At 66.5% G+C, this 113,303-nt stretch carries 104 protein-coding genes, 1 tRNA gene and 2 riboswitches (1 of these 107 running past the window's edge); of the genes, 57 read left to right on the plus strand and 48 right to left on the minus strand.

The window, feature by feature from the left end:
- Positions 1–546: 546 nt before the first annotated feature.
- The 13 genes from ACT9AS_RS11925 to ACT9AS_RS11985 all read left to right on the plus strand — a co-directional run bounded on the left by ACT9AS_RS11925 (position 547) and on the right by ACT9AS_RS11985 (position 10,366).
- Positions 547–933 (plus strand): VOC family protein, encoded by a 387-nt coding sequence (locus ACT9AS_RS11925; RefSeq protein ID WP_344760263.1) that lies wholly within the window; start codon positions 547–549, stop codon positions 931–933.
- Between the two features lie 973 nt (positions 934–1,906).
- Entirely contained in the window at positions 1,907–2,443 is a 537-nt protein-coding gene (locus tag ACT9AS_RS11930) for a DUF6680 family protein (protein WP_445100373.1), read from the plus strand.
- Positions 2,444–2,507: 64 nt separating this feature from the next.
- The gene (locus ACT9AS_RS11935) at positions 2,508–2,930 is read left to right on the plus strand and encodes an Imm63 family immunity protein (protein WP_445100374.1); all 423 of its coding nucleotides are present in this window, start codon (positions 2,508–2,510) and stop codon (positions 2,928–2,930) included.
- A 110-nt stretch (positions 2,931–3,040) separates the two neighbouring features.
- A complete protein-coding gene (locus ACT9AS_RS11940) occupies positions 3,041–3,430 on the plus strand; it encodes a hypothetical protein (protein ID WP_445100375.1) in 390 nt (129 codons plus the stop codon).
- A 123-nt stretch (positions 3,431–3,553) separates the two neighbouring features.
- Positions 3,554–4,186, plus strand: a complete 633-nt coding sequence (locus ACT9AS_RS11945; protein ID WP_445100376.1) for a hypothetical protein — start codon at positions 3,554–3,556, stop codon at positions 4,184–4,186.
- Between the two features lie 40 nt (positions 4,187–4,226).
- On the plus strand, positions 4,227–4,673 hold the full coding sequence (locus ACT9AS_RS11950; protein ID WP_445100377.1) for a DUF2834 domain-containing protein: 447 nt from the start codon (positions 4,227–4,229) through the stop codon (positions 4,671–4,673).
- A 608-nt stretch (positions 4,674–5,281) separates the two neighbouring features.
- Positions 5,282–5,620, plus strand: coding sequence for a hypothetical protein (locus ACT9AS_RS11955; RefSeq protein ID WP_445100378.1), 339 nt, complete (start codon positions 5,282–5,284; stop codon positions 5,618–5,620).
- A gap of 134 nt (positions 5,621–5,754) precedes the next feature.
- The gene (locus tag ACT9AS_RS11960; RefSeq protein WP_445100379.1) at positions 5,755–6,225 is read left to right on the plus strand and encodes a DUF305 domain-containing protein; all 471 of its coding nucleotides are present in this window, start codon (positions 5,755–5,757) and stop codon (positions 6,223–6,225) included.
- A 133-nt stretch (positions 6,226–6,358) separates the two neighbouring features.
- A complete protein-coding gene (locus tag ACT9AS_RS11965) occupies positions 6,359–6,886 on the plus strand; it encodes a DUF2726 domain-containing protein (RefSeq protein ID WP_445100380.1) in 528 nt (175 codons plus the stop codon).
- A gap of 122 nt (positions 6,887–7,008) precedes the next feature.
- Positions 7,009–7,314 (plus strand): hypothetical protein, encoded by a 306-nt coding sequence (locus ACT9AS_RS11970; RefSeq protein ID WP_445100381.1) that lies wholly within the window; start codon positions 7,009–7,011, stop codon positions 7,312–7,314.
- A gap of 1,474 nt (positions 7,315–8,788) precedes the next feature.
- Complete coding sequence (locus ACT9AS_RS11975) at positions 8,789–9,295, plus strand: DUF2199 domain-containing protein (protein WP_445100382.1); 507 nt, start codon at positions 8,789–8,791, stop codon at positions 9,293–9,295.
- A gap of 124 nt (positions 9,296–9,419) precedes the next feature.
- Complete coding sequence (locus ACT9AS_RS11980) at positions 9,420–9,830, plus strand: hypothetical protein (protein WP_445100383.1); 411 nt, start codon at positions 9,420–9,422, stop codon at positions 9,828–9,830.
- Positions 9,831–9,994: 164 nt separating this feature from the next.
- Positions 9,995–10,366, plus strand: coding sequence for an MAPEG family protein (locus tag ACT9AS_RS11985; RefSeq protein ID WP_445100384.1), 372 nt, complete (start codon positions 9,995–9,997; stop codon positions 10,364–10,366).
- Here the strand turns inward: ACT9AS_RS11985 and ACT9AS_RS11990 are convergent.
- Positions 10,326–11,174: an IS30 family transposase gene (locus ACT9AS_RS11990; RefSeq protein WP_445100385.1), complete on the minus strand. Its 849-nt coding sequence runs from the start codon at positions 11,172–11,174 to the stop codon at positions 10,326–10,328. The two genes, ACT9AS_RS11985 and ACT9AS_RS11990, sit on opposite strands and share 41 nt — an antisense overlap.
- A 221-nt stretch (positions 11,175–11,395) precedes the next feature.
- On the opposite strand from ACT9AS_RS11990, the gene ACT9AS_RS11995 reads away from it, so the two are divergent.
- The 4 genes from ACT9AS_RS11995 to ACT9AS_RS12010 all read left to right on the plus strand — a co-directional run bounded on the left by ACT9AS_RS11995 (position 11,396) and on the right by ACT9AS_RS12010 (position 13,604).
- Complete coding sequence (locus ACT9AS_RS11995) at positions 11,396–11,926, plus strand: hypothetical protein (RefSeq protein ID WP_445100386.1); 531 nt, start codon at positions 11,396–11,398, stop codon at positions 11,924–11,926.
- Between the two features lie 58 nt (positions 11,927–11,984).
- Entirely contained in the window at positions 11,985–12,335 is a 351-nt protein-coding gene (locus tag ACT9AS_RS12000) for a hypothetical protein (RefSeq protein WP_445100387.1), read from the plus strand.
- 383 nt (positions 12,336–12,718) lie between these two features.
- A complete protein-coding gene (locus tag ACT9AS_RS12005) occupies positions 12,719–13,417 on the plus strand; it encodes a DUF5343 domain-containing protein (protein ID WP_445100388.1) in 699 nt (232 codons plus the stop codon).
- Between the two features lie 46 nt (positions 13,418–13,463).
- On the plus strand, positions 13,464–13,604 hold the full coding sequence (locus tag ACT9AS_RS12010) for a hypothetical protein (protein WP_445100607.1): 141 nt from the start codon (positions 13,464–13,466) through the stop codon (positions 13,602–13,604).
- Between the two features lie 8 nt (positions 13,605–13,612).
- On the opposite strand, the gene ACT9AS_RS12015 is transcribed toward ACT9AS_RS12010, so the two are convergent.
- Positions 13,613–13,822 (minus strand): DUF4287 domain-containing protein, encoded by a 210-nt coding sequence (locus ACT9AS_RS12015; RefSeq protein WP_445100389.1) that lies wholly within the window; start codon positions 13,820–13,822, stop codon positions 13,613–13,615.
- A gap of 317 nt (positions 13,823–14,139) precedes the next feature.
- On the opposite strand from ACT9AS_RS12015, the gene ACT9AS_RS12020 reads away from it, so the two are divergent.
- Positions 14,140–15,012: a DNA ligase gene (locus ACT9AS_RS12020; RefSeq protein WP_445100390.1), complete on the plus strand. Its 873-nt coding sequence runs from the start codon at positions 14,140–14,142 to the stop codon at positions 15,010–15,012.
- 6 nt (positions 15,013–15,018) lie between these two features.
- On the opposite strand, the gene ACT9AS_RS12025 is transcribed toward ACT9AS_RS12020, so the two are convergent.
- Genes ACT9AS_RS12025 through ACT9AS_RS12035 form a run of 3 tightly spaced genes read right to left on the minus strand, consistent with a single transcriptional unit; the run spans position 15,019 to position 17,087 of the window.
- Complete coding sequence (locus tag ACT9AS_RS12025; protein WP_445100391.1) at positions 15,019–15,963, minus strand: aspartate carbamoyltransferase catalytic subunit; 945 nt, start codon at positions 15,961–15,963, stop codon at positions 15,019–15,021.
- Positions 15,964–16,008: 45 nt separating this feature from the next.
- A complete protein-coding gene (gene ruvX / locus ACT9AS_RS12030; protein WP_445100392.1) occupies positions 16,009–16,524 on the minus strand; it encodes a Holliday junction resolvase RuvX in 516 nt (171 codons plus the stop codon).
- A complete protein-coding gene (locus ACT9AS_RS12035) occupies positions 16,521–17,087 on the minus strand; it encodes a YqgE/AlgH family protein (RefSeq protein ID WP_445100393.1) in 567 nt (188 codons plus the stop codon). The genes ruvX and ACT9AS_RS12035 overlap by 4 nt, the downstream gene beginning before the upstream one ends.
- 105 nt (positions 17,088–17,192) lie before the next feature.
- On the opposite strand from ACT9AS_RS12035, the gene ACT9AS_RS12040 reads away from it, so the two are divergent.
- From ACT9AS_RS12040 to ACT9AS_RS12050, 3 genes are all read left to right on the plus strand, one after another.
- Positions 17,193–18,959: a dipeptidyl-peptidase 3 family protein gene (locus tag ACT9AS_RS12040; RefSeq protein WP_445100394.1), complete on the plus strand. Its 1,767-nt coding sequence runs from the start codon at positions 17,193–17,195 to the stop codon at positions 18,957–18,959.
- Positions 18,960–18,963: 4 nt separating this feature from the next.
- On the plus strand, positions 18,964–19,518 hold the full coding sequence (locus ACT9AS_RS12045; RefSeq protein ID WP_445100395.1) for a DNA-3-methyladenine glycosylase I: 555 nt from the start codon (positions 18,964–18,966) through the stop codon (positions 19,516–19,518).
- Positions 19,519–19,724: 206 nt separating this feature from the next.
- Positions 19,725–20,642 carry a DUF72 domain-containing protein gene (locus ACT9AS_RS12050; protein WP_445100396.1) on the plus strand — a complete coding sequence of 306 codons (918 nt, stop codon included), beginning with the start codon at positions 19,725–19,727 and terminating at the stop codon, positions 20,640–20,642.
- Between the two features lie 160 nt (positions 20,643–20,802).
- Here the strand turns inward: ACT9AS_RS12050 and ACT9AS_RS12055 are convergent, their stop codons facing one another.
- Both ACT9AS_RS12055 and ACT9AS_RS12060 read right to left on the minus strand, forming a co-directional pair.
- Entirely contained in the window at positions 20,803–21,960 is a 1,158-nt protein-coding gene (locus ACT9AS_RS12055; protein WP_445100397.1) for a PilT/PilU family type 4a pilus ATPase, read from the minus strand.
- A gap of 51 nt (positions 21,961–22,011) precedes the next feature.
- Positions 22,012–23,049, minus strand: a complete 1,038-nt coding sequence (locus ACT9AS_RS12060; RefSeq protein WP_445100398.1) for a PilT/PilU family type 4a pilus ATPase — start codon at positions 23,047–23,049, stop codon at positions 22,012–22,014.
- A 114-nt stretch (positions 23,050–23,163) separates the two neighbouring features.
- Between ACT9AS_RS12060 and ACT9AS_RS12065 the strand changes: the two genes are divergently transcribed.
- The 3 genes from ACT9AS_RS12065 to ACT9AS_RS12075 are packed head-to-tail and all read left to right on the plus strand — an operon-like array spanning position 23,164 to position 25,288.
- A complete protein-coding gene (locus ACT9AS_RS12065) occupies positions 23,164–23,892 on the plus strand; it encodes a YggS family pyridoxal phosphate-dependent enzyme (protein ID WP_445100399.1) in 729 nt (242 codons plus the stop codon).
- Positions 23,893–23,914: 22 nt separating this feature from the next.
- Positions 23,915–24,760: a pyrroline-5-carboxylate reductase gene (gene proC / locus ACT9AS_RS12070; protein ID WP_445100400.1), complete on the plus strand. Its 846-nt coding sequence runs from the start codon at positions 23,915–23,917 to the stop codon at positions 24,758–24,760.
- Between the two features lie 42 nt (positions 24,761–24,802).
- Positions 24,803–25,288, plus strand: a complete 486-nt coding sequence (locus ACT9AS_RS12075) for a DUF4426 domain-containing protein (protein ID WP_445100401.1) — start codon at positions 24,803–24,805, stop codon at positions 25,286–25,288.
- Positions 25,289–25,422: 134 nt separating this feature from the next.
- Here ACT9AS_RS12075 and ACT9AS_RS12080 read toward each other — a convergent pair whose 3' ends face one another.
- The 4 genes from ACT9AS_RS12080 to pdxH all read right to left on the minus strand — a co-directional run bounded on the left by ACT9AS_RS12080 (position 25,423) and on the right by pdxH (position 28,315).
- On the minus strand, positions 25,423–26,448 hold the full coding sequence (locus ACT9AS_RS12080; protein WP_445100402.1) for a PA2778 family cysteine peptidase: 1,026 nt from the start codon (positions 26,446–26,448) through the stop codon (positions 25,423–25,425).
- Positions 26,448–26,822 (minus strand): PA2779 family protein, encoded by a 375-nt coding sequence (locus ACT9AS_RS12085; protein WP_445100403.1) that lies wholly within the window; start codon positions 26,820–26,822, stop codon positions 26,448–26,450. The genes ACT9AS_RS12080 and ACT9AS_RS12085 overlap by 1 nt, the downstream gene beginning before the upstream one ends.
- Before the next feature lie 78 nt (positions 26,823–26,900).
- Complete coding sequence (locus tag ACT9AS_RS12090) at positions 26,901–27,695, minus strand: ABC transporter substrate-binding protein (protein WP_445100595.1); 795 nt, start codon at positions 27,693–27,695, stop codon at positions 26,901–26,903.
- Between the two features lie 17 nt (positions 27,696–27,712).
- Positions 27,713–28,315: a pyridoxamine 5'-phosphate oxidase gene (pdxH, locus tag ACT9AS_RS12095; protein WP_445100404.1), complete on the minus strand. Its 603-nt coding sequence runs from the start codon at positions 28,313–28,315 to the stop codon at positions 27,713–27,715.
- Between the two features lie 17 nt (positions 28,316–28,332).
- Here pdxH and ACT9AS_RS12100 point away from each other — a divergent pair, with 17 nt between their 5' ends.
- Positions 28,333–29,163: a kinase gene (locus ACT9AS_RS12100; RefSeq protein ID WP_445100405.1), complete on the plus strand. Its 831-nt coding sequence runs from the start codon at positions 28,333–28,335 to the stop codon at positions 29,161–29,163.
- Between the two features lie 6 nt (positions 29,164–29,169).
- On the opposite strand, the gene ACT9AS_RS12105 is transcribed toward ACT9AS_RS12100, so the two are convergent.
- Positions 29,170–29,373, minus strand: a complete 204-nt coding sequence (locus ACT9AS_RS12105) for a dodecin domain-containing protein (protein ID WP_445100406.1) — start codon at positions 29,371–29,373, stop codon at positions 29,170–29,172.
- A gap of 114 nt (positions 29,374–29,487) precedes the next feature.
- Here ACT9AS_RS12105 and ACT9AS_RS12110 point away from each other — a divergent pair, with 114 nt between their 5' ends.
- The 4 genes from ACT9AS_RS12110 (at position 29,488) to hemE (ending at position 32,826) form a co-directional block, all read left to right on the plus strand.
- Positions 29,488–30,027 (plus strand): shikimate kinase, encoded by a 540-nt coding sequence (locus ACT9AS_RS12110; RefSeq protein WP_445100407.1) that lies wholly within the window; start codon positions 29,488–29,490, stop codon positions 30,025–30,027.
- Positions 30,024–31,142, plus strand: a complete 1,119-nt coding sequence (aroB, locus tag ACT9AS_RS12115) for a 3-dehydroquinate synthase (RefSeq protein ID WP_445100408.1) — start codon at positions 30,024–30,026, stop codon at positions 31,140–31,142. The genes ACT9AS_RS12110 and aroB overlap by 4 nt, the downstream gene beginning before the upstream one ends.
- Before the next feature lie 219 nt (positions 31,143–31,361).
- Positions 31,362–31,616 (plus strand): WGR domain-containing protein, encoded by a 255-nt coding sequence (locus tag ACT9AS_RS12120; RefSeq protein ID WP_445100409.1) that lies wholly within the window; start codon positions 31,362–31,364, stop codon positions 31,614–31,616.
- Positions 31,617–31,752: 136 nt separating this feature from the next.
- Complete coding sequence (hemE, locus tag ACT9AS_RS12125; protein ID WP_445100410.1) at positions 31,753–32,826, plus strand: uroporphyrinogen decarboxylase; 1,074 nt, start codon at positions 31,753–31,755, stop codon at positions 32,824–32,826.
- 28 nt (positions 32,827–32,854) lie between these two features.
- On the opposite strand, the gene ACT9AS_RS12130 is transcribed toward hemE, so the two are convergent.
- Positions 32,855–36,457, minus strand: coding sequence for an ATP-binding protein (locus tag ACT9AS_RS12130; RefSeq protein WP_445100411.1), 3,603 nt, complete (start codon positions 36,455–36,457; stop codon positions 32,855–32,857).
- 150 nt (positions 36,458–36,607) lie between these two features.
- Between ACT9AS_RS12130 and ACT9AS_RS12135 the strand changes: the two genes are divergently transcribed.
- From ACT9AS_RS12135 to ACT9AS_RS12145, 3 genes are read left to right on the plus strand one after another with little or no spacing between them, the layout of a single operon-like run.
- Positions 36,608–37,318 carry a YceI family protein gene (locus ACT9AS_RS12135; RefSeq protein ID WP_445100412.1) on the plus strand — a complete coding sequence of 237 codons (711 nt, stop codon included), beginning with the start codon at positions 36,608–36,610 and terminating at the stop codon, positions 37,316–37,318.
- Positions 37,315–37,872: a cytochrome b/b6 domain-containing protein gene (locus ACT9AS_RS12140; RefSeq protein ID WP_445100413.1), complete on the plus strand. Its 558-nt coding sequence runs from the start codon at positions 37,315–37,317 to the stop codon at positions 37,870–37,872. Before ACT9AS_RS12135 ends, ACT9AS_RS12140 begins: the two co-directional genes overlap by 4 nt.
- A 17-nt stretch (positions 37,873–37,889) precedes the next feature.
- Positions 37,890–38,471, plus strand: coding sequence for a YceI family protein (locus tag ACT9AS_RS12145; RefSeq protein WP_445100414.1), 582 nt, complete (start codon positions 37,890–37,892; stop codon positions 38,469–38,471).
- A 187-nt stretch (positions 38,472–38,658) separates the two neighbouring features.
- On the opposite strand, the gene ACT9AS_RS12150 is transcribed toward ACT9AS_RS12145, so the two are convergent.
- Entirely contained in the window at positions 38,659–38,934 is a 276-nt protein-coding gene (locus ACT9AS_RS12150) for a glutaredoxin family protein (RefSeq protein WP_445100596.1), read from the minus strand.
- 114 nt (positions 38,935–39,048) lie between these two features.
- Between ACT9AS_RS12150 and ACT9AS_RS12155 the strand changes: the two genes are divergently transcribed.
- Positions 39,049–40,428: an L-serine ammonia-lyase gene (locus tag ACT9AS_RS12155; protein ID WP_445100415.1), complete on the plus strand. Its 1,380-nt coding sequence runs from the start codon at positions 39,049–39,051 to the stop codon at positions 40,426–40,428.
- 4 nt (positions 40,429–40,432) lie between these two features.
- Here the strand turns inward: ACT9AS_RS12155 and ACT9AS_RS12160 are convergent, their stop codons facing one another.
- Positions 40,433–42,769, minus strand: a complete 2,337-nt coding sequence (locus tag ACT9AS_RS12160; protein ID WP_445100416.1) for a TonB-dependent receptor domain-containing protein — start codon at positions 42,767–42,769, stop codon at positions 40,433–40,435.
- 152 nt (positions 42,770–42,921) lie between these two features.
- On the opposite strand from ACT9AS_RS12160, the gene ACT9AS_RS12165 reads away from it, so the two are divergent.
- Positions 42,922–44,046: a phytase gene (locus ACT9AS_RS12165; protein WP_445100417.1), complete on the plus strand. Its 1,125-nt coding sequence runs from the start codon at positions 42,922–42,924 to the stop codon at positions 44,044–44,046.
- 30 nt (positions 44,047–44,076) lie between these two features.
- Here the strand turns inward: ACT9AS_RS12165 and ACT9AS_RS12170 are convergent, their stop codons facing one another.
- The 3 genes from ACT9AS_RS12170 to metX are packed head-to-tail and all read right to left on the minus strand — an operon-like array spanning position 44,077 to position 47,503.
- Complete coding sequence (locus tag ACT9AS_RS12170) at positions 44,077–45,210, minus strand: homoserine dehydrogenase (RefSeq protein ID WP_445100418.1); 1,134 nt, start codon at positions 45,208–45,210, stop codon at positions 44,077–44,079.
- Positions 45,207–46,433, minus strand: a complete 1,227-nt coding sequence (locus tag ACT9AS_RS12175; RefSeq protein ID WP_445100419.1) for an O-succinylhomoserine (thiol)-lyase — start codon at positions 46,431–46,433, stop codon at positions 45,207–45,209. The genes ACT9AS_RS12170 and ACT9AS_RS12175 overlap by 4 nt, the downstream gene beginning before the upstream one ends.
- A complete protein-coding gene (gene metX, locus ACT9AS_RS12180; RefSeq protein ID WP_445100420.1) occupies positions 46,430–47,503 on the minus strand; it encodes a homoserine O-succinyltransferase MetX in 1,074 nt (357 codons plus the stop codon). The genes ACT9AS_RS12175 and metX overlap by 4 nt, the downstream gene beginning before the upstream one ends.
- Positions 47,504–47,573: 70 nt before the next feature.
- Positions 47,574–47,693: riboswitch (SAM riboswitch) on the minus strand.
- Between the two features lie 106 nt (positions 47,694–47,799).
- Here metX and ACT9AS_RS12185 point away from each other — a divergent pair.
- The gene (locus ACT9AS_RS12185; RefSeq protein ID WP_445100421.1) at positions 47,800–48,912 is read left to right on the plus strand and encodes a phytase; all 1,113 of its coding nucleotides are present in this window, start codon (positions 47,800–47,802) and stop codon (positions 48,910–48,912) included.
- Positions 48,900–49,862: a peptidoglycan DD-metalloendopeptidase family protein gene (locus ACT9AS_RS12190; protein WP_445100422.1), complete on the plus strand. Its 963-nt coding sequence runs from the start codon at positions 48,900–48,902 to the stop codon at positions 49,860–49,862. Before ACT9AS_RS12185 ends, ACT9AS_RS12190 begins: the two co-directional genes overlap by 13 nt.
- Before the next feature lie 30 nt (positions 49,863–49,892).
- Here ACT9AS_RS12190 and ACT9AS_RS12195 read toward each other — a convergent pair whose 3' ends face one another.
- Positions 49,893–51,008, minus strand: coding sequence for an HDOD domain-containing protein (locus ACT9AS_RS12195; protein WP_445100423.1), 1,116 nt, complete (start codon positions 51,006–51,008; stop codon positions 49,893–49,895).
- A gap of 175 nt (positions 51,009–51,183) precedes the next feature.
- On the opposite strand from ACT9AS_RS12195, the gene ACT9AS_RS12200 reads away from it, so the two are divergent.
- From ACT9AS_RS12200 to ACT9AS_RS12210, 3 genes are all read left to right on the plus strand, one after another.
- Positions 51,184–52,803 carry a peptide chain release factor 3 gene (locus ACT9AS_RS12200; RefSeq protein WP_445100424.1) on the plus strand — a complete coding sequence of 540 codons (1,620 nt, stop codon included), beginning with the start codon at positions 51,184–51,186 and terminating at the stop codon, positions 52,801–52,803.
- A 79-nt stretch (positions 52,804–52,882) separates the two neighbouring features.
- Positions 52,883–53,263, plus strand: a complete 381-nt coding sequence (locus ACT9AS_RS12205) for a hypothetical protein (protein ID WP_445100425.1) — start codon at positions 52,883–52,885, stop codon at positions 53,261–53,263.
- Positions 53,264–53,368: 105 nt separating this feature from the next.
- Entirely contained in the window at positions 53,369–55,375 is a 2,007-nt protein-coding gene (locus ACT9AS_RS12210) for an AsmA family protein (RefSeq protein WP_445100426.1), read from the plus strand.
- 19 nt (positions 55,376–55,394) lie between these two features.
- Here the strand turns inward: ACT9AS_RS12210 and ACT9AS_RS12215 are convergent, their stop codons facing one another.
- The 3 genes from ACT9AS_RS12215 to mtgA are packed head-to-tail and all read right to left on the minus strand — an operon-like array spanning position 55,395 to position 57,610.
- The gene (locus ACT9AS_RS12215) at positions 55,395–55,823 is read right to left on the minus strand and encodes a CBS domain-containing protein (RefSeq protein WP_445100427.1); all 429 of its coding nucleotides are present in this window, start codon (positions 55,821–55,823) and stop codon (positions 55,395–55,397) included.
- Positions 55,783–56,823 carry a glycosyltransferase gene (locus ACT9AS_RS12220; protein ID WP_445100428.1) on the minus strand — a complete coding sequence of 347 codons (1,041 nt, stop codon included), beginning with the start codon at positions 56,821–56,823 and terminating at the stop codon, positions 55,783–55,785. Before ACT9AS_RS12220 ends, ACT9AS_RS12215 begins: the two co-directional genes overlap by 41 nt.
- A gap of 40 nt (positions 56,824–56,863) precedes the next feature.
- Positions 56,864–57,610, minus strand: a complete 747-nt coding sequence (mtgA, locus tag ACT9AS_RS12225; RefSeq protein ID WP_445100429.1) for a monofunctional biosynthetic peptidoglycan transglycosylase — start codon at positions 57,608–57,610, stop codon at positions 56,864–56,866.
- A 69-nt stretch (positions 57,611–57,679) separates the two neighbouring features.
- Here mtgA and hslO point away from each other — a divergent pair, with 69 nt between their 5' ends.
- The 4 genes from hslO to ACT9AS_RS12245 all read left to right on the plus strand — a co-directional run bounded on the left by hslO (position 57,680) and on the right by ACT9AS_RS12245 (position 64,346).
- Positions 57,680–58,639 (plus strand): Hsp33 family molecular chaperone HslO, encoded by a 960-nt coding sequence (gene hslO, locus ACT9AS_RS12230; protein ID WP_445100430.1) that lies wholly within the window; start codon positions 57,680–57,682, stop codon positions 58,637–58,639.
- Positions 58,640–58,754: 115 nt separating this feature from the next.
- Positions 58,755–59,618 (plus strand): XOO1806 family protein, encoded by an 864-nt coding sequence (locus ACT9AS_RS12235; RefSeq protein WP_445100431.1) that lies wholly within the window; start codon positions 58,755–58,757, stop codon positions 59,616–59,618.
- Between the two features lie 358 nt (positions 59,619–59,976).
- Positions 59,977–62,907, plus strand: a complete 2,931-nt coding sequence (locus tag ACT9AS_RS12240) for a TonB-dependent receptor domain-containing protein (RefSeq protein WP_445100432.1) — start codon at positions 59,977–59,979, stop codon at positions 62,905–62,907.
- A 125-nt stretch (positions 62,908–63,032) separates the two neighbouring features.
- Positions 63,033–64,346 (plus strand): aspartyl/asparaginyl beta-hydroxylase domain-containing protein, encoded by a 1,314-nt coding sequence (locus ACT9AS_RS12245; RefSeq protein WP_445100433.1) that lies wholly within the window; start codon positions 63,033–63,035, stop codon positions 64,344–64,346.
- A gap of 59 nt (positions 64,347–64,405) precedes the next feature.
- Here the strand turns inward: ACT9AS_RS12245 and ACT9AS_RS12250 are convergent, their stop codons facing one another.
- From ACT9AS_RS12250 to ACT9AS_RS12270, 5 genes are all read right to left on the minus strand, one after another.
- A complete protein-coding gene (locus ACT9AS_RS12250; protein WP_445100434.1) occupies positions 64,406–65,299 on the minus strand; it encodes a DUF4097 family beta strand repeat-containing protein in 894 nt (297 codons plus the stop codon).
- A 50-nt stretch (positions 65,300–65,349) separates the two neighbouring features.
- Entirely contained in the window at positions 65,350–65,877 is a 528-nt protein-coding gene (locus ACT9AS_RS12255; RefSeq protein WP_445100435.1) for a hypothetical protein, read from the minus strand.
- Positions 65,877–66,473, minus strand: a complete 597-nt coding sequence (locus tag ACT9AS_RS12260) for a sigma-70 family RNA polymerase sigma factor (protein ID WP_445100436.1) — start codon at positions 66,471–66,473, stop codon at positions 65,877–65,879. Before ACT9AS_RS12260 ends, ACT9AS_RS12255 begins: the two co-directional genes overlap by 1 nt.
- A gap of 89 nt (positions 66,474–66,562) precedes the next feature.
- Positions 66,563–68,341, minus strand: coding sequence for a phosphoenolpyruvate carboxykinase (GTP) (locus ACT9AS_RS12265; RefSeq protein ID WP_445100437.1), 1,779 nt, complete (start codon positions 68,339–68,341; stop codon positions 66,563–66,565).
- On the minus strand, positions 68,338–68,961 hold the full coding sequence (locus ACT9AS_RS12270) for a TetR family transcriptional regulator (protein WP_445100438.1): 624 nt from the start codon (positions 68,959–68,961) through the stop codon (positions 68,338–68,340). The genes ACT9AS_RS12265 and ACT9AS_RS12270 overlap by 4 nt, the downstream gene beginning before the upstream one ends.
- 148 nt (positions 68,962–69,109) lie before the next feature.
- On the opposite strand from ACT9AS_RS12270, the gene ACT9AS_RS12275 reads away from it, so the two are divergent.
- On the plus strand, positions 69,110–70,192 hold the full coding sequence (locus ACT9AS_RS12275; protein WP_445100439.1) for a tetratricopeptide repeat protein: 1,083 nt from the start codon (positions 69,110–69,112) through the stop codon (positions 70,190–70,192).
- A 102-nt stretch (positions 70,193–70,294) separates the two neighbouring features.
- Here ACT9AS_RS12275 and ACT9AS_RS12280 read toward each other — a convergent pair whose 3' ends face one another.
- On the minus strand, positions 70,295–73,279 hold the full coding sequence (locus ACT9AS_RS12280; protein ID WP_445100440.1) for a carboxypeptidase regulatory-like domain-containing protein: 2,985 nt from the start codon (positions 73,277–73,279) through the stop codon (positions 70,295–70,297).
- Between the two features lie 294 nt (positions 73,280–73,573).
- Here ACT9AS_RS12280 and ACT9AS_RS12285 point away from each other — a divergent pair, with 294 nt between their 5' ends.
- The gene (locus ACT9AS_RS12285; RefSeq protein ID WP_445100441.1) at positions 73,574–76,042 is read left to right on the plus strand and encodes an acyl-CoA dehydrogenase; all 2,469 of its coding nucleotides are present in this window, start codon (positions 73,574–73,576) and stop codon (positions 76,040–76,042) included.
- 258 nt (positions 76,043–76,300) lie between these two features.
- Here the strand turns inward: ACT9AS_RS12285 and ACT9AS_RS12290 are convergent, their stop codons facing one another.
- The 4 genes from ACT9AS_RS12290 to ACT9AS_RS12305 all read right to left on the minus strand — a co-directional run bounded on the left by ACT9AS_RS12290 (position 76,301) and on the right by ACT9AS_RS12305 (position 83,481).
- Positions 76,301–79,393 (minus strand): TonB-dependent receptor domain-containing protein, encoded by a 3,093-nt coding sequence (locus ACT9AS_RS12290; RefSeq protein ID WP_445100442.1) that lies wholly within the window; start codon positions 79,391–79,393, stop codon positions 76,301–76,303.
- Between the two features lie 228 nt (positions 79,394–79,621).
- Positions 79,622–80,947, minus strand: a complete 1,326-nt coding sequence (locus ACT9AS_RS12295; RefSeq protein WP_445100443.1) for an MFS transporter — start codon at positions 80,945–80,947, stop codon at positions 79,622–79,624.
- Between the two features lie 18 nt (positions 80,948–80,965).
- A complete protein-coding gene (locus ACT9AS_RS12300) occupies positions 80,966–82,861 on the minus strand; it encodes a M48 family metalloprotease (RefSeq protein ID WP_445100444.1) in 1,896 nt (631 codons plus the stop codon).
- A gap of 26 nt (positions 82,862–82,887) precedes the next feature.
- Complete coding sequence (locus ACT9AS_RS12305; protein WP_445100445.1) at positions 82,888–83,481, minus strand: LemA family protein; 594 nt, start codon at positions 83,479–83,481, stop codon at positions 82,888–82,890.
- Positions 83,482–83,552: 71 nt separating this feature from the next.
- On the opposite strand from ACT9AS_RS12305, the gene ACT9AS_RS12310 reads away from it, so the two are divergent.
- On the plus strand, positions 83,553–84,959 hold the full coding sequence (locus ACT9AS_RS12310; RefSeq protein ID WP_445100446.1) for a serine hydrolase: 1,407 nt from the start codon (positions 83,553–83,555) through the stop codon (positions 84,957–84,959).
- 120 nt (positions 84,960–85,079) lie between these two features.
- On the opposite strand, the gene ACT9AS_RS12315 is transcribed toward ACT9AS_RS12310, so the two are convergent.
- The 9 genes from ACT9AS_RS12315 to ACT9AS_RS12355 form a co-directional block, all read right to left on the minus strand.
- On the minus strand, positions 85,080–85,664 hold the full coding sequence (locus ACT9AS_RS12315; RefSeq protein ID WP_445100447.1) for a hypothetical protein: 585 nt from the start codon (positions 85,662–85,664) through the stop codon (positions 85,080–85,082).
- 795 nt (positions 85,665–86,459) lie between these two features.
- Positions 86,460–86,855, minus strand: a complete 396-nt coding sequence (gene gcvH / locus ACT9AS_RS12320; protein ID WP_445100448.1) for a glycine cleavage system protein GcvH — start codon at positions 86,853–86,855, stop codon at positions 86,460–86,462.
- An 88-nt stretch (positions 86,856–86,943) separates the two neighbouring features.
- Positions 86,944–88,065 (minus strand): glycine cleavage system aminomethyltransferase GcvT, encoded by a 1,122-nt coding sequence (gene gcvT / locus ACT9AS_RS12325; protein ID WP_445100449.1) that lies wholly within the window; start codon positions 88,063–88,065, stop codon positions 86,944–86,946.
- A 74-nt stretch (positions 88,066–88,139) separates the two neighbouring features.
- The gene (locus tag ACT9AS_RS12330) at positions 88,140–88,580 is read right to left on the minus strand and encodes an NfeD family protein (protein WP_445100450.1); all 441 of its coding nucleotides are present in this window, start codon (positions 88,578–88,580) and stop codon (positions 88,140–88,142) included.
- Between the two features lie 2 nt (positions 88,581–88,582).
- Entirely contained in the window at positions 88,583–89,521 is a 939-nt protein-coding gene (locus ACT9AS_RS12335) for an SPFH domain-containing protein (protein WP_445100451.1), read from the minus strand.
- Between the two features lie 88 nt (positions 89,522–89,609).
- A complete protein-coding gene (locus ACT9AS_RS12340; protein ID WP_445100452.1) occupies positions 89,610–90,581 on the minus strand; it encodes a hypothetical protein in 972 nt (323 codons plus the stop codon).
- A gap of 26 nt (positions 90,582–90,607) precedes the next feature.
- The gene (locus ACT9AS_RS12345) at positions 90,608–92,842 is read right to left on the minus strand and encodes a TonB-dependent hemoglobin/transferrin/lactoferrin family receptor (protein WP_445100453.1); all 2,235 of its coding nucleotides are present in this window, start codon (positions 92,840–92,842) and stop codon (positions 90,608–90,610) included.
- Positions 92,843–92,953: 111 nt separating this feature from the next.
- Positions 92,954–93,160: a hemin uptake protein HemP gene (gene hemP / locus ACT9AS_RS12350; protein ID WP_445100454.1), complete on the minus strand. Its 207-nt coding sequence runs from the start codon at positions 93,158–93,160 to the stop codon at positions 92,954–92,956.
- Positions 93,161–93,241: 81 nt separating this feature from the next.
- Complete coding sequence (locus ACT9AS_RS12355; RefSeq protein ID WP_445100455.1) at positions 93,242–94,210, minus strand: aldo/keto reductase; 969 nt, start codon at positions 94,208–94,210, stop codon at positions 93,242–93,244.
- A 314-nt stretch (positions 94,211–94,524) separates the two neighbouring features.
- Here ACT9AS_RS12355 and ACT9AS_RS12360 point away from each other — a divergent pair, with 314 nt between their 5' ends.
- From ACT9AS_RS12360 to metK, 6 genes are all read left to right on the plus strand, one after another.
- A complete protein-coding gene (locus tag ACT9AS_RS12360; RefSeq protein WP_445100456.1) occupies positions 94,525–95,118 on the plus strand; it encodes a TMEM165/GDT1 family protein in 594 nt (197 codons plus the stop codon).
- Positions 95,119–95,169: 51 nt separating this feature from the next.
- Positions 95,170–96,306 carry a diguanylate cyclase domain-containing protein gene (locus tag ACT9AS_RS12365; RefSeq protein ID WP_445100457.1) on the plus strand — a complete coding sequence of 379 codons (1,137 nt, stop codon included), beginning with the start codon at positions 95,170–95,172 and terminating at the stop codon, positions 96,304–96,306.
- 129 nt (positions 96,307–96,435) lie between these two features.
- Entirely contained in the window at positions 96,436–97,716 is a 1,281-nt protein-coding gene (locus ACT9AS_RS12370; RefSeq protein ID WP_445100458.1) for a nucleoside permease, read from the plus strand.
- A gap of 13 nt (positions 97,717–97,729) precedes the next feature.
- Complete coding sequence (locus ACT9AS_RS12375; protein ID WP_445100459.1) at positions 97,730–98,686, plus strand: PfkB family carbohydrate kinase; 957 nt, start codon at positions 97,730–97,732, stop codon at positions 98,684–98,686.
- Between the two features lie 24 nt (positions 98,687–98,710).
- Positions 98,711–99,709: a tRNA dihydrouridine synthase DusB gene (dusB, locus tag ACT9AS_RS12380; RefSeq protein ID WP_445100460.1), complete on the plus strand. Its 999-nt coding sequence runs from the start codon at positions 98,711–98,713 to the stop codon at positions 99,707–99,709.
- Positions 99,710–99,832: 123 nt separating this feature from the next.
- Positions 99,833–101,068, plus strand: coding sequence for a methionine adenosyltransferase (metK, locus tag ACT9AS_RS12385; protein ID WP_445100461.1), 1,236 nt, complete (start codon positions 99,833–99,835; stop codon positions 101,066–101,068).
- Between the two features lie 181 nt (positions 101,069–101,249).
- Here metK and ACT9AS_RS12390 read toward each other — a convergent pair whose 3' ends face one another.
- On the minus strand, positions 101,250–102,239 hold the full coding sequence (locus ACT9AS_RS12390; RefSeq protein WP_445100462.1) for a GSU2403 family nucleotidyltransferase fold protein: 990 nt from the start codon (positions 102,237–102,239) through the stop codon (positions 101,250–101,252).
- 231 nt (positions 102,240–102,470) lie between these two features.
- Positions 102,471–102,547, plus strand: a riboswitch (S-adenosyl-L-homocysteine riboswitch).
- 43 nt (positions 102,548–102,590) lie between these two features.
- Here ACT9AS_RS12390 and ahcY point away from each other — a divergent pair.
- From ahcY to ACT9AS_RS12415, 5 genes are all read left to right on the plus strand, one after another.
- A complete protein-coding gene (ahcY, locus tag ACT9AS_RS12395) occupies positions 102,591–104,054 on the plus strand; it encodes an adenosylhomocysteinase (RefSeq protein ID WP_445100463.1) in 1,464 nt (487 codons plus the stop codon).
- Positions 104,055–104,279: 225 nt separating this feature from the next.
- Positions 104,280–105,104, plus strand: a complete 825-nt coding sequence (gene metF / locus ACT9AS_RS12400; protein WP_445100464.1) for a methylenetetrahydrofolate reductase [NAD(P)H] — start codon at positions 104,280–104,282, stop codon at positions 105,102–105,104.
- A 108-nt stretch (positions 105,105–105,212) separates the two neighbouring features.
- On the plus strand, positions 105,213–105,848 hold the full coding sequence (locus ACT9AS_RS12405; protein WP_445100465.1) for a hypothetical protein: 636 nt from the start codon (positions 105,213–105,215) through the stop codon (positions 105,846–105,848).
- Positions 105,849–105,894: 46 nt separating this feature from the next.
- The gene (locus ACT9AS_RS12410) at positions 105,895–106,545 is read left to right on the plus strand and encodes a hypothetical protein (protein WP_445100466.1); all 651 of its coding nucleotides are present in this window, start codon (positions 105,895–105,897) and stop codon (positions 106,543–106,545) included.
- Positions 106,546–106,618: 73 nt separating this feature from the next.
- A complete protein-coding gene (locus tag ACT9AS_RS12415) occupies positions 106,619–107,539 on the plus strand; it encodes a branched-chain amino acid transaminase (protein WP_445100467.1) in 921 nt (306 codons plus the stop codon).
- Between the two features lie 171 nt (positions 107,540–107,710).
- Here the strand turns inward: ACT9AS_RS12415 and ACT9AS_RS12420 are convergent, their stop codons facing one another.
- The 6 genes from ACT9AS_RS12420 to ACT9AS_RS12445 all read right to left on the minus strand — a co-directional run.
- Positions 107,711–109,075 carry an ATP-binding protein gene (locus ACT9AS_RS12420; RefSeq protein WP_445100597.1) on the minus strand — a complete coding sequence of 455 codons (1,365 nt, stop codon included), beginning with the start codon at positions 109,073–109,075 and terminating at the stop codon, positions 107,711–107,713.
- Entirely contained in the window at positions 109,062–109,745 is a 684-nt protein-coding gene (locus ACT9AS_RS12425) for a response regulator (RefSeq protein ID WP_445100468.1), read from the minus strand. Before ACT9AS_RS12425 ends, ACT9AS_RS12420 begins: the two co-directional genes overlap by 14 nt.
- 387 nt (positions 109,746–110,132) lie before the next feature.
- On the minus strand, positions 110,133–111,059 hold the full coding sequence (gene rimK, locus ACT9AS_RS12430; RefSeq protein ID WP_445100469.1) for a 30S ribosomal protein S6--L-glutamate ligase: 927 nt from the start codon (positions 111,057–111,059) through the stop codon (positions 110,133–110,135).
- A complete protein-coding gene (locus ACT9AS_RS12435; RefSeq protein WP_445100470.1) occupies positions 111,056–111,538 on the minus strand; it encodes a putative ATP-dependent zinc protease in 483 nt (160 codons plus the stop codon). Before ACT9AS_RS12435 ends, rimK begins: the two co-directional genes overlap by 4 nt.
- A 61-nt stretch (positions 111,539–111,599) precedes the next feature.
- Positions 111,600–111,673: transfer RNA gene (locus ACT9AS_RS12440), tRNA-Gly, on the minus strand.
- Positions 111,674–111,716: 43 nt separating this feature from the next.
- Positions 111,717–113,303 carry the 3' portion of an autotransporter domain-containing protein gene (locus ACT9AS_RS12445; protein ID WP_445100598.1) on the minus strand. The gene runs 246 nt beyond the window's last position, so only the last 1,587 of its 1,833 coding nucleotides appear in the window; its start codon lies off the right edge, out of view; its stop codon occupies positions 111,717–111,719.

A 113,303-nucleotide genomic window follows, 5' to 3' on the forward strand; every position in this document is an offset into this window, starting at 1 on the left:
ACGACTTCGGGGGCATCTACGCTATCCTCGATTTCGGAAGCCACCCAGCGCGGGTCGGCTTAACTCAGGCGTTAGGCCCCGCATGTGGCATTGGCGAGACTCGTATTTTGAAACCCTCCGAGAGGTCGCATCCGCTGCGGAAGAGAGGCCTGAATGGGCTGCCTATTCCTTGTACTGCACCCAGCTCGAGCGCGGCCTGCGCAAACTTGCACTGGCAGTTCTCAACGACTTTGTGTCCTGGCTTTCCCAGCAGCCATTCCAAGAGCGCAAAGAATTTGTTGCTTGGTTGCTTCCCGCCGCTTCCAAGAGTGAGGCCTCGCATATGCTAGTGCCCCATCCACTTTGGCAGGGCTTGGTGCGTCCCACAGTTGTGGAGTGGCTGGAGCGGGAGCCAGACTCGCTGGAGGCACACCGTTGGTCCCGCATCTATGCGCGCGGGGCCTAACAATTCATTCAAGCCGAAACCGCTTCGCGGTTCGGCTTAATTCAGGTGTTAGGCCGCACAAGAGCCTTCGCCGCAGGTTAATTTCATAGCTTGGAGTCATCGTGTCCGCACCAGCTCGCGCCGGCATCTTCATCTACGCCAAAGACCCTGATCGCCTTTCTGGCTTCTACCAGTCTGTTCTCGGCATGGCCGCCGCTCATCGTACTGACCAGATGGTTGTGCTTCGCTCGCAAGATTTGCAGCTCATTGTTCACGCCATGCCCCCACAAGCTGCGTCGCAGGTTGCAATCACAAGCCCGCCGCAGCTGCGTGATAATGCCGCTATCAAGTTCTTCTGCACCGTCCCTAGTCTTTCGGGCGCTCAAGAATCAGCGCAAGCTTTGGGCGGGCAGGTCCTTCCAGAGCAATGGCAAGGTCACGGGTTCGTGGTTCGCAATGCCTGTGACCCCGAAGGCAATATCTTCCAGGTCCGCGAGAGTGCGGCCTAACAATTCGTTCAAGCCGAACTTGCTTCGCTACACCAACAACATGGCAGAAAGAGCTTGCCATGTTGTTGCCTCCGCTACGCAAGTCGGCTTAACTCAGGCGTTAGGCGGCCATGTCGAGAATCGCGCTGATCTTCCTCCTACTGCTTCTGTCGGTTGTGGTCGCTGCGGCTCAGCAAAACGCGCCCGCTTCAAGCAGCCCAAGCAAGCCCTGGGCTAGTCATTGCCACCTCGGCGGCATGTCGTTTTCGTATCCTGAGGACCGTACTTTCCGTGCAGAACTTGCTCAACGTTGCAACGCAATGGATGCATGTCTCCTCTCGTGCATGCGCAGCGGATGCGCCGAGGGAGTCGGAGGCGGTTGCTTTCATATGTGTTCCTCTGGCGCCGACAGCGATAGTGACCTGCGGGAGAGAGCGCAGAAGTACAAGGATCGGACGGCCTACCTCTGTCAGCGGCCGCCTAACAATTCGTTCAAGCCGAAACCGCTTCGTTCCACCAACAACATGGCAGGTTAAGCTTGCCATGTTGTTGGCTCCACTACGCGGTTCGGCTTAACTCAGGCGTTAGGCCGCACAAGCTGCAACGGCTCTTTTGTTTTGGCAGCAGCGGCTTGCAGCTGATCGCGCTACCGGCTCTTTTGGTTCATCGCGTTTGCTGCGCCCTCGCCTTCCGGCTGGTTGTAGTGAGGGTTCGCGGTGGCCTGCGCGGTTGGGGTCTCGCTCGGACAGTACACCGCATCGTGCGGTTCCTGGCGGTGCAGCCTCTCGGCGCGCAGGTACGGTTCTCGCCGCGGCTTCGTGCATGTAGCGGCGTCGCACTCGGGACTTCATCGGGGTACAGTGCGGCCTAACAAGTCATTCAAGCCGAACTTGCTTCGTTACACCAAAGCCGTGGCAGATAAAGCTTGCCACGGCTTTGGCTCCACTACGCAAGTCGGCTTAATTCCGGCGTTAGCCGTCATAGGGGGATTGTCGTGACTTTGAACGATTGGTTGACGATTGCCGCGGTGCTGCTAAGCCCGCTCATCGCCGTGCAGGTGACGCGCTACCTCGACAACAAGAAGGAAGTTCGGGAGCGCCAACTGTGGATATTCAAGACCCTGATGGCCACACGGGCATCTTCCATGTCACCGCATCACGTTGAGGCGCTCAACCGGATCGACCTTGAGTTCAAGGCCAGCTCCAAGAAGGAGAAGGATGTAATTGACGCCTGGAAGGCGTATCTAGATCTAATGGGAGACGACAAAATGGACCCGTCGCAGTGGAATGTGCGCCGTGTCGACCTGCTAGTTGAGCTCCTCCATAAGATGGCTACGGTTCTCGACTACTCTTTTGACAAAACCACCATCAAGAACTCTTCGTACTATCCGCGTGGTTTCGGCGCCATGGAGGAAGAGCAAGGTGCTATTCGACGAGGCGTCAAGGAACTTCTGGATGGTGGCCGCGCACTTCCACTCTATGTCACCAACTTTCCGCCCGCCGACGCTCCGCTTCCGCCACTTGGCGAGTGACGGCTAACAATTCGTTCAAGCCGAAGCCGCTTCGCGGCTCGGCTTAACTCAAGTGTTAGGCCTCATGAGCCAGGATTTTCTTCACTTGCAAGAACGGTACGCTCACCTGTGTGAGCTACTGGCACCCTATGAACCCAAGAATCCGCGCCGGAACTGGATCCAAACTCAACGCAGCGATGACGGCTCTCCGCACGTCGAGTTCGTGAACGGGAAGTACAACTACGTTGTTACCGAACGTGGCTTTGAATTTGAGCGTCGGATCGCGCAAAGCGAAGATGAGTTGCTTTACTGGTTCATAGGCGGCGTAACAGCCAACATTGCGTCTCAGTTCGAACTCGAGAATCGCATACCCGGCGAGGATTCACGGCGTCAGCTGTTCGCCAAGAACCTGGCGCTCCTGGCTCGCCTCGACCCACAATGGGCCAATAGGAAGCAATCAGAGTACGAGCACGTTCTGAGCGAGCACCCATTTCGGGATGAGGCCTAACAATTCGTTCAAGCCGAACTTGCTTCGCTACACCAACAACATGGCAGGTTAAGCTTGCCATGTTGTCGGCTACGCTACGCAAGTCGGCTTAACTCAGGCGTTAGCCGTACATGGATAGTATCGACCTCATCTTTAGAGCCATCGCCGTCCTGCATGGAGTTGCCGGGTACGTACTGTTCGGGCTCGCTGCCAATGAGGAGCTCCAAGAGTTCTGCTTTTACAAGGGCAGAAACCCTCTGGCCGGCGACGTTCACAAGTACCTCGTGTATCTCGCTTGTTGGTCTCTAGTTGCGTGCGGCGTGTCGGCGTTCTTCGTTCCTTGGCTCGCTGTACTGGCGGCTTGGCTATCCGTCGCCTTCTATCTTCTGACGGCCTTCGTAGACATCGTTGCAGAGCGCCGTTGGCCAGCTTTCTGCACGGCATGTGCGGTTTCGCTAGCAGTTCGCTTACTGGCCGCCGTGGTGCTCACTGGCGCACTACGCCTTGGGCTGTACGGCTAACAATTCGTTCAAGCCGAACTTGCTTCGCTCCACCAACAACATGGCAGAAAGAGCTTGCCATGTTGTTGGCTCCGCTACGCAAGTCGGCTTAACTCAGGCGTTAGGTGCCTCAGGAAAATACCGATGAACTGGTTCCAAAAAACTCTTAAAAGCATCAAAGACCTTGGTGGTCTACCCGGCCAAGGCTACCTGATCGACAACGCCGAGAAGCGCCGGAACGAAGACCCGAGGAACTTCTCCATCCCCAGGTCTGAGCAGCGCCGCTCACTAAAGGTAGGCGACTCTGCGAAGATCGCTCTTGAGGCGACCGGCGGTGGTCGTATCTCTGGAGAAAGACCATGGGTGCTAGTCACAGAAGTACAGGACGGGAATTACAAGGTAAGGATTGACAACGACCTTGCTCTCTTCCCGTCGTTGAACGGTGCAACGCTCACAATCGGTCCTGAACACATCATTTCTGTCATTCTACCCGACGAGTACGTTCTTCCTTATAGCAATACCTGTCTCGTCAGCGCGTCCGTACTTCAGGACGCCGCTTGGCCTCATAGACTTGTTCGTGTTCCTCAAGCTGGCGACGGCGATAGCGGCTGGCGCGTCTTTGCAGAAAACGAAGTGCTTGCCGACGCATCGCAGCAAGTATCATGCGGCACACTGATATCCCAGTATCAAGTATTGGACTCGGTCATGGATGAGCCGGGTCTTGATTGCTGGATTTGGGGCGACCATGTATATGAGTTCACCCGGACAGGTACCTAACAATTCGTTCAAGCCGAACTTGCTTCGTTACACCAAAGCCATGGCAGAAAAAGCTTGCCATGGCTTTGCCTCCACTACGCAAGTCGGCTTAACTCAGGCGTTAGGCCCCGCAGGAGGATTCGTGCAAGTCGTCTACATCATTCTTTGCATTGCCGGCGCTGCATTGCCGCTTGCGCAGTTCGTTCCTTGGCTCTCCTCGCATGGACTGAACCTGCCGCTTCTGGTGCAACAAGCCGTTGCTACGCCCGTTTCCGCGTTTGCCTGGTCGGATGTGATTGTGTCGGGTGTGACGGTCGCTGTGTTTGTCGTTGCTGAGAGCCGTAGGCTTGCTATGCGTCACGTTTGGCTGCCGTTGCTTGCTCTTCTCATTGGCCCTTCACTTGCGCTTCCGCTGTTCCTACTGTTGCGTGAGCGGCATCTCGCGGGCGCGGGGCCTAACAATTCGTTCAAGCCGAAACCGCTTCGTTCCGGCAAAGGCATGGCATAGAAAGCCTGCCATGCCTTTACCTCCACTACGCGGTTCGGCTTAACTCAGGCGTTAGCTGCCAACCAAACTTATGAAGCTCATTGAAGATTACAAAAGCGCTCTCCGAACGATCTGCGCGATGGACGCGGTTCCGATGCGGAAAGAGTCGGCTCAGCTTGTACCGTCCGTACAAGGTGTTTATGCCATATCAGATTTTTCGCTTGACGGAGCGCCGGTCGTGTACGTCGGTCGCACAAAGACTGGCAATCTTCGCTCACGTCTTACTAGCTACCATCTGTCAGGAGCGCTTGCTAGCGCACGACTCAAGGCGGGGTTAGTTCGTTGCGGCATCTGTGCAGACAACCCTGCCGCGCGAGCCTATGTAGAAGCAAACTGTAAGGTCAGGTTCGTGGAGGTACCAGAGGAGTCAACTAGGCGATTCGTCGAGCACTTCTTAATCGCCTACTTTGCGCCGTCACTCAATGCGTAGGCAGCTAACAATTCGTTCAAGCCGAACTTGCTTCGTTACACCAAAGCCATGGCAGAAAAAGCTTGCCATGGCTTTGGCTCCACTACGCAACTCGGCTTAACTCAGGCGTTAGGCCCCGCTTGCGGCAATAGGAGTCGTTGTGATCGAAAAGCCAATCAAGGACGAAGTTCAGATTGCTCTTGAGGCACACGAGCACGCCTTCCGCCGCTACAACAATGACAAGGCATACGAGAGCAATCGGCATCCGGTGGGCCATCCGAACCGCGTTGAAGCGGATCTGTCGGAGATCGAGAAAGCCCACTTGGGTCTGCTCCAAAGCACATTGCAAGCTGCAATTGCTAGGCAGCACATCAATGCACTGGCCGAGAGCTCCAAGAGCAGCGACCGGCTTGGCCGTAAAGTATTCTGGCTCAACGTCGTCATTGCAGCACTGTCTGCAGTTGTCGCAACTTCCGCTGTGCTGGAGTTGTCGCAATGAGGCGGGGCCTAACAATTCGTTCAAGCCGAAACTGCTTCGTTACACCAAAGGCATGGCAGGTAAAGCTTGCCATGCCTTTGGCTCCACTACGCAGTTCGGCTTAACTCAGGCGTTAGACGTCACAGGAGAGATCAATGCACCCGTACAGAAAATTCCTGCTAATGATTCTGGCGGCATCTGTGTTGATGTTCTGCCTCATGTACCTCAACACGTACCAGCTTAGCCATGTCTGGTTTAGCCAAACCCGTCTGTTCATGACTTTCATCATGGCGGGATCAATGGCCTTGGTGATGCTCTTCTTCATGCGGCATATGTACAAGAGCAAGGCGGCCAACTTGGCCATTGTCGTTGGCAGCGTCGGCTTGATGGCTCTGGGATTGTGGTTGGTTCGTAGCCAATCTACGGTAGGTGATATTGCATGGATGAAGGCAATGATCCCCCATCACTCAATAGCAATCCTTACAAGTGAGCGTGCCCGTATCTCCGACCCCCGTGTTAGGACGCTAGCCGATGAGATCATTGAGGCCCAGCGCCGTGAGATCGGCGAGATGGAGTCACTAATCAATGATCTTGAAGATCAGCCAGCTGCAAGGCCGCAAGAGTGACGTCTAACAATTCGTTCAAGCCGAACTTGCTTCGTTACACCAAAGCCATGGCAGAAAAAGCTTGCCATGGCTTTGGCTCCACTACGCAAGTCGGCTTAACTCAGGCGTTAGGTGCCAAGGGAGAGTACGTCGCATGTCGTCGTGGATTTTGCTGATTGTTCTCGCGTTCGTGGTTTTCGTCGTCCTTGCAGCAATCAAAAACAAGCAAGGCGGTGCTGGTTCAATCGGCTACCCATACCAACCTGCAAAGACGCTCTTTTCGGCCGCTGAGCGTTCATTCCTCGGCGTTCTCGATCAGGCTGTTGGTTCAGAGCATCGCGTTTTTGGCAAGGTTCGCGTCGCTGATGTTGCAATTGTCAAACCTGGCCTTGGCAACTCCGCTCGTCAGAGCGCGCTCAATCGCGTTGCGTACAAGCACTTTGACTTTGTTGTGTGTCGGGCAAGCGATCTGGCCGTGGTCTGTGCCGTGGAACTCAACGACAAGTCACACTCAAGCCGGCGAGCGCAGTCCCGCGACGACTTGCTGCTAAAAGTGTGTCAAGCCATAGATCTGCCATTGCTCAACGTTCCGGCCAAGCAGGCATACTCACCACAAGAGATCCGGTCGCAGTTCTTGGCCGCCGTCTCCGCACCGCAAATGGGTGCGCCGGTTGGCACCTAACAATTCGTTCAAGCCGAACCTACTTCGCTCCACCAACAACATGGCAGAAAGAGCTTGCCATGTTGCCGGCTCCGCTACGCAGGTCGGCTTAACTCAGGCGTTAGTCGGCCTTGGAGAGTGCGTTGAAAGTCGAACATCCAGACAGCTATGAGCAACTCGGCGCTGAATTTCAGTTCCAGTGGATCGGCCTGCTCAAAGACGCGCTCAAGCGGCACGGCGTTGAGGCTGAGCTTGCCAAAAAAATTTGCGGCGACTTCACGTTTGATTTCTCCATGCTCATAGACCAGGGCGAGATTGACGTAGATGGGAAGTCCTACACGCCAGTCATCGGCTTTACGGAAGACGAGGAAACCTTGGCAATCCAGCCGGCGGAGTTCGATTTCCACGAGTACGCTTTCGGCAATACTTCAGAGGCGTTCGGTCAGTAGTTGGCCGGCCGCCTAACAATTCGTTCAAGCCGAACTTGCTTCGTTACACCAAAGCCATGGCAGAAAAAGCTTGCCATGGCTTTGGCTCCACTACGCAAGTCGGCTTAACTCAGGCGTTAGACCTGCCATGAGAACAATCTGCAATTTTGGGGTTCTGATTCTTGGCGTTACGCTGAGTGCATGCGCTGCCGCTGAGCCACCTGTTGCTTGTTCTACCGGGCTCACTCCCGCATCTACGGTTCCGCCAAAGCTGCCGCCCCGGCTGCACAACGAGTTCTCTGGTAAAGCCCAGGTTTCCTTTGTTATTAGTCCCGCCGGCAAGGTATTGTCACCCGCCATCGTCTCAACGGAGTGGCATCCCCGCGGTCGCAGCGCCGGCCAACCCGTCGGGTACAACGAGGCTATTCTTTCCGCTGTCGCCCAATGGCGCTATCCGCGTAGACAGCAAGCCTGCCGCCATCATGTCCCAGTAGGGATTGGATTCAAGTAGAGGGTTCCAGCCCAACAGCTGGCAGGTCTAACAATTCGTTCAAGCCGAACTTGCTTCGCTACACCAACAACGTGGCAGGTAAAGCTTGCCACGTTGTCGGCTACGCTACGCAAGTCGGCTTAACTCAGGCGTTAGGCCCCGCATGGATTCTTCTGAGAAATTCCGACGCATGGCACTTCGGAGAGAGGCAGGCAATCGCCTGCCGCCAGCTACGTCTGCGTCTGCGGGGAACGGCCGTTATCTCGTTGCGCACGCCTGCTTTGCTTGTCGCAAGAGCTTCAAGATTGCTGAGCGCCCACAGCAAGCCAAATGCCCAAATTGTGGCGGCCCGCTCCACTGGATGGGTCGCTCCTTCAAGGCGCCCGCCGCGCGCGACAAGGAGCAATGGCTCAAGGTTCAAACCCTGCACCACGCTGGCTTCCGCTTCTTCAGCTACCGTAGCCATGACTGTCCGCCACTTCCTGAGCGGCTAGCGGACGTTGAGGCGTTCATTCGTAACAATCCTGGGCATCCGTTCCGCGTGGGCGGGGCCTAACAATTCGTTCAAGCCGAACTTGCTTCGTTACACCGAAGCCATGGCAGAAAGACCTTGCCATGGCTTTGGTTCCACTACGCAAGTCGGCTTAACTCAGGCGTTAGGCGTGCTCGGCAAATAATGGTCGCAATCTCAAAACGTCCCTGGAGTCTTAGGCCCGCCCAGCGGCTGTTGATCGCGGTTGTTGCTGCGGTCTACCTTGTTGCCTTCCGCCCGTGGGCAAGTTCAGATCCATCAGTTGCAGCTACGGTGTACGCGGGCTCTGCAGCTATGGTCGCGCTGGCTGCAATGCCTCGTCGGTTGCAGCTCATTGTTGCGCTGGCTATTGCTGTTGTAGTCGCTTTTGCAATTCTCTTCGTTGGGCGCGCCGTCCTCGGGGCGCACGCCTAACAATTCGTTCAAGCCGAACCCGCTTCGCGGGTCGGCTTAACTCAGGTGTTAGGGCCCGCATGAAGTCTTTCGTTTGCTCAACCTGTGGCGAAACGCATGATGGTCTGCCAACCGATCATGGCTGGAAGCTTCCGGACGTAGTCTGGGCTATTCCAGAGCATGAGCGCTCCAACCAAGCAAAATTCGATAGCGACCTGTGCCAGTTTGGTGATCGCTTCTTCATCCGCTGCCTACTCAAGCTCGCGTTTACCCAGCAGCCTGAGTACTACGGCTGGGGTGTCTGGGTAGAGGTGCAAGAGCCAGATTTCTATCGGTACATTGAGCTCTACGACAAAGACGGGAGCGATGAGCCGGCTGTTTCAGCAACAATCGCCAATGCAATGCCGAGCTATCCATCTACTCTTGGCCTGCCTGTAGCGGTGCAATTCCAAAACAGTACGAGCCGGCCTGCCGTCCTCGTGCCCTCGACCAGCGGACATCTTCTAGCAGCGGAGCAATCTGCTGGCATAGATAATCGGCGGTATCACGAGATACTTGTTGCTACAGGGTCCGTAGGCGGGCCCTAACAATTCGTTCAAGCCGAACTTGCTTCGTTACACCAAAGCCATGGCAGAGAAAGCTTGCCATGGCTTTGGCTCCACTACGCAAGTCGGCTTAACTCAGGTGTTAGGCCTCAACGGAAGGTTCGCAGTGAACTGGAAGACCATCTTTAGGTTCGCCCTAGCACTTCTGTTCGCCGGGACTACTGTCGGTCTCATTGAGAGTTCGCTGTCACCTCAAGACGGCTCAACCGGTGTTGCCCTGTTTCTAGGCAGCTACACAGTCAAGTTTTTGGGGTACGCCGCTATCCTTGCTTTGCTTTCATACAGTCAGGCGCATCGCCCATTCGCGCACGCCGCATTAGCCGTTGCTTTGGCCGTTGCCCTAGCCGCCCTGGCTCTGGCGGTAGTGCACGTTTACTCGCAAGCGCTACCGTTGCTCGGCACTTACATCGCCACCTTCATTGAGTGGCTAGTCACGGCAGCGGCATTTGCTGTCGGTGTACCTGCAGGGCGGTTGCTTGCAAAGCGGCGTCCGTCTGCAGCAGGCTATGAGGCCTAACAATTCGTTCAAGCCGAACCCGCTTCGCTCCACCAACAACATGGCAGTAAAAGCTTGCCATGTTGTTGGCTCCGCTACGCGGGTCGGCTTAACTCAGGCGTTAGGCTGCAATAGCCAGTCGTCTCGCAACCGGGGAATACATGGCACACCCACTTGTGCTTCCAATGGCAGCGCACGTAGCGCTTGCTGCACTTCTCTACGCTCTGCTTACCGTTGCGCGCGCTCCCAAAGTCTGGGGCATCGGCCAACGCGCTGATGGCTCCAATCCCTGGGCAGCTATTGAGCCGCGTATCAGTGCAAACCTATCCAACCAGTTCGAGTGGCCCGTCTTCTTCTACGCAGCATGTGTTCTGCTAGTGCAAAGCCAACTGGAGAGCACTGCCGCGGTTGCTCTTGCATGGGTCTTTGTCGTCGGACGCTGGGCCCATAGCTGCGTTCAAATCTTCACCACAAACATTCGGCTGCGCGGCTTGGTGTTCACGATCAACTTCCTCGCTACACTCGGACTTTGGGTTGTGGTTCTCCAGTCGCAGTAGCCGGGGGGACGTCGCCGCGTTCCCAAGGATGGTGCGGGCGAGCGAAGTAGACGGTGGTACCGGTGGCCGTCTCGATCTGCGGATAGCCGTGGAATTCGGTGCCGTTGTCTGAGGTGATCGTCAGGAACGGGGCACCGGCGCTTCGAATCAGGCCGATCGTGCGCCGGTTCAATGCCTTGGTCGTGCGGTTGGGCAGCTTCCCGATCAGCACGTAGCCGCTGGCCCGCTCCACCAGGGTCATGATGCAGGGCTTCTCCCAAGAAGCGCCCATCACGGTGTCGATTTCCCAGTGACCGGCGATTTGCCGGCTTTCAATTTCGGCGGGCCGTTCGTCGATCATGCGCTTGCCCTGCAAACGGCCACGGCGTTCCAGCCCGTAGTGGCGCTTGCGGCGCCTGTAGCGCCGGCGCAACTCCAGATACAACTGCCCACCGGCACGCCAGTCCCGTCGCACGTGGCGGTAGATGCTCTGGAAGCTGATCTGGAACTCCTCCTGCTTCCTGAGCGTGTTGGCGATCTGCTCAGGACTCCACTGTTGCTGCAACAGCGACTCGACCCGGGCGTACTGCCAAGCTTCGTGTCGCGGGCCGCGCCGGCTTCGTCGCAGCCGGCCATTGCGCCGTTCCTGGGCTTTGCTCGGGCAGTAGGTCACGCGGTCGCGTATCTGGGTGCTGTTGCGCTGGTATTCGCGATAGATCGTGCTGGGGTGGCGCTCCAGGATCCGGGCGATCTCCGCTACCCGATGGCCGGCCTTGCGCAGCTTGGAGATCAGGTATCGTTCGGGTTCGGTGAGCTGGTAGTACGTCACGGCTGGGGCTCCTTTCTCGCCAGATCAGAGACCCGTCCAGTCTGCCAGCTCACCTCTTCCGATTCGTGGGCGCCGGTTGTCGCACTTACTTTGGCAATTTCCGAGGCCTAACAATTCGTTCAAGCCGAACTTGCTTCGCTCCACCAACAACGCGGCAGAAAAAGCTTGCCACGTTGTTGGCTCCGCTACGCAAGTCGGCTTAACTCAGGCGTTAGCTGCTTATGTCAAATCGCGCGGCCGTTCAAAAAGCACATGAAGACGCTGTTCTTTCCGCAGCTCTGGCAGAGCACAATCGCGCATTCGGCACAGCGTTGGAGGTTTTGTCTCGCCCGGACCCACCCGACGCAGTGCTTTCCGACGGTGCAAGAACCACTTGGTTAGAGCTAACGGACGCCTTCTTCTCTGATGAGTGGGCACGGGATATTGTCGGGCATGCCGCCGGTGAGCCACATAGACCAATGAGGCAAGGCCTCTATGTAGACATGGACGCGCAGCTAGCTGATCGTTTCTGCAATATCGTTCTTCAGAAGGCTGGAAAGGCCTCTTACAAGCCCTTTGTCCAGCAGTACGGCCCAGGAATACTTGTTGTTGGCCTGGAGTCGCCATGGACTGACGGTGAGGACACCGTCTCAGCGATCAATCAGGAATGGGCTGCTCGCGGGAACCCAGACATCAGTGGAACCTTCGAGCACGTGTATCTCGGCTTCCGTGACAACGCGGGAAATCACGCAGTACTTTGGCGCAGCAGCTAACAATTCATTCAAGCCGACGCCGCTTCGCGGCGCGGCTTAATTCAGGCGTTAGGCAGATATGAACATCGACGCAACTTTGTACGAAGAGCTTGTTCGACTGGCCAAGGCAAACAAGCTTGCCGCCTACAGCGAGGTAGCTCCGCTGATCGGGCTAGACATGTCGAACGACCAAGATCGCGATGAGATCGCCAGAAGACTGGGTGACATCGTGTTCTATGAGAATGAGCATGGCCGCCCAATGCTTACGGCTTTGGTTGTCCACTACGGCAATGACAACAATCCTGGAGAGGGGTTCTTTTCCGCCGCAGAGAAGCTTGAGCTATACAAGGGTAGCCGCAACCCTATTCACCGCCTTACCTTCTGGGCAAATCAAGTAAGGCTTGTCCACAATCACTGGGGATCTGCCTAACAATTCATTCAAGCCGAACCCGCTTCGCGGGTCGGCTTAATTCAGGCGTTAGGCTGCCTATGAGCTCTCCCGACAACCCGCAAGAAGAGAAGCAGAGCTACGGGCTGCGCTGGCATGCGGCTCGTATCTTTGCCGCACTCGCTATCGGCTTTTGTGTCTTTCTGATAGGGACGGTTGTTGGTTTGCTCGTTGCAGGGCCGGACTTCGTGCTGCGATGGTTCCACGGCATTGGCGGGCTCGTAATATGGGCTGTCGCTATAGCGTCGCTACCATTCGTTTATCGCAGGCTCCGCTGAGTGGCGCGGCAGCCTAACAATTCATTCAAGCCGAAGCCGCTTCGCGGCTCGGCTTAATTCAGGCGTTAGACCTACAGGGGGAGATCGATGGCACTTACGAATGCTTACGTCCTGCCGACGAATCGCATCGGCGACATTCTAGGAAAGATCCGAGATGGCCAAGCTCCTGAGAGATTCACGCAGCAGCTGCTGAAGGATTGGGGCTTTAGCTCCACGAATGATCGCGCCTTCATAGGGCTGCTCAAAGCGCTAGGATTCCTGACACCCGACGGGAAACCAACACAGCGCTACAACGACTATCGCGACCACTCTCGGTCCAGGGTGGTTCTAGGCGAAGCACTGCGCGATGCTTACGGCGACATCTTTCTGATTAAGGAGCATCCAAGCCCTGCCGATCGCGCATCGATTACGGGCAAGTTTAAGAGCTTCCACAACGTGAGCGATCACGTCGCAGGACTGATGACTAAAACTTTTCTTGGTCTTCTGCAGCACGCCGACCTAAGCGGCAAGGCATCGGTGGCGCCCACCGAAGAAGTCATAGCGGGCAAGCGGCTGAGTTCTCGCTCGGCCAGTTCATCGCGCCGTGCAGCTCCTGGCGGTGCAGGTCCTCGGCGCGCAGGCACGGTTCTCACCGCGGCTTCATGCATGTGGCTGCGTCGCACTCGGGACTTCATCGGGGTACAGTGCGGGGTGAATTCAACCACCAAGTGCGACACTCCTCACTCGCCAAATAATCGTTGCTATGGCTTTGCCTGCACTACGCGGTTCGACTTAACTCAGGGTTAGGCCACTCAAGGAAGATATGGGAAATCCGCTACTAATCTCTGCTGCAATGCTGAATGCCATCGCTGCCCTGCTGCACGTTGGCTGCATCATTTTTGGCGCCTCGTGGTATCGCTTCTTCGGTGCAGGCGAGCGGATGGCGCAACTTGCCTCGGCCGGATTCGTTCAAGCCGACTGCTGCAACCCGTAGTAGCGGCGTTATGATGTCGCCTTGCGATAAGCGACAAGTGCATTGGCGTGACCATGGCCAATCTTGTGTTCGGTCTTGAGGAAAGCCACCTGCTCCATGTGCTTCTTGTCTGGGACGGAATCAAGGACCTCAAACCAGTGCGCGACAGGCTTTCCGTAGATCTTCTCGATGGACGGGAAATACGAAGCCGGGCCTTTAACTTTTGTATCCGTAGTCATGAACGAACCTCGTTGTTGGTGTGGGGCAGGCGGGTAGCCACCTTGGCTAGTCCGACCATCCTGTTATCCGACGTATCAGGCCGAACGGAATCGACAGTGTTGGATACAGCCATGAGGACCGGGCAATGCATTCAAGCCGACGTCCCGCCGCTACGCCAGCAATACTGGCTTAACTCGGGTGTTAGGTTTCATGAGCAATGACCCCACGGCCAAAGTCGTGTTTCGCGTCCTGGACGATGAGGGCGGCGCAACAGTCGATATGAGTCGTTGATCCCCGATAAGACCTGACCAGAACCATCCAACTCAAGGAAGAGTCCATGTGCCCACGTATCGCCCGCCTGTGGTTGCCGTGCCTGTTGTTGCTGTCCTGCTCCTCGCCATTGCCGGCGCGGGAGGCCGGGCCGCCACCGCTCATGCTGGCCACGAGCTATGAAGCCGGCGTCGATGTCTCCGGGTACTGGGTCAGCGAGAAGCTCGACGGGGTGCGCGGCCGCTGGGATGGGCACGCGTTGTGGACGCGCGGCGGACACCGGGTCGACGCCCCCGCCTGGTTCACCTCGGGCTGGCCGGCGGTCCCGATGGATGGGGAACTCTGGATCGGGCGCGGGCAGTTCGAAGAGGTCAGTGCCCTGGTCCGCGCTATCGAGCCCGACGACGACGCGTGGCGGCGCGTCCGCTTCATGGTGTTCGACCTGCCCGGCAGCACCGCGGACTTCGAGACCCGGGTGATGCGCATGCGCGCGATGCTCGGGGAAACCGGCATCGAGTGGCTGCAGCCGGTCCGGCAGTTCCGGGTGGAGGACGTGGCGGAGCTGGATGCCCGGCTGGAGCGGATCGTCGCCGCCGGGGGCGAGGGGCTGATGCTGCACCATCGCGATGCGGTCTATGACGTGGGCCGCAGCGACCACCTGCTCAAGTACAAGCCCTACCGGGACGACGAGGCACGGGTGGTCGGGCATACCGCCGGCCGCGGCAAGTACGAGGGAATGCTTGGCGCGCTGATCGTCGAACGCGCCGACGGACTGCGGTTCCGCCTGGGCAGTGGATTCACCGATGCGCAGCGCGCGGAGCCGCCGCCGGTGGGCGCCCTGGTCACCTATCGCTACAACGGACTGACGGCCAATGGCGTGCCGCGGTTCGCGCGGTTCCTGCACATCCGCCACGAGGCGCCACCGCCGGATCCGGAATGATCGGCGTTACGGCTGGCGTCCCGCGAGCAGGTATTCCAGCACCGCCATGCGCACCGCCACGCCGTTGCGAACCTGGGCCAGCACCCGCGACTGCGGGCCGTCGGCGACCTCGTCGGTGATCTCGATGCCGCGGTTGATCGGGCCGGGGTGCATCACCACGGCGTCGCGCGCGGCACAGCGCAGGCGTTGCGAGGTCAGGCCGTAATCGCGGTGGTAGGCGTCGATCGAATCGATCAGCCCTTCATCCATGCGCTCGCGCTGCAGGCGCAGCATCATCACCGCATCCACCCCTTCGAGCGCGGCGTCGAGGTCGTGGCTGACGACGCAGCCATCGAGGGTGGCGTCGCCGGGCAGCAGCGCGCGGGGGCCGCAGACGCGGATCTCCCCGGCCCCGAGCGCATGCAGTGCATGCAGGTCGGAGCGGGCGACGCGGGAATGGCGGACGTCACCGACGATCAGCACCTTCAGCCGTCCGAAGTCGTCGCCCTTGGCCTGCCGCAGGGTCAGCATGTCGAGCAGGCCCTGGGTCGGGTGGGCGCTGCGGCCGTCGCCGGCGTTGACCAGGGCGGTCCCCGGCGCGGCGGCGTCGGCCAACGCCGCGACCGCACCGTCGTCGTGATGCCGGATGACGAAGCCGCGCACGCCCATCGCCTCGATGGTCCGGAGGGTGTCGCGCGCGGTCTCGCCCTTGCGGGTGGACGAGGTGGAAACGTCGAAGTTCAGCACGTCGGCGCCGAGCCGCTGGGCGGCCAGCTGGAAGCTCAACCGGGTGCGCGTGGATGGTTCGAAAAACAGGGTGCAGATCGCGGTGCCAGCCAGTGCCGACCGGTTGTCGCGACCATCGGCGTAGTGCTGCGCACGGTCGAGCAACGCCAGCAGTTGCGCGCGCGGCAGGCCTTCGAGGGTCAGCAGGTGGCGCAGCGCGTCGGGGTTGTCGGGCTGGAGGGTCATGCGGTCTCTGGCATGCGGGCCGGGTGGACGGGAGTGAAGGGGTGGTCAGTCCGGGACGGGGATCGATGCCTGGCCGATGTCGACCGCATCGTCTGGTGCGGCCAGCCAGCGCTCGATGATCACCGCGGCGGCGACCGCATCGAGCGTCTCGGCATCACGCTTGCGTTTGCGCCCTTGGGCACGCTCGCTGGCGAAGCGCCGCGCGGCCTCCATCGAGCTGGAGCGCTCGTCGACCAGCACCACCGGCAACCGGTAGCGGGCCTGGAGTTCGCGGCCAAAGGCGTGGGCACGCTCGCGGGCGGGCTGGTTGCCGCCGTCGAGGGTCAACGGATCGCCGACGACCAGGCCGTCGGGCAGCCATTCCTTGCGCAGGCGGTCCAGCGCGGTCCAGTCGGGGCCGTGGCCGTGCACGTCCACCACGGCCAGCGCGCGTGCACCGTGGCCGAAGGCGCTGCCGACCGCGACCCCGATCCGGCGCGAGCCGACGTCGAAGCCCAGCACGGTGCCATCGCGACGGATCGTCGGCGCGACTGGGCCGGGACCGGACGCGCTGTCGTTCATGCGTGGCCCGCGTAGTCCGCCAGGTGGGCGAAGTCGACACCGATGCGACCCGCGGCGGCCTGCCAGCGCTCGTCCAGCGGCAGTTCGAACAGCAACTCGGCATCGGCCGGCGCGGTCAACCAGTCGTTCTCGGCCAGTTCCTGCTCGAGTTGGCCGGAGGTCCAGCCGGCGCACCCCAGCGCGACCACCATGTTGGACGGGCCTTCACCGCGCGCCATCGCTTCGAGGATCTCGCGCGAGGTGGTCAGGAACAGCGAGTCGGTGATCGCCATGGTCGAATCCCACTGCGGGCCGCCGTCGTGCAGCACGAAGCCGCGTTCCGGGTGCACCGGCCCGCCGGCCAGCACCACCTGGGCGCGCATCGAATCGCTGCCGCCCTCCACGCCCATCTGCCCCAGCACCTCGCCAAGCGTGTATTCGGACGGGCGGTTGACCACGATGCCCATGGCGCCATCGGCGTCGTGCTGGCAGATCAGTGCGACGCTGCGCGAGAAGTTGGTTTCGGCCAGCGACGGCAGCGCGATCAGCAACTGGTTGGCCAGGGGCGTGGGGGACGTGCTCATGGGCGCATTCTAGCCCGCACGCCCGTCGCGGTGGCCCGGGCAACGCGCCCGGCGACGTGGAGCGATACGATGCGGGCTGGCCTGTCCGCCCGATCGAGGTTACCCATGTCACTGTCGCGCCCCTCCCGCCCGTTCCGCCTCCGTGGCCTCGCCGCGGCCTGCCTCGCCTGCCTGGCGCTGGCCGCCTGCCAACCGCAAGCCCCCGACGCGGGCACGACCGGCGCCCCGGTCCCGACCGACGCCACCGAAACCCCCGAGCCGACCTACGCCGAAGCCCACGCCGGCGACTACGCGACGGTGCAGTTGACCGCCGACCTGTCCGGGTTCGATGAACGCGGCAGGAAGATGATCGCCCGGCTGGTGCAGGCGGCGCAGGTGATGGACGACCTGTGGTGGCGGCAATCCTGGGACGGCGAGCGCGACGCCCTGCTCGCCCGCGCGCCCGACGACGCCACCCGCGAACTGCTGCGCATCAACTTCGGCCCGTGGGACCGGCTCAATGCCGACACGCCGATCATCGAAGGCGTGCCGGCACGGCCGCCCGGCGGCGCGTTCTACCCGGTCGACATGAGCAAGGCCGCGTTCGCCGCCGCCGAACTGCCGGACAAGACCTCCAACTACACCCTGCTGCGGCGCGAAGACGGCGAGCTGGTCACCGTGCCCTACCACGAGGCTTACAAGGCCGACCTGGAGCGCGCCGCCGCGCTGTTACGCGAAGCCGCCACGTTCAGCGATGACAAGAGCTTCGCCGACTACCTCACGATGCGCGCCGACGCCCTGCTCGACGACGACTTCCGTCCCAGCGACATGGCATGGATGGAGATGAAGACCAACCCGGTCGACATCGTGATCGGCCCGATCGAGACCTACGACGACCAGCTGTTCGGCTACAAGGCGTCCTACGAGGGGCTGGTGCTGGTCAAGGACCAGGCCTGGAGCGACCGGCTCGCCCGCTTCGCCGCGTTCCTGCCCGAGCTGCAGAAGGGCCTGCCGGTGGATGCCGAGTACAAGGCCGAAACCCCGGGCTCGGATGCCGACCTCGGCGCCTACGAGGCGATCTACTACGGCGGCAACGCCAACGTCGGCGCCAAGACCATCGCCATCAACCTGCCCAATGACGAGGCGGTGCAACTGGCCAAGGGCACCCGGCGGCTGCAGCTGGAAAACGTCATGCAGGCCAAGTTCGACCAGATCCTGGTACCGATCGCCGAGCTGCTGATCGCCGGGGACCAGATGGAGCACGTCACCTTCGATGCGTTCTTCGGCAACACCATGTTCCACGAGCTCGCGCACGGGCTCGGCATCAAGAACACGCTCGACGGCGAAGGCACGGTCGACGAGGCGCTGAAGGAGTACGCGTCGAGCTTCGAGGAAGGCAAGGCCGACATCCTTGGCCTGTACATGGTCGACGCGCTCGGCCGGCAGGGCGAACTCGATGGCGGCGAAGCCGGCGAGCCGGATGTCCAGGCCGGTGTCGAGGACCGCCTGATGGACAGTTACGTGACCTTCCTCGCGGGCATCCTGCGCTCGGTGCGTTTCGGTGCGGCCGACGCGCACGGCAAGGCCAACATGTTGCGCTTCAACTATTTCGCCGACGCCGGCGCGTTCAGCCGTGACCCGGAGACCGGCCGTTACCGGGTCGATTTCGAGAAGATGCGCGCGGCTATGAACGACCTCAGCGCGAAGCTGTTGACCGTGCAGGGCGACGGCGATTATGCCGAGGCCAAGCGCATGACCGACACGCTGGGCGTGGTCAAGCCGGAGCTTGCCGCGGACCTCGCCCGCCTCGATGCGGCCGGAATCCCGGTGGACATCCGCTTCGAACAGGGACTGGACGTGCTGGGGTTGTCGGAATACGCGGCCAGGGACTGAACGCATGTCGGGTTACTGCGATTCCGCCCCCGGGCATCCGCTGCACGGGCCGTACCACGACGGTGAGTACGGCTTCCTGCAGCGCGACGAGTCGGTGCTGTTCGAGCGTCTGCTGCTGGAAATCAACCAGGCCGGCCTGAGCTGGGAGACCATGCTGCGCAAGCGCGAGGGATTCCGGCGCGCATACGACGGCTTCGATGTCGACAAGGTGGCCGCCTACGGCGAGGCGGACCGCGCGCGTTTGCTCACCGATGCCGGGATCATCCGCAACCGGCTCAAGGTCGATGCGGCGATCCACAACGCCGGGGTGATCCGCGGCCTGCGCGCTTCGCACGGCGGGTTCGCCGCGTGGCTGGACGCGCATGTCATGGACGGTGACGCCCGGCGCGACAAGGCCGGCTGGGTGAAGCTGTTCAAGCGCACGTTCCGGTTCACCGGCGGCGAGATCACCGGCGAGTTCCTGATGAGCCTGGGCTACCTGCCCGGCGCGCACCGGGAGAGTTGCCCGGTGTTCGAGCGCACGGTGTCGGCTGGAGCGCCCTGGTCGCAGGTGCCCTGAGCCCCAGCTCAATTGGGACGCCGCGAATGTAGGAGCGACGTGAGTCGCGACCCCCTGACAATCGGAGCAGCACGGAGTGCGCCCACCACGAACCGTCCATCGCTCGATTGTTGCAGCGCCTTGCGCCACCTCATTGCGGATCAGCGGATCGCAACCCACGTCGCTCCTACACGGCATTTGCACGGGTCGGCGACCACGCTCGCAACATGACCGTGCGAATCGGCATTTCCGGCTGGCGTTACGCGCCATGGCGCGGCGTGTTCTATCCGCCGGGACTGGTGCAGCGGCGCGAGCTTGAGCACGCGTCGCGCTGCTTCCCGAGCATCGAACTCAACGGCTCCTTCTACTCGCTGCAGTCACCCGACAGCTACTCGGCCTGGCACGACGCCACCCCGGCCGACTTCGTGTTCGCGGTAAAGGGGCCGCGCTACATCACCCACCTGCGCCGGCTGCGCGACATCGACAAGCCGATGGCCAACTTCCTCGCGTCGGGCCTGCTACGGCTCCGCCCGAAACTCGGACCACTGCTGTGGCAGCTGCCACCCAACTTCAAGTTCGACGCCGGCTTGCTCGACGGATTCCTCGGCGCCCTGCCGCGCGATACCGAAGCCGCGCTGGCACTCGCGCGCCGTCGCGACATCGGACTCATGCGTGGCCGCAGCGCCCTGGCGATCGACCGGAACCGTCCGCTGCGCCACGCCATCGAAGTCCGCCACCCGAGTTTCTGCGAACCGGCTTTCATCGAACTGCTGCGGCGGCATCGCGTCGCGCTGGTCATCGCCGACACCGCCGGCACATGGCCCTACCTGGAGGACGTCACCGCGGATTTCCTGTACCTGCGGCTGCACGGTGACGCCGAGCTGTACGTCAGCGGCTACTCGGACGATGCGCTGACCCGTTGGGCGCAGCGCATACGGCGCTGGAGCGAAGGCGGCGAACCTGCGGACGCGGTGCGGGTGGGTGGACGGGCCCCGAAACTGGCGCGTCGCGACGTGTACTGCTATTTCGACAACGACATGAAGGTGCACGCGCCGTTCGATGCACAGGTGCTGATGGACAAGCTGAGCCTACCGGCACCCTGCCCGGCGCGTGAGGACGTTGCGCCCATCACCCGGCAAGTGTAGGGGCGACGTGAGTCGCGACCCACTGACAATCGGAGTCGGACGGAAGTTGCACTCACCATGAGTCGCCGATCGCGCGATTGGTAACAGCACGTTTGGCGACCCTCATTGCAGGGTCAATGGGTCGCGACTTGCGTCGCTCCTACAACCGGCGCAAGCGCGGTCAGCGGATCTCCGCGACCTCGATCCCGTCCATGCCCTGCGACAGGGTCTTGGCATCGCCGCCCTGGGCCAGCTTGATCCGCAGGCGCACCTCGTTCTGCGAGTCGGCGTAGCGAAGCGCGTCCTCATAGCTGATCTCGCCGGCCTGGTACAGCTCGAACAGGGCCTGGTCGAAGGTCTTCATGCCGAGCTGCACCGACTCCTTCATCACTTCCTTGAGCTTGTGGATCTCGCCGTCGCGGATGTAGTCCTGCACCAGCGGGGTACCGAGCAGGATCTCCATCGCGACCCGGCGCGCCTTGCCGTCCGGGGTCGGGACCAGTTGCTGGGCGACCACGCCCTTGAGGTTCAGCGACAGGTCCATCAGCAACTGGCCGCGGCGATCCTCGGGGAAGAAGTTGATGATGCGGTCCATCGCCTGGTTGGCGTTGTTGGCGTGCAGCGTGCACAGCACCAGGTGGCCGGTTTCGGCGAAGGCAATGGCGTGGTCCATGCCCTCGCGGGTACGCACCTCGCCGATCATGATCACGTCGGGCGCCTGGCGCAGGGTGTTCTTGAGCGCGTTCTCCCAGCTGTCGGTATCGATGCCGACCTCGCGCTGGGTGATGATGCAGCCTTCGTGCTTGTGCACGAACTCGATCGGGTCCTCGATCGTGATGATGTGCCCGGTCGAGTTCTGGTTGCGGTAGCCGATCATCGCCGCCAGTGAGGTCGACTTACCCGTGCCGGTGGCGCCGACGAAGATGATGATGCCGCGCTTGGTCATCGCCAGCGTCTTGATCACCGCCGGCAGGTTCAGCTCCTCGATGGTCGGGATCTTGGTCTCGATCCGGCGCAGCACCATGCCGACCTGGTTGCGCTGGTAGAAGCACGACACGCGGAAGCGGCCGACACCGGAGACGCCGATCGCGAAGTTGGCCTCGTGGGTCTTCTCGAACTCCTCGCGCTGCATCGGGTTCATCACGTTGAGCACGAGGTCGCGGCTCTGCTGCGGCGTCAGCGGGTTCTGCGTGATCGGCGACAGCTTGCCGTTGACCTTCATCGACGGCGGCATGCCCGCGGTGATGAACAGGTCGGACGCCTTCTGGTGCGCCATCAGCTTCAGGAACGAGGTGAAGTCGATAGGGCCGGTGGCGGTCGTGCTGCTGGTGGTGCTCATTGCGGTCTTCCCCTTGCCACCGGACCCGATGCCCGCCGGCTGATGTCATGTTCAGTCGAACAGGCGCTTGTCCTTGGCGTACTCGCGGGCCTGCGGGCGCAGGATCAGGCCTCGCTTGACCAGGTCCTGCAGGTGCTGGTCCAGGGTCATCATGCCGGCCTGCTGGCCGGTCTGGATCGCCGAGTACATCTGCGCGACCTTGTCCTCGCGGATCAGGTTGCGGATGGCCGGGGTGCCGACCATGATTTCCCACGCCGCGGTGCGGCCGCCGCCGACCTTCTTCAGCAGCGCCTGCGAGATCACCGCGCGCAGCGATTCCGACAGCATCGAGCGCACCATCGGCTTCTCGCCGGCGGGGAACACGTCGATGATGCGGTCCACCGTCTTGGCCGCCGACGAGGTGTGCAGGGTGCCGAACACCAGGTGGCCGGTTTCCGCGGCGGTCAGTGCCAGGCGGATCGTTTCCAGGTCGCGCAACTCGCCGACCAGGATGTAGTCGGGGTCCTCGCGCAGCGCCGAACGCAGCGCCTCGTTGAAGCCATGGGTATCGCGGTGGACCTCGCGCTGGTTGATCAGGCACTTCTGCGAGGTGTGCACGAACTCGATCGGATCCTCGACCGAGAGGATGTGCGCGTACTCGTTCTTGTTGATGTGGTCGATCATCGCCGCCAGCGTGGTCGACTTGCCCGAACCGGTCGGGCCGGTGACCAGGATCAAACCCTGCGGCTGATCGATGAGCTCCTTGAAGATCCGCGGCGTGCCGAGGTCCTCGAGCGTCAGCACGTCGGACGGAATCGTGCGGAACACCGCGCCGGCGCCGCGGTTCTGGTTGAACGCGTTGACGCGGAAGCGGGCCAGCCCGGGGATCTCGAACGAGAAGTCGACCTCGAGGAATTCCTCGAAGTCGCGCCGCTGCTTGTCCGACATGATGTCGTAGACCAGCGCGTGCACCGCCTTGTGGTCCAGCGCCGGGATGTTGATCCGGCGGACGTCGCCATCGACCCGGATCATGGGCGGCATGCCGGCCGACAGGTGCAGGTCGGATGCCTTGTTCTTGACTGAAAACGCCAACAGTTCGGCGATATCCATGCGTGCTCCCCTGCACAACGGATGACTTGTGACTGGCGAGCCAGCCCCCCTTCGCGGCAGTATAGCCCCGGACCCGCGCCGTCAATCCAGCCCTGCATCACAGGATCAAACGACGTGAAGACACATCCCCTGGACCATATCTCCCGATTGCTGGACAACGCCGCGAGCGCCGCGGGCCGGCCGTCGCCGCGCCTGCTGGCGGTCAGCAAGACCCAGCCGGCGGACGCCGTCGCCGGACTGGCGGCGCTGGGCCAGCGCGCGTTCGGCGAAAACTACGTGCAGGAAGCGGCAGCCAAGATCGCGGAACTGGCGCAAGCTGAACCGGGGACGCCGGCGCTGGAGTGGCACCTGATCGGCCATCTGCAATCCAACAAGGCCCGCGAGGCCGCCGCGCTGTTCGACTGGGTGCAGACCGTCGACCGGACCAAGCTGGTCGCGGCGCTGGCCCGCCACCGCGACCCCGCGCGCGGCCCGCTGAACGTGCTGGTCCAGGTCAACATCGACGACGAGGCCAGCAAGCACGGCTGCCGGCCGGAGGACGTCGAGGGACTGGCGGCGACGATCGCACGCGAACCGATGCTGCGCTTGCGTGGATTGATGGTGATCCCGATCCCGCACGACGACCCGGAACTGGGGCGCCCGGCGTTCCGCCGCAGCCGCGCGCTGTTCGACGCGATGCGCGCGCGTTATCCGCAGGTCGACACCCTGTCGATGGGGATGAGCGGCGATGCGGCGATCGCGATATCCGAAGGCGCGACGATGGTGCGGATCGGCACCGCGCTGTTCGGCGCGCGCGCAAGGCGGGAGGAAACGCAGGCGCCACCCTTCTACACTGGGCGCTGATTCGTACCTAGGGCCCCCAACCATGAGCAATCCATCCAAGCCGTCCGATGCCCCCGTCGTCGCCTTCATCGGCGGCGGCAACATGGCGCGCAGCCTGATCGGCGGGATGATCGCGCGCGGCGCGGACCCGGCGCGGGTGCGCGTGGCCGAGCCGGTCGAGGCCTTGCGCGATGCGTTGAAGGCCGACTTCGACGTGCCCTGCTTCGCCAGCGCCAGCGAGGCCGTGGAAGGCGCGGCGGTGTGGCTGCTCGCGGTCAAGCCGCAGGTCATGCGCACGGTCTGCGGCGAGTTGACGGCGGTCGCGCAGGACACCCAACCGGTCGCGATTTCGGTCGCCGCCGGCATCACGTCCACGCAGCTGTCGAACTGGCTGGGCGGCGATATCGCCGTCGTGCGCGCGATGCCGAACACCCCGGCCCTGCTCGGCGCCGGCATCACCGGCCTGTTCGCCAACGACCGCACCGACGCGACCCAGCGCAAACAGGCGGCAGGCCTGCTCGACGCGGTCGGCCCGACCGTGTGGATCGACGACGAGGTGCAGATGGACGCGGTCACCGCGGTGTCCGGCAGCGGCCCGGCCTACGTGTTCCTGCTGGCCGAGGCGATGCAGGACGCCGGCGTGAAACAGGGCCTGCCCGCCGACACCGCGCGCCAGCTGGCCAGCCAGACCCTGCTCGGCGCCGCGAAGATGCTGACCGAACTGGACGAGCCCGCCGACGTGCTGCGCAAAAAGGTCACCTCGCCCGGCGGCACCACCCAGGCCGCGATCGAGACCTTCGAATCCGGCGGCCTGCGCGAGCTGGTCGACCGTGCGGTCACCGCCGCGACCGAGCGCGGCCGCGAACTGTCGGCGGCGAACGACGACTGAGCCCGGACGACCCGCTTCCACCCATTGCCCCGGAGTTCCACCATGCGCACCCTCGTTGCCCCGATCCTCGGCGCCCTGCTGCTGGGGCCAGCCCTGCTCGCAGGTTGTGACAGCCAACCCGCCCCGCGTGTCGCCAGCCAGGCCGCGGTGCCGCAGGAAGCGACCCTGGAAGTCGGCGACACCCGCATCCGCGCCAGCGTGCTGCAGACCTCGATGCTCAACGACACGGTCGCGCGCCAGTACGGCATCGAGCGTGGCGACGACATCGTGATGCTGCTGGTCGGACTGCGCGAGGGCGCGCCGGCCGAGGAGGTTTCGGTGCCGGCGACCGTCACCGCGACCGTGACCGACCTGCGTGGCCGCAAGCAAGTGGTCGAGATGCACGAGTTGGCCAGCGGCGAGCTGGTCGATTACGTCGGGACGCTGCAGGTGTCGTTGCCGGATACGCTGGCGTTCGAGGTGTCGATCGCGCGACCGGGCAAGCCGGATTCGACGATGCGTTTCAGCCGGGAGTTTTTTTCGCGATAGGGGGGCACGAAAATGAAGCTGGCTTCGTTGTAGGAGCGACGTGAGTCGCGATTTCACTGATGCCCGGGATCGCCGTGCGTTCGCGACTTACGTCGCTCCTACAAAAAGCGGGTGTTTAAGGGCGGCGAGGGAGTCTATGGCCTGCGGGTGAACTTCTTGCAGGCCGCATCGGGTTTGGGCGTGCTCGACTCCAGCCCGGCGGCGGTCCTTTGCAACTGTTCGCGCCAGCGACTGTCGCTGCCGGCGCCTGCCTGCGCGGCCTCCAGCGCGACCCGTGCCTCGTCCATGCAGCCCAGTTCGGCCAGGACGCTCGCGTAGTTGTTGCCCAGCACCGGGTCGTCCGCCGCCAGTGCCAGTCCGTTGCGGTAATGCGATGCGGCCACCACCCGTTCCCCGGCTCCGTAAGCGTGGTTGCCCATCGCCAGGTGGCTGCGCGGGTCATCGGGCCAGCGCTCCAGCGCGGCCTCGTAGGCCGGACCGGTCGCTTCGGCGCCGGCGACGTCCTCGAAGTCGGCGACCGCGGCTAGGTACTTTGTCGCGTCCGCGTGGGCGGGCAGCTCGCCCGGGCGCAAAGCCAGCAGGCCCCAGCGGCCGGCCCAGTCCCAGGTGCGCAGGAACTTGCGCGCATCCACTTCGAGTCCACGTTCGGTACCGCTGTTGAGGATCACCTCATTGCGCGCCGGATCGGTACCGACCAGCACCGCGTAGTGCCAGCGCGGCACGGTCCGGACCAGCAGGTTCTGCAGCACCAGCACCGGGCGGCCGGCGTACAGTTCGGCCAGCAGCGCATCGGTATCGGGCTCGACCACGTACGGGATGCGGCCGGCGCGGCGGGTGGCGGCGACCAGTTCGACCTGCAGGCTGCCCTCGCGACCGGGCAGGTAGACCTGCGGGACCAGCGCCTCGGGACTGGTCGACACGCCGCTGTCCACCAGCACCGTCGCCAGCGCGGCGGGCCCGCACTGGTATTCGTCCTGCGGGTAGAACGGCACGTCGGCCAGCAGCACCGGCCTGGCCGGGACACCATCCGGCGCGTCCGGGCGCGCCAGCTGCCAGGCGGGATTGATCGTCGAGCAGGCCGGCAACAGCAATGCGGCGGCGAGCACGAGGCCCGTCGCCGCACGTGATGCGGGGCCGCGCGCGGAGGCGGCCGCCGGCATCAGATCCGGTTGAAGATGTTGGTCACGCCGACCAGTTCGAGTATCAGCAGCACCACGAACACCACGCCGATCACGGCCAGCGCACCGCCGCCGGCCGGCAGGCGGTCAAGCTCGCCCTGCATGCGCAGGAGTTCGGCATCGCTGAGCGACGCGATGCGGGTATCGGCATCCGCCGGGTCGACGCCCAGTTGCTGCATCGCCTGGCGCACATCGTCGCGCGCGAGCGATGCGCGGATGTCCGCCTCGGTGCTGGCGCGCATGTCGGCCGACAACGCCTGCTGGGTGCTGATGATGCTGGCGGTCGCCGGGTTGACGACCATCGACGCGGCCAGCGTGCCGACCAGCAACGGGGTGGCTATGTACTTCCTGAACATCGGGGACTCCTCATGATGGGCCGGAGGAGGTATGCCACAGCCGGCGTGAAGGCGACCTTGCGCGCGTCACGAAACGGCTCAGCCGTGGCGCACGGCCCAGTCGCGGATGATCGCGGCGATCGCGCCGACCCCATCGGTGAGCGCGGCCGGGCCGGGCTGCAGGATCATCGGTGACTTGATCTCGTGCAGTTCGCCGTCGCGCACCGCCGGGATCGCGCCCCACCCGTCCCGCGCCGCGACCTTCTCCGGACGGAACTTCTTGCCGCACCACGAGCCGAGGATGATGTCGGGCGCGCGCCGGACCACTTCCGCCGGGTCTTCGAGGATGCGCTGCTTCGCCAGCGACTCGGCGGCGCGCTCGGGGAAGATGTCCTCGCCGCCGGCGATCCGCACCAGTTCGGCGACCCACTGGATGCCGCTGATCAACGGCTCGTCCCATTCCTCGAAATAGACCTTCGGCCGTCGCGGCAGTCGCGCGGCGGCTTCCGCAATGCCATCGAGCCCGCGCTGCAGGTCGTCGGCGTAGGCGCTCGCCTTGTCCGCCGCACCGACCAGCGCACCGAGCCGACGGATGTAGTCGACGATGCCGTCGACACTGCGGTGGTTGCTGATCCAGACCTCGACGCCGTGGCGGATCAACTCGGCGGCGATGTCGGCCTGGATGTCGGAGAAACCGACCACGAAATCGGGTTCGAGCTTGAGGATCTCGCCGATCTTCGCGCTGGTGAATGCGCTTACCTTCGGCTTCTGCCTGCGCGCGATCGCCGGGCGCACGGTGAAGCCGCTGATGCCGACGATGCGGTCCTGCTCGCCGATCGCGTACAGGGTCTCGGTCGGCTCCTCGGTCAGGCAGACGATGCGCCGGGGGCCGATGGCACCGGCCGCGAGGGTCACGGGTAGAGCATCCGCTTGGACCACTCGCCGGCGAGGTCGCTCTCGTACAGCCAGCGCTCGTGCAGGCGGTACTGCGCGCCATACCAGAACTCGATCGCGCTCGGCTGCACCCGCAGGCCGGTCCAGCGCGGCGGGCGCGGGATGTCGCGGCCTTCGAACTCCTGCTCGAGCTGGGCCACGCGCTCGTTGAACTGCTCGCGCGACTCCAGCGTCTCCGACTGCTTCGACGCCCACGCGCCGATCTGGCTGCCGCGTGCGCGGGTGGCGAAGTAGGCGTCGGCCTCCTCGTCGTTGACGATCCCGACCGGGCCTTCGATACGCACCTGCACGCCATCGCGCACCCGCGGCCAATGGAACAGCAGCGCGGCGTGCGGGTTGGCCTGCAACTCGCGGCCCTTGCGGCCGTCGAGGTGGGTGTAGAACACGAAGCCGCGCGGGTCGTGCGCCTTGAGCAGCACGGTCCGTGCGGAGGGGCGCGCGTCGAGCCCGGCGGTGGCGACGGTCATCGCGGTCGGGTCGGGTTCGCCGGCCTCCCTGGCCTGCGCGAACAGCTCGGCGAAGGTGGCGTGGGCTTCGGACAGAAGGTCGAGGTGGTCCATTGCGATATGGTGATCCGATGGCATCAGGCCCACAGGTTACCCCGCCCGGCGCCGGCCCCCGACCCGCAGGCTACGCGCCGGCGTTCGTTGCCGACGTGCTCGACGACGCCCTCGCCCACGACTGCCGGGTGTACTCGATCACCGGGCTGCAGGGCACCGGCAAGTCGACGATCGCGGCGCAACTGGTCGAGCTGGCCGGCGAACGCGGACTGCATGCGGTGGCGCTGTCGATCGACGACTTCTATCTCGACCACGACGAGCGTGCGCGCCTGGGTCGCGACGTGCATCCGCTGCTCGCGACCCGCGGCCCGCCGGGATCGCACGACGTGACGCTGGCCTGCGAGGTGGTCGACGCGCTGCGCGGCGGACGTGCGACCCCGCTGCCGCGTTTCGACAAGATCGCCGATCGCCGCCTGCCGCGCGCACGGTGGCCGGTCGTCGACGGGGTCGACCTGGTGTTTTTCGAGGGATGGTTCCAGAAGGTGCCGGCGCAATCGACGGAGGCGCTGGCCGAACCGGTCAACGCATTGGAACGCGACGAAGACCCGCACGGCACCTGGCGCAGCTGGTGCAACGCCGCGCTCGGCAGTGACTACGGCCCGCTGTGGACGCGGCTGGACCGGCTGCTGTTCCTGCAGGGACCGGGGTTCGACCAGGTGCCACAGTGGCGCTGGCAGCAGGAACGCACCCTGCAGGCGGCCAACCCGGAGCGGGCGGCGATGAGCCGGCCGCAGGTCATGCGCTTCGTGCAGTTCTTCGAACGCGCCAGCCGCCACGCACGGCAGGTGCTGCCGGACATCGCCGACCGGACCCGGCGGCTGGACAGCCACCGCCGGCCCCTCGACTGACCGCGGTCACTGCACCAGGAAACTCACCTTCATGTCGGCGCGCCACTCGGTGATGTTGCCATCGTCGTCGGTGACCACCTTGATCTCCTTCACCCAGGCGCCCTTGATGCCCTTGACCGAGGTGGCCGCCTTCTTCAGGCCGGTCTGCACCGCATCCTCCAGGCTCTTCTTGGAAGAGGCGTTGAGCTCGATGACTTTAGCTACCGACATTGGATGATCTCCTGTGTTGAAGCCGGTTGTGGGCCCGGCACGCATTACCGGGCCGGGCGTCCACGGTAGGCCCGCAACTGTTAAGAAGTTGCAACCGGCGCCTACAATCACCGCATGAACCCTGCCGCGAACCTGATCCTCGTTGGCCCGACGGGCGCCGGAAAAAGCTGCATCGGCCGCCACCTCGCCGGGCAGTACGGCCTGCGCCTGATCGACGCCGACGAGGCGATCGAGCAGCGCGCCGGCGCCAGCGTCGCCGCCATCTTCGAGGCCGAGGGCGAGGCCGGGTTCCGCGCGCGCGAACGGGCGGCGCTGGCCGAGCTGCTGGTCGAAGAAGGCCTCCTGCTGGCGACCGGCGGCGGCGCGGTGCTCGACCCGGACAACCGCCAACTGCTGCGCGCGCGCGGCTTCGTCGTCCACCTCGACGTGAGCCGGTCGCAACAACTCGAACGGCTGGCGGACGACACCGGCCGGCCGCTGCTGCAGCGCGAAGACCGGGACGCCGTGCTCGACGCAATGGCGATCCAGCGGGCGCCGCTGTATGCGGAAGTCGCCGACCTGCGCTTCGACACCGACGGACTGGGGATCGCGGACGCGGCCGCGCAACTGGCCGGCCACCTCGACCGCCAATGGCAGCGCGGAGACAGCCTGTGAGCATCCGCCACACGGTCGAAGTCGGCGGCGCGACGCCCTACGCGATCACCATCGGCCCCGGCCTGCTGGACGAAGGCGATCACCTCGCGCATCGCATCCGCGGCATCCACGTCCTGATCGTCAGTGACGACAACGTGGCGCCGCTGTACGCGCAGCGGGTCGAGGCGGAACTGCGGGCCTCGCGACCGGATGCGCTGCTGGCACGTTTCGTGATGCCGGCCGGTGAGCACGAGAAGACCCTGGCCCGTTTCGGCGAGGCGCTCGACGCACTGGCCAAACTGGGCGCGACGCGCGATGCGTGCGTGCTCGCCCTCGGCGGCGGCGTGGTCGGCGACCTCGCCGGCTTCGCCGCCGCCTGCTGGATGCGCGGCATCGACGTGGTGCAGGTGCCGACCACCCTGCTGGCGATGGTCGACTCCTCGGTGGGCGGCAAGACCGCGGTCGACCTGCCCGCCGGCAAGAACCTGGTCGGCGCGTTCCACCCGCCGCGCGCGGTGGTCGCCGACACCCGCGCGCTGCGCACCCTGCCCGACCGAGAACTGCGCGCGGGCCTGGCCGAGGTGGTCAAGTACGGCGCGATCTTCGACGCCGGCTTCCTCGCCTGGCTGGACGCGAACGCCGACGCCCTGCTGGCACGCGATGACGCGGCGCTGGCCGAAGCGATCACGCGCTCGTGCCGGTTCAAGGCCGAGGTGGTCGCACGCGACCCGCTCGAACACGGCGACCGCGCGCTGCTCAACTTCGGCCACACCTTCGGCCATGCGATCGAGACCGAACAGGGCTATGCCGGCACCCGCGGCGACGGCCTCAACCATGGCGAGGCGGTTGCGGTCGGCATGGTGCTGGCGGCGCGGCTGTCGGCCGCGCTGGGGCGGGCGCCGTTGTCCGACGCCGAACGCCTGCAGGCGCTGCTGCAACGCCTCGGCCTGCCGACCGCACTTCCGGCCGGCCTCGCCCCGGAGCAGTTGCTGGCCCGCATGCGGCTGGACAAGAAGGCCCACGCCGGCGGCATCCGCCTGGTGCTGTGGGACGGCGCCGGCCGCGCGAAGCTGGTGACCGGGGTGGATGACGACGCCATCCTCGAATTGCTCCAGCCCGCCACGAACCGGATGTAGGAGCGACGTAAGTCGCGACCGCACGGCGAATCCGCGTGTCGATTCGCGCCACGCGTCGGGACAACGCCCGTGCCTTGATGCCGGTGCGCACAGGTCGCGTTTCCGCAGCATCAGTGAGATCGCGACTTACGTCGCTCCTACACCGGGTTGTTCCGGGGTGGCTGGGCAGCCTTTGGCCGGACACAGCCGAAACCGCGGCCAGGCCGTACAATCCGCGCCATGCGATTGCTCCTGCAACAACGTCCCGACGGCCCCGAGGCTCCGCGCTTCGTGCAGCTGATGCTGCAGGGCGACCTGCTCGGCGGCTGGACCCTGGTCCGCGAATCCGGCCAGATCGGTGGCCGCAGCCAGTTGCGGCGCGAGCAGTTCCCCGACCACGACAGCGCGCTGGCGGCGCTGGAGGCCGCGCGCGACGCCCAGCTGAAACGCGGCTTCCAGCTGATGTTCAGCCAGGGCACCGACGCCCCGCGCTGACCCCCGCGCCACGTCCCGGAACGGTCCGTCCCGCGCCAGCCGGCCCGCCACACCGACCGAACCTTTACCATGCGCACGCCCGCGGCGACGCCGCCGCCCGAAGCCACGCGACCATGGCCCGACCGAGGAACCCGACTTGACCAGCCAGCCCCGTAACGACCGCTTCCTGCGCGCACTGCGCCGCGAACCCGTCGACTGCACCCCGGTCTGGCTGATGCGGCAGGCCGGCCGCTACCTGCCGGAATACCGCGCCACCCGCAAGGCCGCCGGCAGCTTCCTGGCGATGGCGAAGAACCCGGAGCTGGCCTGCGAGGTCACCCTGCAGCCGCTGCGCCGGTTCCCGCTGGACGCGGCGATCCTGTTTTCCGACATCCTCACCATCCCCGACGCGATGGGCCTGGGCCTGTACTTCGTCGAGGGCGAAGGCCCGAAGTTCGAGCGCCCGGTGCGCAACGCCGCCGACATCGCCCGCCTCGGCGTGCCCGACATGGGCAGCGAGCTGCGCTACGTGATGGACGCGGTGTCGACGATCCGCCGCGAACTCGACAACAGCGTGCCGCTGATCGGCTTCTCCGGCAGCCCGTGGACGCTGGCCTGCTACATGGTCGAGGGCGGCGGCAGCAAGGATTTCGCCCGGGTCAAGGCGCTCGCGCTCAACGACCCGGCGGCGATGCACAAGCTGCTGGAGGTCACCACCGACGCGGTGATCGCCTACCTGTCGGCCCAGCGCGCGGCCGGTGCGCAGGTGCTGCAGGTGTTCGACACCTGGGGCGGGGTGCTGTCGCCGTCGATGTACCGCGAGTTCTCGCTGCGCTACCTGACCCGCATCGCCCGCGAGCTCGAACGCGGCGACGGCGACGCGCGCGCGCCGCTGATCCTGTTCGGCAAGGGCAACGGCGCCTACGTGGCCGAGCTGGCCGACAGCGGCACCGACGCGGTCGGCGTGGACTGGACCATCGACCTCGGCGATGCCGCGCGTCGCAGCGGCGGCAAGGTCGCGCTGCAGGGCAACCTCGACCCGGTGACGCTGTACGCCAGCCCCGAGGCGATCCGTGCGCAGGTCGGCCGCGCGCTCGACAGCTACCGCGACGGCAACGGCGGCTCGCGCGAGGGCCACGTGTTCAACCTTGGCCACGGCATGTCGCCGGACATGGATCCCGAACACGTCGCCGTGCTGGTCGACGCCGTGCATAGCCTCAGCGCCCGCTGACCCCGCCGCAACCCGGCCGGGCGCAGGCCTACTCCACCGCCTGCGGCACGCCTTCCAGTTGCTGCCGCAGCATCGCGCCGGTCACCGGCTTGCGCAGGAAGCCATCGAAACCGGCCGCCATCGCCTGCGGTTCCGCGTCGGCGTCCGCACGCGCGGTAATCGCAACCAGCCGCGACCTGATGCCCTGCGCGCGCAGGTGGCGGGCCAGCGCGATGCCGTCCATGCCCGGCAGGTCCAGGTCCAGCAGCGCGACGTCGAACCGCCGGGTCGCGACTTCCACCAGCGCCGCGAGGCCGTGCCCCACGTGGCTGACCCGATGCCCCTGCGCCTGCAGCAGGCCGGTGATGACCTCGGCGACGATCGGATCGTCCTCCACCAGCAGCAGCGACAACGGGCGCGCGCGCGCGGTTTTGGCCGCGGTTGTCGCCGTCCCCGGCACGACCGCCTCCGGCAGCGGCAGGTGGACATCGAAGGTGGTGCCGACGCCCGGTGAGCTTTCGACCGTGATGCTGCCGCCCATCGCCGCCGCCAGTTCCTGGCAGATCGCCAGCCCGAGGCCACTGCCGCCGTAGCGCGCGGCGGTGCGCGCGCCTTCGGCCTGCTCGAAACGCCGGAACAGACGGCCCTGCTGCTCGGCGTTGAGGCCGGGACCGGTATCGGCGACGCGCAGGTGGATGCCGGCTTCGGCATCGCGGCGCACGCCAAGCGTGACCGAGCCGCGCTCGGTGAACTTGATCGCGTTGCCAAGCAGGTTGAGCAGGACCTGTCGCAGGCGCACCGGATCGCCGCGCCATCCATCCCCCACTCCGGGATCGAACTCCACCGCGAAGGCCAGACCACGCGCTTCCGCCAGCGGTGCCATCAGCGCCACCACGTCACCGACCAGCGCGCGCAGGTCGAACGGTTGCTCGGCCAGTTCCAGCTTGCCCGACTCGATCCGCGCGAGGTCGAGCGCGTCGTTGACCAGGCGCAGCAGGTGCTCGCCGGCGCCGCGGATGGACTCGGTGTAGCCACGCTGGCGCGGATCCAGCGGCGTACCTAGCAGCAGCTCGGTCATGCCGAGCACGCCGGTCATCGGGGTCCGCACCTCGTGGCCGAGGGTCGCGAGGAAACGGGTCTTGGCCAGCGACGCCTCGCGCGCGACCTCGTTCTCGTGTCGCACGCGCTGCAGGGCTTCGCGGCGCGCGAGCCGTTCGCGGTACTCGTCGAACAGCCACCACAGCAGCAGGGCGAACAACGCGGCAAACCCGGCCAGCGCCCACGGCGTCCGCCACCACGGCGGCAACACGGCAAAGCCGAGAACCCGCTCGACCGATGCGTTGCCGGCCGCGTCGACCGCGCGCGCATGCAGGGTGTAGTCACCGGGCGGCAGGCCGGCAAAGACGCGCTCGCCACTGCTGCCCTGCTCGATCCAGTCGCTGTCGTAGCCATCGAGCCGGGTGAAATAGCGGTTCGCCTGCGGGTCGTCGTAGGACAGCAGCCGCAACCGGACCCGCAACTCGCGGTCGTCGGGGGCCAGTTGCGGGATCGCGTCGGCGCCGGTGCCGGTATCGACGGCGACCCAGCGTCCGCCACGGCGAACCTCCATGCGATCGAAATGCAATGCCGGCTGCACGGGCGGCGGATCCGGCGCGAAGGTGTCGAGCATCACCACGCCGCCGTCGGCGAGGGTGGCGGTGAGTACGCCGGCGTCGCTCATGACCAGCGCGCGATCGACGAACTCCTGGCTGCCGAGGCCGTCGGCCAGCCCGAACCGGCGCAGGTGCCGGTTGCCGGGATCCCAGCGGAACAGGCCACGGCGACTCGACAGCCAGACCCGGCCGCGCGGGTCGATCTCCAGCCCGGCGCCTTCCAGCGACGGCATGCCCTGCGCGTTGCCGACCCGGGCGTCGCGCTGCCAGCGACCGCCCGCACGGCGGTAGTGTTCCAGTCCGGCCAGGTGCTGCAGCCAGATGCCGCCGTCGGGACCGAATGCGAATGCGAACACGCGGTCTTCGATTTCGATCCCGGGGGCGGCGACGAAACGTGCCGCCGCCGCATCCCAGCGCCGCATGCCGCGACCGTCGGCGATCCACAGCCGGCCGTCGCGGTCGAACGCCATCGCCTCGATGTCGCCGATCCCGAGACCCTGCGCGGTCCCCGGCAGCATCGTCGCCAGCACCCGGCCGCTGGTCCCGTCGCGCCGTTGCAGGCCGACGCCGGTATAGGACACCCAGACATCGCCGTCGGGGCCCTGCGCCAGCAATACCGCGGCACCGTCGAGCGTGCGGTCGCCGCCGCTGTCGACATTCCAGCGTTGCATGGTGCCGGTTGCCGGATCGATCCGCGACAGCGCGTGCCGCTGCCCCAGCCACAGACCGCCGTCGCCGGCCTCCAGCAGCGACAGGCCCGAAGCGCCGGTGATGCGATCGCCCAGCGCTTCGTCGATCGCGTCGACGCTGCCGTCGGCGCCGAGCCGCTCCAGTTCGCCGCGGGCACCGAACAGCCAGACGCCACCGCCACGGGCGATCGAGACGCTGCGATAGAACTCCGACGACAGGCCGTCGCGCTGGTGGTCGAACTGGGCGAGCCGGCGCCAGTCCGGCTGCAGGTAGCCCAGGCCGACGCCGGGCACCGGGAACCACATCGCGCCATTGGACTGCCGCAGCATCTGGAACATCGGGATGACCGGCCCCTTGGCGCCGATCGGCACCGGCAGCGGCACCGCCCCGGGCGACACCCGCCACAGCTGCCGGCTGCTGGCCAGCCACAACTCGCCATCCGGTTCGGCCAGCACCCCGAACACCGTATTGGGCGTCTCGAACATTGGCGACCATGCCGGCGTCAGCCAGTCGCCCCCGGCGCTGCGCCGGAACACGCCACTGTTGGCGCCGACCCAGATTCCGCCCGGTACCGGCGACACCGAGAACACCATCGGCGCCGGCGTGTCGCCGGGCAGCGCCACCCGTTCGAAACCGTCGCCATCCCAGCGCGCCAGGCCGGCGGTGGTGCCGACCCACAGGCGGTCGCTGGCATCCACGCTCAACGACAGCACGGTGGCCGCGGGCAAGCTGCGCGGGTCGCCGTCGCGCGGCATGAAGCGGGTGATCGTGCCGTCCGGATCGAGCCGGTGCAGGCCGCCGCCGTAGGTGCCGAACCACAACGCGCCGCGGTGGCTGGTGATGGCCCAGACGTCGTCGCTGCCCATCTCCGGGTGGTCGGCCTTGCGGTAATGGCGGAAGCCTTCGCGCGCGGAGTCGAGCACGCTGAGGCCGCGGCTTTCCGGCGCAACCCAGACCCGGCCGCGCGGATCGACGTGCAACACGGTCATGTAGTTGCCCGGCAGCGAGCTGTCGTCGCCGGGGATGTGGCGCCAGACCTGCATGCCGACCCCGTCGTAGCGGGCCAGGCCATCGATCGTCGCGATCCACAGGTAGCCGTCGGGATCGAACGCCAGGCCCTTGACGTCGCTGGACGGCAAGCCGTCGGCGACGCCGATGTGGCGCAGGGTCGGGACTTCCGGGATCGCGGGCGATGCCGGCGTCGGGGACGCGGGTACCGCAACGGATGCCTCCGCCATCGGCAGCGCGGGGCCGATGCCTGCCATCAGCAGCCACGCCGCGGCCGCCGCCGTCCTGGTCAACTTGCGCATCGTCCCTCCCTGGTCTTCGCGGTGCTTCCCCGCGCCAAGCCTCGGCGATCACGCCGTGGGGGGCAAGTGCGGCGGCGCGATCCCGTCCGCGCAACGCTGCGTGCCGGGTGGTCGCGGGCAGCGTCGGCCGTCTGCGCCTAGAATCCGGGCATGCCGTCAGAACCCGCGCATTCTTCCGTTGTCCGCCATGGCCCGCTGTTCGCGGTCGCGGCGCTGGTGCTGCTGCTCTCGGCGCCACGGCCGGCCGGCGCCAGCGAGCCTGTCGCGTGGAAGCTGGACCCGGTGCATACGCGGGTGATGTTCGCGGTATCGCACGCGGGGTTTTCCAGGGCGATAGGCACGGTATCGGGCAGCGACGGCGGATTGCTGTTCGATCCCGGCGACTGGGCGGGCGCGCGGCTGGTGGTCGAGGTGCCGCTGACCCGGCTCGACCTCGGCGACCCCGACTGGAACCGCGCCGCGCTGGCCGGCAACCTGCTCGACGCCGACGAATTCCCGACCGCGCGCTTCGTCTCGACCACGGTCACCCCGCGCGACACGGAAAACGCGGAGGTCTGCGGCGACCTGACCCTGCACGGCACCACCCGCCCGCTGTGCCTGGATGTCACCGTCAACACGGTCGAGCGCCACCCGATGCCACCGTTCCGGCTGACCGCCGGGTTCTCAGCCACCGCCACCCTCAGCCGCAGCGACTACGGTGTCGACGCGTGGGCATCGATGATCGGCGATGAAGTCGAACTGCGAATCGAAGCCGAGGCGACCCGTGCCAGCCGCACATTCGCCGAGCGCCTGCTGCAGGCCGCTACCGACGAAGCGACATCCGCTCCCCAACCCCAACCCGAACCCGTGCCGACCCCATGAACCTGAAGAACACCGCCGACCGCTGGGGCCCCGTCAGCCAGTTGCTGCACTGGGTCATCGTGTTGCTGCTGCTGATGCTGTCGACCATCGGCCTGCTGCTCGACAGCCTGCCGGTCACGCCGAAGTACTTCTGGGTGTTCGACCTGCACAAGTCGACCGGGCTGACCCTGCTGGCGCTGGTGCTGCTGCGGATCGGCTGGCGCCTGTACGCGGGCGCGCCGAAACCGCTGGCGGGCACGCCGACCTGGCAGGCGCGGATCGCCTCGGTCACCCACTGGCTGCTGTACGCGTTGATCCTGGCGATGCCGCTGTCGGGCTGGCTGTACGACTCCGCCAGCGGATTGCGGCCGCTGCGCTGGTACGGCCTGGTCGAGATGCCCAAGCTCAGCGCGCCGGACGAAGGCCTGCGCGAGCTGGGCCATACCGCCCATGAATGGCTGTTCTGGGTGCTGGTCGTCCTGGTCATCGGGCATGTGGCCGCCGCGTTCTACCATCACATCTTCCAGCGCGACGCGACCCTGCAGCGGATGCTGCCGCGACGTCGCCGCAACTAGCCGACCGAGGTTCCCCGATGCGTCATTCCGCGATATTCCCCGCGTTCCGCCGCGCCGCCACGCTGCTCGCAGGCGGCCTGCTGCTCGCCGCCTCGCCCGCATTCGCCACCGACTACGTGCAGGCACCCGGCTCGACCCTGGCGTTCGCGACCGAATACGACGGCGAAGTGTTCAGCGGCCACTTCAGCCGGTTCACCACCACCGTGAGCTTCGACCCGCAACATCCGGAGGCGGCCAGGCTCGAAGTGGTGATCCCGCTGGCCAGCGCCGGCACCGCCAACCCCGATCGCGACCAGACCCTGCTCGGCGCGGATTTCTTCAACGTCGGCAAATTCCCGCAGGCGCGTTACAGCGCGACCGGTTTCCGCCCGCTCGGCGACGGCAACTACGCCGCCGACGGCACCCTGACCCTGCGCGGGGTCAGTCATCCGGTGACGCTGACGTTCAGCTGGACCGACGGCGCCAGCCCCGTGCTGGCCGGCAAGGCGACCGTGCAGCGGCTCGCCTTCAACGTCGGCGGCGGCGACTGGGCGGATGTGTCGTTGATCCCGGATGCGGTGGCGGTGAGCACGAAGGTCAACCTGCAGCCGGTGGAGTGAAGCCGAAGCCGCTGCCCGCTTTGATGTAGGAGCGACGTAAGTCGCGAATGCACGGCGATCCCGGCCAGCAGGGAAATCGCGACTCACGTCGCTCCTACATGGGGCGACGTGCACGACACGACATTCCAGGCGGAGCACACAGGGACCCGAAGTCCCCGGGGCTGAGTCCTGCACCTGCCCGCCACTCTCAGCGCCTGAGGAACGCCCGCACGCGCCCCACGTCGAACGGCCAGTCCAGCTCCTCGCCGCTGGCCTCGTCGCGCAACACCGGCACCCGCACCCCGTAGCGCTGCTCCAGCACCTCGTCGTCGTCGATGAACACGCTGTCGAATTCCGGCACGCGGGCGAGCGCGAGCACCTCCAGCGCGAGGTCGCACAGGTGGCAATCGTCGCGTTGATAGAGGGTCAGGCGCGGCTGCACCCGCTCGACCGCCGGGATATCGGGATATGTCGGTTCGGGCATGTCGGCTACGGCGATCGGCATGAAGTCAATGGTGCGGCACCGTAGAATAGCGGTGCGCCGCGCTTCCCGCGCGACACCGGACTGGATGCCGCTCAACCCCGGCAGGAGCATTACGTGGCCGTCAGCACCTTCGACCTGTTCAAGATCGGCATCGGGCCGAGTTCCTCGCATACCGTCGGGCCGATGCGCGCGGCGGCGCGGTTCATCGAGCGCTGGCTGATCGACAACGGCGACCTGGAACGCACCACGCGGTTGCGCGCGGAAGTGTTCGGCTCGCTGGCGCTGACCGGTCGCGGCCACGGCACCGACAAGGCGGTGCTGATGGGACTGGAAGGCCACTGGCCGAACCTGATCGACCCCGACATCATCCCCGAGGCGCTGGAGCGCATCCGCTCGAGCAAGCGCATCAAGCTGTTCGGTCGCCACGAGATCGGCTTCGACGAGAAGCACGACCTGATCATGAACAAGCGCCAGAAGCTGCCGTTCCACACCAACGGCATGCGCTTCACCGCGTTCGATGCCGACAACGAAGTAATCGCCACCCGCGACTACTACTCGGTCGGTGGCGGCTTCGTGGTCAACGAGGACGAGGCGGCCGAGGACCGGATCGTCGCCGACACCACCGCAGTGCCCTACCCGTTCAACTCCGGCGACGAGTTGCTGCAGCAAGTCGCCGACCACGGCATCTCCATCGCCCAACTGATGTACGCCAACGAGGAAGTGTGGCGCCCGCGCACCGAGATCGACGCCGGCCTCGACGAGATCTGGGCGGCGATGAAGTCCTGCGTCGAGCGCGGCATCCGCTCCGCCGGCAGCCTGCCCGGCGGCCTGCACGTGACCCGCCGCGCGCCATTGCTGCATGCCGAACTGACCGCGCGCGACGCGCCGCAGGACGATCCGCTGACGATGCTCGACTGGGTCAACCTGTTCGCGCTCGCGGTCAACGAGGAGAACGCCGCCGGCGGCCGCGTGGTCACCGCGCCGACCAACGGCGCGGCCGGCATCATCCCGTCGGTACTGCACTACTACGACCGCTTCGTGCCGGGCGCGACCCCGCAGGGCGTGCGCGACTTCCTCATGACCGCGGCCGCGGTCGGGATCCTCTACAAGGAGAACGCCAGCATCTCCGGCGCCGAGGTCGGCTGCCAGGGCGAGGTCGGCGTGGCCTGCTCGATGGCCGCCGCCGGGCTGACCGCCGCGATCGGCGGCAGACCCAGCCAGATCGAGAACGCCGCCGAGATCGGCATGGAACACAACCTCGGCCTGACCTGCGACCCGATCGGCGGGCTGGTGCAGATCCCCTGCATCGAGCGCAACGCGATGGGCTCGGTCAAGGCGATCAACGCCAGCCGGATGGCGATGCGCGGGGACGGCAAGCACAAGGTCAGCCTCGACAAGGTCATCAAGACCATGCGCGACACCGGCAACGACATGAAGGACAAGTACAAGGAGACCTCGCGCGGAGGTCTCGCTGTCAACGTGATCGAGTGCTGACCGGCTAGAACGCGTAACGCATGACCAGCTGGTAACGCGGGCCGGCGTGTTCGGCCTCGACCTCGTACTCGTCGTGGTCGCGGTCGAGCTGGTCGGCCAGGTTGTCGAACTTGTCGAACACCTCGGTCTTGTCCGCGTCGAGCAGGTTGGTGCCACTGAGGCGCACCGAGACGCTGCCGCCGAAGCGCTTCTCGACGAACACTTCGAGGTCGCCGTCGTAGGTGGTCAACACCTCTTCGGCCAGCACGCGGCTGTAGGCATCGCCCTGCTTGCGGTAGCTGGCGCCGAACGACGCCGCCAGCGCCGGCAGGTCCTGGATGAAGCCGACGTTGTAGACGCTTCCGGCCTGGTTGTTGAAGCGGCGGGTGCCGAGGAAGTCCTCGACCTCGCTGTCGAGCCACGAGTAGTTCAGGAACACGCCGGTGTCGGGCAGGTTGAACGCGGTCAGCGGCGTGGACAGGTCGAACTCGACGCCCCAGACCTCGCCGTCGCCGACGTTGTCCATGGTGTAGATGAAGCTGTCCGGCTCGAACGGCACGGCGGCGATGGCCTCGTCCTCGCCGACGCCGTTGTCTTCCATGTAGTCCGCGATGTCGTCGGCCCAGTCATCGAACGCGGTTTCGTTGGGCTCGCCGGTGTTGACCAGTTCGATCAGGTTGCTGACGTCACGGTAGAACAGGTTGACCCCGACCACGCCGCGCTTGCCGAGGCGGCGCTCGAAACCGAGGTCGAAGCCGTTCGCGGTTTCCGGCTCCAGTGCGGGATTGCCGAGGAAGTCGTTGTCGCCGTACTCCTCGCTCAGCAGCGCCGGCAGCACGTGGTTGAAGTTCGGGCGGCGCAGGCTGCGCGCGGCGGAGAAGCTGACGCGGCTGGCCTCGCCGATGTCCCACTTCAGGTGCAGCGACGGCAGCAGCTCGCTGTAATCGCTGGAGACGCGGATCGATTCGCCGTCCTGGCCGGACTCGATGTCCGAGTCGGTGGTCTCGTAACGCAAGCCCGCTTCCCAGGCCAGCGTGCCGGCGTCGCCGGAGAACATCAGGTAGGGATCGATGCGGGTTTCCTCGATCACGCTGTCGATGACCGTGTCCGGCGCGTAGACCACCGGATCGCCCTGCGCCTCGGCCTCGAACGCGAAGTAGCTGTGGGTGGTGTCGCGTTTCTTGCTGCGGTAGTCGACGCCGAACTCCATTTCCGCGGCAGCGAGCGGGCGCTTGTGCGCGATCCCGAAGCTGCTCTCGGCGTCGGTGGCGTCGATGTCGAGCGCCTCGCCCTCGTGGGCTTCCCACTCGCCGTCGACGAACTCCTCTTCCTCCTCGCTCTCGGTGCTCCTGTCCTCGAAGCGGGCGTGGTCGAGGTCGATTTCGGTGGTACCTCCGGCCATGTCGAACCGGTAGCCGGCGCCCACGCCCCAGTTGGTCTGGTCGATTTCGGTCAGGCCCGGAACGTCCTTGGTGATGACTTCGCCGTCGTCGTATTCCTCCTCAAAGGAGATCTCGACCTGCTCGCGGTCGGTCTTGACGTAGAAGCCGTCGATCGACAGGCGGCCGGTGTCGCCGACGTTGGCGGTGTAGGAGACGTTGCCCGAATAGTCCTGGCCGTCGCGGGTGTCGGTCTGGTCTTCCCACGACACCAGTTCCATGTCCTCGGGATTGTCGTAGCGGTCGCTGCGTTTGACCTTGGGGTTGTAGCGGTCCTGCACGTTGATCCCGGCCAGCAGGCGGCCACCGAGCGCCTCGCCGGAGGTCACCGCGCCGAAGGTCGGCTGCACCTCGCCATCGTCGTAGCGCATCGCGCCGACGCGGACGTAGCTGCCGTCGAACTCGTAGGCGTCGCGCAGCACGATGTTGATCGCGCCGGCCACGGCATCGCCGGAGCGGTTGGCGCTGTTGCTGCGCAGGATTTCCACGCGCTCGACCATCTCGGCCGGGATGCGGTCGACCCAGAACGAGCGGTCGTCGCCGGCACCGGGCACCTTCCTGCCGTTGATCAGGATCTGGGTGTAGCCGGGATCGAGCCCGCGCAGCTGCACGCCGTCGTACTCCAGCACGTCGGACACGAACACCGCGCTGGGCACGCGCTTGAGCATGTCGCCGACGGTCGAGGGTTCGAAGCGCTGGAAGTACTCCAGGTCGTAGCTCAGCACCGGCGCGGTGCCAGGCGTGCGGTTGCGGTAGACGATCGCGCCCTGCACGACCACCGCGTCGAGCTGCTTCATCGCGGCATCGGCTGCAGGCGCTGCGGCAGCGACCGGCGTGACCTGCGCCAACGCGCCGCCCGAGGCGACCAGCGCCATGACCGCCATGCCGCGCGAGAGTGCAATCGCCAGGGGAGACTTCTTCATTCGAGGGTTCCGGTGCCGGTTAAAGCGGTGATTTCTACGGCCGCTTCATGGCACTGGCATGACGGTTTGGCTGTCATCGGCATGACGCATTCCGCCGGTAGAAGGTTTCGCCAGCGCGCGTGATCCGACGCCGCCCCGACCGGAGTTTTCCGATGCAATTGCGCTTCACCCCGCTCGCCGCCGTCCTCGCCTCGACCTTGCTTCTCGCCGCTTGCGCCAGCGGCCCTGCGGGCAGTGAACGCGAACCCGACGAAGGCGATGAGATCCTCGCGCCCACTACCGGCTACGCCACGGTCGCCGAAGCCTTCCTCACCGCCAACACCCCGGCCGAGAACACCGATTCGCCGGCCAGCTGGACCGACGACGCCGGCAGGACTTTGCTGGTCGCGACCGCCAAGGACACCCATCGGCTGAATGTGTACGACGGCGACACTGGCGAACATATCCGCGATGTCGGTGGCGAAGGTCCGGGGCTGGGCGAGTTCAACCGCCCCAACGGCATCGCCGTGCTCGACGACCTGCTGCTCGTGGTCGAGCGCGACAACCGCCGGGTGCAGGTGCTGCGGCTGCCCGGCTTCGAACCGCTCGGCGCGTTCGGCCAGGACGAGTTGCGCCAGCCTTACGGGCTGTGGGTCAACCGCCTCGCCAACGGTGTCGTCGAAGTGCTGGTCAGCGACAACTACATGTCACCGGCCGACGAAGACCTGCCGCCGCCGCTGGCGGAGCTGGACGAGCGGATCAAGCGCTACCATCTCGACGCCGCCGCACTGGCCGACGGCAACGTCCAGGTGCAACTGGCGGGCATGTTCGGCGACACCACCGCCGCTGGCGCGATCCGCATCACCGAGTCGCTGCTGGGCGACCCCGCGCACGACCGCCTGTTGATCTCGGAAGAGGACCAGGCCGGCGGCACCCTGCTGCGCGAATACGGGCTGGACGGCCGGTTCCGCGGCCGCAACATCGGCGCCGACGTGTTCCAGGCCCAGGCCGAGGGCATCGCGCTGTGGCAGTGCGACGACGGCAGTGGTTACTGGATCGCCACCGACCAGTTCGCCGATCGCAGCCTGTTCCACGTATTCGACCGCATCAGTCTGGCGCACCTCGGCGTGTTCGCCGGAAACACCGTCGCCAACACCGATGGCGTGTGGCTGCAGCAGGCCCCGACCGCGCGCTTCCCGGCCGGCGTGTTCTATGCGGTCAACGACGACCAGGGGATCGGTGCGTTCGACTGGCGCGACATCGCCCGCGCGCTCGACATCAAGGCGACTTGCAGCTGAAACCGGGGCGCCCGCTCGCGCCGGTGCCGATCAGGCGCCGGTCACGATCCGCAGCACGTCATCCAGCAGCCCGGCCGCGGTGACTTCGGCGCCGGCGCCCGGGCCCTGGATCACCAGTGGTTGCTCGCGGTACCTGTCCGACCAGATCGCGACCTTGTTGTCGGTGCCGGCGCCGCCCGCGAGCGGGTGATCCTCGGGCAGCGCTTCCAGCCCGACCCGGGCGTCACCCGTGCCGCCACGGATGTTCTCCAGCCGCGCGATGAAGCGCAGCTTGCAGCCGTCCTTGCGCGCGGCGGCGAATCGCTCGCGCAGCGGCGTGTCCAGCAGCGGCAATGCACCATCGACGTCATCGCGGGCAAGGCCGGCGAGCGTCGCCGGCACCAGCGAATCGACATCGACCTCGCTGCTTTCGAGCTCCACTCCGGCACTGCGCGCAAGGATCAGGAGCTTGCGCCGCACGTCCTCGCCCGACAGGTCCTCGCGCGGGTCGGGTTCGGTGAAGCCGGCATCGCGCGCCTCGCGCACGAAGCCCGAAAACGGTCGCAGGCCGTCGTAATGGTTGAACAGCCAGGCCAGCGAGCCCGACAGCACGCCGGCGATCGCGAGGATGCGGTCGCCACCGGCCTGCAGGTCGCGGATCGAACGCAGCAGCGGCAGTCCGGCACCCACCGTCGCGCTGTCGCCGTAGGCCGTATTGCCATGGAGGCAGCCCGCGCGGATGCGGCGCCATTGCGCCAGGCCGGTGCCCTGCCCGAGCTTGCACGCGGTCACCACGTGGATGCCCTGGGCGAGCCACTCGGCATGCCGTTCCGCGACGGCGGCGCTGGCGGTCGCGTCGACCACGATCTGCGCGCCGTCGCCGCGCAGGACCGCGGGAACCTGGTCCAGCCGGCTGGGTCGCGGCTGGCTTTGCATCACCCGCAGTATCTCCCGTGGCGCCATTCCCAGCGTCGCGCTGGCAGCGCGGCGCGAGTTGGCGACGTGCACGAGCGACACCCCCGCGCCGAGTGGCGTGCCCGTCCATTGCGCCAGCCGTTCGATCACCGCGGTGCCGACCGTGCCCGTGCCGAGCAGGGCGACCCGCGCCGGCGCCGCTGCGGCCGGCACGGGTGGGATCGCGTGGGGCCGGCCGGTGCGTGCGCGAGTGACGGCCACCGCCTTCATTTCGCCACGCGTTTGCTGCCGACGCCGGTCGCCTGCGCGCGTTCCAATGCCGCCGCGATGTCGGCGACCAGGTCGTCGACATGCTCGATGCCGACCGACAACCGCAACAAGCCGTCACCGATGCCGGCTTCGGCCCGCGCGTCGGCCGACATCGCCGCGTGGGTCATCGTCGCCGGGTGCGCGACCAGGCTTTCGACGCCGCCCAGCGACTCGGCCAACGTGAAGCACTGCAGGCCGTCGAGGAACGCGCGCACCGCCGGCTCGCCACCGTCCAGCTCGACGCTCAGCATCGCGCCGAAACCGCTCTGCTGGCGTGCCGCGATCGCATGGCCGGGATGGCTGGCCAGCCCGGGGTAATGCACCGCGCGCACCGCCGGATGGCCGTCGAGCAGCCCGGCCAATGCGGCGGTGTTCTCCTGGTGCACCCGCAGCCGCGCGCCCAGCGTGCGCAGGCCGCGCAGGGTCAGGAAGCTGTCGAACGGAGAGCCGGTGATGCCCAGGCAATTGGCCCACCATGCCAGCTTCTCGTGCAGCTCGGACTCCTTCGCCACCACCGCGCCACCGACGACGTCGCTGTGGCCGTTGATGTACTTGGTGGTCGAGTGCACGACCACGTCGGCGCCGAACGAAATCGGCTGCTGCAGCGCCGGCGACAGGAAGGTGTTGTCGGCCACCACGAGCGCGCCGGCCGCGTGCGCGGCATCGATCACGAAGCGCAGGTCGGTGATGCGCAGCAGCGGATTGGAGGGGGTCTCGATCCAGACCAGTGCCGGCTCCTTCGACAGCGCCTCGGCCAGCGCGCGCGGGTCGGTCAGGTCGACCGTCAGCAGTTCGAACGCGCCCTTGTCCGCCAGTGCGTTGAACAGCCGCCAGCTGCCGCCGTAGCCGTCGTGCGGCACCACCAGCTTGTCGCCGGGCTTGAGCAGCGCGTGCAGCATCAGGGTGATCGCGGCCATGCCGGTGGCGGTGACCACGCCACCGGCGCCGCCTTCCAGCTCCGCCAGGGCCTCGGCCAGCAGGTCGCGGGTCGGGTTGCCGCTGCGGGTGTAGTCGTAGGTGCGCTTGTCGTTGAAGCCGGCGAAGCTGAAGTTCGACGACAGCACGATCGGCGGGGTGACCGCCCCGAACGCGCTGTCGCGGTCGATGCCGGCGCGCACCGCGCGGGTACACAGGTCACGCCCGCTGGATGCCGCCGGGTCGGGCGTGTGCAGATGGACGCTCATGCCGCCACCTCCGCGTCGCCGGATACCCGGGTATACAAGGCGTCCGCAAGGATCGCGGCGATGGCGTCGCGCTCCTTGAGGAACGCGTCATGCCCGAAGATCGATTCGAGCACGTGCAGGCGGGTCTCGCCACCCAGTCGCCCGGCCAGCTCGCGGGAGTCGGCAACCGGTACCACCCGGTCGCCGTTCACCGCGACCACCGTCACCGGCACCCGCACCGACTCGGGCTGCAGCGCCTGCAGGTCGATCGACTCCGACAGCCGCACGAACGCGGCGGTCGGGGTACGGCTGGCGTACTTGCCGCCGCAGTGGTCCAGATAGTCCTCGGCACCGACGCGCACGCGGCCGTCGACCACTCCGGCGGCATCGAAGCGGGCATCGAACTCCTCGGGCGTCCGATAGCTCAGGATCGCGAGTTGCCGCGCCAGCTCCAGGCCGTGGGTGTCGTCGCACTGCAACGCACCCAGCGCGACCGCGCGACGCTGCAGCGCGCGCCAGGCGCTGGCATACGGGTGCGCGCGATGGACGCCGCTGATCGCCACGAGGTGCCCCAGCCGCGCGCCGTGGGCGGCGGCGAACTGCAAGCCGACCATCGCCCCGTACGAGCAGCCGATGAAGGCGTGCAGATGCTCGATGCGCAGGGCGTCGAGCAGCGCGGCGATCGCGTCGGCCTGGTCGGCGGGATCGAGCGCGACGTCGAGTTCACCGTCGCTGCCGACCCAGTCGAACGCGAGGATGCAATACCGCTGCGGGTCCAGCGCGCGGCCGGCGCCGACCTGCGCATCCCACCATCCGGCGTCCGCATGCGCGTCACTCGCGCCGACGTGCCGGTCCGCGGAGATGCCACCGGCGACGAACACCACCGGCAGCGACGGGTCGCCGATGCGCTCGTAGCGCAGGCACACCTCGCGCAGGCCGGCGTAACGGAGTCCAAGGGTGGTTCGCACTTGCCCGCGCACCGCACGGCCGGCATCGATGGAGACAGACGACGCCGCACTTTCGCCCTCGAACAGGACGTGGCTCTCGGCGCGGGCGACGGGGTGGCGATCGGTGTGGGTCTGAAAGCTCATGGCGGCATCCGGAAGTGACGGGGGCCATCGAGCTGACGGATGCGCACGCGCCGGCAAGGGGCACATGTCGCAACCATCTTTCGGATCCGATCTTCACCGGGCCGCAGGAATTGGCACCTTCGCACCGCTTGCGCAGTGTCGGGTTGCCCCGGCTTCAAAGGGCCTGTCCCTCAGCCGGTCTCGATGGATGGCCGCAGTCTGCCGCGACTGTTCCGGCGTGTCAATCGCTTTATCCGGATATAGCGATTGGTTATATCGACAGCGATCGCCCCGCGTTTGCCATTTACACTGCCGCCATGACCCTTCGCCCCCTTTACATGGCCCTGCCGGCCCTGCTCCTGGCCGCATGCGCCACTCGCCCCCCGCGCGCTGAAGCCCCTGCCACCCCGCCCGATGCGCCCGTCTTCGACACCGTCCCCGAGCGCTACGTCTCCGCCACCGACCCGGCCGACGAGCTGGATTCGCTCGCCAGTTGGACCTCGCCCACCGGCGACACCTGGTTGATCGCCAGCGCCAAGTCGACCGACCAGCTGGTGGTGTTCGATGCCGACACCGGCGAGCGCCTGCGCACGGTGGGCGGGCCGGGCGATGCTGTGGGCCGGTTCGACCGGCCCAACGGGGTGGCGGTGCACGGCGACCACCTGTTCGTGGTCGAGCGCGACAACCACCGCGTGCAGGTGTTCGCATTGCCGGGCTTCGAGCCGCTCGGCAGCTTCGGCCAGGACCGGTTGCGCGCCCCGTACGGGCTGTGGATCAACGAGACCGAACCGGGCGAGCTGGAAATCTACGTCACCGACAGCTTCATGTACGGCGAACGCTTCGACGTGGTCCCGCCGCTGGCCGAGCTGGACCAGCGCGTGCGCCGTTACCGCCTCGTGTTCGACCAGCAGGGACGGCCGCGCAGCCATTACGCCGGCTCGTTCGGCGACACCGGCGCGGAAAACGCGTTGCGCGTGGTCGAGTCGATCGCCGGCGATCCCGGTGCCGACCGCCTGCTGATCGCCGACGAGCGCATCCCGCGCGAGGACGGACGCAACGCCTCGACCCTGCGCGAGTACAGCTTCAAGGGCCGCTACACCGGCCGCAGCCTGCCGCAGGATGCGTTCGCGGCCGAGGCCGAAGGCGTCGCGCTGTGGTCGTGCAGCGCCACCGGCGGCTACTGGATCGCGGTCGACCAGTTGGCGCCGCTGACGATGTTCCACCTGTTCGAACGCGACACGCTGGCGCCGGCCGGGAGTTTCAAGGGCGCCGTCACCGCCTTCACCGACGGCGTCACGCTGCACGCGGCGAGTACCCGCGCGTTCCCCCGCGGCGCCTTGTTCGCGGTGCATGACGATGCGGCCGTGGCCGCCTTCGACCTGGCCGACATCGCGCACCGGCTCGGCCTGTCGGCGGAGTGCGGCGGCTGACCGTGGTGGTGCTGGCTCGCGGGCGGCCCTGCCTGGCATGGGGCCTGGCGTTGGCGACCGCCCTGGCCACCGCCGTTTTTCCAGCCGATGCCGGCCAGGTCTACCGCTGGACCGATGCCGACGGCATCACCCACTACGGCGACCGCCAGCCGCAGCAGCCCGGCGTCGAGGTCAGCACGGTGCCGGTGTTCGTCGAGCCCACCGCGATCGCGCGGCTGCGGATCGAACCGCATGGCGACGCCTACTACGCCTGGGCCGACAACCGCCTGGCCGGGCCGATCGAGGTGATGCTGCATTTCACCCGCAACGGCAACACCGTCGGCGATCCGGCGTTGCCGGCCCGCGCCACGGTGGCCGCGGGCGGCGAAGCGCTGGTCGCCGTGCTGCGCGCGCGCGACCCGGCCCGCGCGGTCGACTTCGAGTTGCGGATGGACAGCCTGCCCGGCAACCCGAGCGCGGCGCCGCGCGATGTCGACTACCGCCTGCCACTCGCGATCGACGGCGCGCGGATCGACCAGGGTTACGGCGGCCGTTTCAGCCACAGCGACCCGGAGAACCGCTATGCGGTCGACTTCGCCGTGCCGATCGGAACGTCGGTGCTGGCCGCGCGCGACGGGGTGGTGATGCAGGTCGAATCCGATTTCGACCGCCCCGGACTGGATCGCGACCGCTATGGCGGCCGCGCCAACTTCGTGCGGATACTGCATGACGACGGCGCGATGAGCCTGTACGCCCACCTCAAGCCGGGCGGTGTGCTGGTCCGGGTCGGGCAGCGGGTGCGCGCCGGGCAGCAGATCGGGCTGTCCGGCAATACCGGCTTCACCACCGGGCCGCACCTGCACTTCGTGGTGCAGGTCAACCGCGGCATGCGCCTGCGGTCGTTGCCGTTCCGGATGATCGGTCCGGCCGGGCCGCTGCGCATCGACGACGCGGGACAGTCGCCCCGCTAGGACGACTGCCGTTCCCGCGGTGATGCGGGGTTACGCCGCTTCCATCAATTGCTCGCCCATCGAGCGCCATTTCGGCAGTCGGTCGATCTGGCCGACCGAACGCAGGTACGCCTCGTCCACCGGCGTGCCGGCGACCAGCGCCGAGGCCACGTGCACCGCGCCGGCAACCCAGAACCCGGACATGCGCATCCGTCCCGGTTGCTGGTGGTGGGCAACGGCCTCGACGATCGGCATCGGCAGACCCCACAGGCCAAGCAGGTAGGCGCCGGCTTCGGAGAAATGCGGACCTTCGGGATTCTGCTCGGTGCCGTCGGCCAGTGCGAAGCGCACGCCCGGCAACAGCTTGCCGACCTCGGCCAGCAAGCCGGCGGTGGCCGCCAGCTCGGCACTCGGCCCGCCCAGCAGCTGCCCGGCCAGCCGCGAGGTGGCCAACGCGCGGGCCTGCATCGCCTCGCGGTCGACCCCGTCGACCTCGCCGGTGCCGCCAAACGCCTCGGTCGCCAGCACCAGCCGCTGGATGTTCTGCAGCCCCAGCCGGGTCACGGCGCTGCGGATATCGGTGACCACGCGACCGGCGGAGAAATACGCCGAGTTGCACAACCGCAGCACTTTCGCCGCCAGCACCGGGTCCTGTGAAAGCAGGGCGCTGACATCGGCGCTGTCGGTGTCGGGGTCGCGCATCAACTGGGTCAGGTCGATGTAGAGCTTGGGCGGTGGCGGCAAGGCGCCGATCCGACCGATCGCCTCGTTGAGCTCGGCGTTGTCGAGCAGCTCGCGCAGTTCGATCACGCTCTCCACCGCCTCGATCAGCTCGCCGGCATCGAGCGGCTTGCGCAAGAGCCGATGGGCCGAATCCAGTGCCTGCAGCGCATCGGCATCCTGACCGTTCTCCAGCAGCAGGATCCGCACGGCTTCCGGCCGCTCGCTGCGCAGTTGCGAAAGCAATGCGGCAGCCCGCCGGGCGCCCGCATCGAGCTCGCAGACCAGCACGTCGACCGGTGACTCTCCGGCCATGGCGGATTGCGCGTCGGCCTGGCCGACCCAGCGAACGTCCCAGTCCAGGCCGAAGTCCGCCAGCGCCTGGCCCAACTCGCGTTGCAGCCCGTCGGCGCGTCCAACTCCGTCCCCCACGATGACAATGTGCACCTTGATCCTCGTCTCACGTCGCGGATGCGCCGCCTCGAGGGCGATATCGGCCGGACGCGCGGCCGCTGAACCGCGACTTGTGTGACTGCCTCCGCAAATCCGCCAGGCACGGTGTCGCGGCCCGCTATAATCGGCGCCTTCCCACAGCCTCCAGGCGCGATCGCGCGCCGTTGCCATGCCCGATCCGGCGTCAAACCAGACCTCCATCGAAGCCCTGCGCCGCCGCACCTTCGCGATCATCTCCCACCCCGACGCCGGCAAGACCACGCTGACCGAGAAGCTGCTGCTGTTCGGCGGCGCGATCCAGATGGCCGGCTCGGTGAAGTCGCGCAAGACCAGCCGCAGCGCCACCTCCGACTGGATGGCGCTGGAGAAGGAGCGCGGCATCTCGGTCACATCTTCGGTGATGCAGTTCCCGTACGGCGACCACATCGTCAACCTGCTCGACACCCCGGGCCACGCCGACTTCGGCGAGGACACCTACCGGGTGCTGACCGCGGTCGACTCGGCGCTGATGGTGATCGACGTGGCCAAGGGCGTGGAGGAGCGCACGATCAAGCTGATGGAGGTCTGCCGGCTGCGCGACACGCCGATCATGACCTTCATCAACAAACTCGACCGCGAGGGCCGCGACCCGATCGAACTGCTCGACGAGGTCGAGAGCGTGCTCGGCATCCAGTGCGCGCCGATCACCTGGCCGATCGGCATGGGCAAGCGCCTCAAGGGCGTGGTCCACCTGGTCAGCGGCGAGGTCCACCTGTACGAGCAGGGCCGCAACTTCACCCGGCAGGACTCGACCATCTTCGCCTCGATCGACGATCCCGGGCTGGAGGAGCGGATCGGCGCGGCCACGCTGGCCGAACTGCGCGACGAGCTGGAACTGGTGCAGGGCGCCAGCCATCCGTTCGATATCGACAAGTACCTGGCCGGCGAGCAGACCCCGGTGTTCTTCGGCTCGGCGGTCAACAACTTCGGCGTGCAACTGCTGCTGGATTTCTTCGTCTGCCACGCGCCCTCGCCGCAGCCGCGCGAGACCACGACCCGCGAGGTGGCGCCGACCGAAGACAAGCTGACCGGCTTCGTGTTCAAGATCCAGGCCAACATGGATCCGCAGCACCGCGACCGGGTCGCCTTCATGCGGATCTGCTCGGGCAAGTTCAGCGCCGGCATGAAAGCCTTCCACGTGCGCAGCGGCAAGGAACTCAAGCTCGCCAACGCCTTGACCTTCATGGCCAGCGACCGCGAGATCGCCGAGAGCGCATATTCGGGCGACGTGATCGGCATCCACAACCACGGCACGATCTCGATCGGCGACACCTTCACCGAAGGCGAGAAGCTCTCGTTCACCGGCATCCCCAACTTCGCGCCGGAGCTGTTCCGCCGCGCGCGCCTGCGCGATCCGCTCAAGCTCAAGCAGTTGCAGAAGGGCCTGGCCCAGCTCAGCGAGGAAGGCGCGACCCAGTTCTTCCGGCCGCTGATGAGCAACGACCTGATCCTCGGCGCGGTCGGCGTGCTGCAGTTCGACGTGGTTGCCTACCGGCTCAAGGACGAGTATGGCGTCGATGCGATCTTCGAGCCGGTCGCGGTCGCCACCACCCGCTGGATCCGCTGCGGCAATGCGAAGAAGCTGGAGGAGTTCCGCGACAAGAACGCGATGAACCTCGCGATCGACGCCGCCGGCCAGCTGGTCTACCTCGCGCCGACCCGGGTCAACCTGCAACTGGCGCAGGAGCGCGCGCCGGATGTCGAATTCCTCGCCACCCGCGAGCACGCGCATGCGGTCGCGGTCGACTAGACACCCGCGGTCACGTTGTACTCACGCGCCGCCCCACGGCCTGGGCTAGGGTGAACCCGGCCCAATCGTCGAGGGACCCATGCGCGTTCTCACACTGCCGCTGCTGATCGCCTGTGTCGCCAGTGCGTGCACGGTGTCCACCAGTGGCAGTCCGACGGCGGCGCCCTATGCCCCGTCGACTTCATCGACGAGCAGCGCCACCGCCACGCCGGGCGCGGACGCGATCCATTACGACTGCGACGATGGCCGGGGTGTCCGGATAGGTTACGGCGACCACAACGCCATCCTGCAGATGGACGACGAGCCGGCGATCATCCTGCCCCGCGCGGAGTCCGCCTCCACCACCGGCGTCGATGTCTACGTCGGCCGGCACGTGGCGCTGCAGCGTGAAGGCGACTCGATCCAGCTCGAACTCACCGGCGCCTCGCTGCGCTGCTGGCCGACGCCGCCATCGCCGTGAGGCGAGCGCGCATCTGAATGCCGCCCAACACGTTTCACCCGGGCTTTACCGCCGCCTCCCGACTGTGGCCGCAACACCCTGACTCCAGTCCGGCCGACTCCCCCCATGGCTGCTGACCGCCCCCCGAAACCGGAAAGACATGCCGACGGTGGCAAGGCTGCGAATGGCCCCGCCGCATCGGCAGGCGGCCGCTGGTGGCAGCCGGTCGCCGACCATCCCTGGTTGAGCGCGTTGGCAGTCATCGCGATCGGCATCGTCGTGCTGGTCCTGCTATGGGACTGGAACTGGTTCAAGGGGCCTGTCGAGCGGCAGGTCGAGTCGCGCACCGGCCGCGACTTCGAGATCGGTGGCGACCTCGATGTCGACCTCGGCTGGGTTCCGACCATCCGCGCCAACGACCTCCGCTTCGGCAATGCCGACTGGTCGGAGCAGCCCACCATGGCCGAGGCGCGACAGCTCGAACTCGCCATCGCGCTGAAGCCCTTGTTCAAGGGCGAAATCCTGATCCCGACCCTGCGCCTCGCCGCGCCACGCCTGAACCTCGAAACTGGTCCGGAGGGCGGTGGCAACTGGCAGTTCGGCGACGACACAGGAGACAGCGACATCCAGTTCCGCCGCGTCTGGATCGACGACGGCAAGCTGGCCTTCCTCGACGCCGCCAACGACACCGACATCAAGGTCGACGTCGCGACCGCGGCGAATGCCGAAGGCCAGGCCGCCGCCCCGCCGATCACCGTCGAGGGCGGCGGCCGCTGGGAGGGCAACGCGTTCTCGCTGCAGGGCACCGCGGAATCACCGCTGGCGCTGCGCGACACCGACAGCCCCTACACGATCGATGCCCACGCCCAGGCCGGCGACACGAAAGCGCATGCACGCGGCACCCTGCTCGATCCGCTGCGCCTGCGCGACTTCGACCTGCAACTGCAGCTCAGCGGCGCCAACCTCGAAGACCTCTACCCGCTGATCGGCATCGCGCTTCCGCCGACCCCGCCCTACACCCTCGATGGCCACTTCACCCGCGACGGCGAAGTCTGGTTCTACAACGACTTCAACGGCACCGTCGGCGACAGCGACCTGTCCGGCGACGCCAACGTCGATGCCGGCGGCGATCGCCCCTACCTGCGTGCCGACCTGCATTCCAAGCGGCTCGATTTCGACGACCTCGCCGGCTTCGTCGGCGGCGCCCCGCAGGCGGGCGGCGACGAGACCAGCAATCCCGAACTCACCGCCCAGGCCGCGCAAGCCGATGCCAGTGCACGCGTGCTGCCCGACACCCCCTACGAGCTCGACAAGCTGCGCGCGATGGACGCCGACGTGCGCCTGAAGGCGCAGCGGATCAATGCGCCGTCACTGCCGCTGGACGACATGGATGCGCACCTGCTGCTGGAGAACGGCCTGCTCCGGCTCGACCCGCTCAACTTCGGCGTTGCCGGCGGCGACATCCGCTCGACCATCCGCATGGATGCGCGCAAGTCGCCGATCGGCACCCGCGCCGACATCACCGCGCGCAACCTCGATCTGTCGCAATTGCTGCCGAAGGTGGAACTGGCCCGGAACGCGATCGGCAAGGTCGGCGGCCACGTCCAGCTCGACGGCACCGGCAACTCGATCGCGGCGATGCTCGGCAGCAGCGACGGCGATGTCATGCTCGGGGTCGGCCACGGCAAGATCAGCAACCTGCTGATGGAAATGGCCGGCATCGATGTCGCCGAGATCATCAAGTTCAAGCTGACCGAGGACCGGCTGATCCCGATCCGCTGCGCATTTGGCGATTTCAAGGTCGACGACGGCGTGATGACGGCGCGCTCGCTGGCGTTCGACACCACCGACACGATCCTGGTCGGGAAGGGCACCATCAGCCTGAAGGACGAACGGCTCGACCTGACCATCAAGCCGCGACCGAAGGACCGCAGCCTGCTGGTGTTCCGCTCGCCGTTGCTGGTCGGCGGCACCTTCAAGCAACCGACCTTCAAGCCCGACCTCGGCCGCATCGGCCTGCGCGCGGCGATCGCCCTGACCCTGGGCAGCATCGCGCCGCCTGCTGCCTTGCTGGCGACGCTTGAACTGGGCCCGGGTGACGACGCCGGGTGCGGTGGCCAGTACGCCGAATAGCGGCCTGGGCCGCCGTGGATCAGCTGGCGATGTAGCGCTGCAACTGGTCCAGCTCGACCTGCTGGTCCTCGATCACCGCCTTGACCAGGTCGCCGATCGACACCACCCCCAGCACCTCGCCACTGGCCACCACCGGCAGGTGCCGGATCCGCTTGTTGGTGACGAGCTGCATGCAGTGGTCGGCGGTATCGTCGAGCCCGACGCTGATCACCTCGGTGGTCATGATCTCGCGCACCGGCGTGCTCGCCGACGAACGTCCCTGCAGCACGATCTTTCGCGCGTAGTCGCGCTCGGACACGATCCCGGCCAGTCGGCCGCCCTCGATCACCAGCAACGCGCCGATGTGTTTCTCGGCCATCAGCCTGATCGCTTCGATCACCGGCGCATCCGGGCCGATCGCAAAAACCTCAGGCGCTTTCGCTTCCAACAGGTGCCGAACGCTGCGCATGGCTGCCTCCCTCGACCACGTTGACCTGGCCCGAGCATACCCCCGCGTCCGGCCGCCATGTGTCAACGAGGTACAGCGGCCGCTGCTTCGACTCCTCGTACAACCGGCCCAGGTATTCGCCGATCAGCCCCAACGCGATCAGCTGGACCCCGCCGAGGAACAGGATCACCGCCATCATCGTCGGCCAGCCCTGCACCGGGTCGCCCCACAGCAGCGCCTTGCCGACCACCCACAAGCCGTAGGCGAAAGCGACCAGTGCGGTGAGCAGCCCGAGGTAGGTCGCCAGCCGCAGCGGCGCGGTCGAGAAACTGGTGATGCCTTCCAGTGCCAGGTTCCACAACCGCCAGAAATTGAACTTGCTGTCGCCGGCCATCCGCGGCTCGCGGTGGTACGGGATGGCGGTGCGGTTGAAGCCGACCCAGCCGAACAGGCCTTTCATGAACCGGTGGCGCTCGCGCAACTGCCGCAGCGCGTCCAGTGCCCGCGGCGACAGCAGCCGGAAGTCTCCGGTGTCCGCCGGGATCGGCGTCTTCGACAGTCGCCCGATGACCCGGTAGAACGCGTGCGCGGTGCCGCGCTTCAGCCAGCCTTCGCCTTCGCGTTCGAGCCGGGTACCGTGGACATCGTCGAAGCCCTGGCGCCATTGCCCGACGAACTGCGGGATCAACTCCGGCGGGTCCTGTCCGTCGGCGTCGAGGATCAGCGCCGCGCCCTGCCCGACGTGGTCCAGCCCGGCGGTCAATGCCAGTTCCTTGCCGAAATTGCGCGACAGCCTCAGCAGTGCGAGCCGCGGATCGGCGGCGGCCAGCTGTTGCATGACCTCCCAGGTGGCGTCGGTGCTGCCGTCGTCGACGTACAGCATCCGCCCGTCGATGCCGTAGCGCTCCGCGACCGCGTCCAGCGCCGCGGTGATGCGCGGCTGCAACAGCGGCAGGCTGCCGGCCTCGTTGAAGGCGGCGATGACGACGGTCAGGCGGTCCTGCGGGGCGGTGGCGCTCATGCCGGCATGGTAGCCGACCGCCTGGTTCAATCGAACACGTTCAATCCAGTTGATCCAGGTATCCCGCGCCACCGATCTGGCGCATCTGCCGCTGGATCTCGCGGGTGCGCCGTTGCACGTAGGGACCGGGGCTGGCGGCGCTGTAACGCTTCGGGCTCGGCAGCACCGCCGCCAGGCGCGCCGCCTCGGCCGTCGACAGCCGTGATGCGTCCTTTCCGAAATAGGTTCGTGCCGCGGCCTGGGCACCGTAGACGCCATCTCCGAACTCGGCGACGTTGACGTAGACCTCGATGATCCGCGACTTCGGCCACAGCGCCTCGACCAGCAGCGTGTACCAGGCCTCGACGCCTTTGCGCACCCAGCTCCGGCCACTCCACAGGAACAGGTTCTTGGCGGTCTGCTGGCTGATCGTGCTCGCCCCGCGCAACCTGCCGCCGCGCTCGTGGACGGCGCGGGCCTTCTCGATCGCCTTGAGGTCGAAGCCGTGGTGGTCGGCGAAGCGCTGGTCCTCCGAGGCGATCACCGCCACCGCGAGATGCGAGGACACCTCGTCGCGGTCACCCCAGTCATAGGCAACCCGGAAGCCCCAGTCGCGGCCGCTCCACGCCTGCAACTGGCGCGCCGCCATGAACGCGGTGAACGGCGGGTCGATGAATCGCAGCGCCACCACCTGGAGCACGCTGAACAACGCCAGCGCGAACGGCAGGAGCAGCAGCCGCCGCAACCAGCGACGACGGGAACGACGGGGCTTCGGGTTTCTGCGCGTGTCTTGCACCGGCTGTGCCATGCCCCCATCTTCGCGGCAATCACCTTCCGCAGCATTATCCGCCAAGCGCGCACCCGCGCATGAGCCACCATGACGCAGCCTGATATGAGCCACTCCGACACGCAACCCGGCACCGCGCCGTCGTCCTCCGACCGCGACCGGTTGACCCGCTTCCTCATCCATGGCGCCGGCGTGCGTGGCGTGCTCGTGCACCTGCAGGACAGCTGGCAGCAGATCCGGGAGCGTATGAGCGATGCGTCCAGCCAGGCCCCGGCCGCCATCGAACTGCTCGGCGAAGCTGCTGCGGCGACCGCACTGTTCACCGGCCACGCCAAGGTCGACGGTCGCCTGTCGATCCAGCTTCGCGGTACCGGCCCCTTGCGCACGTTGTTCACCGAATGCACCGCCGCCGGCACCCTGCGCGGCATCGTGCAACTGGACGGGACGGCCGCCGGTACCGTGTCGCGCGACCTGCGCGAACTGGGGGACGACGCGGTGCTCGCCATCACCATAGAAAACCCGGCCCACGGCACGCGCGAACCGATGCGCTACCAGGGCCTGGTGGCACTGGAGTCGGACTCGCTGTCGGGCGCGTTCGAAGACTATTTCCGGCAATCCGAACAACTGCCCACCCGATTGCTGCTGGCCACCGACGGTGACCGCGCAGCGGGCCTGATGCTGCAGAAGTTGCCCGGCGACGAAGGCGACGAAGACGGCTGGCTGCGCGCCGGTGCATTGTTCGACACGCTCGGCACCGGGGAACTGCTGCGGGAGGACGCCACCATCCTGCTGACACGACTGTTCCACGAGGACGGTGTACAGGTGGTCGGGGAGAAGCCGCTGCGGTTCGGTTGCTCGTGCTCCCGCGAGCGGGTCGAGTCCATGCTCGTTTCACTCGGTGAGGAAGAGGCTTTGGCCGCGGTGGCCGATGGCGAGGCCGACATCCGTTGCGAGTTCTGTGGGGAGCACTATCGTTTCAGTCCGGAACAGGTCACGGGGCTGCTCGCCCTCGCGACATCCGGGCTGGAGGCACCGGACCGGGTCCAATAGGGTCGGTTTCTGGGACAGTCTTCACATCCTCATGATTGTTAAAGAATCATAAGCGTCCTAGTATCGGGTCATTAGTTGGGGGAACTCCGCCGTTTGGCTCCGGTCGTATCACACGATGGACACACGCCTGCTTCGACTGCCGCTTGCCCTTCTGCTCGCCATCGGCGTGGCAGCGGGCGCGCACGCCCAGTCGCCGGCCAAGTCCACGCGCAACGACGCCACCGTGCTGCCGGTATGGAACAACACCAGCGGCAAGCTGGAAGCACTGCTGTTCCTTGAACCCACCGGTTCGGCGTCGACCGGCGCCCGCTGGCGGGTCGGCCGCACCACCCTGGATGCGGCCTTCGGCCTCGATGCCGGCGATACCCTTGGCCTGGTCTGCGACCGCAAGACCGGCCTGGCCAGCGCCATCGGCAACCTCGCCAACCACTGCATGCTCGCCGCGCTCGACCAGGATGCCCGCGACGGCAGCCGCCAGGCCAGCGTCGGCGCCAGCCTCAGCCGCGCAGGCAACAAGCTCGGGCTGGCCATCGGCAAGGGGCGCGACACGCTGCCGGCGTGGCTCAGCCCGAATGGCGGCACCAGCCAGCTCGACCAGAACACCCTGACCGTCTACGGCCAGAAAAACATCGGCCGCGAAGCCACGGTATCGATCGGCGGCACCTGGGCGCGCGCGCGCCTGATTCCCGCCGGCGACGTGCCCGCACTGGCCGATCGCTGGAGCAGCAAGAGCCTGACCGTCGGCGCAGGCATTGGCGATTTCTCCGCCAATATCGTCGGGCGCGTGGTCGACACCCCGAACGACCCGGGCCGCTGGGAAGGCCTCGGCGTCGGCCTGACCTGGCGCACGCCATGGAGCGGGCAGCTGACCGTCGGCGCCGAGAACGTCGTCACCCGCGGCAAGAACCCGTTCGCACCCAGCAACACCGACAGCGACGAAGGCACGGTGCCCTACGTGCGCTACGAACAGGACCTCTGAGTCCACAAGTCCGCGTCCGCGACCGCGGGACCCCGCCGCTGCATTGATCGACCCTCTCGCCGCATGTCGCGGCCGTCTCCGTGTGCCGCCGCACCGGATTCCGACATTGAGACGGGCCTCACAAAACAGCGTTCGCCCGATGGCCGACACCGGCAATTATGAACCTTCTGTTCATATACAAGCATCTGATTCAAAAGCGAATAAGTCCGAAATCGCAGCGGCGCAATCCGCAACCTTAACGACTATTTAATTTCTCTCGACGCATCGCTACCATCGAGCGGCCTTGCCGAACTTGGTGTCTTTCTTGACGTCAGCGGCCGGGTTCCCATGGGATTACATGACTCATTTGGAGAGAGAGATGCCCCTCAAGACCACCAAGCTCCGCGACGCGATCTCCTTCGCGCTCGTCGTGGGCGCCACCGCCGCCGGCTCCGCGTTCGCGCAGGACGCCGCCCCGGCCCAGGAAGCCACCACCCTCGACCGGATCGAAGTCACCGGTTCGCGCATCCGCCAGGTCGACGCCGAAACCTCGCAGCCGATCCTGGTGATCGACCGCGCCGACATCGAGCAGTCCGGCCGCACCTCGGTCGCCGACCTGCTGCAGAACATCGCCGTCAACGGCGCGCCGATCAACACCCAGGTCAACAATGGCGGCGACGGCTCGTCCGGCGTCGATCTGCGCAACCTCGGCTCCGCCCGCACGCTGGTGCTGGTCAACGGCCGTCGCTGGGTGACCGCGCTCGACGGCACCGTCGACCTCAACACCATCCCGTCCGCCATGATCGAGCGCATCGAAGTCCTGAAGGACGGCGCTTCCTCGATCTACGGTTCCGACGCCATCGCCGGCGTGGTCAACCTCATCACCCGCCAGAACTTCGAAGGCGCCGAAGCGCACGCCTACATCGGCCAGTTCGACCAGGGCGATGGCTTGCGCCAGTCCTATGACTTCATCCTGGGCGCCAACAGCGACCGCAGCAACATCGTGTTCGGCATCTCGCACACCCAGGAAGATGCCGTTTCCGCCGGCGACCGCAACATCTCGCGCGATCCCACGTTCGGCATGGGCCGCAGCGCGTACAGCTCCATCGACGACCACGGCCAGATCTGGCAGCCGACCATCGACGGCGTGTACACCGAAGACTTGGCGCTGTGGGGCGAGATCTCCGGTTCCGATGACCCGGCAACCTCCGCCCGCGCGGGCCTGGACCAGCTGGTCGTCAACGACGGTGCCGACGGCCGCGACCTGGCCAACTACCACGCCCTCGACAAGGCCAACGGCGACGGCTACAACTTCGCCAAGGACAACTACCTGCGTACCCCGCAGGAGCGCACCTCGCTTTACGTCCAGGGCCGTTTCGACCTGACCGACAACATCTCGTTCCGCACCGACGGCCTCTACAACGAGCGCCTGTCGTCGCAGCAGCTGGCGGGCTTCCCGATCGGTGAAGGCCCCTACATGAGCGGCGGTCAGGGCCTGTCCGGCCTGAGCTACTACAACCCGACCAAGGGCACGGCCGGCCAGCGCGAGCTGAACTACAGCCGTCGCCTGGTCGAGCAGCCGCGCGTGTACGAGCAGGACGTCAAGACCTGGCACTTCTACGGCGGCTTCGAAGGCTTCTTCGATATCGGCGACCGTGGCTTCAACTGGGACATGGGCTACGCGTTCAACCGCACCGACCAGAACGACATGCAGATGGGCGACCTCAACATGTCGGCGCTGCGTAGCGCCACGGGTCCCTCGTTCCTCGACACCGATGGCGTGGTCAAGTGCGGCGTCGATGCCGACAGCATCATCGAGGGCTGCGTCCCGTTCAATCCGTTGAGCTCGCCGGGCGACGTGCAGGGCGACGCGCTCAGCTACCTGCTGTTCAACGCCAAGGACAAGTTCCAGAACACCAGCAAGAGCTACACCGCCAACATCAGCGGCGACCTGTTCCAGATGCAGGGCGGCATGGCCGGCTTCGCGGCCGGCTTCGAGCACCGCAAGGAGTCCGGTTACGACATCCCCGACGCGTTCGTGTCCGCGGGCCTGTCGTCGGGCAACGCCCGCCAGCCGACCTCCGGCGGGTATGACCTGAACGACTTCTACGTCGAAGCGTTGCTGCCGGTCCTGGCCGATGTGCCGGGCGCGCAGCTGCTCGAGTTCAGCGTCGCCAGCCGTTATTCGGACTACAGCAACTTCGGCGAGACCCTCAACAGCAAGTTCGGGTTCAAGTGGAAGCCGATCGACTCGCTGCTGGTCCGCGGCAACTGGGCCGAGGGCTTCCGCGCCCCGACCATCAGCAACCTGTTCGGTGGCTCGGGCCAGACGTACGTGAGCTACGGCGATCCGTGCTCCTCGGACAGCCCGTACGCGGGTCGTGCCGAGGTGCGTGAGCGTTGCGCCGCGGCCGGCATCTCGCCGGGCTTCGTCCAGCGCACCAACCAGGGCTTCGGCTACGACGGCCAGACCGCCTACCCGCTGAACAACGTGTCCAACCCGGACCTGGGTCCGGAAAGCGCGACCAACAAGACCCTGGGCTTCGTCTACAGCCCGGAGTTCCTGAGCGGGTTCGACATCTCGGTCGACTGGTGGCAGATCTCCATCGAGAACGCGATCACCCGTCCGGCGCTCACCGACATGCTGAACCAGTGCTTCGTCGATGGTAACGAGGCCTTCTGTGGCTTCCTGGCCGATGGCAACCTGACCCGTGATGCGCTGGGTACCATCAACAACCTCGACCTGGGCCTGCAGAACCTGGCCCAGATCGATGTCGAGGGCTACGACATCAGCGCGCGCTACCGCACCAGCGAGACCTCCTACGGCCGGTTCGCGTTCACGTGGGACAGCTCGTACCTGAGCGACTACACCGAGCGCTCCACGCCGAGCGATGTCGACGGGACCTACCGCGTGGGCACCTACACCCAGGGCTTCCCGGTGTGGCGCTTGCGTTCGAACCTGCGTGCCGACTGGAGCATGGGTGATTTCGGCCTGGCCTGGACCACCCGTTACTTCTCCAGCCTCGAAGAAGCCTGCCCGACCTCGAGCAGCTTCAACCAGGAGCTGTGCTCGGACCCGGATCGTCGCATCGAAGCCGGCTACGCCCCGCGTAACCACCTGGGTGCCACCACGTACCACGACATCCAGGCGCGCTACAACACGCCTTGGAATGCGACGGTATCGGTCGGTGTCAACAACGTGTTCGACAAGGTGCCGCCGGTGTCCTACCAGGCGTTCGCCAACTCGTTCGACGTGCAGTACGACACCCCCGGGCAGTTCTACTACATGGAGTACCGTCAGCGCTTCTGATCGATCCTGATCAAGTGTTGAAGAGCGGCCCCGGAAACGGGGCCGCTTTTTTTTGAGGCCCGCCCGGCGTCATCGCGTGGCGCCAGTCCGTAGAATCGGAAATCCCGAAGCCCGTCCGGCCCAAGATGCCCCACTCGCCCACCGGTGATTGCGAATCCCTCCGTTCCTCCGCGCGGGACGCCGCCGAGGCGGGCCGGGCGGATGATGCGGCAATGCTCTACCGGAAGCTCCTGGGCTCCCGGCCGGATGACCTGGAAGCACTGAATTTCCTCGGCATCCACGCGATGGCCCACGGATGGTTTCCGCGTGCCAGGGAAATGCTTGAGCGCGCGCTGGTCATCGCCCCGACCGACGGGGCCACCCGCAAGAATCTCGGTATCACACTGCTGCAGTCGGGCGAACCGGAAGCCGCGCGCCGGTTACTGGCGCAGGCTGTGGAAAGTGCGCCGGACTTCTTCACCGCACGCCTGTACCTGGGATTGGCACTTGAGCGCCTCGGGCAGCCGCACGAGGCCCTGGCCGAATATTTCCGGGCCATCGCCTCCGCCCAGGCGGAAGGCTACTGGTTGAGTCCCGCCAGCACGCCGGCCGGATTGCGGCCGGTGGTCGAGCACGCTTCCCGCTTCGTCCGCGCGGGCCATCGACGGCTGCTCCACGCGGTGCTCGCGCCGTTGCATGCCCGCCATGGCCGCGCCGCCATGGCCCGGGTTGACCGGTGCCTGGACGGGTATCTCGGCGAGGTCGCATGCAAACCCGGCAACCCCGACCAGCGACCGACGTTTCTCTACTTCCCCGGCTTGCCCGAAACACCGATCCTGTCCCGCGAGCTTTTCCCGTGGTACGAGCGGATGGAAGCCAGCACCGATGCCATCCGCGAAGAGTTGCTGGCGGTACTGGCAGCGGATGCGGACTTGGAACCGTTCCTGGGCGAGCCACCGCCGGGCATGAAGTCCGACTATCTCGCCTCATCCCGCAATGGCGCCAAGGCGCAATGGGACGGGCTGTTCTTCCACCGTCACGGCCGACGCAACGAAGAGAACTGCCGCCGCTGTCCCGCGACGGCCGCTGCGCTGGAAGCGGCCCCGACCGTGCACATCCGCGACCACTCGCCGGAAGCGCTTTTCTCGGTACTGGGCGCAGGCTCCCATATCCTTCCGCACACGGGCATGACCAATACCCGCCTGGTAACCCATTTGCCGCTGCTGGTGCCCGGCGACTGCAGCCTGCGCGTGGCCGACCAGCGTCATGACTGGCAGCAGGGGCGCTGCGTCACCTTCGACGACACCTTCGAGCATGAAGCGTGGAACCACAGCAACCGGACTCGCGTGATCCTCCTGTTCGACATCTGGAATCCGCACCTGACCGGGATCGAACGGACCGCGTTGACGGAACTGGTTCCTGCCATCGCCAGCCTCACCGGCGAACAGCTTGCCGGGTAGCCTGGCGGGTCGAGGCCGGCATCCGATAAGCGGCGCGGAACGTTCTCCGCACCGGCGACTCAATCCAGCCGCAGCCTCGCATCACCCGAGAACGTCTCGATCGAGATCTCGCCATCGCCGTTGCCGTAGCGGTGACGAACGCTGGAACCCGGGCCGTGCCGCGCGTGGTCGACCTTGGCGCCCGGCAGTTCCAGGTCGCCGCTGAAGCTCTCGCCATGTACGTTGGCCGAAAGGTTGGCCGGCAGGCGCAGTTCCACGTCGCCACTGACCGTCTCCAGCGACATCTCGCCGCCGGACGCCAGTGCGGTGGCAATCGTCATGTCGCCCGATACGGACGAACCCGACAGGTTGCGGATGCTGGACTCGTGCCCGGCAATGTCGATCTGCCCCGAAACGGTCTCCACCGCGACGTCGCCGTCGAGCCGGCCGCGCAGCTCGACATCGCCGCTGACGCTTTCAACATCGACGTTGTGGCTGTTGATGGTCAGCCGCAGGTCACCGCTGACGCTGTCGATACTGGCCTCGCCGGGGGCACCGATCACGGACACGTCGCCGCTGACGCTGTCGACCGAAAGCTCGCGCGGCGCGACCCCGCGGACGTCGACGGTGGCCGAGACCGAGTCGATCTCCAGGTCGGCGCGCAACGGCACCATCAGGCGCAGGTCGGTGGGCTCGGTGTTGTCGCCGGACAGGAAGCCGAGGCCACCGCGATTGGGGTACTTGACCCGCACGCTCAGGCGTTGGCGATCGCCATGGATCTCCAGTTTTTCGGCGCCCTTGCCGAGGCTGCCCTCGATGCGGACTTCCGGCCGGTCCCAGGCCTGTACATCGATACGACCCTTGAGGTTCTCGATCTCGACCCGGCCATCGGGGTCGAGCGGCCGGTTCTCGTCGATCGGAGTGGCGGCCGTCGCCACGGCACTGGCCAGCAGCAGGCCGGCACCGAGCAGCATTCGAATCGGGGTTGGTGAAGGTCGGACGAGGCTCATGGTGGTTTCTCCGTTCAACTGAGGGCAACGCGCTGGGCGAGTGCGAGGCGATGGGAATAGGTGCGGCGAAGCTGTTCCAGCAGCAGCCGCGAATCGGGGTCGCGAGCCAATGCGTCGAGAATCAGCTGTGCGCTGCGGTCGAGCTCGTCGAAGGCCGGCTGCACCGCCAGGGCCATGGCCGCCGGCACCGTATCGACCTCGGCGAAGGCGGCCTGGTACTGGCGGGTCAGGCCACTGGCCTCCTGCTGGACCAAGCTTGGCGCGACGGGCAATGGCGCGGCCTGCCACCAGCCCGCGACCCCGAGGGCCAGCGCAAGGGTCGCGGCCAATGCGACCGGCACGCCCCAGCGCAATGCGGCCGGGCGCGACGTGGGGGTCGCCCGCGGTGCGACACGCGGCTCGGCCAGGCGCGCAGCGATGCCCGCCCATGGGTCGGTACGGGGCAACTCGTCACGACGCAACGCACGCAATTGCCAGCGCAATGCATGGGGCAGCGCGTCGTCGATGGCGTTCGGATCGTTGTCTGGGATTTCGCGCTTCATCAGTGTTCTCCAAGTCGCGCACGCAACAGGCCGCGGGCGCGATGCAACTGGGCCTTGGAACTGCCGATCGCCATGCCGAGTTCGGTGGCGATCTCCTCGTGTTTCCAGCCCTCGATGTCGTACAGCACCAGCACCGCCCGGGCGCGCGGCGGCAGGGTCGCGACGGCGCGCTCCAGGTCCAGCAACAAGGCGGTGGCATGGCCGGCCGAATCGGCACTGCCGATCGTCTCGAGGGCCTCGTCGTCGCCGTCGTCCTGCGGCCGGCTGCGGCGGCTGCGCAACTCCATCAGTGCGGTGTTGACCGCCAGCCGATGCAGCCAGGTCGAAAACGCCGCCTCGAACCGGAACGCCGGCAGCGCCTGCCACGCCCGTACGAAGGCCTCCTGGGTCAGGTCTTCGGCGCGGGCACCGTGACCGCCGACCAGCCGGACGATGACGCCATGCACGCGTCCGACATGGCGGCGATACAGCGCCTCGAACGCGGCCACCTCGCCACGGGCGGCAGCGGCGACCAAAGCGCTCTCATCGATGTCCGCGACCGGGGACGCGCCGGCCTGGCTGGTTTCGGGTGGGCGCTCGATCACGGCAGTCAGCATACCTACTGTGATGGGCCGGGAGTCCGAAAGGTTTAAACACGAAAAACCCCGGCGGCCCGGGGTTTTTCGTGGGTGCGGAACGTCGTGGCTCAGCCGGCGAGCCGGGCCGCGATCCGCTGCTGTTCGTCCTTCAGGGCCTGCGGCATGCGCGGGCCGTACCCGTCGAGGTACTCGCCGATGCTGGCGAACTCGGCCTGCCAACCCGACTTTTCGAAACCGAACAACTTGGCGCGCGCCTCATCGTCCAGCTCGATACCGTCCAGGTTGAGGTCGGCGTCGGTCGGCAGGTGGCCGATCGGGGTCTCGACCGCGTTGGCCTCGCCCTTGACGCGGCCGATCATCCACTCCAGCACGCGCAGGTTGTCGCCGAAGCCCGGCCACATAAACCTGCCGTCGTCGCTCTTGCGGAACCAGTTGACGTGGAAAATCTTCGGCAGCTTGTTGGCGCCGTTGTCGAACGACAGCCAGTGGCTGAAGTAGTCGGCGAAGTTGTAGCCGCAGAACGGCTTCATCGCCATCGGGTCGCGACGCATCACGCCGACCGCGCCGGCGGCCGCGGCGGTGGTTTCCGAGCCCATCGCGGCGCCGACCAGCACGCCGTGGGTCCAGTCGCGGGCCTCGAACACCAGCGGCACCAGCGAGGCGCGACGACCACCGAAGACGATCGCCGAGATCGGCACGCCGGCCGGGTTCTCGGTCTCGGGCGAGTAGCTCGGGCATTGCCGGGCGGACACGGTGAAGCGGGAGTTCGGATGCGCGGCCGGACGCTTGTCCGCGTCGTACGGCTCGCCGCGCCAGTCGGTGACCGGCTCGCCCTCGCCCAGGCCTTCCCACCAGGGCTGGTTGTCGGCGGTCACGCCGACGTTGGTGAAGATGGTGTTGGACTGGATCGACTCCAGCGCATTCGGATTGGATTTCTTCGAGGTGCCGGGGGCAACGCCGAAGAAGCCGGCCTCGGGGTTGATGGCGTACAGCCGGCCATCGGCCCCCGGACGCATCCAGCAGATGTCGTCGCCCACGGTGGTGATCTTCCAGCCGTCCTTGCGGTAGCCCTCCGGCGGAATCAGCATCGCCAGGTTGGTCTTGCCGCACGCCGAGGGGAACGCGGCGGCGATGTAATGGGTTTCGCCCTGCGGGTTCTCCAGGCCGAGGATCAGCATGTGCTCGGCCAGCCAGCCCTCCGACCGGGCCTGGTGGCTGGCGATGCGCAACGCGTGGCACTTCTTGCCCAGCAGCGCGTTGCCGCCGTAGCCGGAGCCGTACGACTTGATCGTCAGCTCTTCCGGGAAGTGCATGATGAAGCGGCGCTCGGGGTCGAGCTCGCCGGTCGAGTGCAGGCCCTTGACGAAGCTGCCCTCCTTCTCGATCCGCGCCAGCGCCGGTGCACCCATGCGGGTCATGATGCGCATGTTGGCGACCACGTACGGACTGTCGGTGATCTCCACGCCACAGCGCGACAGCGGCGAGCCGATCGGTCCCATGCAGTACGGAATCACGTACATCGTCCGGCCCTGCATGCAGCCTTCGAACAGCGCGTCGATCTTCGCGTGGGCCTCGGCCGGATCCATCCAGTGGTTGTTGGGACCGGCATCGTCGCGATTGGACGGGCAGACGAAGGTCAGGTGCTCGACCCGGGCGACGTCGTCGGGGTCGGAACGGTGCAACCAGCTACCCGGATGGGTCTGCTGGTTGAGCTGGACCAGGGTGCCGTCGGCCTGCATCTTCGCGGTCAGCGCGTCGAACTCGGCCTGGCTTCCGTCGCACCACTGGATCGCGTCGGGGCGGGTCAGGGCGGCGACCTCTGCGACCCAATCGTTCAGGGCCTCCAGTGAACTCGGAGACGGGGAAGGATGGGGAATCGCATTCATCGACTGCTCTCTTGCGTTGGAAGGGGTGGAATCAGCGTGTCCATCATGTGCTCCACATAGGCTTCGAACTCCTCGCGGGGCGGGCGCGAAGTCTGCAACTGGAGCTGCAACTGCAGGAAACCGACATAGGCGGCATAGGCCAGCCGGGCGCGATGCTGGGCATCGCTGCGACCCAGGCCGGCCTGGCGGAAGGACGCGGTGAGGTATTCCAGCCGGCGCTGCGACACGCGCTCCATCACCGGTTGCACCGTGGGGTGGTCCAGCGCATTGAGCAGCGCGCTGTAGATCACGTGGGACTTGGCCTCGTGCGCGACCAGCTGGAACAGGTTGCGCAAGCGCTCGCGCGGATTGGGGATGGCCTCCAGCGTGCCGAACACGGACTGCTGCTCGACACTCTCCCAACGCTCCAGCGCGGCCTGCAGCAGAGCGTCGCGCGACGGGAAGTGCCAGTAGAAACTGCCCTTGGTCACCCCGAGCCGGCGCGCCAGCGGTTCGACCGCCACCGCGGCCACGCCCTGCTCGGCGATCAGGTCGAGTGCGGCCTGCGCCCAGTCCTCGGCGCTCAGGCGTCCCTTTCGTTCCGACTTGTCCGGTGTCGGGGCCGTTATGGTCGACGTCATGGCCACAGTGTATCCATACGCCGCTGCCCGGAACAGTATCGTCGGGTAAGGGTTACGTTGCGATGCACCATCCGCAGCACCCGCCCTGTCGCATACTGGCTCACCGCTCGATATCGTCGGGCGAACCGCCTCCACGATGGAGGGAAGCGTGATTCGGACTCTTCTGATCCTGCTGTTGGCCTGCTCCGGTAGCGTCCACGCCCAGCACGTGGTCCACCGGGCAACGCCCTCCCCGGCCGCCCAGGTGCGGATGGACACGGAAGTACCGGATGAACTCCGGCACGCCGTCGATGCGCTGGAGCTGGACCGCAGTGGAATTCCCAGGCTCGATCGGGTGCGGCGGCTGTTCGAGTTCATGGTCGCCGAAGACGGCCTGGCCTTGCGCTACCAGGAGCATCCCACCTACGGCGTCGCCGAGAGCTACGCGCGACGCAGGGTCAACTGCCTGTCCTTCACCATGATGTTCATCGCCCTGGCCCGCACGGCGGGCGTCGATGCCTATGCCCAGGCGTCGGAAGATGCGCTTGCGATGCGCATGACCGACAACACCCTTGTCCGGGCGAACCATGTCAAGGCCGGTATCGATATCGAAGGCGCGCAGTACACGGTCGACGTGGGCTGGCGCTCGGTGGTCGTCGAACGCCATCCGGAACGGATCTCCGATATCGCGCTGGTGGCCCAGTTGCACAACAACAACGCGGTGGAACGACTCGCGCAGGGAGACCATGCGCAAGCCACGGCCGAGATCGCAACAGCCATCGCGCTCGATCCTGCCAGCGCAACCATCTGGAGCAATGCCGGCGTGATCCACTGGCGTTCCGGGCGACATGACCCGGCGGAACAGGCCTACCTGCGGGCGCTCGAACTGGAACCCGACCACATCGCCGCGTTGGGCAACCTGGTGGGAATGTATCGCGCCACCGGTGCGACCCGACAGGCGGACAGATACGACGCGCGACTGCAGCGCGCGCAGGCATCGGATCCGTTCTCGCAGTTCCTGATGGCGCAGGAGTTCATGGCGCAGGGAGCGTACGAGGTGGCGGCCTCGCATTACCGGCGTGCCATTCGGCTGCTGCCGAACCAGCCGAAGTTCCACTACAGCCTCGCCGATGCCTATCGGAAACTCGGCAAGGACCGGGCGGCGCGGCGCACCCTCGACCACGCGCTGTCGCTGGAGCAGCGCAGGTATTCGCAGCGGAGCATTCCCGAAGCCGCGCCAGGCGCCGGCTGACAGCAGGATCACGCAGCCCGGGCCGCGGACCCACGGACGACCAAAAAAGATGCCGGCGCTTGCGCGCCGGCATCGGGTGGTAACGCTGGACCGAGGTCCTGCTCAGAACGAGTAGCGCACGCCCAGGTAGGCACGACGCGGTTCCACCCAGTCGTTGGCCTCGCCGAAGGCATATACGCCGTCGCCGCCGATCAGATCCTGTTCGGCCGTTGCCGACTGCTGGTCGAAGACATTGAAGATGTCGAGGAAGAACTCCAGCTGGCCGACCGGCAGCTCCCGGGTGTACTTGGCCCGGACGTCGAACGTGGAGTACGACGGCCCGGTCTCGCCACCCACCGCTCCCGGCAGGATCCAGGTGTCGGTCACCCCGCCGACTTCATACGGCGTACCGGTCATTTCCGGCAGGTGGCGGCCATACAACGAGTACGTGCGGCTGTACTTCGCGCCGCTGTTCCAGTTGAAGACGCCGCTCAACTCCAGTCCGAAGTCCATGAAGTAGGTACCGAACGCCTTGAACTGGTGCTCGATGTTGCCCGGCTGCGGGCCCCACTGGTTCGGCGCGCGCGGGTCGAGTGCGATCCAGTCACCCTGGAAGTCCGCGTTGCCATCCGAGTTGGAGTTGCCCTCGGCATCGTTGTAGGTATAGGAGAGCATGCCCTGCCAGTTGTTGCGCTTGTACTTCTGCAGGGTGACCTCGAGACCCTGGTACTTGCGCTCGCCACCCGCGAGCGTGCCGATCACGTAGTTGAACGGCGGTGCCGAGTCGTAACCGAAGTAAGAGTACGGCAGGTAGAAGTCCGAGTTCTGGTCGGCCTGGCCATTGGCGGTGTCGCCGCTGGGATTGGAATACAGCCCCAGGTCGTAGTCCTCGAAGATGTCCTTCGTCTCACGCTTGGTGTAGATCACCGACAGGTTCATGTCCTGGCCGAAGGTGGTGGCATAGCCAAGCACGAGTTCGTCCGTGTACGGGGTCTCGGTGGTCGGCGCGAAGATCGCGTCACCGGGACCGCGTGAGCGGAAGGTCAGCCAGCGGTCACCCAGGAAGATCTGCTCGTTGTACACAGGGCCCGCGCCGGCACCGGCGAAGTCGGTCATGTCGTTGCGGATCGGATCGTAGTAGCGGCCGACGAAGCCCCAGACCTTGCTACGACCATCGCCCATCAGGTCGTAGACCACGCTCAGGCGCGGCGCCAGTTCCCAGTCGAAGGTGAACACCTCCTGGCCGAAGGAGTCGAAGTGGCCCCACTCCTCGGCACGCACGCCCGCATTGATCGTCCACTGGTTCAGCGTCCAGGTGTCCTGCAGGTAGAACGTCTTGCCCTTGGTCGTCACCGTGTACGGTGCCGGGCCCGACTGCTGGATGCGGTAGTTGTTGACCTGGCCGGTCGGGTTGCCGTCGGTGCTCGTGAACTGGTAGGCACCCAGCTCTTCGGCGGAAATGCTGCCGTCACTGTCGGCATCCAGCAGCCCCAGGTAATAGGCACTGTCCTCGCTGGCGTTCATCGCAGTGATGATGCGGGCCGTGTCGCCGGCGACGATCGAGCGGGTTCCGGTCCAGCCCGCCCCGGTGAACTCGTCGAAGGTCGCACCGGCGTCCTCGGCCGCGATCGAGCGGTAAAGCGCGCTGTCGGCGCCGGTGTAGCGCGCGTCCTCGGTGTAGTCGTTGTCGCTCTGGGTATAGCCCATCTTGAAGGTATGGCTGCCCCACGTGGTGTCCAGCCAGTACTCCAGGCTCAGGCCGAACTCGTCGCGGTTGCGCCAGGTTTCGGTGTTGGTGCCGAAGCCGCCCTGCTGCAGGTCGGCGTTGGTCGGGTCACCACCGAAGTAGGCCACGTCGTTGCGTGTGTCGGGATTGGCGCCCAGCGTCGACAGCTGCGCCTCATGGCGATAGCCGTAGGTGTTGAGGCGCAGGTTGGCCCAGTCGTGGGTGTACTCGATCTTGTAGTTGTCGCCACCCTGCTCACGGGCGGTGTCGCGGTTGTTGATGACGGTGGCGTCGGTGGAACCGTCACGCTCGTAGGGGTCGTTGAAGAAGGTAGCCGTCAGCCGGTCATCGTCGGTGAGCTGCCAGGTGGTCTTGAAGAACGCCAGGTCCTGGTCGGTATTGACCGTGCGCAGTGCCTCGCCGGTCACCGGGTCGACGACCTCGTCTTCGCGGTTCTTGATCTGGTAGGAGCCGAAGAACCACAGCTTGTCCTTGACGATCGGGCCACCAAGGGTGACGGCGGTATCGAACGTGGAAAAGCCCGCCGACTCGCCGTGCTTGTCGTCGGCAACCAGGCTGTCGTTCTGCAGGTAGTAGTTGATCGAGCCGTGGAATTCGTCACTGCCCGACTTGGTGATCACCTTGGAGACCAGGCCGGCGCCACCCGCGTACTCGGCCGGGATGCCGCCGGTGAGCACCTGCTGCTCCTGGATGATCTCGGAGTTGAAGTTCGCACCGAAGGTGCCGGTCAGCGGATCGGTGACGTTCACGCCGTCCAGGTAATAGACATTGTCGGTCGACGACCCGATGTCGCCGCCGACGTCGGAATAGTTGACGCCCGACTTGGAGGACGGGTTGTTGTCTGCGCTTGGCTTCACGCCCGGAACCAGTTGGAGATAGCTCTGGTAGCTGCGGCCGGTCGGCAGCGATTCCACGATATCGAGGTTCAGCGTCGTGCCCACGGTTGCCGACGTGGTATCCACGGCTGCGAGCGAGGCGCCCGTCACGATCACCGTGTCCAGGGTGGTCGCGCCGAGGGCGTAACCCACGCTCAGGTTCTTGCCGCTGACCACGGCAACGTTGCCGGCGCTGTAGTTGTCGTAGCCGGAAGCGACCACTTCCACGGTGTAGTTCGTCGCCGGGTCCAGGCCGCTCAGGCGGACGCTGCCATCGGCTTCGGTCACGGCGGACTTGGCTACCAGGCTGTCCGGCGAACTCACCCTTACGGTGGCGCCCGCAACCGGCAGGCCGTCGTTACCGGTGATGGTGATGCGCAGGCCACCTGTTTCGGCCGCGATCGATGCACCGATGAAGCACATCCCCAGTGCTGCAGCGAGCGCATTGCGCTTGAGACTTCTGACGAACTGATTATTGGAAACCATCGTTTTGTACCCTCCCCGGGAACAGAAGTGACGAACAGGTGGCATACGGCTGAGGCCAAACTCCAGGACCAAATCTCCGTGTGCAGTCAAGGCCCGAATGGCATGACTGAACCGACTATAAATGTCAAAACAAACATTTAACAACTGTGCTAAGGGTGTTTCACGGCAGTGCCCCTCGCCCGGAGTATTTGACTTTGCGGCCCGAGACACCATACTTTTGCGTATGGTATGACCTGCGGACAACGCTCCGCCGACTACCCTTCTGTTCAAGCCGCTCACTGGAGTCCATTGATCATGAGCATCGCGCTTCCCTTCATCGTCTTCGTCCTGATCGGTGCTTTTGCCGCTTACCACCGCTTGCGGTTGGCGGTCTGGGCGGCGATCACCGCGGCTGGACTGGTCGCGTGCTGGTTGTTGGGCGCCAACGGCATTGCCACGCTCATCGCCGGGGTGGTCGCGGCGTTGATCGCGGTGCCGCTGCTTCTGCCGGCGATCCGCCTGCCGCTTGTCACCGCGCCACTGCTCGGCTTCTACACGAAAATCCTGCCGCCGCTGTCTGAGACCGAGCGGGTCGCGCTCGAGGCAGGCACGGTCGGTTTCGAGGGTGAACTGTTCTCGGGCAAGCCCGACTGGCAGGTCCTGCTGGACCAGCCGGCGCCGACGCTGACCGCGGAGGAACAGGCCTTCCTCGATGGTCCCTGCGAAGAGCTTTGCGCGATGACCAACGACTGGGACATCACCCATGTGCGCGCGGACCTGCCGCCGGAAGTGTGGCAGTTCATCAAGGACAACAAATTCTTCGGAATGATCGTACCGAAGGAGTACGGCGGCCTCGGCTTCAGCGCGCTGGCCAACCACAAGGTGATCCAGAAGCTGGCCTCGATGTCGTCGGTTGTCAGTTCCACCGTCGGCGTGCCCAACTCGCTGGGTCCGGCCGAGCTGCTGATGCACTACGGCACCCGGGAACAGAAGGACCACTACCTGCCGCGCCTGGCCGATGGCCGCGAGGTGCCCTGCTTCGCCCTCACTGGTCCGTGGGCCGGTTCGGATGCGACTTCGATCCCGGACTTCGGCATCGTCTGCATGGGCGACTGGAACGGCGCCAATGTCGTCGGCGTCAAGCTGACCTTCGACAAGCGTTACATCACCCTGGCACCGGTCGCGACGCTGATCGGAATGGCCTTCCGCATGTACGACCCGGACGGCATCCTTGGCGAGACCCGCGACATCGGCATCAGCCTCGCACTGTTGCCGCGCGACACCGCCGGCATTGATATCGGTCGCCGCCACTTCCCGCTCAACAGCCCGTTCCAGAACGGCCCGATCCACGGCCGCGAGGTGTTCATCCCGCTGAGCCAGCTGATCGGCGGCGAGGCGTATGCGGGCAAGGGCTGGCAGATGCTGGTCGAGTGCCTGTCGATCGGTCGCTCGATCACCCTGCCCTCCACCGCCAGCGGCGGCGCGAAGATCGCCGCGGTGGCGACGGGCGCCTACGCGCGCATCCGCAAGCAGTTCGGGTTGTCGATCGGCCGCTTCGAGGGCGTGCAGGAGGCGCTGGCGCGGATCGCCGGCAACGCCTACACCATCAGCGCGTTGTCGGAGGCCTCCGCCGCGGCGGTGACGCGCGGCGAGTTGCCGGCGGTGCCGTCGACGATCTCCAAGTACCACTGCACCGAGCTGGGCCGCCAGGTCGCGCAGGACGCGATGGACATCCACGGCGGCAAGGGCATCATTCTGGGGCCGAAAAACTACCTCGGCCGCGCGTGGCAGGCCTCGCCGATCGCGATCACGGTCGAGGGCGCCAACATCATGACCCGCTCGCTGATGATCTTCGGCCAGGGCGCGATCCTGTGCCATCCGTGGGTGCTCAAGGAGATGAAGGCGGCCACGCTGGAGGACGCGGGCGCGCGCCTGCGCGAGTTCGACCGCAACCTGTTCGGCCACATCGGTTTCGCGATTTCCAACGCGGTGCGCTCGCTGTGGTTCGGCCTGACCGGCGCGAAGTTCGGACAGGCGCCGGGCGATGCCTACACCCGCCGCTACTACCGCAAGCTCAACCGCTACTCGGCGGCGCTGGCGCTGTGCGCGGACACCTCGATGCTGCTGCTCGGCGGCAAGCTCAAGTTCAAGGAGTCGCTGTCCGGGCGCCTGGGCGACGTGCTCAGCCAGCTCTACATCACCAGCGCCCTGCTCAAGCGCTACGAGGACCAGGGCAGGCCGGAAACCGACCAACCGCTGCTGGCGTGGTCGTTCCACGATGCCGTGCACAGGATCGAGCTGGCGTTCTCGGGCGCGCTGCGCAACTTCCCGATCCGTCCGGTCGGCTGGCTGTTATGGGCGCTGATCTTCCCGTGGGGCCGCCGCGCGACGCCGCCGAGCGATCGCCTCGGCCACCGTGCCGCGTCGCTGCTGATGTCGCCGAACGAAGCCCGCGACCGCCTCGCCACCGGCGTCTACACCGCGCCGACCGCCAACAACCCGGCCGGCCGCATCAACAGCTATCTGCAGGCGGTGATCCTCGCCGAGCCGGTCGAACGCAAGTTCCTGAAGGCGCTCAAGAGCAGCGACATCGAATCGCTGACCTTCGTCGAACAGCTCGACGAAGGCGTGCGCGAGGGCTGGATCACGGCCGACGAGCGCCAGCAACTGGAGGCGCTGCGCGAGATGACCGTCGATGCGATCAGCGTGGACGACTTCGACACCGAAGAGTTGCGCTCTGCCGGCTACAAGCGCGAGCAAGAGGACAAACGCGCAGTGGCGTAATCCGCCATCCGCAGGTCCCCAGCGGCATCAGCAGTTGACGAAGATCGAATCGCAAAGGCTGATGCGAAACCGTAGCCGGTAGGCACATGTACCGCAGGTGCCGAGAGCGGGGAGGGTCAGCTGGCCATTGCCCAGGCACCGCCGTCCGGGGTCCTGCTACGGCTTCTCCAGCACAATCGCGCCGATCAAAAAACCGGCCTTCTTGCGAAGGCCGGTTCTTTTTTCTCCGCTGCTTTTCGGTCGAAACCGAAACGCGTGTTACCAGTCGTACGAGGCGGTAAACATCACGTAGCGCGGGGTCTGCGTCGAGATCGGCCTCAGATAGGAATTGTTGACCGTGTACGGGCCATCTTCCGAGGTGACATCGACCTGCAGGGTCTCCTGAGCGTTCAACACGTTGAACACCTGCATGCCAAGGGCAAGCTTCTGGTCCGCCCACATCGGACGGTAGGTGATGCCCAGATCAAGTTTGCGCGTCCACGGGGTCCGCACCTTGCCCGGAGTTGCGACCTCACCGAAGCAGGTGTGGTAGCTGGCGCCGTAGCCGATGGGATCCGCGGCCGTCGAACCTTCGTCGATGCTGCCATCCGGGTTGAAGTAACCCAGGCAGCTGATCGGCATGCCCGAATTGATCCGCAGGTTTCCGCCGACCGCCCATTCATCGTTGAAGTGGTAGCTGCCCCGCATCTTCAGCTGGTGGCGACGGTCGTTGGCAAGATAGCCCATCGCGTACTGCATCATCTGCCACGCGTCCCAATCCTGGGTCTTGGAGATGTTGTCCTGGCCGAACTCCGACTTCACCTGGCCCTCGTTGTTACCCTCGAGCTTGCTGTAGGTGTAGTCGATGCGGGCTTCCCATGTGCCATCGAACGGACGCTCGAAGTAGATATCGAGTCCGTTGTAGTCACGCTTCAGACCATCGGTGAACCCCCAGTCCGACGAACTCATGACCACCTCGGAGCGCTCGCCGGTGTAGTTTCCGTCGGCATCCACGTTGGCGAAACTGAAGGTGTTGCTGCCACCGGGGTTGAACATGTAGCAGTAGTTGACTTCGACCCGACCAAGCTCCGGGCTGGTAGCCAGGAACTTGCCATCCTTGGACCCATCGACCGTGAGGTTGTTCACGTCCATCAGGGTGTACGGGTCGCAGATGTCGTCGACCGAGGACTTCAGGCTGCGGTGGGTCAACTTCATACCCAGCATCCAGTCGGGCGTCAGCTGCTTCTCGAAGCCCAGGATGTACTCGTCCTGGTACAGGTTCTTCAGATCGCTCGGAGCGAAGGCGAGAACGTCGACGGGAGCACCGGTCTCGCCGTTGGAAGACACCGGACCCGGGGCAGGACCACCATCCGCGCCACCGATCGGCGTCAGACCGGTCGGGCTACCGTCCGGAGCGATACCGGTGTAGGTGTAGTATTCACGGGTATACGTGGAGGCGGAAGCACCACGGATCGCCACGTTGTTCGGCAGTGCCAGGAAGTAGCGACCGGCGTTGCCGAAGACTTTCAGGGAAGAATCACCGTTCACGTCCCAGGAGAAGCCGAGCCGCGGCGCCCACTGGTCATCGGATTCCATATACGCTTCACCAACGTTGTTCATGTTGGTGAATTGGTCGTTGCGAATGCCGATCGACAGCAACAGGTTGTCGGTGGCTTGCCAACGATCCTGGAGATACCACGCCTTCTGCTCCAGGGACATGCTGGTCGAGGTGAAGTACTTGTAGTCCTGGACGTAGTAACCATCGCCGCCCGGGGCGCCGACGTTGAGGGCCTCGTTGATGTTCGCGTTGGGATCGCCGGCGGTGTAGATCCAGACCGGCGCGACCTGTGCATCGCCTTCGTTCTTGGCTTCGAACTTGATGTTGTCGATGCCGACCGTGAAGGTGTGGTCGTTCCAGTAGTACTCGAGGTCGGCACGCAGACCGTCGGTGGTGTCACGTGCATCCTTACCCGCGTAATCACTCTGCTGGTTCGGGATAGGCGTCCCGCCGGTAATCGACGGATCCTGGTTGACCGCTCCCGAGACGAACGGAACACCCGGAGCAATGGCCGGATTGATCTGCGTGTTGCTGAACTCGCTATGGCCGTAGGTGGCACTGAAGGTCAGGTTGTCTGTCAGATAGCCGGTGTACTTGCCGATGAAGTACTCGCTGTCCTGCTCCACCGGAGTTGGCACGATGTCCAACCTGTCGCCCACGGTGTGGGTGGCGAAATCGTACTCGTAGATCGAACCACTCGACTCGTACCTCTCGGTCATGTAGGTGAGTTCGACGAAGTGGTTGTTGGTGATGTTCCAGTCGATCTTGGCATAGGCCTTTGGATCGTCCCGGGTGACATCGGTGTACTGCACGCCACCGCGGGTTGGAGCGGTGGAGATGTCGGTGGTGTCAGCCTCGGCGGACACGAAGAAGAACAACCGGTCCTTGATCAGCGGACCACCGACGTACGCGCTGTAGGTACTGCTGGAAGTCTCTTCGTTACGACCGGTGCTGTACTGCAAGCCGGCAATTTCCGGTGCCGAGTATTCGTAGCCAGCGGGCAGGTCCAGATCGGGATAGTAAATGTCCCTCTGTTCGGCCCGCAGCTTTGCCGGCTCGAACACCACTTGTCCACCGAACTCCCAGTCGTTGGTACCACGCTTACCGATCTGGCTGATCACGCCGCCGGCAGAACGACCGTACTTGGCTGCGTAACCGCCGATGTAGGTCTCCTGCTGCGCGATCGCGCCGTACGGCAGCGTGAAGCCGCCCAGGTTCGACAGCGGTTCACCGGTGAAATACCCGTTGACGTAGTAGGCGTTCTCCGAGATGCCGGCGCCACCAAACGAGACCAGACCACCGAAATAGCCGCCTGCGCCGGTGACGGCACCCGGTGCCAGCAGCGCGATGGCTTCTGCGTCATGGGCGATCGGCAAGCGCTCGAGTTGCTGAGCGGTCATGACGCTGCGGGCATCGGTCGCAGTGGTATCGATCTGCGGAACGCTGGATCCCGTGACGGTGACGGTACCCAGGGTCGTGGCGTCACCGCCGCTGATGAACGATACGTCAGCACCGCTGCCGGCGAGAACCGTGATGTTGCGGGTTCCGGCAGTCGTGCCGTTTCGACTCAAGGTGACGGTGTAGCTGCCGACGGGCAGCGAGCCGATGTTGTATTCGCCATCGGCGCCAACGGCGACTGTACGGCTCAGGCCGCTATTGTTGGCCACGACGATGGTGGCGTTTTCGCCATCGGAAACCGTGCCGTAGATGCTGCCTTGGGTGCTTTGCGCCTGAACGCCGCCGACAAAGCACAGACCGAGCGCCACGGTCAGCGCCTTTCGCTTCAAGCCTTTCGCAAGATAATTGGAAGCCATTTAAAGGTGAACCCCCCATTGGAGAAGTTGAGCTAGGAAAAATCCCTCAGGCCAAGCCTTAATACAGGCTGACCCCTCGACTATAGCCGGATAAATAAATCCTTAACAACCCAACAACACACAATTGACATAAATTGCTGATAGCTGCGGACGATCGTGGTCACACGGGCGGCCTGCCCCTTGTTGCGCGACTGGTTGGCCCCACCCGAAAGCTGGCGTGTTGCGTACTCATTCATCCGGCAGCTCGCGCTGCGACCGGATCACGCTGCAGGCGGAGGCCGTCATCGCCGCCGCGACCGCGACACCGGTGGCGAATACCATCGTCGAGCCGAGCAACGCCACCGCCTTGTGCAGCCAGACGAAGGTGAGGTCGGCGCCGCGGTAGACCACCGTGTCGATCACCGCCTTGGCCTTGTAGCGCGATTCGCGGTCGACCCGGGTGTAAAGGGTTTCGCGTCCGGGCTTGCCCAACGAGAATTCGCCGGCCCGCGTCACCACCTGCACGATCGCCACCAGCATCGGCAACGGCGACGCCGTCAGCAGGCAGTAGCCCAGCAGGATCGCCAGCGCCGGCACCAGCAGCACGGGCCCGATCCCGTAGCGGCGCAGCAGCCAGCGCGTCAGCAACAACTGGACCAGCAGGGTCACCGCGTTCACCGCCCAGTCGATCATCGCGTAATAGCGGGTCGCGGCCTCCGCGCCCGGATAGAACTGGCGCACGATCGCGGCCTGCTCGTTGTACAGCAGCGTGCCGACACCGACGCCGAAGAACAGCAGCGCCGCCAGCGCCCGAAGCAGCGGACGCTGCCACACCAGCCGGACGCCGGCCCACACCGAACCGCCCATCGCGTCCTCGCCGGTGGCATCGCCATGCAGCCGTTCGCGGCGCAACGCCCACGGCCGCAACTTGATGATGCACAGCAGGCATACCGCCAAGAATCCGGCCGACACCAGCAGCAGGTTGGCGACGCCGAGCGGCCCGACCAGCAGCCGGGTGATACCGGGGCCGACCAGCGCGCCCAGGGTCCCGCCGGCGCCGATGTAGCCGTACAGCTTCTTGGCGTGTTCGTTGTCGAACACGTCGGCCATGAAACTCCAGAACACGGTCACCGCGAACATGTTGAACACCGCGGTCCAGATGTAGAACGCCGCGCCGCGCCCGGATATCCGGCTGTCGAACAACCAGTGGAAACCGATCAGACAGGCGATGAACACCAGGTACACGACCGGCAGGAACACCCGTCGCGGGAACCTCGACACCAGCGCGCCGTACACCGGCTGCAACGCCACCATCGCAACGAAAACCACGCTGAAAAGAACCTGTAGGTTGTAGTCACCGAGCGCAATCCCGGCGCCGCTGGCCCAGTCGACCAGCCAGCGCGGAAACACCGCGGCGACGTCGCCTGAAGCGCCCATCGCATCGCGTACCGGTCGCAGCACGTAATAGCCGCACAGCAGGCTGAAGAAGTACAGCAGCGACCACCAAAGCGGCGGCGATTCCGCGAGGGCATCGCGGAAGGCGCCGAGTCGGGCAACGGGCCGGTTCGTGGTCATCGATCTGGCTTGTACGCCTCAAGCCTGGTCCAGCACCGGAGGCAACGGGCAATGCAGTACGCCACAGATCGTCCGCAGCAGTTCGGCTTCGGCCACGTTGATGCGGCCGTCGTGGCTGACGGCGGCGGTCACCGCCTCCACCAGCAGCTGCTTGGCCAGTGGCCCGAGCGAATCAAGTGGCGTCCACACGTCCTCCAGCGCCAGCGGTGCACTCCCCGGCGACCGGAAGGGGATGTGCTCATCCGGCAGGATCCGCTGCATGCCAACGAGGTAGGCGTGCTGCGCGCCCCTCGCATCGGCGTGGCCGGCCTCGGCGACCACGGCGAGCAGGGTCGATATTTCCTTCCGCAACTCCACCGGCTTGCGCCGCCCGAAAGCGACGTAGCGGGACGGGTCCAGCGACTCGCGCAACTGCACCGTCAACAACCGGCTCAGGCAGTACTCGAACAGCGAGACCTCGTCGTCCGCAAGCACCACCGCGTTGACCGCATCGAGGAAAGTCTCCAGTTGCGGTCGCGGCCGCCGCCGGACCACCGGGAAGGCCAGCGCGACCAGCGGCAGGCGCAGCATCGGGTGCAGGTCGACCAGGTGCTGCTCGCGCAGGTGCGCCGCCTCGATCGCGGTGGCCTTGCCCATGCGCGCACCGATCTCGAATGCCTGGCGTGCGGCGATGTCCTCGCGCGCGTCGAGCAGCAGGCCGAGCAGCAACGGCACCACGCGTTCGCGGTCGACGACCAGCGCACGCAGTTCGCCGGTCAGCTTGTCCGCGATCGCGTCGGCGCGGCGATAATCGTCGTTGCCGGGGTTGCCCACCTGGGTGGCCACCATCGCGCCGGTGACCGCATGCTCGGACCGCGCCGGCGGCAACGCGCCAGGCTGGTGAAGGCCCAGGTGCAGGTCCTCGTGCAGGCCATTCGGCGGGGCCTGCAGCCAGCCCCGCGACAGCGCGCCGAGCTGCTCGGCGCGGAATCCCGGTTCCAGCGCCTGGATGCGTTCGACCAGCGGCGGGTGGGTCGCCAGCCAGCTGCCGAACAGGCCGTCGAAACCCAGGCCTTCGCCAAACAGCATGTGGCTGACTTCCTCCGCGTTCCCGGCCGAGGCCAGCCGCGAGCCATCGGGCAGGCCGCCGATCTTCTTCAGCGCCCCGGCCAGTCCCGCGCTCTGGCGAGTGAACTGCACCGCGCTGGCATCGGCCAGGCGTTCGCGGTTGCGGCTCACCCCGGCCTTGATCAGTCGCGCGCAGAACAGCCCGACCGAGCCGACCACGAGCGCGACCACCGCTCCGAATACCACTACGCCAAGGCTCCGGCCACGTCGCCCGCCGACCGAGAACTCCAGCACCTTGCGCCCCGCGATCGCGATCATGGCGATGCCGAACAGCACCCCGACCAGCCGCAGGTTGAGTCGCATGTCGCCGTTGAGGATGTGGCTGAATTCGTGCGCGATGACGCCCTGCAACTCGTCGCGGTTGAGCCGGTCCAGCGCGCCGCGCGTCACCGCCACCACCGCATCGGATGGCGAGTAGCCGGCGGCGAACGCATTGATCGCCGACTCGTGTTCCAGCACGTAGATCTTCGGGACCGGCACGCCGGACGCGATCGCGATCTCTTCGACCACGTTGCGCAGGCGGCGCAGGTCGAGATCACCGCCATCGTCGAGCAGCAACTCGCCACCCAGTTGCATCGCGATCGAATCGCCGCCGTCGCCAAGGCTGGCCAGCCGGTACAACGAGCCCAGCCCGATCACCGCCAGCGTCGCCAGCGTCACCGCCAGCAGCGCGCCGGTGCTGCCGCCACTCAGCAGCCACACCACCGCGTCGACCGCCACCACGATCGCGACCACCGCCAGGCCGAACAGCAACACCAGCCGCGACGAACTGCGCCGCGCCGCGGCCTGGCGTTCGAAGAAATTCATCGGCGGCTATCGACGCGGCGAACGGGTCAGAACTTCACCTGCGGCGCCTGCCGCATCTGCGCCTGGTCCGCGGGGATGGTGACCATCGCGGCAGGCGCGAAACCGAAGTTGCCGGCCACCAGGCTGGAGGGGAACACCTCGCGCTTGTTGTTGTAGGCCATCACCGCGTCGTTGTACGCCTGCCGCGCGAACGCCACCTTGTTCTCGGTGCTGGTCAACTCCTCGGTGAGCTGCATCATGGTCTGGTTGGCCTTGAGGTCCGGATAGGCCTCGGCAACCAGCAGCAAACGACCCAGCGCGCCTTCCAACTGGCGCTCGCCGGATTCGAGCTGGGCCATCGCGCCCGGTTCGCCGGGATGACCCTTGGCCGCCGACAGCCCCGACACCGCCGCGGCGCGCGCGGAGATGACCGCTTCGAGGGTCTCGCGTTCATGGCCGAGATAGCCCTTGGCGGTCTCGACCAGGTTGGGGATCAGCTCGAACCGGCGCTGCAACTGCACGTCGATCTGCGCAAACGCATTGCGGAAGGCGTTGCGAGCGCGCACCAGACCGTTGTAAAGGCCGACGCCCCAGAAAATGAACAGGAGAACTAAACCCAATAGAATCAGGAAGCTGAACATGGTTCCTCGCAAACTCCTGAAAAACGGCGTTACTATCGTGTGAACTCCAGCATACGCAGGCGCTGCGACCGATGAAAGACACCGCGACCCGGCTTCCTCGTCTTGGTGGGCGCCTTGCTGCACTGGCGGTGCTGCTTACCCTGACCCTCGGCACCACCGCGCAGACTCCGCTCGACCAGGACGCGCCCGCATCGCTCGCGAGCGCGGCGGTCCCCGCGTCCGCGCACACCGTCGACAGCGTCCCGCCGACGGCTGACGTGCAGGCGCGCGATGCGCGGCCGCCCGCCCCGCCGCTGCCCAGCGGTTTCGACGTGGAAATGTTCGAGGCGATGGCACGGACGATCGTCGCCGACCAGCGCGTGCCCGGGCTCTCGATGGCGATCGTGCATGACGGCAAGGTGCTGAGTGCGCGTGGCTACGGCATCACCGACGTCAGCGATGCCGAGCCGGTGGATGCGCACACGGTGTTCCGCCTGGCCTCGCTGTCGAAGGCGTTCGCCAGCGCCACCGCGGGGCTGCTGGTCAACGACGGCACCCTGCGCTGGGACAGCAGGCTGACCGACTACATGCCCAACTTCCAGTTGAGCCAGCCCGGCGCGGCCAGCCACATCACCGTCGCCGACCTGTTGAGCCACCGGGTCGGCCTGCCGCACAACGCCTACGACCGCAGCCTCGAACGCTACGTCGACTACCACACCCTGACCCGCAAGCTTGCCGACGTGCCGCTCAAGTGCCCGGTGGGCACCTGCTATGCGTACCAGAACGTCGCCTTCAGCCTGATCGGCGACATCGTGTTCGCGGCGACCGGCGATTTCTACGCGCAGGAGGTCCAGCAACGTCTGCTCAAGCCGCTGGGCATGAACGACGCCAGCCTCGGACTGGAAGGCATCGAGTCCAGCGCGCGCTGGGCCAAGCCGCACGTGCGTGGCCGCGGTGGCTGGGTGTCGGTGATGCCCAAGCCGACCTATTACGAAGTCGCCCCCGCCGCCGGCGTCAATGCCAGCGCCAGCGACATGGCGCAGTGGCTGATCGCGCAGACCGGGCATCGCACCGACGTGATCCCGGCGCCGCTGCTCGCGACCCTGCACGAGCCGCTGGTCGACACGCCCTACCAGGCGCGCAGCTCGGCCTGGCGCCGCGCCCGGCTCGACTCGGCCGGCTACGCGCTGGGCTGGCGGGTCTACGACTACTCCGGCCACCGGCTGGTCTATCACGCAGGCGCCGTGCAGGGCTATCGCACGATGATCGCGACCCTGCCCGATCGCGACCTCGGCATTGCGGTGATGTGGAACGGCGAAAGCTCGCTGCCGTCCGGCCTGATGCCGACCATGATCGATCGCGCGCTGGGCATTCCGTCCGAACTCACGGCCTGGGTGGATATCGACATCGACCAGTCGGCGACCTACTACGCCGGCAACGAGAACGACGACACCCCGCCCGGCAGCAATGCCGCCAGCGCCACCGCCGCGCCACGGTAATTCTCCCGGGCGGCGGCGACGTCATGCCGCCGCGCGCGCCGCCCTGATCGCCACATAAAAAAACTCTCCCCCGCCTGGGCCGCGGGAGAGAGTCATGTGCGTGTTGCGGTACCGGGTGGCTCAGATCATCGGCGCCGGGGTCACCGGCATCGCGGTCGGGGCCTGCTTCTTGGCAGCGCGACGGGCCGGCTTCTTCGCGACCTTCTTGGCCGCCGGCTTCTTCGCTGCCGCCTTCTTGGTGGCCGGCTTCTTCACCGCGGTCTTCGCGGTCTTCTTGGCGGCCGGCTTCTTCTTGGCTACCTTCTTCGCGGCCTTCTTGGCCGCAGGCTTCTTGGTGGCCTTCTTCGCGGTCTTCTTGGCGGCCGACTTGCGGACCGTCTTCTTGGCGGCCTTCTTCGCGGTCTTCTTTGCAGCAGACTTGCGGACGGTCTTCTTGGCCGCCTTCTTCGCCGTCTTCTTGGTGGCCTTCTTCGCAGTCTTCTTCACCGCCTTCTTCGCCGTGGCCTTCTTGGCGGTCTTCTTCACTGCCTTCTTGGCGGTCTTCTTCGCCGCCGGCTTCTTCACGGCCTTCTTGGCCGCGGACTTGCGGACGGTCTTCTTGGCAGTTGCCTTCTTGGCGACCTTCTTCGCTGCCGGTTTACGGGCGACCTTCTTCGCTGCCTTCTTGGCGGCGGGCTTTTTCTTCGCAGCTTTCTTCGTGGCCATTTGATGGCTCCTCGTCAGTGGTCTATCGGGGTTTACAGCCCAGTACCAAGCAATGCCACGGGGAAGCCCCCGCGACCAACCGCCGGCGCGACTCGCCCCGGAACGGATCCTGCGCAGCCGATGCCGGCGGCGGACAAACAAAAACCCGACTCGCGATCAACGAACCGGGTTGCCTGCATCGACCTGCCCGCAACAACGTGAAGCATTCCGCCGGGGAAAGAAATTCCGCGTCCACCATTTCGACCGTCAAGGTGGAGGTCCGGGTTTGCGCCACACGTTGTCGCTTCGATTTTTCTCACTCGCTTCTGCAGTCCGCGTCTGCTGGGCGAAACGTAATCACGGTTTTTCATAGTGTCAACAAGTGCACGCGATTTTTTTGCGGCGGTCGCGGGCCGTGCGACACCGGTGAGGTAGCGCGCGAACACGCCTGCATGCCCACGGCAGCGACGCACATCCATCGACGCAAAACGCACGCATCGCTGAAAGCCAATAGCTGCAAGGCTTGCAACGCACGCGAACGAATCGACCTGCACGCGGGCGAGTCGTTGCACCGGAACAGGCGCAGAAACGAAGTGGTGAATATTTCACCACTCCCGACACATGCTCAAGACTGAAGGGACGCATGCTCTATCGCATCGCACAAAGCGATATGCGCCGGTTTTGCGCGAAGCTCGCGGCGTCTTCCGATGCCGACGGCGAACGACCGCGCACACCGCGGGCAACAAAAAACCCGCGCCGTCGCCGACGCGGGTTGGTTGCCTGCGAAGCCCGACGGCTTCCGGCGTTGTCGCGGTGTCAGTGGTCGTCGTCCTCGAGCAACTCGGCGTAGGCGTCGGGGTCGAGCAGCTCGTTGAGTTGCTCCGGCTCCTCGATCTCCAGGGTGAAGATCCAGCCGTCGCCGTAGGCGTCCTCGTTGATCGTCTCGGGCTTGTCGTTGAGCGCGGTGTTGACCTCGACCACGGTGCCGGTAACCGGCGCGTAGATGTCGGAAGCGGCCTTGACCGATTCGACCACCGCGCAGGCGTTGCCGGCCTCGATGCGATCGCCGACGTTCGGCAGCTCGACATAGACCAGGTCGCCGAGCAGGCCCTGGGCGTGGTCGGAGATGCCCACGGTGACCTTGCCGTCGCCGTCGACGCGGGTCCATTCATGGGACTTCAGGAACTTCAGGTCGCCGGGGATCTCACTCATGGGGGTGCTCCGCTGCTACGGGTGGTGGGTGGAAGGGCAATAGTTTAACCACGGGAGCGCGGCCGGTGCGCGGCTCCCGGAGCGGGTCTCAGACCAGCACGCCGTCCTGCGCCTGGCCGTCGCGCACGAACGGGAACTTGACCACCCGCACCGGCACTTCCTTGCCGCGGATGTCGACCCGGACGTTGCCCTCGCTGCCCGGCGCAATGGCACCGGCCGGCACCCGCGCGAAAGCGATCGCCTTGCCCAGGGTCGGCGAAAACGTGCCCGACAGGATCTCGCCGTCGCCGTTCGCGGTCAGCACCTTCTGGCCGTGGCGCAGCACGCCCTTGTCGTCCATCACCAGCGCGATCAGCTGCCGAGGCGCGCCGGCGCTCTTCTGCTGTTCAAGCACGTCGCGGCCGATGAAGTCGCGGCCCTCGTCGAGCGCGACGGTCCAGCCAAGCGCGGCCTCGTACGGCGACACGGTGTCGTCCATGTCCTGGCCATACAGGTTCATGCCGGCTTCCAGCCTCAGGGTGTCGCGGGCGCCGAGTCCGGCCGGCTTCACCCCGGCACCGAGCAACGCGTCCCACAGCGCGACGGTCTTGTCCTGCGGCACCACGATCTCGAAACCGTCCTCGCCGGTATAGCCGGTGCGGGCAATGAACAGTTCGGTGTCGTCGGCCAGCTTCGCGGTGCGCGCCGCGAACTTGCCGAGCTTGCCCACGCGCTCGCGGTCGTCCGCGTGCAGCAGGCCGAGTACCTTGTCGCGCGCATTCGGGCCCTGCACCGCGATCATCCCGAAGTCGGGACGCTCGCTGACGCTGACGTCGAACTCCCCGGCCTGCTCGTTGATCCAGGCCAGGTCCTTCTCGCGGGTGGCGGCGTTGACCACCAGACGGAAGAAGTCCTCGGCCAGGAAGTAGATGATCAGGTCGTCGATGACGCCGCCCTGCGGATTCAGCATGCAGGTGTACAGCGCCTTGCCCGGCTTCTGCAGCTTGTCGACCGAGTTGGCGACCAGCTTGCGCAGGAACTCGCGGACGCGCGCGCCCTGCAGGTCGACCACGGTCATGTGGCTGACGTCGAACATGCCGGCGTCCTTGCGCACCACGTGGTGCTCGTCGATCTGCGAGCCGTAGTGGATCGGCATGTCCCAGCCGCCGAAGTCGACCATCTTGGCGCCGAGGGCGCGATGGCTGTCGTTGAGGATGGTCTTCTGGGTCATGGCGGCGCCGTTCCGTGGGAGGAAACCGCCATTATCCCAGAAGCGCGCGGGCGGCGGGCCCGCACGCGGTTGCCTCAGGCGGCCTCGACCCGCAGCGTGGTGCCGTCGATCGCGACCACCCTGACCCGGGTGCCGATCGCCAGGTCGGGACCGCTGGCGGTCCAGAAGGCGTCTCCGATCTTGAGCCGACCGCGGCCATCGACGATCGCGCTCTCCAGCGGGTAGACGTGGCCGACCAGTTGCGCAGCGCGGCGGTTCAGCAGCGGCTGGTCGCTGGCGGACACCGGGTTACGCTTCTTGTACTGCCAGCCGGCGCCAACCGCGATCAGCGCCAGCACCGCGAACAGCATCCACTGCGCGCTGGCCGACATCGGCACCGCGAGGTCGATCAACGCTGTGCCCAGCGCGGCGAAGCCCAGCCAGAGCATGAAGCTGCCCGGCAGCACCGCCTCGGCGGCGAACAGCGCCAGCGCCACGCCCCACCAGAACCACGGCGACTGCATGATCGCGGCCATGCTCAGGCCCTCGGCGGCAGGGTCGCGCCGGCCTTGTCCTGCACTGCCTTGGCCAGTTCGGCGATGCCGGCCAGCGAGCCGAGCACGCCGGTGGTCTCCATCGGCAGCATCAGCAGCTTCTGGTTCGGCGAGGCGGCGAAGTCCTTCAGCGCCTCGACGTACTTCTGGGCGACGAAGTAGTTGATCGCCTGCACGTCGCCCTGGGCGATCGCGGTCGAGACCATCTCGGTCGCCTTGGCCTCGGCCTCGGCCAGGCGCTCGCGGGCTTCGGCCTCGCGGAACGAGGCCTCGCGTTCACCTTCGGCTTCGAGGATCGCCGACTGCTTCTCGCCCTCGGCGCGCAGGATCGCGGCCTGGCGGAAGCCCTCGGCTTCGAGGATGTTGGCGCGCTTCTCGCGCTCGGCCTTCATCTGCTTGGCCATCGCGTCGATCAGGTCGCGCGGCGGCTGGATGTCCTTGAGCTCGATGCGGTTGACCTTGACACCCCACGGGTGGGTGGCGAGGTCGACGGCGACCAGCACCTTGGCGTTGATCTCGTCGCGCTTGGACAGCGACTCGTCGAGTGCCATCGAGCCGATCGAGGTGCGGATGTTGGTCATCACCAGGTTGATGATGGCGACCTCCAGCTGCGCCACCTCGTAGGCCGCCTTGGCCGCGTCGAGCACCTGGAAGAACACGATGCCGTCGACCTTGACCACCGCGTTGTCCATGGTGATCACGTCCTGCCCGGGGACCTCCATGACCTGTTCCATCATGTTGATCTTGCGGCCGATGCCATCGACCCACGGCACGATGAACGCCAGTCCCGGCGTCAGCGTGTGGGTGTAGCGGCCGAAGCGCTCGACCGTCCATTCGAAGCCCTGCGGCACCACCCTCACCGCCTTGAGCACGGTGATGACCGCGAACAGCAGCAACACGCCAACGAAGATTTCCGTACCCATCGTCATTCCCCTGTCTGGATCAGTCGATCATAGCGGCTGGAGACCGGGTTTCGACGCCCTTCGATGAAGGGCGCCATGGAACGGGCGGCTAGTGGATATGGGTCGCCGGCGCGGCTTCTCTCGCGGCTGGCGGCGTGTCCGCCGGGTCGCTGAACGGCCCGTCGCGCAACTCCAGTGCCTGGCGGCGCACCCATTCGGTGACATGCGGGTGCGGCACCAGGCCACGGCCGTCGGAGCGGTACTGCAGGCCTTCGAGCACCTCTTCATACGGCCCGAAACCCTGCACGCGATACGGCACCACGATCGCGACGCCGTCCTCCGCGGTGGCGCGCTCGACGAACGCACGGACCTCGCGGATCGCCGCCTCGCGCTTGTCCGGCCAGTCCTCGCGCAGGCTCATCACCTCGACCCGGCGCAGCGGCAGCACCTTGCGTACGGCATCGGCGCGGTCGTCGATATTGGCCAGCCAGCGCCGGTTCTCGGCGTCATCACCCGGGCCGTGGGCGAGGATCAGCAGGTCCTCGTGGCCCGGTTCGCTACTCAGTTCGCGCACCCGCTTGACCAGCACCTCGCCCATCTCCGGCGCTTCCGACAGCCCCTGCGTGCTCATCGCGAACACCGCATCGGTGTCGAGCTGCCAGAACTCCATGCTCATGCCGTGGTGGCCGGCATGTTCATCGGCGGGCACATCCGATCGTTCCGGTGCCCCCGGCATGATGCCGAGGATCTGCCCGGTGCGCTCGTACCAGCTCTCGCCGCTGACGAACAGCCGCACCACGCCGATCCGCTCGACACCGCGCGCCTCCAGCGCATCGACGCTTTGCTGCAGGCTGGCGGCGTCGGCCATGCCCCAGGCGATCTCCATTGGAAACTCCTGTTGCAACGGCGCCAACGTGTCGGCGACCTCGCGTTCCCAGCTGTCGATGCCGCCGTGGGCCATCAGCAGTACGCCGAAGTCGCCTTCGGTACCCGCCACCGGCGGCGCCATGTCGCGCGGCGTCGCGCACGCCGCGAGCAGCGAGAAGCCCACCACCATTGCGATCGTTTTCAGTTGTTTCATGCCGGTCTCCATCGTCAGGACAGGAATCACCAGGACACCGCGAGGCTGACGCCCACGTTGCGGCCCGGACGGGTGTAGCGGTCGAGCACCGCGCTGTCGGCGGCCACGCCGGGGACGTCGGCCCAGTCCCAGTATTTGCGGTCGGCGAGGTTGAACACGCCGGCGTTGAGCGTCGCCCCCGGTGCGAAATCCCAGTGCGCCAGCAGGTCGGCCACGCCGTAACCCGGCGCCGCGAAATCCGCCGGATCCGCCAGCCGGGTCTTGCCGGCGGCGAAGCGGCCATGCAACGACACGCCCCAATCCTGAGCGTCGTAGGCCAGGCCGATACTGGCGCGGGCCGGATCGACCGAGTTCAGCGGCTGGTCGGACGTGAGGTCCTGGCCGCGTTGCCAGGATGCCGCGCCACGCAGCGACCAGCCCTGCAACGCTTCGCTCCAGCCATCGAGCTCGACCCCGGCCTGCAGTTCCACGCCGTAGATCTCCGCCTCGGCGACATTGCGTGACTGGAACATCACCAAAGGCGTTTCCGGCGGCCGGCTGACCATGACGGTCGACTCGATGAAGTCGTCGTAACGGTTGTAGAAGCCGGCCAGGCCGAAATAGGCGCTGCGACCGGAATGGCGCAGGCCAAGCTCGACACCGTCGCTGGTTTCCGGACGCAGGTCGGGGTTGGGAATGGCGGCGTAACCGAACTGCAGGTTGGTGAATCCCAGGTTGACGTCGCTGTAGGGCGGCGAGCGGAACCCGCGGGCGTAACTGGCGTAGGTCGACCAGTCGTCGTTGACATGCCAGACCGCGCCGAGCTTCGGCGAGACGTTGCTTTCGGTGATTTCGGCCGACTGCATGGTCGGGTTGTCCTCGGCGAAGATCGGGTCGTCCTGCGGCTCAAGCGCGTAATAGTCGACGCGCACGCCCGGCAGCAGGGTCAGCCTGCCGTTGGCCAGCGTGATCTCGTCCTGCACGAACACCGCCGCGTTGTCGATCCGGCTGCGCGGGAAATCGCGCACCGGGAACACGTCCGGCATCACCACGTTGCTCGATGCCCCGGTCAGCAGGTCGACGGCGCGGCCGTCGCGCTTCTGCGCCAGGTCGGTGCGGCTGACCTCCGCGCCCCAGGTCAGCACGTGCCCGACGTTGCCGGTGGCGAAGGACTTGTGCGCCTCGACTTCCAATCCGTGGACGCGCTGGTCGAAGTTGAACTCGCGCTCGCGCCGTTGCGGCCTCCCGCCGGCGATGCGCTCCTCGACGGTGTCCTGGGTGGTTTCGCTGTCCTGCCGGTAGGCCCGCCAGGTCAGCGAATCGGCGAGGCTGCCGTCGAGGCCGGACAACTCGTGTTCCAGCGACACCCGCGCGCGCGTCTGCAGGTCGTCGCCGGTCATCAGCAACGTGGTGCCGCGCGTGGATGGCTGGAACCCGAGCATGTGCAGCACGTCGGTCGTGCTGCGGTCCTCGTTGCCTTCCACGGTCAAGGTGAACTGCTGCGCGGCGTCGGGTGCGTACACCAGCTTGGACAGCAGGCTGCGGCCGTCACGCGATTGCGGGTTGGGCGCGGTGCGGGTGTCGTCGCGGGATTCGTTGTCGCCGCGGTTCCCCGTCTCGCGGCCCTGCCGGTGGGTGACCACCGCCATGCCCGACCAGCGCTCGCCGCCGAAGGCCGCCGTGGCGCCGCCGGACAGGCCCTGCCAGTCGCTCTGGTAGCCGAGTTTGAAACCAAGGTAGGCGTCCTTGCCCGGGGCCAGGTAATCGGCCGGGTCCTTGGTCACGAAGCTCACCACGCCACCGAGCGCGTCCGAGCCGTACAGCGCGCTGGCCGGCCCGCGCACCACTTCGGCACGCTTGAGGGTGTCCATGTCGACGAAGTTGCGGTTGGCGTCGGAGTAGCTGCCGATCGCGAATGCGTCTGAGATGGCGATGCCGTCGGTCTCGATCCGGACGCGGTTGCCGTCAAGCCCGCGGATGCGGATGTCGCCGATGCCGAACCGGCCGAACCCGGAGGTCACCGACACGCCGGGCATGTAGCGGAACAGGTCCTTCAGGTCGCGGACCAGGGTCCGGTCCATCTGCTCGCGATCGACCACGTCGACCGTGGCCGGCACGTCCTTGATGGCCTGCTCGGTACGGGTCGCGGTGACGGTGATCTGCTCGAGGTCGTGGGCGGCCCGCGCGGGGGCGGCGGCCACGGCAGCCACCTGGGCCGCAGCGGGCGTCGGCAGGGCGAGCGGCACCAGCGCCAGCAGCGTGGCGCGGGAGAGAACATTCATTCGCATCTTGGTTCACTTCCGGAAAAGTCGAGCCGTCCGAAACCCTGCCCGGGCATCGGGGCGCGACTGTGCGTGGGATGACCCGGGAACGCTGCCGGCGGCAGCGCGGGTTTACTTGGTGAGGATCAGCTTGTCGTTGCGCGTGTGGCGCAAGCGATAGACCTCGCCGCCGTGGCGGATCAGCACCTCGCGGGTGCCGCCCAGCAACTTGGTGCTGTCGAACAGGGGCGAGGAAGGCAGCACCGGCGCCGACGGGCGTTCGGCGCGCAACCGCGGCGACAGGCGGAGGACGGTGTGGGAAGACGAGTGCATGGGCATGGCAGCGGCTCGATCAATGGGAATCATTGATGATAATGATTCTCATTTGCAGTGCAACCGCTCGCCAGGAACAGCGCCCCGTCAGCTCGCCGCCGCCCGCACCTTGTGCCAGCAGGCCTCGTCCAACTGCTCGACCAGTTCCAGCGCGCCGAGATTCTGCAGCAGTTGCTCCGGCCGGCTCGCGCCGAGGATCACGCTGGACACGTGCGGGTTGCGCAGGCACCAGGCGATCGCGAGCGGCGCCGGGGCGACGCCGAGGCTGTCGGCCAGCGCGGTGAATTTGCGGGTGCGCTGCAACCGTCGCTCGCTCTCGGTCCCGACGATCGTCTTGCGCAGGTGCGGCCCGAGCGCGCCGAAACGCGCATCCTCGCGCACACCGTCGTTGTGCTTGCCGGTCAACAGCCCCGAAGCCAGCGGCGAGAAGGTGGTGGTGCCCAGCCCGAACTCGGCGTACAGCGGCGCGTACTCCAGCTCGACCCGTTCGCGATGCAGCAGGTTGTACTGCGGCTGCTCCATCGTCGGCGCATGCAGGTTGTGGGCGCGGGCGACCTTGTGGGCGTCGCGGATCTGCGCGGCAGGCCACTCCGAGGTCCCCCAGTACAGCACCTTGCCCTGCCGGACCAGCGCGTCCATCGCCCAGACGGTCTCGGCGACCGGCGTATCCGGATCGGGGCGGTGGCAGTAATAGAGGTCGAGGTAGTCGACACGCAGCCGCTTGAGCGCGTCGTGGCAGGCATCGGTGACGTGCTTGCGCGACAGGCCCTTCTGGGTCGGTCGCGGCTCGCTGGCGGCGCCGAAGAACACCTTGCTCGACACGCAGAAGCCGTCGCGCGGCAAGCGCAGGTCGGCGATCACGTCGCCCATCATCGACTCGGCCGCGCCGTTGGCATAGCTCTCGGCGTTGTCGAAGAAGTTGATGCCGTTGTCCCAGGCCGCGGCGATCAGGTCGCGTGCGACGCCGCGGCCGATCTGGTTGCCGAAGGTCACCCACGCGCCGAACGACAAGGCGGACAGCTGCAGGCCGGATGAGCCGAGGCGTCGGTACTGCATGGGAAAACTCCGAGCGGGGATGGCTGCAGTGTACGACCGGCAACGCGCCCGGACGACGCGTTACAATGCCCGCGCTATTCCTCCGGGGAGTAGCCCGCCCGCGCCGCGCAATGCACCAACGCATCGGCCCGGGATCGTGCGTCAACATGCTTGGCCGACCGGCCATGGCGTACGGGGAGCCGCGTTCGACCGCGTTCCGGGCAAGACCGAAGGCAGGCGTCGTGCGAATGACCCTGGGGATCCGTCCCCGGGCCGGGCCGCACGCGTCGGCTTTCGTCGTCACCGCCCTGCCCGGCCCCGGAATCACGCACTCGATGGACATGTTCGATTTTTCCGCGCTGCCGCTGTCGGCCGCACTGATCTCGACGGGCACGGTCGCGCTGGCCGAAATCGGCGACAAGACCCAGTTGCTCGCCCTGTTGCTGGCCGCGCGCTACCGCAAGCCGTGGCCGATCATCGCCGGCATCCTCGTCGCCACCCTGCTCAACCACGCGCTGGCGGCCTGGTTCGGCAGCCTGGTCGCGCACTGGCTGCGGCCGGAGGTGCTGCGCTGGATCGTCGCCGCCAGCTTCCTCGCGGTGGCGCTGTGGACGCTCAAGCCCGACAGCCTCGACGACGACGGCCGCGCCCTGCCCGCGCGCGGCGCCTTCATCGCGACCACGATCGCGTTCTTCATCGCCGAGATCGGCGACAAGACCCAGGTCGCGACCGTGTTGCTGGCCGCCAAGTACTCGCCCTTGTGGGAAGTGATCGCCGGCACCACCGCCGGCATGCTGCTGGCGAACGTGCCGGTGGTCGCGCTGGGCAGCCGCTTCTCCGACCGGTTGCCGTTGAAGGCGGCGCGCCTCGTCGCCGCGGCGGTGTTCCTGCTGCTGGCGGCGTGGGTGGCCTGGCGCGGACTGGGCTGAGCACGGCGCCGACGCCCGCGCTATCCTGCCGCGGAGCGTACGGGGGAAGCGATGGAAGCCAGCCGCACTGTGCGGGAGAAGGTCGCGAGCCTGTTGGGACGGCCCGACGAAGTCCTGCTGGAGATCGGCGCCGGCGGCGAACTGCTGGTCGCCCGGTTGCGCGTCGTCATCGCCGCGCTGCTGCTGTTGCTGCCGCTGGCCAACGCGCTCACCGGCGGCAGCGTGCGCGAGACCCTGATCGGCCTGGGTGGCGCGATCGTCGTCAACCTGTTCGCCCAGATATGGCTGCAACTGGCGCGTCGGCGCCGGCGCTATCGCTGGCTGTCGTTCGCCACGGCCGCGTTCGATGTCAGCGCCACCACGGTGGTGCTGGGCGTGCTGGCCATGAACCACCTGCCGGCCGCGCTCAACAGCATGATCGTCTGGTGCTGCTACCTGCTCGCGATCATGTTGACCGCGTTGCGCAGCGACGGCCGCACCACCGTGTTCGCCGGCCTCCTGGCGCTGCTCGAGTACGGCCTGCTCAATGCCGCCGTGTTCGCATGGGTGAGCTCGCCGGAGCAGTTGATCTCCAGCGACTACGGTGCGGTAACCGTCGGCGGCCAGGTCCAGCGGATGGTGTTGCTGGCGATCGTCACCCTGATCACCGCGGTGGTGGTCTACCGGATGCAGCGGCTGGTCGAACTGTCGGGCACCGACGGGCTGACCCGCCTGCCCAACCGCACCTGGCTGCTGCACCGGATGCCGCGACTGCTCGAGGCCGCCGAGGAAGACGGCTGCAGCCTGAGCCTGGCGCTGATCGACCTGGACCACTTCCGGCGGATCAACGACGAGGCCGGCCACCATGCCGGCGACCGCGCGGTGCGCCACGTGGTCGCCGTGCTCAGGAGCATGGCCGATGCGGACGAATGGCTGGTGCGGCTGGGCAGCGAGGAGTTCGCGCTGGTGATGTCCAAGCCGGTCGGCACCGCGTGGGAACGGATCGACGCGATCCGGCGGATGCTCGCGCAGCATCCGTTCGACCCCGAGCGCGGCAACATGGACCCGGTCCGGATCACCTTCAGCGCCGGCATCGCCTCCAGCCCGACCGACGGCAACGACATGTCGCGGCTGCTGGCGCGCGCGGACCAGCGCCTGAAGATGGCCAAGCGCGAAGGCCGCAACCGGGTGATCGCCCGTGATGCCTGACCTGGCGATCCAGGGCCCCAGGGCGCCCGCGCTTCCCGGCCGGGCGATTTCGCTCTACGCTGCCGCGCAGCCCCCACCAACCGAAACCCTTGCGAATCCGGCATTCGCAACTACAGGAAGCCCCGCCCGGTGAACCTCAAACTCCGCCTGACCGTGATGAATTTCCTGCAGTTCTTCATCTGGGGGGCATGGCTGATCACCATCGGTCGCTACTGGTTCGAGAACCAGCAATGGTCGGGCACCAGCTTCGGCGCGATCTTCTCCACCATGGGCATCTCGGCATTGTTCATGCCCGCGCTGATGGGCGTGGTGGCCGACAAGTGGATCAACGCCGAGAAGCTGTACGGCGTGATGCACATCGGCGGCGCGGTGATGCTCGCGCTGGTGCCCGCGGTGGGCGACCCGGAAACCATGTTCTGGGTGATGCTGGTCAACATGCTGTTCTACATGCCGACGATCTCCCTGGCGATCGCGGTGGCCTACAACGCGCTCAAGGAAAGCGGCCAGGACGTGATCCGCGACTACCCGCCGATCCGGGTCTGGGGAACGATCGGCTTCATCGCCGCGATGTGGACGACCAGCCTGCTCAAGCTGGAAACCTCGCCCGGCCAGTTCTACGTCGCCGCCGCGGCCTCGCTGGTGCTCGGCTTGTACGCCTTCACCCTGCCGCGCTGCCCGCCGCGGCTGTCGCGCAGCGAGAGCCGCTCGCTGGTGGACGTGCTGGGGCTGACCTCGTTCCGCCTGTTCAAGAACCGCAACATGGCGGTGTTCTTCATCTTCGCCATGCTGCTGGGCGCGGCACTGCAACTGACCAACGCCTACGGCGGTGCGTTCCTCGGCGAGTTCAGCGGCGACCCGCGCTACGCCGATGCGATCGCGGTGAAGTATCCGGCGATCATCCTGTCGATCTCGCAGATCTCCGAAACGCTGTTCATCCTCACCATTCCCTTCTTCCTGCGCCGCTTCGGGATCAAGGCGGTGATGACCATGAGCATGGTCGCCTGGTTCCTGCGCTTCGGCCTGTTCGCCTACGGCGACCCGGGCGCCGGGCTGTGGATGATCATCCTGTCGTGCATCGTCTACGGCATGGCCTTCGACTTCTTCAACATCTCCGGTTCGCTGTTCGTCGAGCAGCAGGCCAACCCGAACATTCGCGCCAGCGCGCAGGGGCTGTTCATGCTGATGACCAACGGCATCGGCGCGATCCTCGGCAGCGCGATCAGCGGCTGGATGATCGACCGGTTCTTCACCGCCGCCGACGGCGGCAAGGACTGGCACGGCATCTGGCTGACCTTCGCCGTGTACGCGCTGGCGATGGCGATCGTGTTCGTGCCGCTGTTCCGGCACAAGCACGACCCCGACGCGGTCCGGCGCGCGCAGCAGCGCCCGGAAGGCGAACTGGTGCCGTGACCGGGGGGCGGGCATGAGCCGCGTCGTCGTCGTCGGCTCGTTCAACGTCGACCACGTCTGGACCACGGCGCAGCTTCCCCGTCCCGGCGAAACCCGCATCGGCGAGTACCGCACCGGGCCGGGCGGCAAGGGTTTCAACCAGGCCACCGCGGCGGCCCGCGCGGGTGCGGCGACCTCTTTCATCTGCGCCCTCGGCGATGACGCCGGCGGGCAGCTCGCCCGCGGTCTCGCGGGCGACGACGGCATCGAGCTGCGCGCCGATCAGGTGGACGCACCCACCGGCGCCGCCGGCATCTACGTCGACCACGCCGGCAACAACAGCATCGTGTTCGGCGCGGGCGCCAATGCCGCGCTGACGGCCGGCTTCATCCAGCGCAACGCCGATGCGCTGTCGGGTTCGGCGGTGGTGCTGGCGCAACTGGAGTCGCCGGTGGAGGCGATCGCCGCGGCATTCGGGCTGGCACGCGAATCCGGCGCGCTGACCGTGCTCAACCCGGCGCCCGCCGACGCGGACCTGCCCGCGTCCCTGCTGGCGCTGGGCGACGTGATCACTCCGAACGAATCCGAATTCTGCGCCCAGTTGATCCGCCACGCCGGCGAGACCTGCGAGCCCGACCAGGTCGCCACGCTCGACGACGCCACCCTGCATGGCCACTGCCGCCGCCTGCTGCCGCACGGCACCGTCGTCGTCACCCTCGGCGCGCAGGGCAGTTTCGTCTCGCACGCCCCATCGGCCCGTCACGGTGACGACCGCGCGTGCTATCGCGTCGCCGCCAGCCCCGCTCATCCGGTCGACACCACCGGCGCCGGCGACGCGTTCAATGGTGCGCTGGTCGCCTCGATCGCGCGCGAGCCGGGGCAGCCGTTCGCCCGCCACGTCGCCTTCGCCAGTCGCTACGCGGCCCGTTCGACCGAACGCGCCGGCGCCGCGGCGGCGATGCCGCACCTGGCCGAACTGACCGAGCACTGAGCCGCACCCGGGTAGAATCGCCCGATGCGGATCGGTCCACACACCATCGCCCCCAACGTGATCCTGGCCCCGATGGCCGGGGTCACCGACAAGCCGTTCCGGGTGCTGTGCAAGCGCCTGGGCGCGGGGCTGTGCGTGTCGGAGATGACCACCTCCGACCCGCGCTTCTGGACCACCGCCAAGTCGCGCCACCGGATGGACCACGCCGGTGAGCCGGCGCCGATCAGCGTACAGATCGCCGGGACCGTGCCTTCGATCATGGCCGACGCCGCGCGCCACAACGTCGACAACGGCGCGCAGATCATCGACATCAACATGGGCTGCCCGGCCAAGAAGGTCTGCAACGCCTGGGCGGGGTCGGCGTTGATGCGCGAGCCGGCCCTGGTCGCCGACATCCTCGACGCGGTGGTCAACGCCGTCGACGTGCCGGTGACGCTGAAGATCCGTACCGGCTGGGCCGCCGACCACCGCAACGCGCTGCAGATCGCGCGCATCGCCGAGTCCGCCGGCATCGCCGCGCTGGCCGTCCACGGCCGCACGCGCGACCAGCAGTACAAGGGCGTGGCCGAGTACGACACCATCGCCGAGGTCAAGGCGGCATTGTCGATCCCGGTGATGGCCAACGGCGACGTCGACTCAGCGCAGAAGGCCGAGGCGGTGCTGAAGCACACCGGCTGCGACGCGGTGCTGGTCGGCCGCGCCGCGCAGGGACGGCCATGGATCTTCCGCGAGATCGCCCATTACCTGGCGACCGGCGAGGTCCTGCCGGAACCGTCGCTGGCCGAGATCCGCGACATCCTGCTCGGCCACCTTGAACACCTGCACGGTTTCTACGGCGAGACCTCTGGCGTGCGCATCGCGCGCAAGCACCTGGGCTGGTATGCGAAGGACCGGCCGGAAAACCTGCATTTCCGAGCCGTGGTCAACCGCGCCGAGTCGGCTGAAGCGCAACTGCGCCTGACCCGCGACTACTTCGACGCGCTGGTCGCCGGGGTCGCTCCGGAACTGCCGGTCGCCGCCTGATCCCGCTACTGCGGCCAAGCGCTTAACCGAAGGCAAACCCGGAAGCCGGCACAATGCGCCACGCGCGCGTTGTCTGTATCATTCGCGCCCATCCTTTTATCCGAATGCAAGGATATAACCTCGATGTCCAGCTACCTGTTCACCTCCGAATCCGTCTCCGAAGGCCACCCGGACAAGATCGCCGACCAGATCTCCGACGCCGTGCTCGACGCGATCCTGACCCAGGACAAGCGCGCCCGCGTGGCCTGCGAGACCCTGGTGAAGACCGGTGCGGCGATCGTCGCCGGCGAGGTCACCACCACCGCGTGGGTCGACATCGAGGACCTCGCGCGCCGGGTCATCAACGACATCGGCTACGACCATTCGGGCGTCGGCTTCGACGGCCACACCTGCGCGATCATCAACATGCTCGGCAAGCAGTCGCCGGACATCGCCGCCGGCGTCGACGGCAGCCAGAAGAAGCAGAAGAAGCCGGAAGAGCAAGGCGCGGGCGACCAGGGCCTGATGTTCGGCTACGCCTGCAACGAGGCGCCGGAGTTCATGCCGGCGCCGATCTACTACAGCCACCGTCTGGTCGAGCAGCAGGCCAAGGTGCGCAAGAAGAAGAACTCGCCGCTGCCGTGGCTGCGCCCGGACGCCAAGAGCCAGGTCACCCTGCGCTACGACAACGACAACCAGATCGCCGGCATCGACGCGGTGGTGCTGTCGACCCAGCACGACCCGGGCATCAAGCAGAAGGACCTGATCGAAGGCGTGCGCGAGCACATCCTCAAGCCGGTGCTGCCGAAGGCGTGGCTGGACGCGCTGCCGAAGAACAAGATCCACATCAACCCGACCGGCATCTTCGTGATCGGCGGCCCGGTCGGCGACTGCGGCCTGACCGGCCGCAAGATCATCGTCGACACCTACGGCGGCATGGCCCGCCACGGCGGTGGCGCGTTCTCCGGCAAGGACCCGTCCAAGGTCGACCGCTCGGCCGCCTACGCCGCGCGCTACGTCGCCAAGAACGTGGTCGCCGCCGGCCTGGCCGACAAGTGCGAAGTGCAGCTGAGCTACGCGATCGGCGTGGCCGAGCCGACCTCGGTGTCGGTCACCACCTTCGGCACCGGCCACATCCCCGACGACAAGATCGAGAAGCTGATCCGCAAGCATTTCGACCTGCGCCCGTACGGCATCGTCAAGATGCTCGACCTGATCCACCCGATCTACCAGGCGACCGCCGCCTACGGCCACTTCGGCCGCAAGCCCAAGGACGTCAGCTACCTCGACGCCACCGGCCACAAGCACAGCGCGACCGCCTTCTCGTGGGAGAAGACCGACCGCGCCGACGAACTGCGCAAGGCGGCCAAGCTGAAGTAGCCCGCTTGTTCCCTCTCCCGCTTGCGGGGCGAGCCGGCACGCTTGCGAGCCACCGGCTCGCGTGCCGGCGAGCGCCTTCGCGCTGTGCGCGAGGGCCGGGGCGCGGAGCGGGGCCGGGGTGAGGGCGCTCGTGATTCACCGAAAACGGACCGCATCGCGGTCCGTTTTCCATTGAGCGCGCCTACCCGCGCAACTTCATTCCCTTCTCAAACTGCTGCACCACCCGCAACTGCTGCGTCGGTGCCTGCGCCAACGATGCGCGCGCGCGCTTGACCCATCCCGCCCCACGCTCGGCCAAGGCCTCCCACGCATCGACCAGCGCATGCGGCGCATGCGCCAGATGCCACTCGATCAACGCCAGCGCCTGCAAAATGTCCTTGCGATATTTCGGGTTCTTTGCCCCACGCTCGTGCGCAACGATCAACTTGTGCAGCCCATAGCGCGCCGGATCGGGCAGGTTGACCATCGCCGCATCGGCGCGACCGATCAGCACGCCCTGCCCCGGCGCCTCGATCAGGTAATCCATGAACTTGAGCGGGCTCAGCGCTACGCCCAGCTGCGGCGCTTGGACCTCCTTGCCGGCACGACGCACCACGGTCAGGAAATCGATCCGCAAATCCGGCTCGGTTTCGCTCACGTAGTGACTGGCGAGACCTTTGCTACCGCCCAGCGCCGGCAGGAAGCCCATCTGCAGCGACTCCAACGCATGGTGCGCGTTCGCCTCCAGATCGCCCGGCAAGGCCACCGCCATGTTGCCACCGGGTCCGGCATGGGCGAAGTCCAGATCCTGCGTGCGCGTACCGCTCCCCCACGCCACGCCCAACTGGTTGCCCATCGCCAGGAACGCATGGGTCCCGACCAGCAAGGCACCGGCGCGGAAGAACTGGTAGTCGGCCAGACGCTTGGCGATACGGAAATGCTTGGGCGGTGTGGCCACGCAACCGTGCGCGATGGCTGCCGCCGCCTGCCGCGCCACCGCGTCCAGTGCGGGCGCACCCTGCACCCGCGCGGCCTCGATTGCCGCGATCGCCGGCCCGTCCGGCCCCAGGTAATACTCGCGCTTGCGTCCGTCGATCTCCTTGAACGCCCAGTAGGCGTAGCGCGACCCCTTGACCATTTTGTAGGCGACCGTACCGGTCAGGAACGCTGGCGAGCGCGAGGCCTCGGCCACCTGCACCAATTCGTACAACTCGGCATAGGCGGTTTGCGCGGCGGCGGGGAGTTCTCGATGGAGAGGCATGGCGGGTTCCGGAGTGGCCGGCCGAGTTATACCACCAAGACAATCAGAGTGGTATAACAGCCCCGGTCGCAATCTTCCCGCAGAACGCGGGCAGCGCAACATACCCATCGACTGCTGCTGGTTAAGCTCGAGGCGAAGTGCCGCGATATAATCGCCGCCTGCCCCGCCGAGGGGCGCTGCGACCGTCGCAAGGACGGCCAGGCTCGGCGAGGTTCCACGAACAACGGCGCCCGGTTGCTTTCACCGCCTGCCGCAACGGCAGGCGAATAACCGGAGCTTCAAATGAACGCTGTAGCAAAACCCGCCTCTACCAGGCAATTCTCGATGGATGGCGACTACAAGATCGCCGACATCTCGCTGGCCGATTACGGCCGCAAGGAAATCGACATCGCCGAGCACGAGATGCCCGGCCTGATGTCGATCCGCCGCAAGTACGCCGCCGAAGCGCCGCTCAAGGGCGTGCGCGTCACCGGCTCGCTGCACATGACGATCCAGACCGCGGTGCTGATCGAGACCCTGAAGGACATCGGCGGCGACGTGCGCTGGGCCTCGTGCAACATCTTCTCGACCCAGGACCACGCCGCCGCCGCGATCGCCGCGACCGGCACCCCGGTGTTCGCCTGGAAGGGCGAGACGCTGGAAGAGTACTGGGACTGCACGCTGGAGGCGCTGAGCTTCCCCGACGGCAACGGCGGCTACCTCGGCCCGCAGCTCGTTGTCGACGACGGCGGCGACGTCACCCTGCTGATCCACAAGGGCTATGAGCTGGAACAGGGCGACGAGTCTTGGGTCAACAGCGCCTCGGGCAGCCACGAGGAGCAGGTCATCAAGAACCTGCTCAAGCGCGTGCACGCCGAGCGCCGCGGCTTCTGGACCACCGTGGTGCGTGACTGGAAGGGCGTGTCGGAGGAAACCACCACCGGCGTCCACCGCCTGTACCAGCTGGCCGAACAGGGCAAGCTGCTGATCCCGGCGATCAACGTCAACGACTCGGTCACCAAGTCCAAGTTCGACAACCTGTACGGCTGCCGCGAGTCGCTGGCCGACGGCCTCAAGCGAGCGATGGACGTGATGCTGGCCGGCAAGGTCGCAGTGGTCTGCGGCTACGGCGACGTCGGCAAGGGCTGCGCGGCGTCGCTGCGGGCCTACGGCGCGCGCGTGGTGGTCACCGAGATCGATCCGATCTGCGCGCTGCAGGCGGCGATGGAAGGCTTCGAGGTCAACACCATCGAGAGCACCCTGGGCCACGGCGACGTCTACGTCACCACCACCGGCAACCGGGACATCATCACCGTCGAGCACATGCAGGCGATGAAGGACCAGGCGATCGTCTGCAACATCGGCCACTTCGACAACGAGATCCAGGTCGACGCCCTGTACGCGCTGAAGGGCGTGGAGCGGATCAACATCAAGCCGCAGGTCGACAAGTTCGTATTCCCGAACGGCAACGCGATCTTCCTGCTGGCCGAGGGTCGTCTGGTCAACCTGGGTTGCGCGACCGGACACCCGAGCTTCGTGATGTCCAACTCGTTCGCCAACCAGACCCTGGCGCAGATCGACCTGTGGGCCAACAAGGACAGCTACGGCAAGCAGGTCTACCTGCTGCCGAAGAAGCTCGACGAGGAAGTCGCGCGGCTGCACCTGGAGAAGATCGGGGTCAAGCTGACCACGCTGAGCGACACGCAGGCGAAGTACCTCGGCGTCGCGGTCGAGGGGCCGTACAAGCCGGATCACTACCGCTACTGATCCACGGCTTCATGCGACGAAGAACGGGCGCCCACGGCGCCCGTTTTTTTGGCGGGACAGGGTCATGTCTTTTTGTAGGAGCGACGTAAGTCGCGATCTCACCGATATCCGGTTTCGTCGTGCGATCGCGACTTACGTCGCTCCTACAGGAAGCACACCGCACCGATTGAACATTCATCGCGATGGAGCGATATACTCGCTCCACTTCCATCGCGACCGCGCCCAATGACCCCGATCAGCTTCGAGTTCTATCCGCCCAAGACCGATGAGCAGCGCGCGCAACTCGACCGCACCACGACCCGGCTCAAGGCGCATTCGCCCGAATACGTGTCGTGCACCTTCGGCGCCGGCGGCTCGACCCTGAGCTATACGCCGGAGACGGTGGAGCGGCTGCAGGGCCACCATGCGCTCAGCTCGGCACCGCACATCTCCTGCGTCGGCGGCACCCGCGCCGAGATCGGCGCCCTGCTGCAGCGCTACAAGGCGATGGGTTGCCGTCGCATCGTCGCCCTGCGTGGCGACCTGCCATCCGGCATGGGCCATCCGGGCGACTTCCGCTACGCCACCGAACTGGTCGAGTTCATCCGTCGCGAGCACGACGGCCAGTTCCATATCGAGGTCGCCGCCTACCCGGAAACCCACCCGCAGGCACGCGACGCCCGCGCCGATATCGGCCATTTCGTGAGCAAGGTGCGGGCCGGCGCCGACGGTGCGATTACCCAGTACTTCTACAACGCCGACGCCTACTTCCGCTTCGTCGACGACGTCCGCGCGGCCGGGGTCGACATCCCGATCGTGCCGGGGATCATGCCGATCTCGAACTTCAGCCAGATCCGCCGCTTCTCCGAAATGTGCGGCGCCGAGATTCCGCGCTGGGTCGCCCAACGCATGGCGGCCTACGGCGACGACACCGAAAGCGTCCGCGCCTTCGGCGCCGAAGTGGTGGCCGGTCTGTGCCGGCGTCTGGTCGAGGGCGGCGCGCCCGGCCTGCACTTCTACACCTTGAACCTGGCGAAACCGACACTGAACGTCCTCGCCGGAATGACCTGAGTTCAGCCGGGGTTGCGCTGAAGTTCAGTCTCGCCGCCGTTTGGCGACGGGGCTTTGACGGGGGCGGATCGAGCATGGCGGTTACTTGTCCGCAGGCTCATCCGTCCCATGAACAGGTTCCCGCCAAGCGCCCTTGCCGCGACGATGCTGGCCGCCCTCGCGACACCCGGCTTTGCGCCCGCGCAGAGCAACGGCGGCGGAATCCAGCGCTGCGAGGCGCCCGATGGCGTCGCGATCTACACCGACAAGGCCTGCTCGGCACTCGGCGCCATCGCCACGCCTGTTTCAGGCGAACTGCTGACCCGGCTTGTCTCGGACAACGGCGAGGACGCTGGCAGCGCCCACGCCGTCTTCGGCGGGCGGCGGGCGCCCGCCATAAGCCGTCGTTCCGCCGCCAGCGGCTGCGCGCGGTCCATCACCCAGTTGTCGATGGACCTGCAAGGCGCCTGGGCGCTGGGCGACGTCAACCGTATCGCCGAGAGCTACCACTGGGCCGGCCTCGGGACCCGCCAGGCGCGTCCGATCATGCAGCGGCTGGACCGCCTGGCCGAGCAGCCGCTGTGGCAGACCCATTATTTCGACGCCCGCATCGGCGGCGGGATGATGCAGTTCGCCGACGCCTCCGGCGGCGGGTCCGATGGCAACGTCGGCGTCATGCAACTGGTTCTCGGCGACGGCGCCTCGCGCCGGGTCCAGGACTTCGACGTCCGGCGTTACCACGGCTGCTATTTCGTGCAGTTCTGACGGGCTGCACTTTCAACCCGCCATGGCGACGGCGTAGGCTGGCCGGATGCCCCGCCAAGCCGACCCGATACGTTCCCGCCGCACCTTGCCCTGCCGCATCGCCCTGCCCGTGCTCGCGCTGCTCTGCACGCTGGCTTGGTCCCCGGGGGGCACCGCCCAGGTCAACCGTTGCGAGCACAGCGACGGCACGGTGGCGTTCACCGACCACCGTTGTCCGGACATCGGCGCGGTCGAGCATAAGCCGGCATCCAGCGTGGCCGGCCGCCATCGCATCTACCGCGGCGGCTGCGCACGCAACGAACAGGACCTGATGTTCGAGATGGCCACCGCCATCGACGGCGGTGATGCCAACCGCCTCGCCAGCGTCTACCACTGGGTGGGCATGTCCAGCAGCGGCGCCACCGCGGTGATGGAGCGGCTCGACGAAGTGGTCCGGCGGCCACTGGTCGACATCGTGCCGGTGATACCCGAACCGGATCCGGCGCCGCTGCCCGCTTCCTTCGTGACCGGCCCGGCGGCCGTGCAAAGTCCGGTTGCAACCGTCGAACCGGCGGCCGGACGCTATTACCCGTCGACCGTGGTGCAAACCCGGCCGGTCGCCTTGCGGGTGGTACAGACGCTCGACAACGGCGTCACCCCGGCCGACACCGTGTTCGGCCTGCACCGCTATTTCGGCTGCCTGTGGCTTACCGGCTGAGCCGCGGCCCGCTACGGCGCGACCGATGCGGCGCAAGCAGGCACAATAGGCGGCTCCCCCAGGCGGAAAACCGATGATGCAATACCCCGAATGGATTTGGCACAACGGCGCGATCAAGCGTTGGGAAGAAGCGACCACCCACGTGATGTCGCACGCGCTGCATTACGGCTCATCGGTGTTCGAAGGCATCCGCAGCTACGAGACACCTGACGGTCCGGCGATCTTCCGGCTCACCGACCACAACACCCGCCTCCTCGCGTCGGCCCGCATCTACGACATGCCGATGCCGTACGGCGTCGCCGAGATCAACGCGGCCTGCCGCGAAGTCATGCGCCGCAACGGCCTGGGCAAGGCCTACCTGCGGCCGTTCGCCTTCCGCGGCCTCGGTGGCTTCGGACTGTCCGCCGACACCCCGGTCGACACCTCGGTGGCGGCGTGGGAGATGGGCCCGTACCTCGGTGCCGGCGTGCTCGAGGCCGGGATCGACGCCTGCGTGTCGAGCTGGCAGCGGTTCGCCCCCAACACCATCCCGGCCGGCGCCAAGGCCGGCGGCAACTACCTGTCCGGACAACTGGTCGCGCGCGAGGCGCGCCGGCTCGGGTTCGGCGAGGGCATCGCGCTGGCCTCCACCGGGTTGTTGTCGGAGGGCGCGGGCGAGAACCTGTTCCTGGTGTTCGACGGCGCCCTGCACACCACCCCGGTCAGCGCCGCGCTGCTCAACGGCATCACCCGCAACTCGATCATCCGGCTGGCGCGCGACGTCGGCATCGAGGTGGTCGAGCGCGACCTGCCGCGCGAATACCTGTACCTGTGCGACGAGTTGTTCATGTGCGGCACCGCCGCCGAGATCACCCCGATCCGCTCGGTCGACGGCCGCCAGGTCGGCGCCGGCAAGCCGGGGCCGGTAACCCAGCGGATCCAGGAGCTGTTCTTCGGTCTGTTCGACGGCCGCACGCCCGACAAGTACGGCTGGCTGGAGCCGCTGGACGCCTGACACGCGACGCCCCGACAGCTCGATGTAGGAGCGACGTAAGTCGCGACTCTCTGAACCCGGCAAACACCGACATGTGCGTTTGCGATGTTCCTGCCGGAGCGTCTCGATGCACCTGGCGGGTGAACCCATGTCGCGTCGGCCACACCAGTGCGTTCGCGACCCACGTCGCTCCTACAGGGAAGCGGGTTCGGCCTCGTCGAAGGTCAGCGTAGCCACCACGCCCTGTTCGTCGCCGGGCCGGACCCGCACGCTCCAGCCGTAAAGCGCGCACAACCGGCGCACGATCGAAAGGCCGATGCCGCCACCCTGCGAGTGGCCCGCATGGGTGCCGCGGTAGCCACGTTCGAACAGCTTGGCGGCGTCCTCGGCGCTGAGCCCGGGGCCCGAGTCGATCACCTCGACCGATCGGGGGTGCAGACGCACGATCACCTCGCCGCGGGTGGTGTACTTCACCGCGTTGCCGACCAGGTTGCCCAGCGCAACCGCGACCGCGGCCTCCGGCGCATCCACCACCAGGCCACGCTCGCCCTCCATCCGCAGCTCGAGCGGCTTGCCGGCGACCTGGGTGCGGTGCACCTCGAGCAGTTGTTCGGCGACCTTCGCCACGTCGGTCGAACCGTGCCCGCGCTCCTCGCGCGACAGCAGCAGCAATGCGCTGATCAGGTCCGTGCACTGCAGCTCGGCGCGCTGGATGCGAAGCAGGCGGCTGCGGGTCTTGTCGTCGATATCGGGGCGTGCCAGCAGCAACTCCGCCGCCCCGCGGATCACCGCCAGCGGCGTGCGCAACTCATGGCTGACATCGGCGTTGAACTCGCGGTCGCGCTTCACCACGTCGGTCAGCCGCCCGGCGTAGTCGTCCAGCGCCTCCGCGAGTTGGCCGACCTCGTCATCCGGAAAATGCGCCGCCAACGCCTCGGGCTGGGCGCTGCGACCGGATCGCTTGAGCCGGCGCGCCAGTTCCGACACCGGACTCATCACGCGTGATGCGGACCACCACCCCACCAGCAGCGACAACAGGGTGAACACCAGCACCGAGCCGAATATGGCGCGGTTGAACTGCGCTTCGCCGCGCGCCGCCTGGGTCATGTCGTAGGCGAGGAAGAACCACGCCTCCGGCGTCTTGCGCACCGCGAGCTTGTAGGAAAACGGCGAGCCGTCGGGCTCGGTCCCCTTGATGCTGTGGATGCCATCGGGCAACTCGTACCAGTCCGGCTCCTCCAGGCGCAACGCTTCGAACCGGTCGGGTCCGACCATGCGCGCATACATCTGCTGCACCAGGATCTCCGGCTTCTCTTCCGGGTTGCTGAAATACTGGCGCGCGTATTCATCGATGTTGCGGTTCATCACGTCTTCGACCAGTTGGTTCTCGACCCGGTTGCGGGTCCAGTTGGTCGCGAACGCGAACAGTGCCGTCAGGCCGAAGCCAAGCAGCACGAATCCAAGAATGATGCGGCTGCGCAGCCGCCGCCGGTAGCGCATCCGGCGTCGCGGCCGTCCGGCGCGGCCGTTCGCCTCGACTGCCTCAGTTTCCGGCATCGAGCTCGGCGATCCGGTAACCGATGCCATGGCGGGTCTGGATCAGCTTGCTGTCGAACGGCTTGTCGACCACCGCGCGCAAACCGTGGATGTGCACCCGCAGCGAGTCTGAATCCGGCAGTTCCTCGCCCCACACCCGGGTTTCCAGTTCCTGCCGCGTCACCACCGCCGGACTGGCTTCCATCAGTGCCTGCAGGATCTTCAGCGCGGTCGGGTTGAGCTGCAGCAGCTTGCCCTGGCGGCGCACCTCGAGGGTGTCGAGGTTGTATTCCAGGTCGGCGGCGTTGAGCACCCGGGTCTGCACCCCGCGACCGCGGCGGGCCAGCGCGTTGAGCCGGACTTCGACCTCCTGCAGCGCGAACGGCTTGATCAGGTAGTCGTCGGCGCCGGAGTCGAACCCGGCCAGCTTGTTGTCGAGGCTGTCGCGGGCGGTCAGCATCAGCACCGGGGTCTGCTTGCGGGCCTCGTTGCGCAGCTTGCGGCAGACCTCCAGGCCATCGAGTCCGGGCAGGTTGAGGTCGAGCACGATCGCATCGAAGTCATGGACCACCGCCAGGTGCAGGCCGGTGATGCCGTCGGCGGCGAAATCCACGGTATGGCCCCGATCTTCGAGGAAATCACCCAGATTGGCGGCGATATCCTGGTTGTCTTCAATCACGAGAATGCGCATCGGACCTTCCTGTTGGTGGGGCTTTGACCGACCCGATGGAGCCAGGTTCCCGGTCGGGCGATGGTTGCAGGCAGTGCATGGCGCCCCGGCAAGGGATTCTGCCAGAGCACGGACGCCTGCAAGCATGCCCTGTTCACGCGTGACGAGGCCGTCACCCGCGGTACGGGCAGTCAATAAAAAACCCGGGCGCGGAGCCACCGCGCCCGGGTCAAGGGTGTTGCCCCGATACCGTAACTCGCGGTGTCCATTGCCATGGACGCGTGTCGCTGACTCGCGCCAGGGCCGTGGAGCCGGGCAAAGCTGCGGTTTGGGGAAGCCTACGCAAGGTGCGATTAAACGCTTGTTAATTGCGACGTGAAGAGCATGTTAACCCAGCTCATCTGAAATCTATTTGTTTGTTTTCAACAACTTGCGTTCCGACGCCTGCTTGGCCGCACGGCGCTTGTGACGCTCGGCCACGTAGGCGACGACCTCGCCGGCGACATCCACGCCGGTGGCATCCTCGATGCCCTCCAGTCCCGGCGACGCGTTGACCTCCAGCACCAGCGGCCCGCGCCGCGAGCGGATCAGGTCGACACCGGCAACACCCAGCCCCAGCACCCGGGCCGCGCGGATCGCCGCGTCCTGCTCGGCGACGCTGGCCTTGGCGCCCTTGGCGCTGCCCCCGCGGTGCAGGTTGGAACGGAAGTCGCCCTTCGGCGCCTGCCGCTTCATCGCAGCGACCACCTTGCCGCCAACCACGAAGCAACGCAGGTCGGCGCCCTTGGCCTCGGGGATGAACTCCTGCACCAGGAACTGCGCGTAGAGGCCGCGCAGGGCTTCGATCACGCCCTTCGATGCCGACAGTTTCTCGGTCAGCATAACCCCGGCGCCCTGGGTGCCCTCGTTGAGCTTGATCACGTGCGGCGGCGGACCGAGCATCGACAGCAGGTCGGCGGTGTCGTCGGGGTTGTCGCCGAAAACCGTGGCCGGCAGCCCGATCCCCTGCGCCGCCAGCAACTGGTGGCTGCGCAGCTTGTCGCGCGCGCGCAGGATCGCGTCGGACGAGTTGGGCGTGAAGCTGCCCATCAGTTCGAACTGGCGCAGCACCGCGGTGCCGTATCGCGTAACGGACGCGCCGATGCGCGGGATCACCGCGTGGTAACCGGAGATCGACTGGCCCTTGTACCGCATCGCGAAACCGTCGCTGTCGATGCGCATGTAGCAGCGCAGCGGGTCGAGGATGCGCACGCTGTGGTGCTGTTCACGCGCGGCCTCGACCAGGCGGCGGGTCGAATACAGCTTGGTGTTGCGCGACAGGATGGCGAGCTTCATGGGTGTGGGGTCCGCGGGGGATCGGAGGGATTGCCGGCCGGGTCGGCGCGGCCGTGCAGGAACGAGCGTGCGGGATCGATCGTGAAGGCGCGGGCCATCGCGCTGCGGCCGAGCAGCATCGGGAACCGCATCCCGCGCCGGTCGGTCAGGTTGATGTCGATGTCGCGTTCGACCCCGGCCACCCGCAACGGCGTGCGCACGAAGGCCCGCAAGCTCGTATGACCGCCCGAATCGGTGACCTCGCGCTCATCGACGATCGCACTGGTGCATTCGATGGTGGCGGCGTTTCCGCCCGGCGTCAGGCGGAACCCGACCCAGGGCGCACCGCCCTCGACGAAGCGCCATTGCGCATCCACGTGCAGCGCCGAACTGCGCGCGCCACTGTCGACCTTGGCCTGGATCGCACGGATGCCGAGCCCGGGCAAGGCGACCCATTCACGCCAGCCCAGCAGGATGGAGGGAGACGGTGAAACCGACATCGAAGCCTCCGGCAACCAAAAACGGCGGCCCCGTCCGTAAAGATCGAGGCCGCCGTGGATGTGGAGCGGGTGAAGGGAATCGAACCCTCGTCAGTAGCTTGGGAAGCTACAGCTCTACCATTGAGCTACACCCGCGTGCCGCAAAGTCTAAGGCAGTGGCGCTGGAACGGGAAGCAGGTCAGAAGCGGCTGCCGACAGTGGCGAACACGGTCGCATCGTGCCCGCCGGTGCGACCGACGCTCAGGCTGCTGCCGAGGTTCGCGTCCAGCCCGAACAGCTGCGTGCGTGCACCGAACATCACCGTGCCGTAGCTGTCATCGAACGCCACGCCCGGGACCGCGTAGTCCGCCGTGCCCGGCATCGACTGCAACCGCGCGAAGGCCTGTTCCGCATGGTCCTCGAACTCGCGGTCGACGGTCGCCCGCGCATACGGCTGGAACGCACCCGCGTCCAGCCGTACCTGCCAGCCGACGCTGCCGATCATCGAGTCGAACGACTGCTCCGGATAGGCCAGCGAGGTCGACAGCTGCGGATCGCTTTCGGCGAACTCGTCGATCTCGATCTTCTGCGCCAGCAGCCCCAGCACCGGACCGTGGCGCAGCGCGCCGTCGCCGAACTCCCAGCCGCCATTGACGCCGAAACTCACGTTGCTGCCGTCGACGTCGGCGCGGTGCACGCGGGTCGCCTGGCCAAGATTGGCGTTGCGCTCGATGTCGAAGCCGAGCTGGCTGTAGCTGGCCTGGGCGTTGACCCAGCCGCCGGCCTCGGAGGTCCAGCCGAGGTAGCCGCCGATGCTGGCTTCACTCTGGTCGAAGCTGCCGCCGCGGTTGCCCCAGTCGTGGCCCTGCTGGCCGTAGCCGCCGAACGCACCGTAGGTCAGCGCGCCGCTGCGCCAGTCGACGCCGACGGTCAGCGCCGGACCGACGCCGTCGTACACACGGCCGTGGTCGTAACGCTGGAAGTCCCCGCGCACGTCCGCCCACCAGCGCGAACCGTCGCCATCGGCAGGCACCGCCAGTTGCACGGCGACCCGGTCGGCACGCGCCCGGCCGGTGACCGAAGCGGAGTTCGTCAGCACCGCGATCTGGCGCGGGGCCTCCAGCACCGAGGCGGCGTAATCGGCGATCACGCCATGGGCGGCGCCGGACGGGTGCACGCCATCGGCGAACGCATAGCTGGTGGCGGCGTCGGGCGAGACGTAGGTGTTCGGATTGCAGGTCAGCGACTGCGCGGTGATCTGCGGCTGGCAGGCGGTGCCGGTGATGTTGCTGAAGCCGAACGCCTCCGGATTGGCCGCAACCTCCTGGAACAGGTGGAAGGTATCGAGCGGGATCACCCGCAACCCGGCCTGGGCGAACGCACCGAACAGCGCATCGTTGTAGGCCGCCGACAACTGGGTCCCCGCCCCCTGCGCCGCCGGGCCCTGTGCGCGGAAACCCGGGGTCAGGCCGATGTCGGGGATGGTCGGGACCAGGATGTACTCGGCGCCGGCCGCCTTCAGCGTGCCGACCACGCCGACCTGCGCCGCCACCGCGCCGCCGATCACCGGTGCCGGGTCGCCGCCCGCGACCGCCGTCGCAACCGCGGCGAACACGTCGTTGTTGCCACCCCAGACCGTATACAGCGCATTCGGATCGGCGACGCCGCCGGTGGCCGACAGGTAGTTGGCGACCTGGGTCGCCATCGATGGGGTCGGGCCGAGTTCACCGACCACGTCGGTCCCCGAGCGGGCACCGCCGACGGCGTAGTTGGTACCGCCCTGGTT

The sequence above is a fragment of the Lysobacter sp. F60174L2 genome (genome assembly GCF_052547135.1).

Bases quoted from the DNA above. Each gene is read 5' to 3' on its own strand.
- ACT9AS_RS12100 (WP_445100405.1), top strand. From the start codon at position 28,333: ATGGCATCAGGCCCACAGGTTACCCCGCCCGGCGCCGGCCCCCGACCC.
- ACT9AS_RS12360 (WP_445100456.1), top strand. From the start codon at position 94,525: ATGGACATGTTCGATTTTTCCGCGCTGCCGCTGTCGGCCGCACTGATC.
- ACT9AS_RS12215 (WP_445100427.1), bottom strand. From the start codon at position 55,823: ATGCGCAGCGTTCGGCACCTGTTGGAAGCGAAAGCGCCTGAGGTTTTT.
- ACT9AS_RS12140 (WP_445100413.1), top strand. From the start codon at position 37,315: ATGAACCTGAAGAACACCGCCGACCGCTGGGGCCCCGTCAGCCAGTTG.
- ACT9AS_RS12405 (WP_445100465.1), top strand. From the start codon at position 105,213: ATGAACAGGTTCCCGCCAAGCGCCCTTGCCGCGACGATGCTGGCCGCC.
- ACT9AS_RS12345 (WP_445100453.1), bottom strand. From the start codon at position 92,842: ATGAATGTTCTCTCCCGCGCCACGCTGCTGGCGCTGGTGCCGCTCGCC.
- ACT9AS_RS12250 (WP_445100434.1), bottom strand. From the start codon at position 65,299: ATGCTGCTCGGTGCCGGCCTGCTGCTGGCCAGTGCCGTGGCGACGGCC.
- metF (WP_445100464.1), top strand. From the start codon at position 104,280: ATGACCCCGATCAGCTTCGAGTTCTATCCGCCCAAGACCGATGAGCAG.
- ACT9AS_RS12105 (WP_445100406.1), bottom strand. From the start codon at position 29,373: ATGTCGGTAGCTAAAGTCATCGAGCTCAACGCCTCTTCCAAGAAGAGC.
- ACT9AS_RS12075 (WP_445100401.1), top strand. From the start codon at position 24,803: ATGCGCACCCTCGTTGCCCCGATCCTCGGCGCCCTGCTGCTGGGGCCA.
- ACT9AS_RS12265 (WP_445100437.1), bottom strand. From the start codon at position 68,341: ATGAATGCGATTCCCCATCCTTCCCCGTCTCCGAGTTCACTGGAGGCC.
- ACT9AS_RS12205 (WP_445100425.1), top strand. From the start codon at position 52,883: ATGCGCGTTCTCACACTGCCGCTGCTGATCGCCTGTGTCGCCAGTGCG.
- ACT9AS_RS12290 (WP_445100442.1), bottom strand. From the start codon at position 79,393: ATGGCTTCCAATTATCTTGCGAAAGGCTTGAAGCGAAAGGCGCTGACC.
- ACT9AS_RS12425 (WP_445100468.1), bottom strand. From the start codon at position 109,745: ATGCGCATTCTCGTGATTGAAGACAACCAGGATATCGCCGCCAATCTG.
- ACT9AS_RS12280 (WP_445100440.1), bottom strand. From the start codon at position 73,279: ATGGTTTCCAATAATCAGTTCGTCAGAAGTCTCAAGCGCAATGCGCTC.
- ACT9AS_RS11950 (WP_445100377.1), top strand. From the start codon at position 4,227: ATGGCAGAAAAAGCTTGCCATGGCTTTGCCTCCACTACGCAAGTCGGC.
- ACT9AS_RS12420 (WP_445100597.1), bottom strand. From the start codon at position 109,075: ATGCCGGAAACTGAGGCAGTCGAGGCGAACGGCCGCGCCGGACGGCCG.
- rimK (WP_445100469.1), bottom strand. From the start codon at position 111,059: ATGAAGCTCGCCATCCTGTCGCGCAACACCAAGCTGTATTCGACCCGC.
- hemP (WP_445100454.1), bottom strand. From the start codon at position 93,160: ATGCCCATGCACTCGTCTTCCCACACCGTCCTCCGCCTGTCGCCGCGG.
- ACT9AS_RS12045 (WP_445100395.1), top strand. From the start codon at position 18,964: ATGTCGGGTTACTGCGATTCCGCCCCCGGGCATCCGCTGCACGGGCCG.
- ACT9AS_RS11995 (WP_445100386.1), top strand. From the start codon at position 11,396: ATGTCAAATCGCGCGGCCGTTCAAAAAGCACATGAAGACGCTGTTCTT.
- ACT9AS_RS11945 (WP_445100376.1), top strand. From the start codon at position 3,554: ATGAACTGGTTCCAAAAAACTCTTAAAAGCATCAAAGACCTTGGTGGT.
- pdxH (WP_445100404.1), bottom strand. From the start codon at position 28,315: ATGGACCACCTCGACCTTCTGTCCGAAGCCCACGCCACCTTCGCCGAG.
- ACT9AS_RS12330 (WP_445100450.1), bottom strand. From the start codon at position 88,580: ATGGCCGCGATCATGCAGTCGCCGTGGTTCTGGTGGGGCGTGGCGCTG.
- ACT9AS_RS12220 (WP_445100428.1), bottom strand. From the start codon at position 56,823: ATGAGCGCCACCGCCCCGCAGGACCGCCTGACCGTCGTCATCGCCGCC.
- ACT9AS_RS12110 (WP_445100407.1), top strand. From the start codon at position 29,488: ATGAACCCTGCCGCGAACCTGATCCTCGTTGGCCCGACGGGCGCCGGA.
- metK (WP_445100461.1), top strand. From the start codon at position 99,833: ATGTCCAGCTACCTGTTCACCTCCGAATCCGTCTCCGAAGGCCACCCG.
- gcvH (WP_445100448.1), bottom strand. From the start codon at position 86,855: ATGAGTGAGATCCCCGGCGACCTGAAGTTCCTGAAGTCCCATGAATGG.
- ACT9AS_RS12415 (WP_445100467.1), top strand. From the start codon at position 106,619: ATGATGCAATACCCCGAATGGATTTGGCACAACGGCGCGATCAAGCGT.
- ACT9AS_RS12210 (WP_445100426.1), top strand. From the start codon at position 53,369: ATGGCTGCTGACCGCCCCCCGAAACCGGAAAGACATGCCGACGGTGGC.
- ACT9AS_RS12060 (WP_445100398.1), bottom strand. From the start codon at position 23,049: ATGGATATCGCCGAACTGTTGGCGTTTTCAGTCAAGAACAAGGCATCC.
- ACT9AS_RS12355 (WP_445100455.1), bottom strand. From the start codon at position 94,210: ATGCAGTACCGACGCCTCGGCTCATCCGGCCTGCAGCTGTCCGCCTTG.
- ACT9AS_RS12040 (WP_445100394.1), top strand. From the start codon at position 17,193: ATGTCACTGTCGCGCCCCTCCCGCCCGTTCCGCCTCCGTGGCCTCGCC.
- ACT9AS_RS11940 (WP_445100375.1), top strand. From the start codon at position 3,041: ATGGATAGTATCGACCTCATCTTTAGAGCCATCGCCGTCCTGCATGGA.
- ACT9AS_RS12005 (WP_445100388.1), top strand. From the start codon at position 12,719: ATGGCACTTACGAATGCTTACGTCCTGCCGACGAATCGCATCGGCGAC.
- ACT9AS_RS12080 (WP_445100402.1), bottom strand. From the start codon at position 26,448: ATGCCGGCGGCCGCCTCCGCGCGCGGCCCCGCATCACGTGCGGCGACG.
- ruvX (WP_445100392.1), bottom strand. From the start codon at position 16,524: ATGAACGACAGCGCGTCCGGTCCCGGCCCAGTCGCGCCGACGATCCGT.
- ACT9AS_RS12435 (WP_445100470.1), bottom strand. From the start codon at position 111,538: ATGTCGGTTTCACCGTCTCCCTCCATCCTGCTGGGCTGGCGTGAATGG.
- ACT9AS_RS12055 (WP_445100397.1), bottom strand. From the start codon at position 21,960: ATGAGCACCACCAGCAGCACGACCGCCACCGGCCCTATCGACTTCACC.
- ACT9AS_RS12160 (WP_445100416.1), bottom strand. From the start codon at position 42,769: ATGAAGAAGTCTCCCCTGGCGATTGCACTCTCGCGCGGCATGGCGGTC.
- ahcY (WP_445100463.1), top strand. From the start codon at position 102,591: ATGAACGCTGTAGCAAAACCCGCCTCTACCAGGCAATTCTCGATGGAT.
- ACT9AS_RS12120 (WP_445100409.1), top strand. From the start codon at position 31,362: ATGCGATTGCTCCTGCAACAACGTCCCGACGGCCCCGAGGCTCCGCGC.
- ACT9AS_RS12255 (WP_445100435.1), bottom strand. From the start codon at position 65,877: ATGAAGCGCGAAATCCCAGACAACGATCCGAACGCCATCGACGACGCG.
- ACT9AS_RS11960 (WP_445100379.1), top strand. From the start codon at position 5,755: ATGCACCCGTACAGAAAATTCCTGCTAATGATTCTGGCGGCATCTGTG.
- mtgA (WP_445100429.1), bottom strand. From the start codon at position 57,610: ATGGCACAGCCGGTGCAAGACACGCGCAGAAACCCGAAGCCCCGTCGT.
- ACT9AS_RS12315 (WP_445100447.1), bottom strand. From the start codon at position 85,664: ATGGCCACGAAGAAAGCTGCGAAGAAAAAGCCCGCCGCCAAGAAGGCA.
- metX (WP_445100420.1), bottom strand. From the start codon at position 47,503: ATGAGCTTTCAGACCCACACCGATCGCCACCCCGTCGCCCGCGCCGAG.
- ACT9AS_RS12340 (WP_445100452.1), bottom strand. From the start codon at position 90,581: ATGAAACAACTGAAAACGATCGCAATGGTGGTGGGCTTCTCGCTGCTC.
- ACT9AS_RS12260 (WP_445100436.1), bottom strand. From the start codon at position 66,473: ATGCTGACTGCCGTGATCGAGCGCCCACCCGAAACCAGCCAGGCCGGC.
- ACT9AS_RS12375 (WP_445100459.1), top strand. From the start codon at position 97,730: ATGAGCCGCGTCGTCGTCGTCGGCTCGTTCAACGTCGACCACGTCTGG.
- ACT9AS_RS11965 (WP_445100380.1), top strand. From the start codon at position 6,359: ATGTCGTCGTGGATTTTGCTGATTGTTCTCGCGTTCGTGGTTTTCGTC.
- ACT9AS_RS12165 (WP_445100417.1), top strand. From the start codon at position 42,922: ATGCAATTGCGCTTCACCCCGCTCGCCGCCGTCCTCGCCTCGACCTTG.
- ACT9AS_RS12335 (WP_445100451.1), bottom strand. From the start codon at position 89,521: ATGGGTACGGAAATCTTCGTTGGCGTGTTGCTGCTGTTCGCGGTCATC.
- ACT9AS_RS12015 (WP_445100389.1), bottom strand. From the start codon at position 13,822: ATGACTACGGATACAAAAGTTAAAGGCCCGGCTTCGTATTTCCCGTCC.
- ACT9AS_RS12365 (WP_445100457.1), top strand. From the start codon at position 95,170: ATGGAAGCCAGCCGCACTGTGCGGGAGAAGGTCGCGAGCCTGTTGGGA.
- ACT9AS_RS12010 (WP_445100607.1), top strand. From the start codon at position 13,464: ATGCTGAATGCCATCGCTGCCCTGCTGCACGTTGGCTGCATCATTTTT.
- ACT9AS_RS12050 (WP_445100396.1), top strand. From the start codon at position 19,725: ATGACCGTGCGAATCGGCATTTCCGGCTGGCGTTACGCGCCATGGCGC.
- ACT9AS_RS12130 (WP_445100411.1), bottom strand. From the start codon at position 36,457: ATGCGCAAGTTGACCAGGACGGCGGCGGCCGCGGCGTGGCTGCTGATG.
- dusB (WP_445100460.1), top strand. From the start codon at position 98,711: ATGCGGATCGGTCCACACACCATCGCCCCCAACGTGATCCTGGCCCCG.
- hslO (WP_445100430.1), top strand. From the start codon at position 57,680: ATGACGCAGCCTGATATGAGCCACTCCGACACGCAACCCGGCACCGCG.
- ACT9AS_RS12295 (WP_445100443.1), bottom strand. From the start codon at position 80,947: ATGACCACGAACCGGCCCGTTGCCCGACTCGGCGCCTTCCGCGATGCC.
- ACT9AS_RS12025 (WP_445100391.1), bottom strand. From the start codon at position 15,963: ATGACCCTCCAGCCCGACAACCCCGACGCGCTGCGCCACCTGCTGACC.
- ACT9AS_RS12085 (WP_445100403.1), bottom strand. From the start codon at position 26,822: ATGTTCAGGAAGTACATAGCCACCCCGTTGCTGGTCGGCACGCTGGCC.
- ACT9AS_RS12410 (WP_445100466.1), top strand. From the start codon at position 105,895: ATGCCCCGCCAAGCCGACCCGATACGTTCCCGCCGCACCTTGCCCTGC.
- ACT9AS_RS11975 (WP_445100382.1), top strand. From the start codon at position 8,789: ATGAAGTCTTTCGTTTGCTCAACCTGTGGCGAAACGCATGATGGTCTG.
- ACT9AS_RS12175 (WP_445100419.1), bottom strand. From the start codon at position 46,433: ATGAGCGTCCATCTGCACACGCCCGACCCGGCGGCATCCAGCGGGCGT.
- ACT9AS_RS12270 (WP_445100438.1), bottom strand. From the start codon at position 68,961: ATGACGTCGACCATAACGGCCCCGACACCGGACAAGTCGGAACGAAAG.
- ACT9AS_RS12135 (WP_445100412.1), top strand. From the start codon at position 36,608: ATGCCGTCAGAACCCGCGCATTCTTCCGTTGTCCGCCATGGCCCGCTG.
- ACT9AS_RS12145 (WP_445100414.1), top strand. From the start codon at position 37,890: ATGCGTCATTCCGCGATATTCCCCGCGTTCCGCCGCGCCGCCACGCTG.
- ACT9AS_RS12245 (WP_445100433.1), top strand. From the start codon at position 63,033: ATGCCCCACTCGCCCACCGGTGATTGCGAATCCCTCCGTTCCTCCGCG.
- ACT9AS_RS12150 (WP_445100596.1), bottom strand. From the start codon at position 38,934: ATGCCCGAACCGACATATCCCGATATCCCGGCGGTCGAGCGGGTGCAG.
- ACT9AS_RS12300 (WP_445100444.1), bottom strand. From the start codon at position 82,861: ATGAATTTCTTCGAACGCCAGGCCGCGGCGCGGCGCAGTTCGTCGCGG.
- ACT9AS_RS11935 (WP_445100374.1), top strand. From the start codon at position 2,508: ATGAGCCAGGATTTTCTTCACTTGCAAGAACGGTACGCTCACCTGTGT.
- ACT9AS_RS12200 (WP_445100424.1), top strand. From the start codon at position 51,184: ATGCCCGATCCGGCGTCAAACCAGACCTCCATCGAAGCCCTGCGCCGC.
- proC (WP_445100400.1), top strand. From the start codon at position 23,915: ATGAGCAATCCATCCAAGCCGTCCGATGCCCCCGTCGTCGCCTTCATC.
- ACT9AS_RS12285 (WP_445100441.1), top strand. From the start codon at position 73,574: ATGAGCATCGCGCTTCCCTTCATCGTCTTCGTCCTGATCGGTGCTTTT.
- ACT9AS_RS12185 (WP_445100421.1), top strand. From the start codon at position 47,800: ATGACCCTTCGCCCCCTTTACATGGCCCTGCCGGCCCTGCTCCTGGCC.
- ACT9AS_RS12235 (WP_445100431.1), top strand. From the start codon at position 58,755: ATGGACACACGCCTGCTTCGACTGCCGCTTGCCCTTCTGCTCGCCATC.
- ACT9AS_RS12310 (WP_445100446.1), top strand. From the start codon at position 83,553: ATGAAAGACACCGCGACCCGGCTTCCTCGTCTTGGTGGGCGCCTTGCT.
- ACT9AS_RS12000 (WP_445100387.1), top strand. From the start codon at position 11,985: ATGAACATCGACGCAACTTTGTACGAAGAGCTTGTTCGACTGGCCAAG.
- ACT9AS_RS12020 (WP_445100390.1), top strand. From the start codon at position 14,140: ATGTGCCCACGTATCGCCCGCCTGTGGTTGCCGTGCCTGTTGTTGCTG.
- ACT9AS_RS12035 (WP_445100393.1), bottom strand. From the start codon at position 17,087: ATGAGCACGTCCCCCACGCCCCTGGCCAACCAGTTGCTGATCGCGCTG.
- ACT9AS_RS12240 (WP_445100432.1), top strand. From the start codon at position 59,977: ATGCCCCTCAAGACCACCAAGCTCCGCGACGCGATCTCCTTCGCGCTC.
- ACT9AS_RS12170 (WP_445100418.1), bottom strand. From the start codon at position 45,210: ATGAAGGCGGTGGCCGTCACTCGCGCACGCACCGGCCGGCCCCACGCG.
- gcvT (WP_445100449.1), bottom strand. From the start codon at position 88,065: ATGACCCAGAAGACCATCCTCAACGACAGCCATCGCGCCCTCGGCGCC.
- ACT9AS_RS11985 (WP_445100384.1), top strand. From the start codon at position 9,995: ATGGCAGCGCACGTAGCGCTTGCTGCACTTCTCTACGCTCTGCTTACC.
- ACT9AS_RS12305 (WP_445100445.1), bottom strand. From the start codon at position 83,481: ATGTTCAGCTTCCTGATTCTATTGGGTTTAGTTCTCCTGTTCATTTTC.